Here is a 115,343-nt window from a genome sequence, read left to right on the forward strand (position 1 = left end):
ATGTATGAAGATGCTTTACAACAACTTCAACTCATACCTATAATGGGTTCAGCCACTCTTTTCTATAACCTGCTTTCTACAACTAACAAACTAACAGTAAAAAACTGATTACCCCTTAGCTTACAGGAAATCGGCTTTTTCTATGTGAAAAATTGCTTAGCGTACGAATTTCTCGTTTTGTTGGTGCCACCCCATCGCTATCAAGTTAAGATGAATTTTTCTGCACATAACAAATATTCTATATCATTGTTGTTATATGCAGAAAGGATAGCGTTTTTTTTTTGCGCTAGAACCGATAGTTGGGTATTCTAAATAATATAATATTAATATAAAGTTATATTTTTGTTAAAAAAGGAGTGTGGTGTTTACAATGATTAAAGGTATTAAAAATATTGAAAATAAGGAACCCATAAAAATGTTTTTATTTTTTCCGTGTATTATTCTTTTATTTGATAATATTTATCATTACTTTATCCTAAGGAAGGATTTCTTGCTACAGAAATTTTTATTTGAACTAGTGTTTTTAGTTATTTTTATTTCATGTATTTTATATAACAAATATTTACAAAAAATAAATAAACAAGTGTTAACAAAATACATTTTTCTTTGTATTAGTATTATTTATCTTCTAACATACGACTTTATATTTACACGTATTCCAAATACTTCTTTACATGTGCCGTATCTAGAGTGCTTCTTAGTAATTTCTTCACCTTTATTTTTAAGTATTCGTTTTCTTCTATGGGTGTCTATTTGTATGATATGTAGATTTCTAATCGCTATTTATTATTTTCACGTTAACTATCCAATAAAATTAGTATTATTGTTTATAACAATCATTATTACGTCATTTTTTGTATTTCTTTCATTAAAATTTTTAGTGCAAAAAATAAAAGCATCTTATGAAAAACAAATGAAAGAAACAGCTTTATCGGTAATGAGGATAATGGAATTAAAAGATCCATACACTAAAGGACATAGTGAACGTGTAGCAAATTATGCTACTATTCTTGCGAAAGAAACAAATGAATATGATGATAATTCTTTAAAACAATTTCATTTTATTTGTTTATTACATGATATAGGGAAAATAGGTATTCCTGATGAAGTTTTAAATAAAGCGTCTTCTCTTACAGAAGAAGAATATACTATTATTAAAGCACACCCACAATTAGGATTAGAAGTTTTCAAAAATATATCTTTAATAAAAGGCAGTGAAGATATAATTCTTTCTCATCACGAAAAATGGGATGGAAATGGTTATCCTCAAAAATTAAAGGGAAATCAAATACCGTTATGTGCAAGAATTGTTGCGATAGCAGACGCATTCGACGCAATGACTTCTTCAAGAGCATATCGTTCAGCCCTATCTCCTGAAGAAGCTTATAAACGTATCATTGAAGGTTCTGGATCTCAGTTTGATCCTTCATTAGTAGCGCTTTTCAAAAAGGTATTTCCTTTATGGAAAGAGATGGCCCAAACACCCCATAGTTAAAATTTTATGTTTTGAAAAATTATAAAATAATTATAAACGGTATTGGTTTATTATTTATGTAGAGCATTTTTATTAGATTGAAGCTCATTTGTAAAAAGAAGTATAACTTTGCATTTAATGTGAAGTTATACTTTTTTATTGTTTTAAAAGTTTAGGAACTTGTCTGCATTTTATCTTTATATCATTATAGTAATATCTGTATATGAGGTCGCTAAACTTATTAGTAATAGAGATCGTAAAAAAATTTTTATTAGTTAAAATATATAAGAATGATTAGTTATGCAAAGATTAACTAATCATGAGGGAGATAAAACATGCAAAGAAAAATTTTAATTGTGGAAGATGAAGATATTTTACGTGAAATTGTGAAAGATTATTTACTAAATGATGGATATGAGGTGCTAGAGGCAAATGATGGAAAAGAAGCATTATCTATATTTGAAGAACATGAGGTGCATTTAATTATTCTAGATATTATGTTGCCAGAATTAGATGGTTGGTCAGTTTGTCGACGGATTCGTAAGACATCTAATATACCAATTATTATGCTTACAGCTCGTGTGGATGAAGATGATACATTACTTGGATTTGAACTAGGAGCGGATGATTATGTTACAAAGCCATACAGTCCACCAATTTTATTAGCAAGGGCAAAGCGATTAATTGAAAGTCGATATTCTTCAGTCGTTAGTAAACCTAATGAAGATACATTAATGAGTAATGGTATCTATATACATTTTCCTTCACGTACCGTAATCTTAGATAAGGAAGCTATAAGTTTGACACACACGGAGTTTGAAATATTAACATATTTAATGCAAAATCAGGGGATAGTTATTACGAGAGAACAACTGATTACTAAAATATGGGGTTATGAATTTGCTGGGGATGATCGCACCATAAATAGTCATATTCGAAATTTACGCCATAAATTGGGGGAAAAGGCAAATCATATTGTAACAGTGGTAAGAGCTGGCTATAAATTTGAGGGAGACATATGAAAAAAGGAATTGTTTTAAAATTATTTGTATTAACAACAGCTTTATGCATGTTGATTTTAGCAACCATCTTTATTGGACAAACAATATTCTTTAAACAGTATTATGCGAATAGAAAAATAAATGATATGAAAACAAGTATGAAATCTTTCGAAAAAAAATACTTGAATAGTGAAGGTAATGTACAAGTTATTCAAAAGCTAGAACAAGAATTTTATCAAGAAAATAATGCATTAATTACAATATTAGATAGTAATGCCAATTTAAAATATAAAAATGATTTTTATGTAGAAGTGAAAGTGGATAATTCTGATGAGAAAGATTTAGATAATAAGGTGCTCACAATCCCTTTATACAATCTAATAAGTTTAGAAGATATTTCAAGCGAAAAATTACCAGTAGGAGCAAGAATATATGGTTATGGAATAAATAAAAATTCTAATGTAGTTCCTTATGAGTTGGGAAGAGAGAAAAGTGGATTGCTTTGGCAAAATAAGCAAATATCAATAAAAGTAGATGAAATTCTTTCAGAAGAAAAAGTAAGATTAAATGAGGAACAGGTGAAAAAGAAATCATCAATGTTCCCAAGCAAAGAACCTAATGAGATTAATAAAAATCATGCTCCTACAGTCTTCTTTAATGGGGAAATTACTAAAATTAAAATACCTGATAGAAATGAGAAAGCAACTACAATTTATACAAATGAATTATTTATGAAAAATATAAGAGAATTTCAAATGAATTTATTATTCGATGAACGTAAAAATCATCATGGTTCTTTCCAAATTCTTGATTATAAGAAAAATGACATAAAATATAAAGTATTAATATCACCGCTAAAAGAAAAAGATGGAGCAACAACATATATTTTCTTAATGGCATCCCTACAACCAGTTGATGAGGCTGTACAAATGGTAGAAGATTATTATGTATACATTTTTGCATTTGTATTACTTCTTACTTTTCTAGCTTCTTTTTATTATTCCAAACAAATTGCAAAACCTTTATTACAAATAAACAATGTAACAAAAAGGATTGCGAACTTGGAATTTTCGGAAAAAATTCCAATTACATCAAAAGATGAGATTGGTGATTTATCTAAAAATATTAATACACTTTCGAATACATTACATTTGCATATTAATCAATTGCAAAAAGACATAGAGAAAGAAAAACAATTGGAGAATACAAGAAAGGAATTTATTGCAGGTGTATCCCATGAGTTAAAAACACCTTTGAGTATTATGAAAAGCTGTATTTCGATTTTAAAAGATGGTGTAGCGAACCATAAAAAAGATTATTATTTTGACGCAATGGCAAAAGAAGTAGATAAGATGGATGTATTGATTGTTGATATGCTTCATTTGGCAAAATTTGAATCTGGAACATATAAGATGGATATGGATATTTTCTTTATTGATCAATTAATTGAACAGATTTGTAAGCAGTTATCTTTAGAAATAAAAAAAAAGGAATTACAAGTTCATCAATGTCTTTCTAACATTGAGGTCGTTGCTAATCGACATCGAATTGAACAGGTGCTTACGAACTTTATTACAAATGCCATTCGTTATACACCAGAAAAAGAAAAAATTGTGATTTCTACAATACAAGAAAATCATCGTGTAAAGGTATGTGTAGAAAACAAAGGTGCTCATATTCCAAGGGAACAATTAGAAAAGGTATGGGATCGATTTTATCGTGCAGATGCTGCCCGCCAACGTTCAAAAGGAGGAACCGGTTTAGGACTTGCTATATCTAAAAATATTTTTGAACTACATGGTGTAGAATATGGTGTATGTAATACAGAAGATGGCGTATTATTCTTCTTCTATTTAAATTTAAACAAAAAAAGCGAGTAGAAAGAATGTTTCTACTCACTTTTTTGTTTGAATAGATTTATTGTGAATCATTATCATATGCTAGCTCTTTTTTTGTAAAAAGTCTTCCATAAGCTTTGTTTTTACTTTTACTTTTGTTGCGTACGTAAAATCTCCATAACAATATGGATATCTAAAATTCTTTTTATTATCACCACAAGTATACAGATCTGGATTTTGATCGACTTTCATTTTAGAAAACTCTTTAGCTGACTTTTCTGAATGTTTTTTAGTTTGTTGACTTGCAATAAAATCAATATATTTTGGGCCCATATTATAGCTTTGTATGATAGTTTCCATTCCAACATCTTTCTTTATTCCATATTGATACATTTGCACGAAGTGTTTTACACCTTGCTCGATGCTTAAGTTAACATCCTGAATTTCATTTCGCTTTAACTCAAGTGATTCAGAGGACTGCATAGGATCTGTACCTTCACCTCTACTTTCTTGATACATGATTCCCAATAAGATTGTTGTTTTGTCACTTAAATTATATTTTTCTAACTCCCTTTCAATGATTGGTTTAAATTGTAATAAATGTTCTTCTATAGCGTAGCTCTGTTTCTTATTAGTATTGCTTATTAGATAACCATATAGTAATTCGATTAGTGTTATGAGAACAACAATACTACCAAAGAAAAATATAACCCTTTTTTTACTCTTCATATATTACTCCTCTGTTCCCTTTAAATATTAGGATTATTTCTTTTAAGTGAACAGACTAGCATAGAGAGGTAAAGATAAGATAAAGATAAAATGAAATTTTTATTTATTAACAAGGGGAATCTCCTTTATATGTGTATATTAAGGATTAAGATGAAAAGAGATAATGAATAGAATTTGTAATCTTAATAGTTACTAGATCCTGTATACAATTTTATGTTATATTTTTATATTCTTTAACTCGTTTCGACCTAATCTGCATTTTATCTTTATTTCTTTCTAGTAATCTATTTTTTTGTACAGAGCGGGATTAATAATATCGAATCTAGCAATTAAACCCTGTTTTTTACATATAAATAATAGAGAAGGGATAGAAAACGATGTCGGAAGATGGTAATAAAAAAAGAAGGACTAGATTTTTGGACGAGTTGGTCAGAGAATCTGAATCAGAAGCAAACGCTGAAATTAGAAGTATAGACTTTGAGAAAGGCCCTAAACAAGAACCGGGGAATTCTCGGGGGACAGGGCGTCTCGTAGCGCTTGATGCAGTTCGTGGTTTAGCTGTAATAGGAATGTTTATACAGCACTTTGCCTTGAATGAAATGAATGCTTCAATCGTATCTGGTAACACAACATTGTTATTTATACTTTGTGGAGGGATCTCTTACTCCATCATGGCTAGACGCATGAGAGAAAAGGGGCTGGGGAACACTGCATTCCGATCTAGAATGCTCGCCCGCGCGGTGTTCATCGACATAATCGGGTATCTTCTTATTATGCTGAACACTAAGACTGGTGTAATCTTACCTGCCTATGCGGCACTGTTCGTATTGGCGCTTGTTCTGGTTCATCGTTCAACACGTGTACTCATTATAACAGCAATTTTTTTGATTATTGTAAGTCCACCACTGATGATTTTGGGAGACAGCCTTCTGTCGCACTCCTATCTCCTTAAAGATATAGGAGGTGGCCCTATGTCTGGGATAGCACTCGCTCCCGCCTTCGTTGCAGGCATGGTCATCGGGCGTATTGACCTAACAAAGCAGCGCCCTGCATTTCTACTCTTGTGCAGTGGAGTGATTATACTTATCATTTGTAAGCTGTTGGCTGTTTTTGTCCTTCCTGATCTCAGTCGATCCTTTGAGGGCTGGCTCATAAGCGTTCAAGGTTCCGTTAGTACCCAGCCGAATCCAAATTTAATTTGGCCATCTAATGCTCAACCACCAATGTGGCATACTCTTCTTTGGACAAACGCACACAGTGCATCAACATTTCAAACACTGACGGGGCTTGGGGCCGCATTTCTTATGCTGGGCCTTGTATGTCTTGTACCGAAGAAGTTTTCCATCGTATTGATGCCTTTTGAAAAGGTCGGACGTGTAGCATTAACAATGTATGCGGCTCAGTTTATCGTATTGTGGGGGCTCCAACTGATGGGGATACAGCAGTATAGTTTGGAATTTCCGTTCGGGGATGTACTTGTCGCAATTGCAACACTGATAATTGGAGGGTTAATTTTAAAACTTCCTGCTGGTCCGCTCGAAGTAATGATGCGACACTTTGATCGCTTTTTCAGCGGCGTTCAACCAGCTAAGGCAAAAATATAGAGACAAATTATATCCGCCTCCAATAATATTGAGATTAATTGGAATGGACTTTTGAAATTAAAAAATAAATAAAATTGTTTTTTGATTGTTAAATAGATAATACCCCTAATTAGAATTATCACGATGAATCCTTTTCACAATTAAATGTGGTTTTACAACAAAACAGCACCCTCTATTTTGATGGAGAGATGCTGTTTTGTTTTTTTTATTTTATTTTAACGACTCTGATGCAAAAAAAATATTTAATAGAAACATAGCGTATTAATTTTCTTGAATCTGCTAGCTTATGAAGCAAATCTAATCAATTTATGAATGGATTTTTTGATTTTGGAAATATTTCTCTCTTGGAAGAATCTATTTCTTTTTGATTATTTGCATAGCCTCTATTGCTACAGTAACTCGTTTGGCAGTCCTTGAGGATTTTAATCCAAGTATCGAATGAATTGGTTTTTTAATAAAGCGATAATTCTGTATACGATTTTATGTTAAGTTTCGATATTCTTTAACTCATTTCGACATAATCTGCATTTTATCTTTATTTCTTTTTAGTAATCTATTTTTGTACAGAGCGGGCCAATAATATTAAATCTAGCAGTTTAAATCTGCTTTAATAGAGAGGGGATAGAAAACGATGTCGGAAAACGATAATAAAAAAAGAGGAATACGAGGAGTGTTCCTAACAATAATAATACTATTAACAACTACTTTTCTTATGTTTTTTATAACAGGAAAGTTTAGTTCTGCTCCCGCAAAAGGAACGGCTCACGAGGGACAGAACAACCAGAGTGTAATGCAGCAATCAAAAGAGGGAGAAACTACAAAACCGCAAAAAGAAAAAAGAGCAGATGGAAAACCTATAGGAAAAGTTGTTTATTTAACATTTGATGATGGTCCTAGTACTCTAACTGAAAAATTTTTAGATGTATTAAAAGAAAACGATGTAAAAGCAACATTTTTCATGCAGGGAAGTAATTTACAAAATGCAAGTTATCAGGAAAATGTAAAGCGAGCGGTAAAAGAAGGACATTATATCGGTGCACATAGTATGACGCATAATAGTGATAAGTTATACAAAGATGGACAATTTGTTCCAGAAATGAAAAAAACATTATCCCTTATCCAAGATATTACAGGTACAAATCCTAAGTTAGTACGTCCACCATATGGATCAGCACCAGGGCTAAAGAGCGAAGAAGTTCGTAATCAAATTGTAGAAGCTGGAATAAAAGTATGGGATTGGACAATTGACTCTTATGATTGGAAATTAAAAAATAATCCAAATGAGATTATAGAAAATGTAAAAAAATCTACAAAAGAGGATGTTGAAGTAGTTTTAATGCATGAAAAACCTCAAACATTAGCAGTTCTTCCAGAAATTATAAAGTTTTATAAAGAAAACGGTTATGAATTTGGTGTATATAATGATGCTGATCATTTTCACCTGAATTTCCAAAAAGATCACCGGCTATAAAATATAATTTAGCAATCGGAAGCTACAGTGAATTTGAATTCATTATTTAAAAATTTACGTATCACTGAATATATCAAATTACTGCATTTTTTTACTTATGTTGTTCAATAATAGCGCCCTTTAATTGAAAGAATGTTTATTTGAAATATGGAAAGTAAATTGGTGTTTATAAAGGTATGCATTCTCTAAAATCATGCAACCAACAACTTAAGAGTCCAAAGTACAAAAAGCGTTATCCTTTCTAATAATTTAGCTTGTTTAGAAAGAGTAACGTTTTTTACCTTTTATGATAGTGAATATTCTTAGCTTGATAGTGATGTGGTAATACCCCATCACTATCAAGCTAAGGTTGGGAAAGGTTAGTTTCAAAAGAACTTTTTTTCTTTTTCTAAAAAATCAGTATGAATCATTGAAATTTCTGCATATCAAATAAACCCTAATGGATTTCATTTTTTGATTAAGCTGCTTGATTGTGAGACTTGGTACAATTGTAAACGACACCTAATATATCAAAGACTGTTTTTTTCTCGTATCGGTGAGATTTTCGTCCGTTGCGCTGTAGGAGGTTAAACAGACGAAGAAGAATCTTTGATAATTCTTGGGTGTCTTTTTGTATGGCTCGAAACAGAAGAGAAAGATAGTCTTTAATCATATATAGGGCTTTATACTCGCTAACCTCTCGTTTTTTCTTCATGAGGAGCAATTGGCGCATTTGAAATATGATAGAAGGACAGAGTAGAATGGCAATCAATTGACCATATAAATGGCACTCTAATCGTTCTGGTTTTATTTTTTTACAATGATGGATTTGAAAGAATGACTTCCACGTTTTAAATAAAATTTCGTTTTGCCAACGCAAAGAATACCAGTCATGTATCTGTCCCATCGGGACAATATCTGTAGGGGTGTTTGTCATATATGCATTGATACCACTCAGTTGTTTACTACGAGGAGAATACTTCATTCCTTTCTTTTTTTCTCTTACAGCTTGATTTTGTAATCGTTTTTGTTGCTGTTGTTTTGTTAATCGGGGAACAATTACGCGAGCTGGCACTTTATCAATCATTCCTACATAAGCATCAGCTTCAGCTATTTCACATGTTTGTCCTGGTTAAAGGGAGCTCATTAACGTCTCCATATCTATCTGTATATACTCTGTACCTTTCTTAATTCTTCCGTTTTGAAAATAATCAGGGTTAGGATTTTTTTGATAAATACGTGTATTCGACTTGATACGAGAGATATAGTAGGCCTCTTTATCTTGTATATGTTGAAGGTCTTTTAAATGAAAATAACCTAAATCTCGGATACATACATCATTTGCTGTCACAGTTGGGGCACACAGAGAGCCGTAAGTGCGATCATGTTGTTTACCTGGACCTGCATGAATATGTAGGAACTGCCCACTTAACAAATCATACTCAAGTTGAATTTTCATCCCAGCTGTATGGCTGCATCCTCCTGCACCTGGATAAACCGATGAAAATACATCAGGGAGTTGAAATGCAGTTGAATCTAAGATGCGAATACTCTTAAAAATAGAAGTATAGGGAGAAGAAAACAACCTAGATGAAGATAATTTTCGGTTCAGAAGTTTAGCTAATACTTGTTGTAGAAACTGCGCGGCTGCGGCGTTAAATCTTTGATTTAGTCCTTCAGGACTTATGAGCACTTCTGTTGATGCTTCTAAACAACTACATAACTGGGTTAAGGAAGTTTTTGCTACACTTTGGCTTACCCATACGCATAAAGCTACTAAATCTTGTGCTTGATACTTACTTGTTCGCTGTACAAAACCAACATCTCTAGCAAGATCTCGTAAGAAATTTGGAGATAAGAAGTTTTGAATTTCTTGAGCAAATAGTTGTAATTCATCAGATACAGAAATAGCCATACAAAAACGCCATCCTTTTCCTATGATTCTACAGAAAGAATAGCGTATTTTTTCATTTTAGGGAGTATTTTGTTTTGTTAGCTTGATAGCGATGGGGTCCCACCAACATAACGCGAAATGCTGGCGATACCCCTACTACACAAACCTAAAATTTAGAAATTGTCGACTTTATATTCTCCTTTTATGTATTATGTTTCGATAGTTATTTATGTTTTTTATGCATATTTTTTGCTGAACCATAAAAAGCTGTGTTATATTTCTTATTGTTTTACAAGGAATGGTTGCTTATTTATATACGAGGTTACCTTGAGTTCAATTTGTGATTCACCTGATAGCTCGCTGCAAAGGTGTGTTTAGAAGATCTTCTTCAAGCCGAATACATACCAGCTAGTTTGGGTAAAAGAGGAGAATATAAATAATGCAAATTGGTCTCCGTGATAGGATAAACTCGGTTTAAAGATAATGGCAACAATAAATATTTTATTTCGGCAAGAATGAGAAATCATATGAAAAGAAATTTATTCTCTATCAACAGAGAGAAATTCTATTTCAAACAACAAAGAAGGGATGATTATTTTGGAAAGAATCTTTATCAGTCCAGCTAAGTATGTACAAGGAAAAAACGCAATCGAAAAAATTGGTAACCATCTGAAAGGTATAGGTGAACAAGCTGTCGTTATTGCAGACAAAGTCGTATGGGATATCGCAGGACACAAGGTTGTAAATGAATTAAAGAAAAATAACATCTCCTCTGAACAGATTATTTTTAACGGAGAGGCCTCTAGAGAAGAAATTAAAAGAATTGCTGAGATTGCCAATAACGCAGGTGCAACAATTGTTATAGGAGTCGGAGGTGGTAAAACACTTGATACAGCAAAAGCGGTGTCAGATGAAGTGAACGGCTATACTGTCATCGTTCCGACGGCAGCTTCTACAGATGCTCCGACAAGCGGGCTTTCTGTTGTTTATTCCGACAAAGGAGCCTTTGAGAATTATAGATTTTACAACAAAAATCCAGACTTGGTTTTGGTTGATACAAAAATTATCGCAGAAGCCCCACCTCGTTTTCTTGCATCGGGGATTGCTGATGCAATGGCCACATGGATAGAAGCACGTAGTGTTATTGCTTTTGGAGGCAAAACAATGGCAGGCGGAATTCCTACGATAGCCGGCGAAGCGATTGCGGAAAAATGTGAAGAAGTTTTATTCAAGTATGGTCATCTAGCTTATGAGTCTGTTAAAGCAAAGATTGTTACTCCTGCATTGGAAGCCGTTGTTGAAGCCAATACCCTTCTAAGTGGTTTGGGATTTGAAAGTGGAGGTTTAGCTGCAGCTCATGCTATTCATAACGGTTTTACTGCGCTTGAAGGGGAAATACATCACTTGACTCATGGAGAAAAAGTAGCATTTGGTACACTGGTTCAATTAGCTTTAGAAAAACATTCATTGGAAGAGATTGAACGTTATATAGAGTTTTACATCAGTCTTGGCTTACCTGTTACACTTGAAGATATTAAATTAAAAGAGGCTTCTAGAGAAGATATTATGAAAGTGGCAGAGGCTGCAACGATTGAAGAAGAAACCATTCATGCTGCCTTTAGTGTGAAAGCTGAAGACGTTGCCGATGCAATCATTGCAGCTGATCAGTATGCAAAGTCGTACAAAGAAAAACATAATTTGTAACACGAAGGAACATATGGAATAGTAATTGAGTACTTTTAGAGCTAGTTTAGTATTTGGGGTCCCACCACATGCCCATCAACTTAAGAATTTAGAATTACCCCTAAACGAAAAAATGTTATAGGTTAGCACAAAATTTCGTTCTGGGGGTACTATAAAATTTTAGCTTGATGGCGATGTGGCTGTCCCCCTGAAATAACTACTGAAACAAGATTAGACGTGATATTGTAGATTTTAATAAAGACCCTTGCAGATGAATGCTGCAAGGGTCTTTATTTTTGCCATTAATTCTTTATTTTCCTATCCGGAATATCCGCATGTGGCACCAGGTGAATCCATCATTGCTATAGGGGGTACTGCCCAAATTACCACTAGATACACAATTAATCAAATACAATAAAGTACCTATGAAAGTAGGTGCTTTTTCTTTATTATATAGAAATTACATATTAGTTTATATTTGAGATGCTCTAAAAAGAAAAGATGAAGACGGGATATCCTAACGACTAATAATTGTATATAAACGTGTATAGATTTTTAACATATATATTAATTGAAAATGTAAATATATATATATTTCAGTACGGACCCTACATTCTTCTCTATTTATCTATACTTACATTTTTTATACTTTATTATGGTATAGATATTGATTCAAAACAATGTATACAAAATGCATAATTGGTGTTTTTAGGGATTAATAGCTCGCTATAACATCTCATTTCTTAAATTCACAAAATTTTCAAAAATAAAATCTTAAAGAATTGCAATTTGCTGTATAATGGAATCAAACCATATATAAGATAGTTTCCCCGATATGAATAACCAGATATTTTATGTGTCCTGTCTATTGGCTGTAACCGCAAAAAGAACTTGTAGGATTCCTACAAGTTCTTTTTGCTTTTCTTATTGTATTTAGAGTAGGAACTTTTCAATATAGCAGAAAAAATAATGAAGTATTTATCTCTAGTTTGCAAACTCAAGTTTTGTATCTTTGAATTTTAATAGGTTTCATTAATAAAAATAGTTTAAACTATAGAATAAAACATTAGACTGTTAAAAAAATAAGCAAAAAGGGAAGAACCACCAATATTCTTCCCTTTTCGCCTTTAATTAGGGTTTCTATATTAATGAATATAGAAGATTATAAAATGTTGGATGCAACATTTTACTCTTGAAATTATAGCAAGAGTAACAGGTGTTTTTTTATGCAATATTGCATGAAAAGATCATTGTTTATCAAAGATACTGTCTAACGATAGACAGTAGTATATATTTTGTGTGTTTAGTTTTAAGTAAGGTTTGATTTTAAATCAAATTCTCTTTGTAATATGAATGGAAAAACTCTATATAGGATGTGTTTTTCTTTATTCTAAAAAATCATATAACAACTTGAAACTAGAATATTATTAATTTTTGAGTGTAAATAAATTAAACTTTAATTTTTAAACAAACATTTGGTTAATTCTATGTAAACAATTTATGAGGATAAATTGAATTTAAAAAAGATTCTTTATAGTGGAATAAAAGCTACAAAATCAAAAAGGTGAATTTTATCAATACGAGTTTTTTCTTTTATATATTAAAATAGAAGTACCCTTTCAATGTATGCTGAACCCCTTCACAAATCGTGGAGGGGTATTTCGTTTAAAAAATGAATTTTTACAAAATATACAAAAATGTTAAACTCATGAAATCCACTGATATCATTGGGTTTTTATTTGGATATTTAACGACTTGTTTTGCAAACTATAAAATGATGTAAACTTAGTTTTACTTTTTACAGATGAATCTTCCTAAACAGTTTTGAGTTGTAGGTTAGTAACTAGAAACGAAATCAATTTTTTATTGACTTACAATTTGAATTTTATTAAGGAATAAAAAGAGCCTATACTTCAATGAAGTATAGGAGGGAGAGACGAAAATCAATCAGTTATTAATTTCGAATAGATACTTAAATCGATGAATTTTCCATTTGATTTTTCACTTTTTCTTAGCGTTCCTTCTAATGTAAATTTTAATTTTTTTAACACGCTTATGGAATTTAGATTTTCAGGTTCAACTTTTGCTTCAATGCGGTTTAGCTTTAAATCAGTAAATGCATAGTCTAATAAAGCGGAGATTGCTTCAGGTGCGTATCCTTTGCCCCAAAATGCTTTTGAAATATCATAACCAATCTCAGTTTTAGAGTTTTCAAAATCTAAGAAATTATAACCACATGAACCAATGATTTGATTAGATTTTGCTTCGATAATAGTAAATCGGAGCGCTTTATTGCTTTGAGCCAGCTCGTTTAGAAATTTAATCATGTCTTTTGCTTGATCTTCAGTAGTGAAATTAATAATATTCATGAATTTCGTAACATCTGGATCAGACCATATTTTAAATAAACTTAATGAATCGGATTCTTCTGTTTTTCTTAAACGTAATCTTTGTGTGTATAATTCTGTAATCAATACTTTTACCTCCATTATATTGGTGATGGGTAGATTAAAAATATTGATATCTGCGCATAATTCAGCCCTTTCTACTCTTAGTTATTTTTTATTATACATGAGATAAATAGAGAGAGGGAATTATGTGATTTTTTATATCAACTTTGTTTCTTAATTGTTTATTCCATTTAATAGCACGCGTGATTTTATTAAAATGAGAGGAGAAAATCTTTACTTCAAATATCGGTACATGATTGATATTAGTAATAATGAAATAGCTATTTAAACTTTAGGGGGGGGAACAATAATATGGCAAAAGTTCTAATGTTTAATTTTCCAGGAGAAGGACATATTAATCCGACAATTGCACTTGTTGAAGAACTAATAAAAAGAGGCGAGGAAGTTATTTATTATTGCGTAGAAGAGTATAGAAGTAAAATAGAGAATACAGGAGCTTTGTTTCGACCATATGAAAATTTCATATCACAAATAGACATGGTAAAAAGAATGAATGGGCAAATAAATCCTCAAGAACTACTATTACACATGGTGAAATCCATGGATAAAATAATAGGGATAATTTTAGAAGAAGTAAAAAAAGAAGAATACGATTATGTTATATATGATAATAATTTCGCTGTTGGATGGATTATAGCTGAAGTACTACAAATACCTAAAATTTCTTCATGTACAACATTTTCCATTACTAAAAAAATAGCATCTGCTCTTATGAAGGATCATGAAGAAGAGAATAAAAAATCTCCTTTATATCAGAAAGTTATGCGTATTTTTAAAAAATGGGAAGATATTTATGGAATTACTCTTAATGAAAAACAAAATTTGATGACATGCCCAGGGGATATTACAATTGTATATACATCAAAATTATACCAACCAAATGTCGAAGAATTTGATGATTCTTATATATTTGTTGGGCCCTCTATTGCACAGCGTAAAGATGTAGATTCTTTTTCCTTAGAACAGGAAAAGGGAAACAAGCTGATTTTTATTTCTATGGGAACAGTATTTAACCAGCAACCCGATTTTTATCACACATGTTTTGAAGCATTTCGAAATAGCTCGGTTACTGTCATATTAGCTGTAGGGAAGCAAAATGATATTAGCCAATTAAATAATATTCCTTCTAATTTTAAGCTATGTAATTACGTTCCTCAATTAGACATTCTACAACATACTGATCTATTTATTACACATGGGGGAATGAATAGTTCCAGTGAAAGCTTATATTTTGGTGTTCCTATGCTAGTTATTCCAGTTATGGGAGATCAGCCTATAATTGCTCAAAGAATAGAAGAATTAGAAGCCGGAGTCCAGTTAAATCTTAAATTGCTTACCCCGGAGATATTACGTAATACAGCGATGCATGTGTTATCAAATGATATTTATACAAAAAATAGCCATAGAATTGGAGAATCTTTAAAAAATGCTGGAGGATATAACAAGGCAGTCGATGAAATTGAAACCTTTAAATTAAAAATAGGTATTAAATAAAGCAATACTATTGTAGCTGAAGAATTTTGGGAGCATGTGGTGATTGGTATGAAAATCTATCTAATAACCTATCAGTTTTATACCGCTTATCGTTATTCAGTTAGTTGTTTATATCTTGTTTTTACTGTAATCATTTTAAGCATTTTAATTTTTGGGATACTAGAAGCTGAATAATTATGAATAAATATGCTTGATTTATATTCCATTTTTTAATTATTAAGGTAATCGATTATATAATAGTTCAATATTTTATTATGGACGGAACCTAAGTTAGGTTAGTTCAAATGAAACTGATGTTTATTTCTAAATTAAGTACATTTTGGTATGTTATTTAGGGTACCGCCACATGCTTATCAATCTAGTGAAATGAAACATCCCCAAAACATCAAAATTGATATCTACGGAGTAAAAATATACAAATTTCTTGTTTTTGGGGACATTATGAAAACATAGCTTGGTGGCTATGGACAGTATCCATATAGAAGGACTTCTTGAAAAGAGTTAGCTAAAATTTATCACTAAATTTAACTCTGAAATTAGTGAACAATATTTATTATTTAATATAGGGTAATGTTTGCAAATAATAAAGTTGGGTTTAAAATCTCTTTTTTGTCTTTCGGCGTACAATTCCCAGAATGACATAGTACCCCTAATAAAAGGAGAAATGAAATTTGAAATCATCTACAGATAATATTCAAGAAAGTGCAAAATCAAAAAATCAAGGGCAACCAATATGGAAATCAATGTCTATGTTTTTAGTTCCCTTGCTTTTAAGTAATATATTACAATCAGTTGGACAATTGTTTGGTATGGTAGTGGTAGGGCGATGGCTTGGTATGAATGATTTAGCTGCTATTTCAGCATTTTTCCCATTATTCTTTTTACTTGTATCATTTGTAATTGGGATTGGATCAGGTAGCTCGATTTTAATTGGTCAGGCATTTGGTGCCCGTAATGAAGATCGCTTAAAAGCTATCGTTGGTACAACGCTGACTTTTACCTTTATAATAGGAGCTATTTTGGCAGTGGTAGGAAATATATTTGCCCTAAATATTATGCGCTTTATGGGTACGCCAGAAAATATAATTGATATGAGTGTTCATTATGCGCGTATTTTATTTATTTCTATGCCAGTTTTATTCTTATATTTTGCCTATACAACATTTATGCGAGGTACAGGAGATTCTAAAACACCATTTTATTTCTTAATTGTTAGTACAGCTTTAAATATAATTTTATTACCTATTTTAATTTTTGGCTGGCTAGGAATGCCGAAGTTTGATGTATATGGGGCCGCTTATGCTTCTGTTATCTCAACAATTGTAACATTTGTTGCCATGCTTATTTATTTAAAGAAGAAGAATCATCCACTGCAATTAGATGAGACAGTACGGAAATATCTTCATATGGATTGGGATTTATTAAAACTATTATTACGTCTTGGGATTCCAGCGAGTATTAATATGATACTTGTTTCGTTATCTGAGATTGCGGTAATCGCATTTGTGAATCGCTTCGGCTCTGATGCGACTGCTGCATATGGGGTTGTGAACCAGGTTGCAAGTTATGTTCAGATGCCAGCAGTCAGTCTTGGAATTACAGTATCCATTTTCGCTGCACAATCCATTGGTGCGAATCAATTTAATCGATTACAGAAAGTTATTCGCGCTGGAATTGTTATGAACTATATAATCGGTGGAATATTAATAACTCTAATTTACTTGTTTTCAAGAGAAATCCTATCGTTATTCTTAACGAGCCCGAATACAATCGAAATTGCACATAGTTTAGTGATGATTACACTTTGGAGTTACTTAATTTTCGGTCATGCTCAAATTATTGGTGCGACAATGCGAGCAAGTGGAACTGTAGTATGGCCCACTGTTATCGGAGTCGTATCCATATGGCTTGTAGAAGTCCCAGTTGCTTATTACCTTTCTTATCATACAAATCTTGGTATAAAAGGAATCTGGATTGGATATCCAGCTGCATTTATTGTGAGTTTACTTTTGCAATACGGATACTTTAAACTTTCATGGCAGAAGAAACGAATTTCACGAATTGTTAGTTAGAATAGAAGGTGAAAAATAAGGTTGTCCCATAAGTCGATTGTAGGAGTATGGCAACATCCCTATCAAGCTAAAAAAACAAAATTCCTCTAAAATGAAAAAAGCTATTCTTTCTGTATATTCCACAAAAAATAGCTTTTTTTCGTTTTAGTTTGATGGGCGTAAGACAGTATTCCTAACTGTGTATATCATATACTATTAAAACAAACACCTTAAGATTGTATTGTTTCAACTAACTACAACTTTTTAATGAATTCTTCAATTTTTAAAACTGTGGCAAACTCATCATCTAAAGTTGCTAGTGCTAGATTATGTATTTGTTCAGATACAAAAATAGGCTGTGGAGAAGACTTTCTTCACAGCTCGAGAAAACACTTCTCTTAAGATAGAGAAGTGTTTTCCTTCATTCATTATTGTTTAGAGCTAAAAGATTGTGATTTTTTTGCCTCTGATTGTGCATTTTGTTTTTTTACTGCATGCACATCCGTTTCAGTTGCAAATTCTGTACCATAACTAGCATTTGTACTTTGTGTACCTGAAGCTTGTGCTTTCTTTGCTTCGGATTGTGCATTCTCTTGTTTTACTGCTTGTACATTAGTTTCAGTTGCGAATTCTGTACCATAGCTAGCATTTGTGCTTTGGATGCTAGCTCCAGAAGTTGCCTTATTATAACCTTGTTGTTTTTTGTTCATCTTTCTCACCTCCACAATCAATAATATAACCAACCCATTTAATAGCTATTCTTAATTTTATTTTTGGGATACCGCCACAGCGCTATCAAGCTAACAAAATTAAATACCCCCTAAAATGAAAAAATACGCTATTCTTTCTGTAGAAAGACATGAAAGTCTAAACTAAAATCTCATGAATAATCGCTGATAATTGGCCGTTATGATAAATTTTATAGGTACTTTTATGTCTTAATAACGGGACGTGAAAATCTAAACTTTTTGAAAATAGGATAAGAAAATCTAAACTACTTAGCCAGTAATATTACAATATTTGAAAGTAAATCTTTGAATAGAAGTTTACTTCACACTTTCAATAAGAAAAACCACAGCAATTGATATGGTCCCCTTATAGTAGACAGTAAAAAGAAAGCACATTAATCTGTTTACTATGGAGGGGATTTTTCTATGGGCAAAATTAGAGTAACTTATGATACAGAATTTAAGAAAAAAGCAGTAAATTTATACTTAAAAGAAGGAATGGGATACAAAACGGTCGCTAAAGAATTAGGAATTGATCACTCGGTAGTAAGACGTTGGGTAAAACACTTTGAAGCTGAAGGTATCAAAGGACTAGAAGAAAAACGTGGTAAAGCGAAAGGACCAGGTATAGGTAGACCAAAAAACAAGCCAGAAGATCCAGAAACTAAAATGAAACGCTTAGAAGCGGAGAATGAAATGTTAAAAAAGCTCTTAGGGATGTAAAAGGAGGATTGGAATCTGTACCAAAAACGAGGAAGTTTGAAGTCATCAAAGGCTATCAGAAAAAGGTTATGCAGTTACCATTCTATGTGATATCGCTGGAGTAACTAGAGGTGGGTACTACAAATGGATAAAGCGACAGTTGATGCCTTCTGAAAAACAATTGGAGGATATCGAAATCAAAAAGAAGATACTGGAGTGTCATAAAAAACTTAAGGGGATTTATGGGTACAGGAGAGTACAAGTTTGGCTGAAAGCCACTTATAACCTTCATTTTAATCACAAACGTATACAAAGGTTGATGGGTGAACTAGGAATCAAAGCCATTATTAGGAGAAAACGACCTTATTACGGGAAGAAAGAAGCCTATGTGATTTCAGATAACCATCTGAACAGGGATTTCCAAGCTTCCAAACCAAACGAAAAATGGGTAACAGATATTACCTATTTGATTTTCAATGGACAGAGATTGTACTTATCCGCTATTAAAGACCTATACAACAATGAAATTGTTGCCTATGAAATTAGCCGTAGAAATGATCTGAAACTAGTGCTAGACACACTTAAAAAGGCAAGAAAAAAAACGAAACGTGAAAGGGATTCTCCTGCATAGTGATCAGGGGTTCCAGTACACATCTCGTCAATATAATCAACTACTTAAAAAATATCAGATGAAGGCTAGTATGTCCAGAAAGGGAAACTGTTGGGACAATGCTTGTATAGAAAGCTTCTTCAGTCACTTTAAGTCAGAGTGTTTTCATTTATACTCTTTCCACACAGCTGATGAGGTTAAGTTTGCTGTGCGCAAATATATACACTTTTATAATTACCAAAGGTTCCAAAAGAAACTAAATAACCTGAGTCCCTATAAATATAGAACTCAGGTTGCTTAGTTGTGTTTTTTGAATACTGTCTACTTGACAGGGGTCACTTCAAATTGCTGTGGTTTTTCTTTTTGAAACTGTGAAAGTACACTTTTACTCATCCCCATCAAAAACGCCAACAATTGTATACATTCAAAATATGATAAATAAAGAAATTAAAACTTGAATCCCTACCTAGGAAAACAAAAAAGCACTCAAATGAGTGCCTTTTCTCTATTTATCTAACCATGCCATAGGAACTTTTTTCTCCCCTGATATTTCGAATTTAATCTCTCCATTTTCATAATATACTCGCTTTATAATTGGTATAGTTTCCATTTCGTTTACTTTTTCACTTTTATATTGATTTTTTGTTTCTATATGAATAATATTCATCAGACATTCCTCCATTTTACCCACAATTTTATCCACAACAAAAACAAATAGTAATTTTCTCTCACAATTTTAAATGTATTCTCATATTTCCCTTTTATTCTTCTAATTTTGTAGTTGAAATCATAAATTAACCCTTGAAATTCACCTTGACCTATATTATCAATAAATTTAACATTTCAAAGGTATTTCGTTTTATCATGTATAATAATCTTTAGAAACGTCATTTGGAGCGTTAAGAGGAGCGCGAGGAACGATGTCTAATTGAACACGGAATGGTATACAATCCGAGCTACTCCCGACTTTCCTAACCAAGGAAGTTGCAGAAATGTTAAGTATAAGCGAAAGCTATTTACGTAAATGGTGTTTAGAGTTAGAAAAACATGAGTACACCTTTATAAAAGTTCGTGATCCTAAAAGTAATCGTGAATATCGAACCTTTACTTCAAAGGATATAAAAGCTTTGAAACAATTTCAAACACTTATGAAAGATGCCCGATATAACAAGGCGGATGCTGCCAAAACTGTAGCAATAACCATAAATAATGAAAATTGGAACGCGAAAACAACACTAATTTGTTACGTGAATTGTTGCGTGAGGAACGCCAATAAATATCAAAAGAACTCCAATCCATGAGAGAAGAAATACGACGAACTCAAGAAGAATTTCAAGCATTGAAAGACGGTATACAAATATATCAAAAACACCATAAAAAAATGTACAAGAAAGAGATGAGCAACTATTACATAACATACGATCTATTCAAGAGACTAAACAACTAGTTACTCCTACTACAGAAAATAAACATCATTGGTGGTATATATGTTAATGTTCGCAGTGCCATGAAATCCTGTAAAGTCAAAATTCAATTCGAAAAAATTAGTATCTTCCCATATCCTTTTTATTTTTATATTCGTTTCAGGCACTGTGGTCAATCCTCCCATAAATTGCACTTTCCACTTGAGAATATTATAACAAGTTTACCTTAACAAAACGGCTCCGTTAGATAAGTAAACCTCACATGTATATTCTATACATGTGAGGTTTACTTATCCCGTCATTATCAGTAGTCAATAATGAATAGTTATGGAGGGATTTTGATTCTTTTAGGTTGATAGCAATGAGGCGCTACCCCTTATCTAAAAGCTTGATACGTTTAATAAGTGGGGTTTCGTCCCCACACGAAGAGCCAGCGCTTTAGCCAAAATGCAAATTTTAGATTAAAAGATAAAAATAAAACCATAAAAAATATCCTCAAAATATTTGAAGATATTTTGAGGATGAGAAGAAAATGATTTTAGTGTATTGATTTTTGTTATGTTATATTTATTATTTTTGGATTTCAAAAGAAATTTCTTTAGCCGCTTCTAAAGCTATTTTTTTTGCTTCTGTTTTAAAATAGGATGCTGCTAAAACGTATCCATATCGATGTCCCATTGATGTAGGCGGTTTTAGAAAATTTCCTTTTTTAGGTTTTATATAAACTTTCTCTACACCAGGATATCTAGAACTACGATTTTTCCCTGTAACTCGAATTAGTTTTCCTTTAGATTTAACTGTTAGGTAATGAGCGTACACATATTTATAATGTTTTTTATTCAGTGAAGGTTTATTTCCTAACATTAATTGAATAGTTTCTTGTACTAAGTTGATTCCATGTCCAATTTCAATTATGTCATTCATTGCTCCACCTGATATTCTTGGATTTATCTCAATTAATTTCCACATATCATTTATTCTTCGGAGTTCTAGATGACAAGCTCCATTTTTCATATTAAAAGCCTGAATAATAGAATTAATTGCATTGAAAAGACTACTATATAGTTTATTGGTTACCTGTCCTAGTAAAGAGTAACCAGTAACAATAAAGCGTTCAAAAAGTGTAATTTCTTGTTCAATTATTGCTATAATATAAACTTTTCTATTTTGAACTAAAACTTCGACTAAGTACTGAGGTCCATCTATATATTCTTCAAGTAGAATTTCTTCATTGGGCAGTTTTTTTAAAAGACTTTTCATAGATAAAATTAATTGATCATTATCTTTTATTAATAATACATCTTTTGAACCTGTGGATTTGGGGGATTTTACAATAAGAGGGAAATTCATATTTTTAGTTTTTTTAAGGAAAGATGATAATGATTCTGTTGGTTTATAAGTTAAATATTTGAGTGAGATTGGTAAATCTTTAAGTACATTACGAGTTAATATTTTGTTTTCCATATGATAGATTGCTTTAGTAGATACAATATTTGAACAAAATTTTTCTGATAAACGTGCAGCTATATAAACAAAAGGATCAATAAAACTAAAGATTCCTTTTATGTTTTTCCCTGATTTTATTATTTTTTCAATTATTGTAATTATATTATCATAGTCGTTTATATCAGTAAGAATCATTTGATGTACATCGGGGAATATATTTCGTTCTTCAATAAATTTTGTTTTATTGGTTAACAAAACAGTAAAGAAATTAAGTTTTTCGGCTGCTTTGATTGCTTCTCTACTTGATCCAGATTTATTTGTTTCAATAAAAACAATAGTATCCATCCTATGTCACCTTAACCTTAATCATTTTATAAAACCTCAGAATTATTATTTATATAGGTAGAATATTAAAATGAGGTTAAGCTTGTTCTGGGTTTTTGAAAATTGGTTAAAATGAGGAGGAACATGAATATATATATAATGAATTTGATATTTATTTTAAAAGAGGGGAAGGGGAACCCATATGACTATAATTGGGATGCTTCATCATAGAAAGGATCCGAATATGGTAAATAGAGCATATGTTTATGCTGCCGTAGCTAAAGCTGAAGGTGTCAACTTTTTTTATTTTACTTTAGGGAAAGTAAATATAGAAACTGAGAAGATTTTAGGTGAAACTTATGAAAATGGTAAGTGGATTGAACAAGAATTTTCTTTTCCTGATGTTATTTATAATGCAAGTGTTCATGTTAGTGATAAAAATCAGCAAATTTTTGATTATCTATATGATAAAGTTCCGTTCACAAGTCATTCAATTGGAGATAAATTAAGTGTATATAACAGAATAAAAAAAGCAGAAAAATTCAAGCAATATCTTATTCCATTTTATGAATTAAATGATGTTAATACGTTTTTTGACATGATTAATCGTTATGAAAAACTTATTATTAAACCAATTTCTGGACATCAAGGCAGGGGTATCGTTTTCATTGAAAAAAATGGAATGAATTACAGTATGAATGAGTCAGAACAAATTTCATTTATTAATAAAAAACAATTAATAAGCTTTGTATCTGATAAGATTCAAGAGCAAGGTTACATAGTTCAACAGTTTATTTCATGTCAAATGAAATCTGGTCATGTTTATGATTTTCGATTGCATGTTCAAAGAAATGGAGAAGGAAATTGGGTTATTACTTCTATATTCCCGAGAATAGGTCCATTAGGAAGTATTGTATCAAATATGGCTAGGGGTGGTTATAGTACTTATTTAGATGTTTTTTTAAAAACGGAGTTTGATAACGATTGGTATAATATTCAAAGGTATTTAGAACGATTTGCGGTAAGTTTTTCTAACCATTTTAATTCTTTATATAAGGATGTATTATTTGATGAGTTAGGAATTGATGTTGGGATTGATAAGAATCAAAAATTGTGGTTATTTGAGGTGAATTGGAGACCAGGTGTACCTAATATATTTAATCTTGAATTAGATGTAGCTAAAAATTTAGTTCACTATGCTAGATATTTAGCTGATAAACATAAACAAAAAAAGAGGGATGGAAAAATATAGAAATAAAAAATTATGAATTTAAAATTGTTGTGTTTTAGTATTTATTTTTAATCTAAAGCCTTATTTATATTTAGAATTGAGGTTAACATAACATTATCGATAGTGTACAAAGAAGCTAGTTTTGTCGTTTTGGGGATACTTTAAAATATTAGGTTAATAGGCATGGGTACTTTAAAAGCTTAACTTGATGGATGTGGCGTGCTCCCCTAATAAAAAATCATCTCTAAGTATTTAGAGATGATTTTTTATTAGGGGTGGATGCTTTTGTTGCAAAATAGGGGGCAAGCTACCAAAAAATATATAAAATTTGGAATTTAATGAAATAATTCCATGAAAACACTTGTTTGTACTAGAAAAGTTTGAGATAATATACCTATCGTGAGTAATTGCTAATAATAATGGGGGATGAAGAATATCAACGAAGGAAGATATTCAACCATTTTATTGCAAAAGAGGTGATTACATACATGATAAAGTTATCTATCAAGAAAAGTGGTAATGACACGGAAGTATTTTTTCATTGTAATTTTGAAACTATTATTTCTGCTATAATAGCACCACCAGCTATCTTTGAACTTATCAAGTATTTCTTGTTAAATATATAAAACAAACAAAAATAACGATCTATAAAGGTCGTTATTTTTGTTTGTTCACTACGATTGTTCATAAAGGTACACCTTTTGAAGTGGGGTGATTTCTATAAAAAACAATGTGTCAAAAAGTTCGAGATAACATTTTAAAGTACTTCAAAAATATATAGACCTTTTGAATCATTTGTGAGTTTTTTTGAACGATTTCTTTCAAGTTGATTTAATTCTTATTATTCACCAGAAATAAATAAAAATATATGAATAAATTGATATAGATAATAGTATAGGTAAATAGAGAAGAATGAATAATTCTTTAATATATTTAAATTATATATAACTGAAGCAATCCCTTTATAAAAAGTACCCATTTTCATGTCTTTTTACACAAGATTAAATGAATATAATTCTGTAAATCTATAAAAATTCCGTTTAGACTTTCTTGTCTAAACTACTTAGCCAGTAATACTACAATATTCGAAAGTGAAAGATTACCTCAAAGTAGTAATCAATGGATTAATTATATTAAATCTCTGTGGGCTGCGGGGATTGCGACTGAAGCTGAGATTTAATATAAAAGTTCATATATAATAATAAAATCAAAATAGAATCCTGTATTAACAGTACTCTATTTTGATTGTTTCATTACTAATTCTTGTAATGTACTTTGTAAACTCAATAATGGGATATGATCCTAATGAAGGATACTGTGTGAAAAAGAATTGGAAAAGATTTTTGTATTTCCTATTAGTTGAAAATCCTTAATTTTAATCGGACTTTATATATTCTATCTCTTTTAGAAATTTCTTATGAAATAAGCTCGGATATTCACGCCTAAAAAGCCATTTTTTATACATAGCTTTAGCAATAAATCGTCGATACAAAAGAGTCGTCCGTATTCTAAAAAGACTTAGATACAAAATAAAAACGGGTTTAATGAGTATTTTATATTTTGTACTTCTATGGACAAAATATATTTATTATCAAATCACTTTTTATTTGTTGTATACAAAGGGTACAACTAATAGAAGTATTAGATATTTAGCAAATTTAGATTAGCGATAGGATAATGCTTGTTTCCCTAATGCTTCCCACGATTGAATGAAGATATCTTGGCTTACTTTATGTGCTTTTTTCACGGTTAATGGGTCATTGATATAAATGTATTTGTCCTCCAACCCTACAATAACAACAGCGTGTAAATCCAAAGGAGCTGTAATTTTTTTGTCATCATTTTTCCAAGATTCCCATCTATCTGGAAGGCGATAATCTCCTGTAGTCCATACTACTACAGGTTTACCGAGCTTAATTTGAGCTAACACAGTATTAAAAGATTTTCCTGTTAAGTTTACTGTACGATTTGGCAGATAACGTTCCATTAATTCTTGTAACGGTTGAACGTGGACAGCGTATCCCTTATTTTTCCCAGTTATATCTCCGACAAAACCTTCTTTAGGATCTCCCCATTGAATAATGTCTCCACTTTTATTTGTAGACAGTGGAGTAGGATCTTTTTTTATCTCGTTAGCTAAATCCATTTTATTAACTTTAATACCTGCATGCTGTAATACCATCGCTAAGCTTGTAACTTCGCATCCATATTTTAATTCTGGCTTTTGTGATATAAGCGGCACATCTAAAATGATTTTTTTAGTGGCTGAAGTGGGAGATGGTTGTAAAGATTTACTTTTTGGAATTGAATGTGTTGTATTTTGAATCAATTTGTTATCTTTTTGTTTAACTTGTAATTCATTCTTTTTAAGAGAGGGTGTTTTTTCTGAACATCCAGCTAAAATTAAAACTAAGGCATACAAAGTTAGAAATCTTTTCATATCATTCACCTTTTTAATAGTACTTACTTAATACCATAATATTCTATTATTCGATATTTTTAGAGGTAAAGAACGTTTAATAAGCTTCATTTTATGTGGCAAATTCCAAATACCTACGTGTAGTAAAAAGGAAGCCCACGCGCACCGATTAATAATTTGTGACTTTAAGTTACAGTTATAGTATAAGCGAGTTGAGGAGAGCTATGCAGGAATAAAAAGTATTAAAAGCTTTATTCCCAAAATGACTAATGAACCGGGTATATATCTGTCTAAAATGTTTCATTAATCAAAATGAACTTTTTTGAACATTTTATGTTTTGTAAAGAGAGAAATGAATATTGAATCCTTTAACAAAATAGGAAGTGAGTATATTTCTTTCTTTTTATACAAATTATTAAGAGTAAAATACTTATGAAATCAGTAGCTTTTATTAAGAGATTATAAATTGTTGGGGTGATTCAATACATGCCAAAGTTAGATGTAGAGGGATGTAGTCTTTATTACATAGTAAAAGGAGAAGGGACTCCTATCATTTTTATTCACCCACCTACACTTACCTGTGAAAATTTTGAATATCAGATAGAAGAATTATCTAGAAATTTTAAAGTAATCGCTTTTGATGTTAGAGGACATGGGAACAGTCAGAGTTCAAGTCAGCCAATTACGTATTCACTAATTGCTAAAGATATAAAGAGTTTACTGGAATATTTGGAAATAAAAAAGTCTTTTGTATGTGGGTATTCAACAGGAAGCTCAGTTGCCTTGGAATTTTTATTAACATATCCCGAAAATAGTTTAGGGGGAATTCTAATAGGTGGAATGTCAGAAGTGCGTCAAGGATATTTAAAAAATAAGATTTCTCTTGGAGTCCAATTAGCGAAAGCAAGAGCAATTTCATTTTTAGCATTTGCCATTTCGTGGGGGAATTCTAATACAAAAAAATTATTTAAAACAATGTTTCGAGAAGCTCGGAAAGGTAATGGGAAAAATATCGAACAATATTATCGCTATAGTTTGCACTATAATTGTACCAATCGCCTTAAAGACATTCATCTACCTATGTTATTGGTTTATGGACAAAATGACAAAACTTTTTATAGTCATGCAAACTTATTACATGAAGAATTGCCATGTAATGAATTAAAATTTATTACGGGTGCAAAACATCAAATACCAACAAAAGCGGCTACCGAGTTAAATCAAATGATTGAGCAGTTTGTTTGTACTCATTCTAAGGTGCCTAAAGAAGCTCTTAAATCATAAAGTATTATCTCAAATCTAAAAGGGATTTATAATTAATATTTTCAAAAAGGATAACGGGATGAGTTTTGTTTCTAACTTAAAAAATTATGATTAACAGTAGATCAATTAGAAATGAAATCGTGGAAACAGGGGATTTTCGAAAATTGAAGATGAAAAAAGCAACCCATGTACGTAATGGACAATGAAGGTATGAGTTAAAAGAAGATAAATAAAAAATTAACAAGTGGAGATGTCGAAAAACTAATTCGGGTCACCATATTCAAAAAAGAGAATTGTACGTATTAAAACAGATTAGCCGATTTCCTGTAAAATAAGGAACCGGCTAATTGCTTTTTTATGGGGTTGTTGTCTTTTAATAGTGACAGTTATTAGTTTGGATTACTTTGTTTCTTTTGTGTGTTAGGCGTAATTTCATCAGCAAACTCCATATTTGCCAAATTTACTTTGGATGGAATAAATGTTCTTGTTTTATTTTGAAAACCTTGAAACGTATGTTTTATAGGTCTCATCATACTTGAATTACGTGTTGCTAATACACCCAAAACTGTTCCTAGCCCTAATAAAGAAGCCCAAATCCATCCTTTATTGTTCTTCTTTTTATTTCCGAATAGTTTAAAAATTTGTTGAGTTATTTTTCCAGAATTGAATAATGACATCAAGAAGTTAAGAATATTCATTTTTGTCCCCCTTGTAAAGAATCGTAAAAAGAAACGCTAGTTTCAATTCCACATGATTTATGTTGTTCTATTTTATAGAAATTTATGATGCCAACTTATACTAATAATTCTTGACTTTCAAACCGGAAATTCCTAATATTACCCACTTGTTTTTTACTGAAATACGAAAAATAGTTTTATAAAAAAATCAAAAAGGGACTGAAAAGTTATGTATTATTAGATTGGAAATTTATCAATTCTTTTTCAATAGTCGGTTATGTAATGTCGAAAGGGTGAGTAACGTAAGAATCGAGCCTACTAAGGCAAGTGACATATCCCATTGTGCATCCCATATATCGCCTTGCATACCTAAAAAGTCTTTTGCTGTTGTTCCTCCCTTTGCTATTTTAAAAGCTAACCATTCGATGATTTCGTATAATACAGCAATAGCAAGTGAAATACTTATGCTAATCGTAACTAACCAAGGGCCTTCGGTAAGTTGGGGTTTTCGTAATAAGATTTCTCTTATGACAATGATAAACAAGCCTTTTATCAAATGTCCAAATCGATCGTAGTGATTTCGCTTTAACTCAAAAAAATCTTGTATCGAATTAAATAGAGGCACCTCTGAGTATGTGTAATGGCCTCCGACAAACATTATAATGGACAACGTTGTAATAATTATATATGAGAGAGTGGTGAGACGAAACTTATTGTACGTTGCAATTACAATGAATAAACCGAAAATAGCAGGAATAGCTTCTGCTGCCCATGTCGAGTATTTTGCAGGGTTAATAACAGACCATATAAAAACAGCGATAACAACCAATAATAAAAATAGGTGAATCACTGCACGTTTGTTTCTTATCACTTTTTTCACTCCTATCGAAAGTATTTTAGCTTAAAGTATTTGAAAAACACACTTTCGTATACAGAATAATTATGATTTTTAACTGTATTTTCCATTTTAAGGTAGGCTTACAGATATCTAAGAGTCCTGTTTTTTCGATAATTAGATTTAATTCTTATTGGATGTATAGGAAAAAAATAATGAAAAAACTTTAGCATATTCTTTTTTTTAAAGTAGATGATAATAGCATAAATATTTAATTGAAAGGAGCAATAATCTCGTGAAGAAAAGAAAATACTTACTTGCTTTTATGTCTACTGTTTTATCTGTAGGTTTGTTATGTGGTTGCAATGGCGTTGATGAAGATGAGCCAGATCCAACAGAAGAACCTTCTGAAGAAATTAGAGAAAATAACAATCAATAATAGGATATAATATAAGATTTATCATTAACGTACTGTTAGCTCATAAATATAAAATAGTCTACTTGAAGTAGAACAATATATATAGTGATTTAATGGAATAGAACAAGTAAAAAACACCTCTTACTATCGTATTTATTTAAATACGATAGTAAGAGGTGTTTTTAGTTATAATAGTAGCATTTCAAAACTCGTGCACTTTTTGTTCTTTCTAACGATCATCATTCTACCATGCTATTTCATTATATGTATCTAGATTATACAACAAAAATTTTAATATAGAACGCCACAAGGCTTTTATTATTTAAAGGTGCTTACTTATACGCAATTTTAAGAATTTGTATAATATTCATTGTGATGTCAATAATGGATATGGAATGAAAGGATGATAAGCATGAAGTGGCTTGTAATTGGGATCGGGATTCTGTTATTGATTATTTTGTTTATGTTGTTTTTGAAAATATCTTTGAAAGTTACTTTCTTATATACAGAAATAGAGAAACAATGTTTACTACAAGTTAAAATATGGAAATTTAAATATACGTTTGATGTATTAGAAAGAATAGAAAAACAGCAAAAAAAGACTGGACAAAAAATTGAAAAAGCAGAAGAAGAGGGCGGTATTGAAAATAAAGTAATGGCACAGATTGATAGTATTGGAGAGATAGTAAAAAAGTTGCAAGAGATTCATTCTGTACTTAAAAAAAATCTAAAAAAAGTTAAAATCAATCAATGGAGATGGCATTCACAAATTGGAACAGGGGACGCAGCTAGTACTGGAATCATAACAGGTTTTGCGTGGTCAATAAAAGGAATGGTTGTCGGAGTTGCTGGAGAATATATGCATATTATTGATATACCAGAGCTTGAAATTACGCCTGTATTTCAAGGGAAAGGTTTTGCATCTAGGTGTGAATTAACAGCGTCATTTCATATTTATCGTTCAATAATAACTGTATTTATGTTACTTATATTCATGAAAAAACAACAATCTGTTAGTACAGAAAAATCTGTTCAAACATAAAGTACTTTGAATTATTTTATGTTTCATTTCAAGGAAGTGAAACAAACATTTTATGGGGAGATATAAAATGTTTGTTTTTAGGAATTCCTCAGGAGGTAAATTAATTAGTCGGATTGATCTTAATTTTGATGTCTCTACTATTACTCATTGAATTGAAATTTATACAATGCTACTACCTGATTTGGCATTAATTTCAAACGGAGCGTATAGTCTTTTAACGGGAGGCTTTCAAAATAAGACAATGAATCTGTTTGGAGTATCTTTATAACACTAGTTGTTACAGAAAAAGTAAAGTTAACTTATAATAACATCGTTTATGGTGTATTAGAGTTAAAAGAAAAATACGTACCAAATAAAGTTGAAGAAGTAAATAAGGCGTTTCAAACAACAGATTCTCAACACCATGGAGTAAAAATAACGTATACCTGGCAAGGTCAGTTCATTAATAAAAATCCCTCCGAAAAATAAAAGCTTTAGGTAATTCTACAAAGCGCTCTCATAAACAAGGGAAGAATTTAAAAATGAAAATTGGAATACGATTATAGGATTTCAAACAAGAAACTCAGCTCATATAGCACATGAGTATATTCAAAAAACTGCACTTGAAATAGTTGATGAATCAAATTCAGATGATATTCAGTAGAAATTAGAATGAAAAGCTAAGAGGTTATATAGACTTATTGCAATTGTCCGGAAGCTTTTGCATCATACATGTAATAGTCTCCAAAGTTTTACAGATAGGATAATCTATTTATTAATATTGAATTATTTTTCCGTTGATGTTTGCACAAGACATATGTATAATTTAAATCGTAATCATTACGATTTAAATGGAGGTTTTATAATGAAAATTGCATTTACAAAGAAGATAGGTATATTAACTATTAGTTCAATGTTAGTATTAGTAGGCTGTCAGACTTCAAGTTCATCTAAAAAGCAAGAGCAAACATCTGAAAGTCATACACACGAAAATGAACACGATCACAGTCATGCTCATGATGAAGCAACAGAAAAAATTTATGAAGGGTATTTCGAAGACAACCAAGTGAAGGATCGATCACTCTCCGATTGGAAAGGAGACTGGCAATCGGTATATCCATATTTACAAGATGGAACGCTTGATGAGGTATTTGCTTACAAAGCGAAACATAAAGGTAAAATGTCAGCCAAAGAATATAAGGAGTATTATAATGAAGGATATCAAACAGATGTGAACCGTATCGTGATTCAAGGAGATACTGTAACATTCTACAAAAACAAAGAAGAATACTCTGGTAAGTATATCTATGATGGGTACAAAATTTTAACATATAATGCAGGGAATAGAGGTGTAAGATACATATTTAAACTAGCAGAAAAAACAGAAGGAGTTCCTCAGTATATTCAATTTAGTGATCATGGTATTTATCCGAATAAAGCTGATCACTATCACTTGTATTGGGGTGACAATCGTGAAGCTTTATTCGATGAAGTCATACACTGGACTACCTACTACCCATTGGATATGAATGGACATGATATTGCGCACGAGATGATGGCGCATTAAATTAGGAGTCACCATGATTATTTCTTTGAACAATATATAAAATTCAAAGGTTATCAGTCTAGAATTGCATTGTTTAATACTCAAAAGTTAACTATAAAAATACTCTTTTATAATAACAAGTGATTTATACATGTTTTTGGTAGATATTTTAGTAAATGTACTAAATCAAATAAATTGAGAAAAGTAATCCTACACTTCGGTAAACGGGCTTGTAAAGATACGATTGCAATAGAATTGTTCGTGGAAGTAGGGTATTCACCTAACGTGAAATCAACTGAACTAAAAGCAGAAGAAATTCGTTTAATTACTAATATCAACTAGAAAATGAAACAAGTGGTAAACCGTATATACGTATAATGCATCTAATCCCTAAAAATTCATATTTTTGGGGATTTTTCTTTAAATAAATTATATTCTTTCGAATTTATTTATTTGGTTTAACATTAGGTTAAAAAATACATTATTTTGAATAGGTTTTTGGGTGAAAAATTGCTCAAAGAATGTTTTAGGTGTTGATCTATAACAAAGACAGTCTTGCCTTATATACATTAAATTATTAGTTCTTAATATATATCCCGCCCATATATTAATAGTGTATATTTTCAACAAATTTTGAGTGCATAAACTAAACTTTTCAACTCTAATTTCTTAAAAGAAAAAAGGAAAGGTACTGTAATAAAAATTCATTATATTAAGGGGGATAAAATATGGCTTATCTTTCTTTATATTCCAATAACTATCCGAACATGTATATTCGTGAATTAACTGGTTTAGGAGAACTTACTACAATTCAAACCGAAAATGACCAAATGGAAGCTTCATTTGAGTGGACAGGTGCTTGGAGATATGGGGAGAGTGGACAACTTCGTTTAATGATCAATCCATTAATTGTTTTACGACACTTACCCGAAGATAACTTTCGTATCCATTTTAGTTATTACGGACCTGCCTTAAATCCAGAAGCAGAACCGAAAGTACGCGCAGACTCTACCTTCATCTTAGAACCTGGACTTATAGATCCAAATCAGTATTCATTTCGTTCGTCTAATTATCCTAATCGTTACATTCGTCACCGAGATTTTCATCTATATACTGAACCCATAAATCAATACCCAGATCATCAATATGCAACATTTAGAAGAGCCCTTCCATTATATCAACCTAGATATTGATAACTTCATTAGTAACATTCCCCCCACTTTTTGTTAAATTATATAGTGTATTAAAAAGAGAAAAAGTTTATTTAACTTCCTATATCATCGAATCTTATATTAAAAAAACAGTTCCAAAAGAGCTGTTTTTTTAGTTTCTTTTTTTATAGGCAATAGAACAATTATGTATGGACAATATACACAAACATAAACAATTTAATACAATCTTAGTAATTTAAAAAACATTTCTGAGGAGGAAAATTATTGGCTCATCCATCCATCAATTATAGAGAACTTATAAACAGTTATTCAGACATTGAACGACATAAAGAATGCATAGCAAATGAGTTAAGGTATTACTATTCAAATGTAACTAATCATGTCCGCGCAGTTACCTGCTTAACCAATGATGATCATACAATTGTTATTATGCATTTAAGAATTGATCAATACCGATTTTACGAAGTTGTAGTTGTTACTGGTCCAGATTATAATAAAATAACAAACGAAATAATTCCACGGGTTTGGAGCTTAATCAGTAGAGCTACTAATATTTGTGGTTAATTATAAAATTTATCTTAAATATATCTACTTAAACTATAGACATTTTAATTTTTAAAAAAAGACTGTTACAACACTTTTTTTAATTCAACTAAAAAAATTAAGTTCAATAAACAGCTAAAAGGATCTTGGAATCAAAGATCCTTTTTTCATACCAATAATGAGACGTTATATTAACCTGACATGTATGGAATATACAACCAAAATCAAACAACATATTACTTCTTTTAAATGGTAAAATAGGGAAAAAGGAGGTTCTAAATTATGCCTTTAGAAAACTCTATTTATTACATAGGAGTTGCTATTATTTTAGTGATCATCGGTGCACTGTTTGGGGGGATTATACGTATAATTCAGCATACCAGCAATCGCAACAAACAAGATCCAGTTGAGCAAAAATTAGATAGGGTTATTCAACTGTTAGAAAAACAAAATAAAGATTGACTCTCTCTCCAAAAAGGAGAGGTTTGAAATAACTTCCACTAACGAATTTTACGTTAACTAGTCTCTTTTGTAGGGGCTAGTTTTTTTGCTTAGCGTGTTTTTTTCTAAAATGCTGACGATACCCCATGCCCATCAAGCTAGGCTTATATAAGATTTCACGTGAGATTTTTTCTTTTTTCTAAAGATCCAGTGTAAGTTCTTTAAAGATTTGCATACCAAATAAACCCTATCGGGTTTCAATTTTTTGAATTACGCTACATGATTGTGAGACATAGAAAAGTTGTATACGACGCCTAAGATATCAAAGACTGTTTTCTTCTCATACCTATGGGATTTTCGTCCGTTTTTCTGTAAGAGATTAAACAGACGTAACAATATCTTTGTTAATTCTTGGGTGTTTTTTTGTAAAGTTTGATAAATAAGTGGAAAATAATCTTTTATGATATAAACCGCTTTATATTCGCTTAGTTCTCGTTTCTTCTTGATGAGGAGTAATTGGCGCATTTGAAACATGGTGGAAGAACAAAGAAGGATGCTAATTAGTTGTCCATATAAATGACACTCTAGCCGTTCTAATTTCACAGAATTACAGTGATGAATACGAAAAAATGATTTCCACGTTTTAAAAATAAGTTCAATTTGCCATCGTAAAGAGTAGAAATCGTATACTTGTTCCTTTGGTAGGTATTCCAAAGGAATATTTGTAATGTAAAAGTTAATTGCACTAAGCCGTTTACTGCGTTCTTTATAGGTAATTTGCTTCTTATGTTCTTTAGATGCTAAATCCTTTTGTCTACGTTTCATTTGCGTTTCAGTCAATTTATACAGAATTAGTCTTGCAGGAAGCTTTTGATACATTCCAATATAAATCTCAGGAATTTCATATGTTTCCCCTGACTGTAATTGCTCCATATCTAATTGGATGTACTCAGATTGCTTTTTTATTGTTCCATTTTGAAAGTATTCAGGTTCTTTATTCTTCTGATATATACGTGTATTGAGCTTTAATCTTGAAATAAAATAAGCATTACACTCTTCTATAGTATGTAAGTCTTTTAAATCAAAGTATCCTAAATCACGTATACATACATCGTTTGGTTGAAGCGACGCTAAACAAGTAGAACCATACGTTTTATCATTGTGCTTTCCTGATCCTACATGAACATGTAGAAATTGACCACTTAATAAATCATATTCTAGTTGGATTTTCACGCCAGCATTTTGACCATTACAACCTGAACCTTGATATGTAGAAGTGAATTTATCCGGAATCTGAAAATGTGTAGAATCCAACACACGAATACGCCGAAAATAATTTGTATACAAAGTTGGAATCTTGTTAGAAGAACAAAATTGTTGGTGAAGTAAATGTGCTAAGAGTTGTTGCTAAAACTGAACAGCTTGAGAATTAAAACGTTGATTGAGTCCTTCTGGACTCATAGAAATGCCTGTGTTAGCTTCTAATCGACTACATAATTGTGCCAATGAAGTATGAGCTATATTTTGGCTTAACCAAACACAAAGGGCTACTAAATCTTGTGCACGATATTTACTTTTTCGTCGAACAAATCCTATCTCTCTAGCTATCTGCTCTAGGGTATTTGGTTACATATGCCGTTGTAATTCTTCGGAAAATAATTGTAGTTTATCAGAAACCGAAACGTTCATATAACAACTCCATCCTTTCTGTATATTTCTACAAAAATGATATTACACTACTACTAAAGATGTATGGAATTTTAATACTTTTATTGGATTCAATATTATTTTTTAATTGATATATTAATATTCAAGAACAGAAAGTAAGGGAGAAAATCAAATGATTAAAGGGCTGTATGAAGCACATTTACCAGTTAGTAATTTAAAATCGTCAATAAAATTTTACGAAAATCTTGGTTTGGAGTTCAACCATAGTGTAGAGGATAAAATAGCTTTTCTATGGATTGAAAAAGACAAAAGTTGGTTAGGATTATGGGAAACCGATAAAGTAGAACTTGAATATCATCCATCTATAAGACATATAGCATTTCAAGTCACTTTGGATGATTTGAAGAATTCGGTGAAATGGCTTAAAGACAAAGGGTATGAACCGAGGGAAGCATTTGGATTTGAGCCACATGAACCCTTTGTAATGGCTCATAACGATTATGCCCATGCTAAAATTCATTTTAATGACCCAGATGGAAATAGTTTAGAACTTATTTGTAAGCTTGAAAATCCACATAAGATTACAAAAAGAATGTATTTGAGTGAGTGGGAAAAGTATTTGGAGAATAAAGATTTATCATAATAAGTGAGAAGGAGAGTAAGTATGCACTTTCGTCTGGAGCTATTTGTCGAAGATTTACAAAAATCTATTAGGTTTTATGAGGAAATCCTTGGTCTGGCATTCTCAAAAAAGAATGAGACTGGTGCGATGGTTAAACTAGAGGATTTTGCTTTATTACTAACTCCTGATTATATTCTTAATGAAAATCATTATTTAAAAAAGGGAGGTCTTAATCCAAAAGGTAAGGGTGTTGAGGTTATCATAGTTTTTGATAATATCGAACAATTATACCAACATGTATTAGAAAAAGATTATCCAGTAGAATCTAACCTTAAAACTCAATCTTGGGGAATGAAGGATTTCCGTATTGTAGACCCTGATGGTTATTATTTAAGGTTAACTTCATATTGAATTTTTTCCTATTCGAAGTGATTACAAACCAACATTTAGATTTAAATAACTGTATTGTCACTTTACATTTCTCGTTTTGGGGACACTTCAAAATACTAGCTTGATGGGCATCGGGCGGTACCCCTCTTAGGTTGATGGGAGTATGGTGCTACTCCATTAAAAAATAGTAAAAGCCGGAAAGTATTTTTATACTCCCCGGCCTTAATATAAACAGATTAAGAATTTGAAACCTTATTTGCTAAGCATAATTTTCTCAAGTTCATCTAACATTTTGTTAGCTGCAATTACACCACCAGCAGTATTCCAAACTGCATCACTAACTTCATGTGCATTTCCATTTTTAACAGCATTTAGATTTTTCCAAAGAGGATCGCTTGTCATTTCTTTTGCTTTATCTAAAGCTTTTTGATCATTTTCTGGAGCATATGTAAAGTAAAAAAGAACATCTCCATCCATTTTAGGAATCATTTCTTTTCCTACATCTATAGCAAGGTTGCCAAATTTACTGTTAGCAGTAAACAGCTCTTTTTGCTGTTTCACACGTTTAAAACCTAATTGATCAAAAATAACTCCAGAAAAAGAATCTGTGTAATAAATACGAGAAGTTCCAGCCATGAAACGGACAACAGAAACTTCTTGATTTACTTTATCACCTAATTTTTGTTTTACACCTTCTAGGTGTGCATCAAATTTGCTTAATACTTTGTTGCCTTCTTCTTCACGATTTAAAGCTTTTGCATATAATTTAAAGTTTTCCTTCCAATCGCCTCCTAGTGTATCTGAAAATACTGTTGGAGCAATTGCGCTTAATTTATCGTACACCTTTTCTTGGCGTACCTTATTACCAATAATTAAATCAGGTTTTAAAGATGCAATTTTCTCTAAGTTGACTTCATGTTCAACCCCTACAACTTCAACGGCTTTCATATCGCTTTTAATATGATCGTACCATGGATCTCCTAGCCAAGATTTCACAGCACCAACAGGCTTTACTCCCATGGATAAAATCGCTTCTGTTCCTTCGTTAGTTAAAACAACAACGCGTTTAGGATTTTTTGTGATCTTTGTTTCACCCATAGCATGTTTAACTGTATAACCTTGTTCTTTGTTTGATTTTGACTCTGTTTTTTCTTTTGACACTTCATTGCTACCACAAGCAGCTATGAACACTAAGAAAAGAGCCGACAATAAAGTAAGTGTCGTCTTTAAATATGTACGCATAGTAAGTCCCCCGATAAGTTCAATAATGATTTTCATTATTAATAATGCTTTATAGATTAATAAACTGTCAATGGTATTTTGTCAGATGTTTAGAACATACATTGAAATATCTGACAAAAAATAAGAAATCCAGCTAGAGGGGATCTCGTCCATCGCCATCAAGTTAAGAAATACATTCTTCCCCAAAACAAAAAAATGAGCTGAATTCTTATAAATAACTGTAGAAATATAAAATTTTCGTTTTGGAGTATTTGCTTTTCTTAGGTTGATGGTGATGTGGTGCCCCTCCATATAGACATATAATTATTTACTTATGATATGATTTTAAAAAGTGCTTAAGAATTATTTATTAAAAAGAATGGGGGGACAGGCTTGTTAGATCAATTGCTAATTGTAGGTATATATCTTTTGATAATTTACATGTGCACATATGTTACACTCGAATATCAGAAAAATAAAATTAGTAAGCAGCATTTTCTGATATGGTTAATATTTATCTTTTTAACAGGACTTATAGGATTTATCATTTATATCTTTTGGGATAAGAAAAAAAGTACAAATTTTAAATAAGGAAATTCAATGTAAAGATTCTGTAAAGGCGAGAGTTTTCAGTTGAACATATAAGTAAATAGTTATATACTTATTTCGAAAGTGAGAATAAAGTAACTTGAAGGAATAATACATTTTATTTTCACACAATATATAAGTATATGCTTATGTAATTATAATGAGGTAGGTGTAGATATGGAAAAAACAGTTGTAGAGGTAACAAGAGCATCCCAATTACTGAAACTATTAGGAGATAAAACAAGATTAACAATTGTATCAATCCTTAAACAACGTGAATGCTGTGTCTGTGAGCTTCTCGAAGTATTTGATATGAGCCAACCTTCTATCAGTCAGCATCTTCGCAAGTTAAAGGATTTAGGTTTAGTACAGGAAGAGCGTAGAGGTCAGTGGATTTATTACTCTTTAAATCAAGCAAGTGATTTATACACGCTTTTAGAAGATATTTTAGCGCATGTACCAGACCAAACAGAGAAAATTAAACAAATTGTGAAGAGCAATCCTACACTGCGGTGTGGTTGTTAATAAATAGTTAGAAAGGGAAGTGAGAAGGATGAGCAACACGGGGAAAAAACGTCTGTCTTTCCTAGATCGATATCTAACCCTATGGATTTTTCTTGCGATGGCAGTAGGGATTGGAGTTGGATATCTATCACCTGGATTCGTTGATGGAATGAATAGTTTACAGGTAGGAACAACGTCTATTCCACTTGCGATTGGTCTAATTTTAATGATGTACCCACCGCTTGCAAAAGTTCGTTACGAAGAGATGGGGCGCGTTTTTAAAGATGTAAAAGTATTAGTGTTGTCACTGGTGCAAAACTGGATTATTGGTCCTGTTTTGATGTTTGCTTTGGCTGTTATATTCTTACCAGATAAGCCAGAATATATGGTGGGCTTAATCATGATAGGTTTAGCTCGTTGTATTGCGATGGTTATTGTATGGAATGACTTAGCGAAAGGTGATACAGAATATGCGGCAGGATTAGTAGCATTTAACTCTGTATTCCAAATGCTATTTTTCTCAGTATATGCTTATGTGTTTGTAACAGTTATTCCAGAATGGTTAGGAATTGAAGGTGCTGTTGTAGATATAACAATGGCTGAGGTTGCAAAATCAGTGTTTATATATTTAGGAATTCCATTCATCGCAGGAATGCTAACACGCTTGATCTTTGTAAAAACGAAAGGACGAGAATGGTATGAAAAAGTATTCATTCCAAAGATTAGTCCAATTACTTTAATTGCATTACTATTTACAATCATTGTGATGTTCTCTCTTAAAGGAGAAGTGATTGTTAGCGTACCATTTGATGTTGTACGTATTGCAATTCCATTACTTATCTATTTTGTAATCATGTTCTTTGTCTCTTTCTTTATGGGCAAAAAAATTGGTGCAAGTTACGGAGTATCAACAACATTAGCATTTACGGCTGGAAGTAATAACTTTGAATTAGCGATTGCAGTAGCTGTAGGTGTATTTGGAATTCAGTCAGGTGCAGCGTTTGCAGCAGTTATCGGACCTTTAGTCGAAGTTCCAGTTATGATAGCTCTTGTAAATGTAGCACTTTGGTTCCAGCGCAAATACTTTCAAACACAATAATAATAAACATTCATAATAAAGGTGGAATTATCATGGAAAACAAAAAAACAATTTACTTTTTATGCACAGGAAACTCATGTCGTAGCCAAATGGCAGAAGCTTGGGGTAAAAAATATCTAGGTGACAAATGGAATGTACTTTCTGCTGGTATTGAGGCACACGGAGTAAATCCGAATGCAATTAAAGCAATGAAAGAAGTAGACATTGATATTACGGACCAAACATCGGATATCATCGATCGTGACATTTTAGATAAAGCAGATCTAGTTGTAACACTTTGTGGTCATGCAAATGACGTATGTCCAACAACACCACCTCATGTAAAACGAGTTCACTGGGGATTTGATGATCCAGCGGGTCAAGAATGGTCTGTATTCCAAAGAGTTCGTGATGAAATTGGCGCACGCATTAAAAAGTATGCTGAAACAGGAGAATAATTGAAAACAAAATAGGCCGAGAATTCTTTCTCGGCTTTTTTATAAAGAAGGGGAGAAATCAGAGATGAAAAAGATTGAAATTTTTGATCCTGCAATGTGTTGTTCTACTGGAGTTTGCGGTCCAAGTGTTGATCCAGAGTTAATTCGTATTTCAGTTGCTGTTAACAACTTGAAGAATAAAGGAATTGATGTGACTCGTTATAATTTGGCAAGTGAACCAAATGCATTTGCCAATAATGATGTTATTAGTCAACTATTAACAGATAAAGGACCAGACGTGTTACCTGTAACTTTGGTGGATGGAAAAATAGTAAAAGAAAAAAATCACCTGACAAATGAAGAACTTACACAATTAACAGATGTAACAGAAGAAGAGTTGAGTCAAAAGCCAGTCGTACGTTTAAAGTTAAACGTGAAAAAATAGAGAAAGAAGTGAAAGGCAATGACAAACTTATATAACCCAAACACAATAGTATTCACACCATTTTTATTCTTTACTGGTAAAGGCGGAGTAGGAAAAACATCTACTGCATGTGCAACAGCTATTACATTAGCTGATATGGGGAAACAAGTTTTATTAATAAGTACTGACCCAGCTTCTAATTTACAAGATGTGTTCGAAATAGAACTTACGAATAAACCGAAAGAAATTCCAAGTGTTCCGAATCTACAAGTAGCAAACTTAGATCCTGAAACAGCAGCACATGAATATAAAGAACGTGTTGTTGGTCCATACCGTGGAAAGCTCCCTGATGCTGTTATTGCAACGATGGAAGAGCAATTATCTGGTGCTTGCACAGTAGAAATGGCTGCATTTGATGAATTCTCTACGTTACTTACGAATAAAGAATTAACATCAAAATTCGATCACATTATATTTGATACAGCACCAACAGGTCATACGTTACGTCTTCTTCAACTTCCTACGGCTTGGAGTGGTTTCCTGGAAGAAAGTACTCATGGGGCTTCTTGTTTAGGACCATTAGCAGGACTTGGTGATAAAAAAGAGTTATATAGTCAAACGGTTCAGGCGCTATCTAATCCGAACCAAACGATGTTATTACTTGTTACACGACCAGATAGTTCTCCATTACAAGAAGCAGAACGAGCAGCACATGAATTAAAAGAAATTGGTGTTAGTAATCAATTTCTACTTGTAAATGGGATTTTGAAAGGCTATATGCAAAATGATAATGTCTCAAATGCACTGTTTAAGAGACAATCACGCGCGTTAGAAAACATGGCAGAAGCATTAAAAAATCTTCCTACTTATGAAATTCCATTAGTACCGTTTAATGTTACTGGGATAGAAAATATGAGAAAACTGGTTCAACCAATGGAGAATCTCTCGATTTCGGGTGAAGAAACAAATACTGTCTCTATTCCTTCACTTCAGACATTGATTACTAATCTTTCAGAATCAGGAAAACGAGTTATTTTTACAATGGGAAAAGGTGGTGTCGGAAAGACTACGGTAGCTTCAGCAATTGCAGTAGGTCTGGCGGAAAAAGGACACCATGTACACCTAACTACAACTGATCCCGCAGCACATATTGATTATGTCATGCATGGAGAACAAGGAAATATTACGATAAGTCGAATTGATCCAAAAGTAGAAGTTGAAAACTATCGTAAGGAAGTCATAGAGCAAGCAAAAGATACAGTTGATGAAGAAGGTTTAGCGTATCTTGAAGAGGACTTACGTTCTCCTTGTACGGAAGAGATTGCAGTCTTTCGTGCTTTGGCCGATATTGTTGAAAGAGCGAATGATGAAATTGTAGTAATTGATACAGCACCAACAGGTCATACATTATTGTTACTAGATGCAGCACAAACGTATCATAAGGAAATTGCACGTTCTACGGGTGAAGTACCACAGTCTGTGAAAAATTTATTACCACGTTTGCGTAATCCAGAAGAAACAAGCGTTGTAATTGTAACACTTGCAGAAGCAACACCAGTTCATGAAGCAAGCCGTCTACAAGAAGACTTAAAACGTGCGGATATTACTCCGAAATGGTGGGTTATCAATCAAAGTTTTTACGCAACACATACAAGTGACTTCGTGTTAAGAGGAAGAGCGCAGTCCGAAATACAGTGGATTCAAGAAGTGCAAAAGGAATCACAAAATAACTGTGTTATCATCCCTTGGCAGTCGGAAGATATTGTAGGGTATGAGAAGCTTAAAGAGTTAGTAAAATAAAACATTTTAATTAGTTATTGTGAAGGGGAGAAATAAAAATGAATATTACAGATAAAGCAAAAGAGTTTATTGAAACTGCAATGAAAGAAAACGGTGTTACAACATTACGTTTTACATTTGATGGTGCTGGATGCTGTGGTCCTAGCTACGGTATTAATTTAGGCGAAGCAGAAGAAAGTGATATCACAGAAACAGTAAACGGTGTTCAAGTCGCAATGGATCCAAAGGTAGCAGAAATCGTTAATACTTTAACATTAGACTATGTAGAAGACCAACAAGGCGCAGGACTTGTTATCAGTGGTGGATCTAACTGCTGCTAAGTAATAATTGAAGGAGAATAGCAAACATGACTAACTATCACGAACTCGTAAAAGGAAAAGTATATATTGGTGGAGTAGACGCTATACAAGAAGCAGTAAAAAAACATGGGGTTACAGAGGTGTTTGATTTACGTGCTGGAGGAGAAGAGCCAGAAGGGTTTCCTGCTGGAACTAAGCGTCATGCTTATCCAATCGTAGAAGGTGCAGAAGGACAAGATGAATCAGTAAGAAACGCAATTGCAGCGGTCAAGGAAGCTGTTGAACAAGATAAAAAAGTGTTTTTCCATTGTTCTGGTGGACGTAATCGTACAGGTACAGTTGCTACAGGATTGTTAGTAGAATTAGGGCATGCATCTAACGTGGAAGAAGCTGAACAAAAAGCAAAAGAAATCCGTTCAAGCATTAATATCAAACCAGAAATGAAACAAGTGTTAAACCGTTTATACGTATGATACATCTAATCCCTAAAAATTCATATTTTTGGGGATTTTTCTTTGAATGCATTATATTCTTTCAAAATTATTTATTTGGTTTAACATTAGGTTAAATGGATATTATATAAATCTAAAAAATTTTAGTTTAGATTTTCTTGTCCCAACTAAGTCCCCGACATGAAACTCTAAACTAAAATCTCATGAACAAACATTGATAAATGACCATTATCAAAAATTTTGTAGGAATTTTCTTGTCTCGGCAAAAGGACAAGAAAGTCTAAAATTTTTGACCATGAGACAAGAAACTTTATACTTCTTAACCAGTAATAATATAATATTCATGCTATAAGCCATGATTTAAGCAAACGTATTTGTAAGCTGTTCATGCTTCGAGGTACCTACTTTTAGAATTATGAGTGCTGGGACAGATAAATATCTTTTTAAATTTATAGGAAAAGATACATTTTAATTAGGAGAAGAAACAATTCCGGGTTCTGGTGAAAAAAATCTCTTAAACTTGGACATACTGATAGTACTACTCTACAAAAGGTGTGTGATCAGTATGGAAAAGGAGAATTTGTTCAAATGGAATCATTATCAGCCGGAACTAATCTTATTAACAGTAAGGTGGTACCAACGGTACAATTTGAGCTTTCGTAACCTGGTGGAAATGATGGAAGAAAGAGGATTATCAATTGCTCACACAACGATTATGCGCTGGGTTCATCAATATGGACCTCAACTAGAAGAGAAAGTACGACATCATCTTAAGTCAACAAATGACTCGTGGAGAGTTGATGAAACATATATCAAAATAAAAGGTCAATGGATGTACCTATATCGTGCTGTTGATTCAAAAGGAAATACAATTGATTTTCATTTAAGCAAAACAAGAGATCATAGGGCTGCAAAGCGTTTTTCAAGAAAGCTTTGCAGTCTTTTCATGTTTCAAAGCCCCGTGTGATTACAGTAGACAAAAACCCGGCCTATCCTATAGCGATTGAAGAGTTGAAGAAAGAGAAAAAGATGCCTGTAGGCATCCAAATAAGGCAGGTAAAATACCTTAATAACATTGTAGAGCAAGATCATCGTTTTATTAAAAAGAGAGTTCGTTCAATGTTAGGATTTAAGTCTTTTCGTACAGCTAAATCTATTCTTTCAGGAATAGAAGCGATGCATATCATTAAAAAAGGCCAACTTATTTTACGGGACAAGTCTGTCCAAAATGGAATGAAGTTTATTCATCAACTATTCGGAATGGCTGCATAAGAATAGATTCCATTAGGAATCTATATACCTCTTTCGAATAAATGCAATCTTTGCACCAGAACCGGTTATTGGGACTAACAAATATGTATCATTGACACCAACATAATTAACGCCTCATCTTAGAGATAATAAAGACGAGGTAAAATAAAATCAGATGCTGGTTTCTAGCATCTATTTTTATTTTATGAGATTTCTAAAAAATAATACTTTACAAACACAACACCTTTAATTAGAATAATTCATATAATTCGACAAAACACGACAAAAAATAAGTTATTAATTTTCAGAAAAAGAAGAACATTCGATACTTTACAGGGTAGTGTCCATATGAATCAGTGTTTATGGAATTGATTCCTATGAAGATTTGGAGAAAAGATGCTGGTAAATCTTTCACATAACTCAACACTAGAATTTAATCGTTTTAAATTAGCTAGTATCTATACAAAATTATGTATAAAAAAAGTATTAGAAGAACATACCTTATTTTTTAAAGGGGACACAGAGGATATGAGGAAGCTATTAAAAAAGAAATCTGTTACACAACTGTTAGAGCATAATAAGAGTAAGAACTTAACGAAAACATTAGGACTATTTGATTTAATTATGTTAGGGATAGGTTCAATAATTGGAACAGGAGTTCTTGTGTTAACCGGATTGGTAGCAGCAAGAGATGCTGGTCCTGCAGTTATTTTTTCATTTGTACTTGCAGCAATTGTATGTGGACTTATCGCTTTATGTTACGCAGAAATTGCATCTGCACTTCCGACTTCAGGTAGTGTATATACGTACTCTTATGCAACGATTGGTGAGTTTGTGGCACATTTAGTGGGTTGGACGCTACTCTCAATTTATATCGTAGCTACAGCAGCGGTTGCTAGTGGTTGGACAGGATATTTCCACAATTTAATAAGTGGATTGGGGTTAGAGTTACCAAAATCACTGTTATCGATTCCATCACAAGGTGGTATTATGAATCTACCAGCGGTGGTCATTACATTAATAATTACATGGATGTTATCACGTGGTACGAAGGAAAGTAAACGTATCAATAACATAATGGTATTAATTAAAATTGGAATGGTTATATTATTTATTGTAGTTGGTGTATTCTATGTAAAGCCAGAGAACTGGGTACCATTTACACCATACGGTTTAAGTGGCGTTTTAGCTGGTGGAGCAGCCGTATTCTTTGCTTTTATGGGGTTTGATATACTAGCAACTTCGGCAGAAGAAGTAAAAGATCCACAACGAAATCTTCCCATTGGTATTATTGTATCGTTAATTATATGTACAATTATCTACGTTATAGTGTGCCTTGTTATGACAGGTATGGTTTCCTATGAAGAATTAAATGTACCTGAAGCAATGGCTTATGTAATGGAAGTCGTAGGACAAGATAAAGTTGCTGGTGTAATTGCTGCAGGGGCAGTAATCGGTCTTATGGCTGTTATTTTCTCGACTATGTATGCAGCAACACGTGTATTCTTTGCTATGAGTCGTGATGGACTGTTACCAAAATCACTTGCGAAGATTAATAAACAGACTGGAGCACCAACTTTTACAATTGGATTGGCGGGAATAGGAAGCTCTTTAATAGCTGGATTTATTGATTTAAAAGAGTTAGCAAATTTAGTTAATATTGGCGGTTTGGTAACGTTCGCATTGGTTGGTGTATCAGTTATTATACTGCGTAAGACGCATCCAAATTTAAAACGAGGCTTTATGGTACCGTTTGTACCTATATTACCAATCATTTCAATTGTAAGTTGTGTACTTTTAATGCTAAATTTACCATTAAGAACATGGGTGTACTTCAGTATTTGGATAACAATTGGTGCTTTAATATATTTCATATATTCAATGAAACACAGTAATTTAAATGAGGAAACAAATTCGAAAGCACATGATAAAATAGCGAGATAATTTCGATGTCGAGTAATATAAATATCAATAAAATATAAAAAATGACTTTTGTTAATTAACAAAAGTCATTTTTTATATTACGATTTAAATCTACATTTAAGATAATTTTTATTATTGAGCTATTTTTGATTTGATTCGATATGTTAGGTATTTTCTTAGTTCGGTGGAGTGGACGCGATACAAGAAGCAGTAAGAAAGCATGGAATCACTGAGGTATTTGATTTATGTGCCGGAGGAGAAGAATCAGAAGGATTTTCAGCAGAAACTACACGTCATACTTATCCGATTGCAGAAGGTGTAGAGGGACAAGATGAGTCAGTAAAAACTGCAATTGCAGCTGTCAAAGAAGCTGTTGAACAAGATAAGAAAGTATTTTTCCATTGTTCCGGTGAACGTAATCGTACAGGTACGGTTGAAACTGGATTATTAGTAGACTTAGGGCATGCATCTAATGTAAAAGAAGCGGAACAAAAAGCAAAAGAAATCCGTTCAAGTATTAATATCAAACCAGAAATGAAACAAGTGTTGAAACGTTTATACGTATAATACATTAAATCCCCTAAAATAAGAATTTTGGGGATTTTTCTTAAATAAATTATATCCTTTCGAAATTATTTATATGGTTTAACATTAGATTAAGTGGATATTATATAAATCTAAAAAAATTTTAGTTTAGACTTTCTTGTCTAAATAGTTTAGAGTTTCATGTCTTTGTACAGTACAATAGGAGGGGGGTTTAACTCACATCCCCTCAAGTGTTCGTTAAATTCTGATTTAACGTAAACAACAATTGTAGAAATCTAAAATTTTTATTTATATCTACTAAGAGAGAGTTTTTATATTCCAATTAATGTAGATTTCAAACTATATATTTTTTACATAATAAAATCAAATGTGAAACGAATAATAAATATCATTTTAACCCTAGTATAGGGAAAATAATAAAAGCTCAGCAATGTAAAATTGCTGAGCTTTTATTATTTATTCTTTCCTATTCTGCCTAAGCTATCTTTAATAGTTGTTTCTCCAAGCTGTGTGTATAATAAGGCCGTATCTTGGCTAGTATGCCCAAGTTGCTGCATCACTTGTAACGAGTCTTTTTCTTCCATATATAACTTATTTGCCAATGTATGTCTTAATTTATGAGGAGACATTCTTTTACCAAAGGCCTTAGTATATTTTTCTACTATATCTTGGATAGCCCTAACTGAAAGAGGCTGTGCAGTATGTTTATACTTCGATAAGAATACATTTTTTAATTCTTTCCCTGGAGCATATTTTTTATCTCTAATTTCCATATAATTTTCAAGATCATTCAATGCAATTGGGGTAATCCATACAGAATCTTCTTTGTTTCCTTTTCGTATTACATCAATTAGCCTTTCTTTTAAGTTTATATCTTCCATACGAAGATCGGCCAATTCACTTACACGAATACCACTACCAAGAAAGAGAGAAAGAATAGCTACATCACGATCTTTATCTCTTAGGAAATAGAACAACTGATGTTTTGTTAAAGATTTTTCATGTTCGTACTTAATGTAATTCAAAAACTCTTGATCGTCATCATTATGAAATATTTTAGATCTCATACGTTTTGCACGGGCATTTAATGTTTCTTTATCTTTATGTATTTCAATTTTAGCCATTACATTTCTATAAAAATAACATTCTCCATCATCATTCTCTGATAGGGAGGTAAGGTACTTAAATAAAGACTTTAAGGCTGAAATTTTTCTGTTAACAGAGGAATTCTGCATATTTTGTTGTAGTTTTAAAAACCTCATAAAGTTCTCAACATCTTTTTTCTTTAAATTCTCCAAATCAGAGAAGGATATGTCTTTAATGGGCTTAAATTCAATAATTTGTTCAGATAATAGCCAATTAAAGAAAACTCTAAAATCATATACATAATTCAGTAGGGTGGAGGGAGAGGCATCATGCAATTCTTTGTACTCCACAAATTCTTCTATGTAAAAGGGCATTTCATTTAAATTCTCGTATAATTTCTTACGATGTACTGATTTTTGACGTTGCTTGCTGTAATCCATAAAAATCACCTCATATATACTATAACAGAAAAAATACACGAACACAAGTTCGCGTTAAATTCAATTTTTACACGAACTTATTTACATAATTAAATTACGAAATACTAAAATTCACTCGAAATTAAATGGGAAAGTGTAATTATTCTAATAAAAGTTATAGATAACCAAGTGATAAATTCATATTTGGCTATAAAAATTATATATATAAAATAAAATGATTTTCAAATATTAATTCTAACAAAATGAATACATGTAAACAGTTTAAAAGTCTTCATAAAATGTGAATTGGTTAATTTAATCAAGGTTAATCAGGAGTTAGTTAGATCAACACAAGAAGAGCCCTTATAAATTAAAATGTAATTCACTATAAAAATTGGTTATGAGTAATTCAGCATTTGATTATTCTTATACAAAATATGAATTATATTGCGTATAAAAAATATACTAAGATTCATGCACTTAGCTTGAAATTCCTAGATACTGTATTTGATTTTTTTATAATTGCATTATTGTGCGTAAAATTGGTATTTCGCGCGAACTTGTTATTTGTTTTTAGAGTAAATAATCACCGCCCTTCTATTGTCGAATTTCACTGATTCCGATTAATCTCTCTTTATATTAAAATACCCTATAGAATGAATTTTTTCATTTTCTATAGGGTGTTTTTTTATATGGAATCTCTTATATTATATTGATTCTGTCTTATACGAAACAAAAAAGTAAAGAAAAAAGCACATTTATATAATATAACTTCTTTTTTTGAGATATTTTATTAAAGATAGCCATTTGTTCTAACTAGTTTGTCTTCAACAATTCTAACCATGGAACCATTTGCAACTTCATTCCTTATGTGACTACTATATTGAGTAATACTCCAGGAATAATTGTTGTAAGCAATCGTTCTACCAACTTCATTATTATATAGGTCCATTTCCTTATCAACCCCACTAGAATATTGCTCATGGGCATCTGTCCAAACTTTTGCTCTTGCAACACCAACATCACGACCTTTAATAGTACCTAATTCTTTAGCAAGAGCTGCATTCCAAAAAGAGTGCCTAAAAGCATCACCATTTCCTTGATAAAGTGTTGAGTTGCTGTAATATTTCTCTGAAGTTGTCTTTGCTAAAACGGAACAAGCCCCATAAGTTACAAATTCAAATGGATTTTTCTTGGCTAAATCAACCTCAGCATCAGTCAATGTTCCAAAGCCAGGTATTTGAAGTGAATATGCGGAGCGAAATGATACTGATGGATTATTTTTAATCTTTTCCGCCACAATTTGATTTAATTCTTCTTCAGATTTGCTGTCAGCAATGTTTTTCACTTCTTTATATATAGCATTTAAAGCAGATAGATTAATTGATTTGACTTCCTTATCAGTCAGAAATTCATTACTTTCTACGGCATCATTATAACTTAATACTCTTCCTTCTTTAGTTTTGTTAGACGACTTTGATTGTACTTTAGTTATATTCACTTCATCTGCATAAGAATTACTTGGGAGAACCCCAACACCTAATAATCCCATAGTTAATGCCGTGACCCCTAAACGTTTTAAGCTTTGATTTTTTCTCATATTATCCCCAAAACCTTCCTTACATTCAGATTCATATAAATTCAAATATTGACCTGAAAAAATTTTAATATTTTTATGTAAAACTTTATTTAAAAAGTTACACACTTAAGTAAGAAAAAAATGAAAGGATTTTATATTTCACAAAATCCTTTCATTTTTATATCTCATTTTAACATTCCTACAACTTGTTTCCAACTGTATTTATGGAATGTTTTAAATATTTAAGACGAACAGACTCTCCATAACTACCTTTAGACCTTAAATTATTTTGATGTAAGTATGCTATAGAAAGTAATTTCAAATGTAATTCCTCGATAAGCTCCTTACTAATTTTACATTACATTAAAAGTCGCAAAATATTCTTATAGGGGTCACCATACATACCCATCAACTTAAGGATAGAAACTCCACGGTTTTTCATTAATTGAAATGAACAAACTTTTAAACAGTATAATCCTCTTAAAAATGAGCATACAAAATAAACCCTAACGGGTTTCATTTTTTCACTTATGCAGCTTTCTTTTGATTTCTATATCCACTATACTCATAGATAACACCCATAATATCAAAAATAGTTTTCTTCTCATATCGATGAGATTTCCGTCCATTTTTCTTTAGTAGGGTAAACAGACGGAGTAAAATCTTTGCTATTTCTTGGGTGTTTTTCTGTATCGCTTGATAGAACAGAGATAGATGATCTTGGATCATCCCAATTGCTTTATATTCACTTAGTTCTCTTTTGTGCTTTCGTAACAGAAGTTGGCGCATCTTAAACATCTTGGAAGAGCAGATAAAAATGGCAATGAGTTTTCCATACACATGGCATTCTAATCTTTCTTGTTTGATAGAAAGTAAACTTTTGGGTAAAAGTTTACTTTGGAGTTTTGAATCATTTACAGCTAATTTTGTAATAAATTTCACAATATAGATATACTTAATAATTATGGTATTAATATTCAAAATTAATAAAAATTGGGGTATTATAAAAATATGATGGTTATTCCTTTTGTTTACTCCTTGTGCTAAAGATAAGATTGTGTTCCCGATCTTATCTTTTTCTTTGTAGATTTTTGATATAAAAAAAGAATCCTTATAATAAGGATTCTGCAACAGGAAATAACAAAATATAAACAATAAAAAGAATTACTAATATTATAGTGTATATAGGGGTACCGCCACATGCCCATCAAGCTAAAAAATGCAAATACCCCCAAAACGAAAATTTTTTCTCTATAGATATATTTATGAGAATTAAGTTCATTTTTTCGTTTTGGAGGACAAACAATTTTTTAAGATGGTGGAGATGTATAGTGACCCCGAAATAGTTAAAAAGACATATAAATACGTTATCTTCTCCTACAACTCTTTCTTGTAAATTTAAGAACCATAACTTCGCCACAAATAAAAAGCAGCAACTATACAGTTGCTGCTTGCTCAATTTCTTTTTTTATTTCGACACTTTTGATTTGATAGGCATCTTTAGAAAGAACCTTAAATTCATATTCTTCACTTTTTATTGTCTGTCCTTCTTGGATATCATAATTCTGCAGCATAATCCAACCACCAATCGTGTCAACATCCTCATCATTCATATGTAATCCTAGCAAATCATTTAATTCACTAATGAGTACCTTACCTTCTACTACGAAATGCTGTTCATTCATTTGCTGAATGGGCGGACGTTCATCTTCGTCATATTCATCACGGATTTCTCCTACAATTTCTTCTAAAATATCCTCAATGGTTACAATACCAGCTGTACCGCCATATTCATCATATAATACAGCTAATGGAATACGCTTCTTTTGCATTTGCAGTAAAAGATCATGTATCGGAATACTTTCAATCGCTTCTATTACTGGACGTGTATACGAGTAGATTGAATCGGATTCTTTAGTTTCTTTATTCATGTAACGAATAAAGAAGTCTTTCACATTCACCATCCCAATGATTTCATCTTTATCTTCTCCAAATACAGGATAACGTGTGTACTTTTCATGACGAATTATATTTATCTGATTTGCTAAAGAATTATCTACATGTAGCCCTATAATTTCCGTTCTCTGATGCTGGTTTTAAGCCAAAGAGTCCGGTTATCATCCTTGCAGAGCCATTTAACAATCGTATAAATGGGTACATGATTTTGTAGAACCCAATAAGCGGAGGCGAAAGTAATAAAGTAATCTTTTCAGCCTTTTGAATCGCGAATGTTTTTGGTGCTAATTCTCCTACTACAACATGTAAGTACGTCATGATAATAAAGGCAATTCCTAAAGATAAGAAACTTGTAATGGAAGGATTGATATTCCATTTATCAAATAAAGGGTGTAAAAGTCTTTCAATGGTTGGTTCACCTAGCGCACCTAGTCCCATCGCTGTCAATGTAATCCCCAATTGGCAAGCTGACAAATATTCATCCAGGCTTGTGGTCACTTTTTTAGCCGCCAGCGTCCCCTTCTTTCCTTCTAATACAAATTGGTCAATCTTTGATCCTCTTACTTTTACTATAGCAAATTCTATTGCGATGAAAAATGCTGTAAAAGCGATTAAAACCACTACCATGATTAAATTTAATATGTTCAACTAATTCCCTTAGCTTCCTTGAAACTAAAGGATCCACCTCCTGATTGATTTTTCTCATTCCCTTAATACTGTTTGTTGTATACACCCTAAAATATTATTGTATATAACTTAAATTCTCATAATTATTAGGGGGACTCTGAGAAAATTGAGGTTGTTCAGCCAACTATCCGATTCACCATCTGATTCCAATAATGTTCCACCGCCTTAATTAAATTATCTATATGTTATCATGTAACATATAGCACCTTCAAACATTAAATTGTTTTTCGAAAATTACATCAAATTCCAAGAAGCCTCTGTAATTCAAAATTTTCACATCAGAGATATACATAAATAAAACCTTCATATTTCTGTTTATATCCCAAATAACTCCATTGAGGGTCCCGCCACAACGATGAAAATAAACTTGGTTGCCATAAAAGACTTCACGTTTCCATTCTGAAAGCTTAACCTAATATATAGCAGGCACCGACTATTAAGTAATGGGATTAGTCGCTACATCAATAAAGATAATTTTTTATTATAATTCATCTTCTTCAGCTTTGTTATGATTATATTTACCAAATCCATACATACATAAACCGAAAAGTACCCCCCATATAATGTTGCCAGTAAGGTCTCTCATAGTAATAGGTTCTCCAGATAAATGCGGTAACAAAGTATATAAAACATAGAACATAAAGCCTGAAATTATCGAATTTCGTATTAATGTTTTATTACTTGCATAACGTAAGTATACTTTTTTTATGCGCATCATTATAAATATATAACATGATGTTATTAAAAGGATAATTAAGGATAGCGTACCAAGTGATGTCACTTCTTTATTTAAAATTACATCATATATTATAGCTCCAAAACAGATAATGCTAGATAACATTCCAGCGTTCGCCATTATTTCAAATGCTGTATTTTGTTCTCGTTCATCAACAGAAGTACCCTTACCAAAAAGATAAAATTTTAATAGCTTAGACATTAATCTTCCTCCCAAAATAAATCATTTAATGTAACACCTAAACCTTTACATATCTCGATACATAATTTCAAAGATGGATTGTATTCACCTTTTTCTATTAGACCGATTGTCTGTCTACTTACATTTGTTAATTTTGCTAATTCCCCCTGTGTCATACCTTTTTCAAGTCGAATTCGCTTTACTTTGGTAAGCATATTAGAAGCCTCCAATACATTTATTTCCTTTGTAATATATATGTTACATTAGTCATATATATGTGTCAATGGTTAGAAATTTTATCACCTTATATTTCGAGGGATATCCCTATACAAATCAACTTTATCAAACTTTAAAACAAGGTAATATTATTTTCGGAAGATTAGATCGGATAAAAAGAAAGCAAGGTGTTTCGAATAGTTAATTATAACCGTAAAGAGCATTTAAAACAGCTTCATCAAGAAAGAAAAGAGAAGACCTATATAAAGGTCGATGAGGCTATTAAAAGGCTCGTAAGAGCTAATGAGAACATTAATTTTAATAGCGTTGCAAGTGAAGCTGGTGTAGCTAAGGCAACATTATATAACCATTCCGACCTTAGGGAACGAATCGAGACATTACGTCAGCAACAATCGCAATCCTTAACTCAACAACAAATAAAACGTAAAATGAACGATAACAATAAGGAAGCTCTTATTGAATCGCTTAAACGTAAGAATAAGAAGTTAGAAGAAGAAAATAAAAAATTACGTAAGCAATTGAAAGTTGCTTATGCAGAGGTTTATAAAAAGTTCTAGTTTATAAGGAATTTATTATTAAACAATCGACCATTTAATTGAATAAGACTACACAAAAAGTCGCCTTCCCTTACGTAAGGAAAGTGACTTTTTCGATTGATTTCCCCCTTGTTATCAAGCTTTTCACTTTAAGTTCCTTTGACTAATTTTGAAAATGTTGTTGACTATTCAGTTGAACTGTATTAAGTTATTATTAAGTTGAACTATATAGTCAAACTGAATAAAGGGTGAGTGTATGAAACATAAATTATTACCGTTGTCTGAAACCATGCATTATATTTTATTAGCCATGCGTGAGCCACTCCATGGCTATGCCGTAATGCAGAAGATAGAAAAGATAAGTAACGGTACTGTTATTTTAGCAGCTGGTACATTATACGGTGCGATTGAAAACTTGAATAAGCATGGTTGGATTGAACCTGTTGGAGAGTCCGGTCGGAGAAAAGTTTATATGATAACTGCAGAAGGAAGCGCTATTTTGAAAATGGAACAAAACAGGTTATTGCATATTTTATCCCTGTACGAAGGAAGTGAATCGAATGAAGAAATTTAGTAAGATGTTTTTTGATATTGAAAAAGAGGAGCAATGGCTGAACGAGCAATTACAAAAAGGCTATCGTTGTACAAATATTAGTGGATTAGGAATATACACTTTCGAAAAAACTGACAAGAGATATGTTATACGACTTGATTATCAAGATTATTTACCTAAGAAAAAGTTGGTTGAATACAAAGGGATATATGAGGATTTCGGTTGGAACTATATAAAAGGGCCCTGGCTTAGTGGAATACGGTATTGGCAAAAAGAAGATGATGATCAAAATGAAATCTTCTCGGATCGCCAATCAAAGGATAATCATTATAAAAAATTAATGAATTATTCATTTTGGTTGGTTATGCTGTGTTTAGCTTATTCTTATATGTTTTACAAGGATTCGGGATTATATCATGAAGGTCTTTGGAGTATGAAAGGTTCATTATTTTGGAAGGCATTTTTATTTGAAACTCCATTTGTCCTTTTGAAGTTGTCTTCCACACTTCTGTTTGTTTTTTTTGGTATCAATTTCTATAAAACTTATCGAAAGTATTCAATGTTAAAAGAAAAATAAACGTTTTTTAAATTTTCCAGAATCGGGTGCGATTGTGGAGCAAGAAGTAAAGGAGTGATACATATTAGTCAATGACTAATATGTATCACTCCTTATTTTTTATGACTTTTTTGATTTAGGTCTTGATAATGTAAATTAAACAACTATATTATCTCCGGACATCTTATTGTATAATTTCCCTAATAATCGGTACCTTCTATATAATCATTAGGTTAAACTTTTATAATGCTTTCAGAATAAAAACGTGATGTCTTTTATGGCAACCAAGTTTATTTTTATCGTTTTGGGGGGACATTAAAAACTTAAGTTGATGGGCATGGACTGAATCCCCTTGTTGTAGATTTTTATTTTATTATTAATAATTACGGTATATGAAATTATTAATAATAAAATAAAAAAAGCTCCCCTGATAGGAGCTCCTTACCTTACAAAACATTTAAGAAATCATTCTATTACCAGCTCTACTTAAGATTTGGAGCATGGTTATAACTCATTCACCCCTGTTTGTTACGATAAATCATTGGTCAAAGACTATTCTTTTTCTGTGTATTATTTCAAGCTCTTTAGATGTTTTCTTTTTGTGAAATTTACCTCAAAACAAATTAACTAGATAACAAAACGTAAAATAACAATGCAGCAGCTTCTTGCCGTTTCATACTTTGTTTTGATAGATAATCTGCTGATCCATCTTCATTATATATAACCTCAGGCCCTACTAAACGATGACCTACAATGTTTTTCACGGATTCTATTGCCCAATCATCAGTGTCTCCCTTTAATGTTGCATCTGCAGATGGCGCTCCTAACATTTTTAAATACTGCCAAGTAATCCATGCTGCTTCTTGTCTAGTAATTGCACGGTCTGGATGGAATTGTTCTCCTTTTTTTTCATATAAAATACCAATTTCATATAACTTTTGAATATGTGGTGCATACGGATGATTTTTCACATCAGTAAACACTGGTTCTTTTTTTGAAGGTGGTGCAAAGTAAGCAATTTGAGATAACCAATAAACAAATTCTGCTCGTGTAAGAGAAGATTCTGGAGTGAAATTCCCCTCCTTATTGGCTTGTAATACCTCGTATTGATGCAAGGGATCTATAAACTTAGCATATGGATGATTTTCATCTACGTCTTTAAATCTCTCAGGCTCACTTAACTTTAACGCTGAGCTGCCAGAGTTCCAATGTATCATTTCTTTCACAGTACCATCTTTGTGAAGTTTAAATGCCATATAATTCCCTTTTTCATCCTCAAATAGTAAAGGGTCTATTTGTTTTAGCTCCTGTTTACCATAAACCTTATCAGTTACATATAACTTTCCTTCACTTATGTTCACATGTGACACTAGGTTTTTTAATCTCAAATCACGGTAAACCCCTTCAAATTTCTTTAATTCTTCTTCAGTAGGGTTTAAATATTCAGGCTTTGTCTTATCTGGGAAATATTCATTCATAAAATCATCAAATACTTCAACAGGTAGTGCTGAACTATCTTTATTTGTAACTACAAAAACTCCAATTTTATGCTCAGGAATTAACCACATTAAAGATGAAAAACCTGGTATATTTCCACCTTTCCCAAACACATATTGCCCATTATGACTTTGCTGTGAAAAGAACTCAAATCCGTATGTCATATTAGGGTATTTGGGATGTAAAGCAAATTTTGTTTTTTGCATATCTTCTACAGTTTCTTTTTGTAGTATTTGGTTATTTTTATATTTACCATCATTCAATTGAGCAATCATAAAATTGGCTACATCACTTCCTGTAGAAAACATACTCCCTTGTGGCATATCTGTTGGTCTTGTTTGATAAAATGGAATGGCATTACCTTTAGCATCATATCCTGTTGCAAGCTTTTCTTTAATAAAATTAGTCATAACAAAACTGCTATTATGCATTTCTAAAGGGTAAAAAATATTCTTGGCCATATATTTGTAAAAAGGTGTGTTTGTCAGACTTTGAACAATATACCCTTGAAGCATAGAAGCAAAATTATCATATGTATATGTATCTCCTGGCTTTCTCACTACTGTGGGCATATTATCTTCTACATAATCTTTAAGCATAGTATAATCATTCTCTTGATAATGGATATCCTCTGGTCTAGGATCTACGTAATCAAACCCTGTTGTATGGGTAAGTAAATGTTCCATTGTAACTGGTTCACCCATTTTATTTTGATACTTTAATCCCCCCATATAATTTACTATATCTTTATTTATGTCAATTTTACCTTGTTCAACTAACTGCATGACAGCGCTAGCAGTAAAAACTTTTGATATTGACGCTAATCGAAAAACTGTTTTTTTAGGATCAATGGGAGTACTCTTTTCTTTATCGGAAAATCCGAATCCCTTTTGAAATAAAATTTGATTATCCTTTACAACGACAAGAGCTACACCAGCTGCTTTTTCTTTTTTCATTTTCTCTGGAATTACTTTATTGGTAAATGCTTCTACATCTTTAGGATTTAATGTTATAGGTGTAACAGTTTCGGCTTTTGAATAATTGCTCCCCAGAAAAACTAACAAAAAACATACACTTACAGCTACTAACCTTTGAAAATAAATTTTCATTCCTTTATTCCTATTACCCAAATTAATTCCCCTTTAATACTAGATTTATTGATTATACATCTATAGGTTAACCAACCATATTCTACCACTGCATTGATATTTTTTCTAATTTTATTTCAATTCTGTCACTTATTAACTTTTCTCCTTTAGAAGTAGTCTATATATTATTAGGTCTTAGTTATAGAAAATGCTAGACACTCTTTAATATAGGACTTCCCAGCAGTTTTTTCATAACATCCTACTTAGAGAAGACAACCATCGTTTATAATCAATAAAAATTGGCTATTTGGTGATGCGAGTACTATTAATGATCAATCTAATTTTTTTGAGAAGTTAGATAAAATTAAAAGATAGACCTACTGCATTATTTACTGGAAAAGATTACGGATATGGAGTGAAGATGCCCTAATTGGCATCTTCACTCCATATCCAGCAAGGAATCTCATGGTATGCTAATATTTAGATATTGATATTAGGAGGATTTAGATGATGAAGAAATCAGTATTAGCAGTTGGTTTATCGGTTGTAATGTTAGCAGCTTGCGGAGAAAATGAAATAGTTCAAAAGGAGCAAACAAAAACACAACAAACAACGGCGAAAACAGAACAACTAAAAGATGAGCAGACACGAATGGTGAAAAGTGTTGAACGTAGAACCAAGGAGATTATAGAATATTTCGGTGGTACTGTAACAGCGGTTGAATTAAATAAAGAAAATAACTTATATGTCTTATATGTTTTCGTTGATAAAACAGCATTGTCAAATGCTGACGAAGGCCTACGGAAAAATTTTGGCTACAGAACAAGAACAAAGTTAAAAGACGCCGTTGCGCAGAGTGGCTTGCAAGAATACGGCAAAATAAACATAAGATACTTCACATCAGATGGTAAAACAGAAATCGAATTTGAATAAGCACTCACGGGAGTGCTTTTTATTTTCACTTGTTATTTCAAGGGACGGAAGATTGTTCCGAACTTTTGACAATTAACCAAGGTGCGTAAAATTATTACGCTCTTTTCTCTTTTCTTTCAATACATCTTAACTTTGATTCTTTCTCATTATTATAAAAGCTACCATTCTAGCAAGAATAGAACTAGTTAATGGATCAATTATTACAGTTAAAAAATCGTTCAAAAGCGTACTCCCCTTGAATCCCCCCACTTTCACTTCATTTAAAAATAAGGAATTCCTAAGAAAAGATTCTTTCAAACTCTAATATATTTGACTATCACCGCATCCCTTGCGGTTTGAAGCCTTATCGCTTCATTCTTTTAAAAAAATATTGTGAAATTCTATAGCATTATGTAAGACATTTGATATCAAATATACTACATTCACTATGAAATTAGTTTATTTATAGGATTTCTATAGATAAACAAGGTACTAAATTGACTCTTAAGAAGTCATTACCATTATATTTATCTAAAAATTGAAAAAATATGTGTAGATAGATATCATCTTAAATACATATATAATTAATTTTAATTCTCTGACATAATTCTTAAACCAGTTTTTTGTGCATTATTAAATAGAATATTACACAATGTCAGTCTTTAAAAGATTATATATCAAAACTTTAAGAGAGGAAGATAAACTATGAAGATGAAAAGAAAAATCATGATGACAACAGTACTTGCAGCTACGTTAGCTACAGGTGCACTACCTTCTACATCAGTGTTTGCTGCAGAAAAAGAGGCTCCTATCCAACAAAAAGAGGCACAAATGAGTATTCAACCATTAGCACAAAATAATTTAGAAACAGCTGTTAATGCTGCCTTAAATGGTCCAGAAGTCAAAAAAATAAAAGTATTTGAGCATGAATTTAATGTAAAAGAAATAGAAGTAGTAAATCTAGGTGGAGGAAAAAAATATGTTAAAGGACAAATTTCTCATCATTTAAGTTTCCGTCCAGATGATCAATTTTATTATGAGTTTACTGTGCAAGATGGAAAAGTAGTAGATAAGCCTGTATTTAATATTGATAGAGGTGGTTGGACACCATTTGCTGCTCCACTTTTATCAATTCTTGCTGCGTATAATGGAATTCCAGTTAATCCAAATGATTTAAATGCACTTGGTCAGCAGCTTGGGAAAGTTATAGACGGAAGCTGGGAACATGCAGCTCAATCTATCGCAACTGTAGTTAGTCTAAGTTTTAATGAGTAGAATCTTTTAATTTTTATTAGCATTGTAGGGACCACTTTTCCTGAATAGCCTTGTTTTAAGAAATTCCTGAAACAGCTATAAATAGATTTTTACCGCTCACTCACATTATCTTAATTTGTTAACCACCTTTTCATTCATAATATGTCACAAAATAGAAGTCTTTTTAAGGCTTCTGTTTTGTTTGTATACAATACAGCAAAAAGCTTATTTTTACCTATCTTTGCTTCAATTCTTTAAAAATCCGTTTGGCTATTAGATATAAATTATTACAATAAACTAATACTATCTCAAGTTAGCTCACTACCGCTTTTTCAATTACAAAAATTCATTACATTAGGAATAGAAAACAATAAATATAGTAAAAAACCATCTTATTATAGCTATTGTTTAAAGGTTAGGAGAGATAAAATGAACAAAATAAAAATAAAAAATTTCTTTAAAGTTAGCATCCTCACTTGTTTTACACTAGCAAGTTTAAGTACACCATCTACAATTTTAGCTGATAGTCATCCAGGTTATTCCTATGAATCCAATATAGGTTATCAAAATCCATCATGGATGTCAGAAGTAGCAGATTCAACAAAATTAAGTGAAATATCTATTCCAGGCACTCATGGTACAATGGCTTTACATGGAGCAAGTTTTCTTGATGAAAATTTGACAAGAAATCAAACTATGAGTCTACCCCAACAATTAAATTCTGGAATTCGATATGTAGATATGCGCGTTAAACGTGTAAAAGATTCTTTTGCAATGTACCATGGTATTGTCAATCAAAAAGCAGTATTTGAAGATGTATTAAAAGAAGCAATCCAATTTTTGAAGGATTATCCGACAGAAACAATTTTAATGCGCTTAAAAGAAGAAACTACTCCCGAAAGTGGATCCCTATCATTTGAGGAGATATTTTTAAAATATAAAAACGATAATGCTTCATATTTTTGGGATCCTAATTCCGTACCAACTATAGACAGAAACAACCCTACTTTAGGAGATATCCGAGGAAAAATTGTAATCTTACAAAACTTTACATCCTCTCAATTGTACGGTATTGATTACGATAGATTGAACATTCAAGATAAATTTGAAATTGGAAGCGGACCAGACGAAATATATGAAAAATGGAATGCGATAAAAAATCATTTGCAAAGTGCAAATACTAACTATAATAATGGAAAAATATATCTTAATCATTTTAGTGGTACGGGTGGTGCAGCCGCATTTTTAAATAATGTATATCCTTGGTTTGTTGCAAGCGGAAAAGAGAATAGAAATACTGATAGTAACCCTAAGTTGATTCAAACGAATTCGACTCATGCTTGGAGTGATTTCCCTCGCGATAGAAATGGGCAAGTATATTATGGTGGGATGAATACACTTGGGACTGAACTCTTACAACAAGGTGGAATTAGACATTCTGGTATTATCGCAGCTGATTTTCCTGGGCCAGGTTTAATTGATAGTATCATTAAATTAAATGGTGTACATTCAAATGAAAAAGAGATATTGATTTCGCAAATTCCATCCGAATCTAGTCCTTTATCTGGACAAAAAAATCGATCCAGTCAAAACTTTAAAATTGATAGTTTACCTGCAGGTACCAAAGAATTAAAATGGGTTATTGAGCCTTCAGAAATAGATCATCCTTCTACTATCTCTTTCAATGTAATGATTGATGTTTCCCTAGGTACCGATTCTATTCGTTGGAAAAATATTTCACATGGATCTAGGACTGAAGCTTACACAAATACAAAATATTATATCGCAAGTCCAATTGGTGCCACTAACAAATTCACTGTGAAAATATACGCGATTACAAATTAGAAAATAAAGAATCCCAATGGAATACCATTGGGATTCTTTTTCGATTTCATTTCGTCAACATTAGATGGAGATTAAATTTATTTGCAAATCATTTAAACCATTCGAGAATTTATATTTTGAACGACCGTTTATTTTCAAAGAAAAATCCAAAAATGTTAACTACATTTGCCCACTTATCATTTATTCAAAACTGGCTTCCAAAGCGATAGAGCAAAAATCCAATTTGTGTCACCATTGCCTTGATAATCTTGAACCGCTTCATACACTTTCCCCTCATATACTACTCTATCACCTTTAGTATATGCTTTTCTCGCATCCCATTTTTCATATGTGGAATCCTCTTCCTTTGTTTTTACATTCAATACATCACTTCTACTAGATTCATTTCCAGCTAAATCAACCGCTGTTACTACATATTTATACGATGTATTAGCCTTCAATTCTTTATCCATAAAGGATGTATTATCCGTTGTCCCGATTTTATTCATAACTCCAGCACTTTCTCTATATACAATATAATGGTCTACTCCTACATTATCTTCAGACGGACTCCACATCAAATCAACAGTTGTCGCTGTTGTACTCATACTATGTAATCCTTTCGGTTGAGTTGGAGCCTCTATATCTTGAGTTTCATTTGTTGTCTTAACCTTTAGTTCTTCACTTTCTTTTGATATGTTTCCAGCCGAGTCTAATGCCTTTATTGTATAGATATATTCCGTATTTGCCTTTAGTTTTTTATCAATAAATGTTGTACCTGGTACCGTATCAATTATTTCTCCATTGCGTAACACTTGATATTCTTTTACACCTATATTATCCGTAGAGGCCTTCCATGTTAGTGCAACACTATTAGCAGAAACTTCGGACGCACTTAATCCAGTTGGTTGACTTGGAGCTACTGTATCGGGAGATTCATTATTTACTAGATTTACATCAATTACATTATAGAACGCATTTGACGTATCTGCTACATCCCATACAGCTAAAATAACATGATAACCATTACGATCAGTTGGTACATTAATTGTATGTGTTAAATTATTTGATGCGGCCGAACCGTCATGTTTCACAGTTCCAATTGGTTCTAGTTCAGCACGTGTTAATGGTTTATTAGGATCCCATCCCTTTTTTGTAATGTAATAATGCCATTTACTTGTAGGATGTGCAGCTGTATATTTCCATGTAAATGTATTTACTCCACCTTTAATCGTGTTTTTGAACCAGCGATTTGATGTTTGTTGGTCAAGAATTCCTCCAAACAGTCCTCCTGCCGAAGCGATTTTCCCATCAATCGGTCCCCCATCTGGGAATCCTTTAGGTGCTTCTAGGCTTTGAGGTTCGTACATTATATTTCCACAATTTAAATTCAATGCTCCATAATTCTGACTACATAAAGCAGCACGACTGCTTGGCTTTTCAACAAATCCATGTGCATAGGCACTTTGAGGAATCATCGTAATGGCGGTCACCCCTGCAGCTAAAATACAAGCACCAATTCCTTTTTTATTTTTTCTTAATCCTTCAAATTTAGATGTTAATTTCAAATTCATTCTTGTCCCCCCAATATATTATTGTTATCGCTAATATAATAGCAATATAGAGATAAATGAACAAATTACTAATAAATATACTAATATCTCTCATACATTGGTACGTTTATTATTATTTTTAATCTCATATAAAAATAAAATAAATATAATAACTCTATTTTGTAACATTATGTATTAATTGAGGAATGAAAACCTCACTTAATTTCACAAAAAATTCAAATATTAATTTAAAGAATTATATTTAACCTTACGTAGAAAAAATAGACTTTTAAAGTAAAAAAGTCTGGAAGGAACTGATAATATCAGTTTCTTCCAGACTTCACATTTCTGCTATATAACATACAAACAAGTCATTTCCAAGGCTAAATTCACACATAATTTCTGAACCCTAAAAAAACAGAAATCCTTTAATCTTAGACATATACTCCTATAACCACATAACTAATGTAATTTATATTTTGATTAGCTTCAGGATGTTCAAACTTATATATTAAAAGTACCAGGCAGAATGAACTATCCACCACTTAGAAAAACTTAAAGTGGAAGCTTCCCAGTTCATCGACAAAAATAATCTTTCGTTTCCCCGATCGTTTGTCCAACTTAACTTTATAGTCCTTTTTAATAGCTATCTCCTCCCCTAATAATCCTTACTTTAAACAAATCATCGAGAGATTGATAATGTAAGATAAAAAAAGAGAATTGAAAATCCATTTATTCCCATAACATCGCACTAATTTATTGTATTATTTTTACCTAATAAGGTACAGAAACAAAGGGAAAAACTTTAGTATGCTTGAGGTTTATATAAATAAATACAAACGTTTTTAGGGTGAAACGTTTAAAGGGTACATTACTGAATTTTTATTAAATGTTCCTGTACCTAGTATTTAAATTAACTTATGTCAAAATATTTTACAATACAAGTATGAAACGTTACATATTTCTATATTTAATGATACATTTCATCAACTTATCTCCCCTAATCTTTATGCTAAATATAGAAATTTAAGCTCATTGAGATATAATTTTAGAATTCTCATAATAGCAAATGAATAGATTAGGCACATAACTGTCACAAATTAATGACTTATCTATTTTTTCATCCATGAAAACTTTATTACCACTTCAATATTTACACTTAAACTAAAACACATCTATACTCACACTTAATTAATAATCTTTCAAATGAGTCGATTCTTTTATATTTTTTATTTTTTTATTGTACATTTGTACATTTGATGTTAGGATTATGCCTATTAAAATTGAATCCTAACGATTCTTCTTTATAATTCCTATATTTTTATTTTCAAATGAAAATACAGATTCTAAAACACGATCAAAATCAAAACAAAAATGTCGTTATTTCACAATGATGTCATGAAATACCTTTAGAATGGAAAGATGTATGCAACAACGTGTTAAGGGGTTACAGGGGGAACAAAAATGAGAGACTTTTTTGATGATAAGTATAAAAATATTGAATTAAAAAGGAGGTTAATCAATTTAATAAGTGAAATTAGCGAGTTCAAAGGAAAATTAGCTGCTTATCAGGAACAAAACCCTGAAATATTTAATAGTTTAGAAAAAACTATACCGTTACATTACATAAAAAATTTCACTACTATTTATGAGGATATAAAAGTTCCTCATAAAAGATTAAAAGAACTTATTTTAGATGATATAGTACCTCAAAACATTTCGGAAGATGCTATTTTTTGTTATTATCAAACACTTTCTTTTGTACATAAAAACTCCTGTACTTTATCAATTAATCCAGCAACTATACAGGAATTACATTTTCAACTAATACATTACATTACCTCTGACAGTGCCAATTGGCGTGAAAAACCTTTTACTATTCCAGGTATTCCCGAGCATGGAATGCACTTGAATAGTTACCGCATTCTTCCACATGAACTTATCCCACAGTTTATGGAGCAATTATGTGATCAATACAACTCATTAAATACTAGTAAGGGGCTACATTCGCTTTTATTAATAGCTCGTTTTATATTAAATTTTTATTGCATAGTCCCTTTCAATCAAGGTAATGGCAGGCTAGCATTTATGTTAATGCAGTTGTTGCTAATTAAGAGTGGACATACATTTGTAAAATATGTATGTTTGGATAAGTATATTAAGAAAAATGAATCTGAATATTACAATTCGATTTATAAATCTTCGGTAAATTGGTACTGCGAGGAACATAATAGTAGCTTTTGGTTAAAAACGTTTTTAACTATTATATTAGAGGCTTACAAAGATCTGCATAACACCGTTCTAGATTCTATATGTAAACATACTAAAGTTGAGAGAATTCAGGATTTTATATTTAAACAAAAACAACCCTTTACTAAGGAAAGTATTCGTAACAGATATCCAGACATTGCAGAGAGTACAATTAGTAAGGCTTTAAATTCCTTGCAATTATTTGGCCATATTAAGCTAGTTACAAAAGGAAGAAACGCAAAGTGGACTAAAGTTTGACCATATTTTTAAAACTCTTACAGCTCAAAAATTCAATTATAACGTTAGCAATCGTTCCCATGATTTTGGGCTTAAATTCATTGAATTACATTCTAATTTTAAGCTATTATTACTACTTTAATTATTTCTAATTCTTACACAACTTTTTATAGGAAAAGGTACGTTTCCCTCCACCTTTTCCTATAAAAATATTAGATATTAACACATAAAAACTGTCGAAAAAAGTCGTAATTTAATATTTTTTCTTTATTTTCTGGTTGTAAACGTTTCATTTTCATGTTACCATCTTAATCAAACAATAGATGGTAATAAAACTGAAAGTATTTCTTTCCCTTAAAAACATATAAACGTACGGTAATATCAAGAAAATAAGGCCAAAGAAATATTTGATACCTACCATAATAACCAATAAGAATTTTGTGCACCAATATTTCTGTTAATTCAGAAAAACATTTTGTCCCTAAACAAAATTTATTAGCGCGCAAAATTCAATTACACTAGAACACCCAAATAAATGTAATTTCCTTTTTTATCGAGCATTAAGATATGAAAAAAGTTCTTCCTAGAAAATTCAACTGATTAACTTAAAGAGATCTAAATTACTGCCTTAAATGCCATCTATTGTTGATAACATATTTACCAACTATAAAAAAGAGCCCATCAAGGGTTCTTTTTTTATTATAATCATTCAAATTTCAATGCTAACTTGATACTTAGATTTGCGCACAAATTACCTCTACTTTTATGCTCTCAATTTTTAATTTTTATTCCCAAGTTGTTTAAATTTGTGAATAAAATCCCACCAAATAAAAATAATAAATACAACTAATCGTTACATATTAAAGAGGTGTCAATATTGTCCTTAAATGAAGAGACCTTAGAAACTAAAACAAATAATACCATTGAAAAAATCCAAACAAGTAACTTAAAAGAACTTAAAAATACTTTAGATAATATCTTTGATATTAGTGCCGATTTAATTGAACACCCTTTGCAATTAAAAACAAACACGAATATTTTACTATATTATTTTGAAGGCCTTACAGATGGTGTCGCTTTAAAAGGAAATGTTGTTACCCCATTATTACAAAAGGTAAGTGAAGACAGTCAAATATTTAATTCTAATATTATTGCTACTCATACGAAAATAGTATATACATGGAATGAAATTAAAGAAGGATTACTTGAAGGTCAATGTGTTCTATTTATGGAAGGAGAAAAGCGATCACTTCTAATAAATACAAAAGGCTGGGCAGAAAGAGCAATTCAAGAACCGATTTCAGAAGTTACTATTAAAGGATCCCATGATGGATTTATTGAAAATGCCACAAAAAATATAGGCTTAATTCGTCGATATCTCCCTTCTACAGAGTTAAAAATCAAAAAGCTGACGATTGGAGAACGAGCCACTTCTTTCGTCTATTTAATTTACTTAGGTGATGTTGCGAGCGCAGATGTAGTCCAAGAAATAGAAAACAGAATCTGTAGAATTAAAACAGATGCTGTATTAAGCATTGGTGAGCTATCTAATTTTACAAAGGATCAAAATTGGACTCCTTTTCCACAGGCTTATTTAAGCGAACGCCCAGATGCCATTTCAAATCATATACTCGATGGAAAAGTAGCAGTGTTAATGGATAGATCCCCTGGTGCAATGATTGTTCCAATGAATTTAATTGGATTCTTTCAAACTCCAGATGATTATAATATTCATTGGCTCATTGCTTCATTTTTTCGCGTATTACGATTTGCGGGATTTATTATAGCTATTTTTTTACCCGCATTTTATATTGCTATAGTCTCTTTTCACTTTGAAATCATTCCTATAGATTTATACACTTCTATTGCAACGTCAAGAGTCAAAGTCCCGTTCTCTCCCTTATTGGAAGCTTTTATAATGGAAATCACACTAGAAATGCTACGTGAAGCTGGTATTCGCTTACCACAACCAATTGGACAAACCATTGGAATTGTTGGAGGGATTGTAATTGGACAGGCGGCTGTTCAAGCTGGTCTTGTGAGTAACGTTATGGTTATTATCGTATCTATTACAGCCATTGCATCATTTATTGTTTCTAATTATGATTTATCAAGTTCTATACGCCTTATTCGTTTTCCAATGATGTTATTGGCATACTTTTATGGGATTGTAGGTATCGTTAGTGGATTAATGCTCTTATTCGCTCATTTTGTTTCACTAACCTCCTATGGTTCACCATACGGATTGCCAATCGCACCATTTCGGCTTCAAGAATTAAAAGATTCTTTTGTAAGATTTCCTATTTCTATGATTACCACCCGCTCGAGTACAGGACAGCCGAAACAAAAAAAGAAAAAAGAAGGTGGTTCGCATGGGGAATCTTAAATTCCAAAACATAACTTTATTCGAATTTATTATTTTCATTCATTCACTGCAACTTGCATCAGGTATGTTAATCATGCCAAGCCCACTTGCTACTACGGCTGGCACAGATGGCTGGATTTCTATCATTCTTGGATGGATAACAACTTCTATAATCGGCGTATTTATTATATTAATGTTACAAAAAAACCCTAACAAAAATTTCTCGCAAATCTTAAAAACATACTTTGGTAAATGGATAGGGACAATTCTTTTTCTTTTATATGCCTTTTATCTATTCTTTGCTGGCTTTAATACTTTATTAAAGGCAACCGATATTGTAAAAGTGTGGATATTCCCTTCCACTCCTTCTTATCAAATCACCATATTATTACTATTGCCTTTTATTATTTTAGCCCTGAGTGGGTTAAGGGCTCTTACTAGTTATTCTATTCTTGTTTTCTTCTTCACTACTTGGATGCCACTATTTCTTCTTTTTTCACTACAGACTAACTATAACCCTTTACACCTGCTACCTATTATTAAAGATGGATTATACCCTATTGTAAAGGCAACAAAAGAAACCATTACTCCTTATGCTGGCTTAGAACTTGCATATTATATATACCCGTTCTTACAAAAAAAACAAAAAGCCATAAAAGGACTACTAATTGCGAATACTGTAACCATGTTTTTCTATCTATATGTGACTATTCTTTCTTATATATACTTTAGTCCGGAGGGGATAAAAGACGTAATCTGGCCGGTATTTCATCTGTTAAAAGGGGTTCGTTTTTCTTTTATGGAACGATTAGAAATTATATATATCGCTTACTATTTAATTGTATTTTCCACTACGATATATCCGTATTTATTTTTCAGTTTTGAATCTGTGACCATTTCACTTCAAAAAAACGCCCGCAATTGGGCGCTGCTTGCTTTTATGTTATTTATAGTTGGCCTATTTATTTTCCTAAATCCCGATGTGGATCAATATTTGTTTATATATTCTCTTATGGATATCTTAAATGTCATTTTCTTTATTCTATTACCGATCTTATTTTTCGCTTACAGTATTCTTTTTACTTGGGTTACTAGGAGGAAACAACTTTGATTCGAAAATGGATATGGATTGTAATTTGTTGTGTTTATATAATTGGTTGTAGTCAGAGAATTCCTCTTGAAAAGGTTTCATTAATCCTGTTAATTGGCCTGGATAGAACCTCTAATGGAGACATAAAAGTTGGAACAAGTATACCACTCTTTCATCATAAACAGCCAAAAAGTACTATAGAACATTGGACACAAGCATCAACTGTATATACTGGATTCAGTAAGATAGATACGAAGTTAACGGGCTTTATGACAGCTTCCAAAGCTGAAATCATATTAATTGGGAAAAAATTAGCGCAAGAAGCAAATTGGTTGCAGGAGCTTGATTCCTCTTATCGTGATCCTTACGCTACCATTAATGCTAAAGTAGTACTTGTAGATGGACCTGCAGAAGAAATTTTTAAAATTCATAAGCCTAATAAACCATCACTTTCATCTTATATAAATGGTGTAATCGAATCCTCAATTCAAAATAACCAATCCGTCTCTTCTACAATTCAACAATTAATGAGAGAACAAAATGAAGAAGGAATGACGCAAACTGTTCCAATTATCAAAAAAACAAAGAATGAAATCGACACAGTAGGAATTGCATTTTTAAATCGCGGAGGGAAATATTTAACTCATATCTCTAAAAAAAATGTTAAATTTTTCAATCTTATAAATAAGCCAAAAAGTAACGGCCGAATGATACTACACCTTGCGCTTCCTCCTAAAAAATTCAACAAAAAAACAAACACTTCTATCTTCGTACAGAACGCGACAAGGAAGGTAGATGTTACTTTTCAAAACGGAAAGTTTATATTTAATCTCGATATCAATGCCAATGTAGCTTTAATAGAAAAAACCAATCCGAATTTAATGAAGGGGCACTATGATAATAAAAAAAATATAGATAATTTAAAAAGTGCTATTGAAAAAGAAATTAATAATAATTTACAAAATATATTAAATCAAATACAGCAGAATAAAATTGATCCAATCGGATTATCCCTATATGCTAGAGCCTTTCAATATAAAGAGTGGAAAAAAGTAAAAGGAGATTGGTTACAATCGTTAGCAGAGGCTAAAATAAATGTAAAAACACACGTCAAAATAAAAGATACTGGGACCATTAGAAATTAGTCTTAGATTTAATAGCATTTCTCAAAGGAATCACATATTGTTCTAGTGATTCCTTTGAGAGAATAATGCCTTGCTTTAACGAAAATACAATATATGCAATTATTCATTTATTTGTTCTAGTTATGAAAAAATCTATTCCTGTCAAAAAAGCTTGGTTCAAAGAAAAACTTCCTATCTTCTTTTATTTATCCTATCCGAAAAGGAACAAGATGAACTTTTGATACTTATACAGAGCTTTAGCAATTTTATAACTATCCCCTTCCGTAGCTACTCTACTAAAGCTCTTGCTTATATATCGAGTCCCTGGTTTACTTTTTCCAATGGTGATAAATTCATGAACTGCTTATTATATATATAAATAGCCTTTAGAATCATCTTTTCAGAACGATTAAAGGAGACTTTCTCTTTTATGCACCTTATCCTACCGGTCTTTAGTTTTGCTTTAATCAACGACAAGAACAAGTCTTTAAAATAGTACATCCTTTTCATGAATTCAAATAACTTTCAAATTTCAAAAACTCTACATGTTAATACTCGTTATATAATGTAATCAAGCCATAAGTAAGATAGTTTCCCTGTTACGAGTAATGAGACAGTCTGTTTCAACTTTTTACATTATCTAAAAAAACTTGTAGGAATTCCTACAAGTTTTTTTGCTTCCTTTATTCTCTTCTTATTTACATACGCAAAGTTTATACATATCGTGGTGATATATACTATAGTACTTAATAAATTAATTTAAAAATGCATACGTAATTAATCCGTTTTACGAAAAGGAAATTTCTTAAATTCTAAGTACATTCGACATAAATTGATTATTTTTTATGAATTTTATTGAAAAACATTGTAAAATACCTCCATTTTTTCTTCTATTTTGCTATGATAGTTACAATTATATAGGATTAAGATATTTCTATAGGATGGGGGCGTATATAGTGAGTGTTTCAGTAAAGGGAAATGAACAATTAACCTCTCTATTAAACGACTGGTATCGATCTATGCTATCTCAACAAGTTATAAAAGCTACTAATCTAAAAAAGAAGATTGATGAAAAAATTAATAAGTTAAGCATTGAGCCAAATCAAGAACGTCAGGATCAAAATTTGTTACTTTATTACTCACTACTTGAATTTCGTTACACGGTCTTAACAGATAGCCTCGGTATTCAACAAAATAGTTTTGATGCTATTAGTGATTATGATATGCCTACAGACCATTTTCTACGCTTCTATTATCACTTTTTTAAATCCATTCATTCCACTTTTATATCAAGTTTTACTGAGGCAGAGGAACATTATAAACTGGCAGAAAAGATATTAGTAAACATTCCAGATGAAATTGAACACGCTGAATTCTACTATAGAATTGCTACTTATTATCACCATACCTATAACATGCTCGCTTCTATCGAATACGCAAATAAATCAAGGGCAATCTTTTCGAAGTATGAAGGTTATGAAGTAAAAACAGCCTTTTGTAATAGTTTGCTAGGTGGTTGCTGTATCTATTTAAAGCAGTACGAACAAGCAGAAGAATATCTACATTGTGCAATTGAATTACTACAGAATAATAAGGAAGAAGATTCCTTGTTATACGTAAAAAGTACTATGGGGTGGCTGTATTCTGATCAAAGTATGTCTACGTTAGCTATTCGTCACCTTTCAGAAGTAACAGAAAAAAACCCTACACACTTCAAGGCTATCTTCCTACAAGCTAAGGAACATTATAAATTAGGAGAACAATCAGCAGCTAGCAAACTCATTGATAAGGGATTACAGATTTGCAGAGGAATTCATAACGAAGAATACACACACCACTTCTCTATTTTAAAAAGATTAAATGAAAATATTCCACTGGAAGAATTAGAAAAAATCATTCAAGAAGGAATCTTATACTTTGAGGAAGAAGAATTATGGGAATATGTTGTCGAATACGCCGAATTATTTGCCACAAAATGTAGACAATTAGAGAACCACCAAAAGGTAAGTGACTATTTCCATATTTGTTACCAAGCAAGACGAAAATCAATCGAAAAAGGAGTGTTGAAATAATGAAAAAAATCAGCCTATTATTATCGGGTATTGCTTTTATTGGGGTTCTAACGGTGGGAATTTCTCAATTTTCTAAAGCGGATCAGTTTGCTACTCATGGACATTACCCCGCTCCCACATATAGTGTTGGCGATCATGGTGGTGCACCACAACAAACTTAATGTAAGTGTATGTAAAGCCCCTCCATTCGGAGGGGCTTTACATATAAAAATTTATCTCTCACGTATCACCCTGTACACGCTTAAGGAAGGTGAATCTTTTAGGAAAATCTGTTAAACAATAATGGAAATACGCTAACTATTATAACTACCGACTCTTCATATGCAATTTTACATGTGAATAGCCTTAAATATTTTGTTATACTATTCATGTGGATTTTTCATCCGAAAATCCTTTTAAACGCATATTTATGTATATGCCACCCTAATTGATGAAAGTGAGAAGAATGTTTATCATTTTTCTCACTTTTTTATATTTAAATCTTAATAATTCACACATGTGAATAATACTATAAAAATAAACTTAAAAGAGAATCTAACTTCCAAATTTAATCTTTGGAATCATTTATTTTCTAAAAAAATTCCCACATCTTTATCAATTCATTTTAGAATATTTAAACAATAATTTTATATACATTACTTGCATAAATTATTCATTTTCTTTTATATAAGACCTACTTTTTTACTTCTGATAAATTATTAAACATTGGATTATTATACACAACCCCCAAAAAGATGAGGTATTTTGTAGAATTTTGTCTATCAATATGTATGTACACCCTTTTGTAGTGGATATAGACTGTGAGGTGTAAGGAGATACCTTACAAAATAATGAAAAGGAGATTGTAAAATGAGTAGATTAACAAAATTCTCAAAGTTAGCATTTGCAACATTAATTGTGGGAAGTGGTTTAAGCGTCTTTGTGTCGTCACACAGTGTACAGGCTGACACCTTAGATCATAATTACCAAGACACTGTAAGATTCATACCACCTTCTAGTGCTAGGCAAACATTGGAACAAAAAAGCACTATTGTTCCAGAATCAAAAGTTATTAAAAACCATTATGTAAAGTACTCTAAAGCACATTTCCAAACTAAAGAAAGTATACCAAAAGAGATTTATTATTCTTCAGAAGGCTTTAAGGGCTATATACAAGCAAGTACCGTTTGGGATATGGGAGATCATTTCGCAACACTATATTCCGGAACCGTTATTCGATGTTAGACTTTTAATCCCTTCTCTCCCAATGCTTATAATAATCAATAGCTCACTGCCAATACTGTAATATCTATTGTTCAAAAAATAAACCACAAAATCTTTCGATTTCATGGTTTATCAAATATAAAGATAATGCTAAACGAATACTCTAACATTACCTTCCCCAAAGTTAATTATAGAGTATTTCCCCAAAAAAGACACTCTTGTAGTGTCTTTTTTATAATATTTTAGTTTACTCTCATCTTACTTTTGTTAAACTCGGATATGTAATAATGCATATTATTTCGATTACATATTATGATATACTCTCATTGTGAGCTGATACATAATTTCTTTAGATTGGAAAACTAAAACCTCATTTACCCAATTTGGGGGCGCCTTATGGCGTCTTTTTTTATGTTCTTGAAGTAAAAAACAGGATCGTAATATCATTGTTCAAAAAAATTGTATACTTTAATAAGAATTACGCCTACTAATCCTTATTTTTGCGGCTAATTATTTGTTTCAACATAATAATTTTCCATCTCGTATATGCAATAGATAATGATAGCTAAACTCCAACTGACACCATAGTAATCATGTGTGTAGAAGTCATAACCTGCCTTAATACCTTTTTCTATTACAACCAACGTAAATCCTAATGCCATCCATTTGTTAATTTTCATTTTAATAAACGTTTTAGCTATACGTATTAAAAATAAAATATTTATAAGGCAGTTTATCATTAGCTCATACTTTTGAATGTATAATGCTATTATACAAGCAGTGATATTAGTCGCAATACCAAAGGCAACCACGGCTCCCAAAATCCTGTCCGAAATTCCCACTCCTGATTCAGTCCCTTCTCTAATAACATTACATTCTTTTCCTTAATTCGTTCCTACACCCTATTCAAGGTATGCTGTATTATCCTTGTCTGATGAATATCTATTTATCTTTTCATATAGAGCAAACAAAATTTCTACTCATAATTTTTTCTTTATTAGGCATACTAGGTTTAAGCCGTTTGAACTAGCGGCTTCACTCTTCTGGTAATGGGGTAGCAATATATAGTAATTGACTAACTCATTCAGTCCATTGGCACTGGCAGACGACAAAATTGTTGTCTGCCATTTTCATGTATACTTTTTCTAATTTCATTCCAAATCATATGTTTACCGTACTTATTTTGAAAAGAATGAAATTTAATTTTTAAATAAGTAAAAAAGATACGGCTCAGTCCACTTTTGGTATAGGACTTTTTCTTTTTACATATACTATTTTTGAGCCTTTTTACCAATACGTGTTCTATCGGTGTCTTGAATTCCTCCTAAAAGGGGCGGCAGATACGACTGCATGCCCTTTTTATTTATACTGCTTTTCTATACCAATAAATAAATTGAAAACTAAAAATGCAATATTACATATTCTTTTCAGTCCATATTATGTTAAAATTTCTTAAGTTGTTTATTTCATAGTCGAATTATGATTTCGTATCTTATTCAGCAATATGTAAGCTGTATACCAAAAGAAAAGACACCCGAAAGGTGTCTTTTCTACTTTTAATTTAAAAACATTTTTCTTTTTCAGGAAGATCCAATTACCTCAATAACCTAAACCCCTTATTTAAAGAAAGTTTGATCACGATGCTCCAAAGTTTTCATCTATATCAACAGGTAAACAGTTCACTTCCAAACCATATCTCCACCAATATAATTTCTTAAAGATTTTCTGTCTTGTTCTTAATTTTGTCAAAATCCTCATATAGCTACACAAAATATATATGCTATTATGTTTTTAAGAAACTATGCGTTCCCTTAACCCTGTATCCGACCCTGTATTTTTTTACAGGGTCTTTGTTTATTTACTTTCATTAGCTTATAAGAGTTAATACACACCCCATTTCAATTAAAATCGTTTAAATGTTAGTTAGAATTTGAAATGATAAATCTATTAGCTTTTTTGACATTTAGAAATCTAATACTAGATTTCTAAATGTATACTACACTAAACATCAGTTAACACTATAAACATAGTGTTAACTATATTAATTGAATATTAGTAATAGTAAGTGTAAATATTATCAATTTACTATATCTTACATTTATGTAAAAATAGATGTATGTTAAGCTTTTTCAAAATCTTTCCCCTAATAAAGATTTGAAGTAGCATTTCATGATTCTCCTTACTGTTAATATGCCTTGAAAAAGAACCCTATTGGGTTCTTTTTCTTCTCATTATATCCTCCGTAATTACTTATTTAACATGTAAAAAGGACTGACAATTACTTGCAGTCAGTCCTTTTTACACCTTAATATACACTTGTATTAAGTACTTAACTCTTTATTTAGCATGCATATGAACTAAACCAGTCATTATTATTTATATATAAAACAATTCAAAATTTAGAAATACACAATAACAAATCTTTCCCAACTTCCAGCTACATAACTATTAGCAGTTAATTCTCTACCACTATTTGCTGATATAAATCTACCATTACTTAACGCTTGTAATACATATATCCTATTGTCTCCACCATTATATAAAATAAATTTTTCCCATGCCCCAATTGATGTACGATCTGCTACTACTCTACCATTTGGCTCAAACGAAACGTACTTGCCATTACTTTTCGCTTTTAAAGCATACGTATATAATTCTCCAGTCGGAATTAATTCGAATTTCTCCCATTCATTAACTGCATTACGATTTGCTACTACATTGCCCGATGGCTCAGCAGAAACATATTGTAAATTTGCAGCTTGTATAGCAACAGTCCAGCTTCCATTAAATAGATTCACACCTTTTAGTGAACTTGCATTTGATTGGTTGGCTGCCAATGCATCATTCGATGGGGTTATCATCATTATCATTAGAACCATTGGTAACACCATTAAAACTAACTTTTTAAAGATATTATTACCATTTGCATGAGCTATGAACCACTTCATTCTCATTCCTCCCTTATTATATAGCACTCATATACATCATACCAAATATGTAAAATATTGTAATACAATAGAGTCTTTATCAACAAATACCTTATTATTCTGTTTCTTTTTTCTCAAATCTATAGCACCTAAACATCACTCAGTCCTCAAACATATTTTTAAAATTAATTTCATTTTATATTAAATAAATGCCAAATAGTCGTTCATAATGAACGACTATTAAGCATCAAACTAAAAATTTGAATGTTTTTCATGTTAATCTATTTTGTTTAATCCCGTTGAAGTAGCTTGATAGATTCTTTTTTTGCCTATATATTCTTGTTTATTATTCTCAAGGTTAGTAAGTTTAGCCCGTGTCTTTTCATTTACTGCTTCCCCTTCTATATGGGTAAACTCGATATAATCTCCCACTTTGACCGGCACAGTTTGGCTTTCAGCAGTTTGCTGTCTATTTCCCACTATTTCCTTATTGTACACAACACTACCGGATGAATTCTGTACTTTGATACTCGCATACATATTATTAAAATAAGAATGTGGTACGCCTGCTTCTAAATTCACCTGCATTTTCTCTGTTACCCTATTATAATTTACTTTTGCAATTTCTCTATCACTATATCCTTTTAAAGACCAACTAAATTGATTTCCATCTAAAACCGTTGTTTCTGGCATTTTTTCTACTTTCTTCAGACCTTCTTTTGTAACTTCGTACATTGCTTTTTTTCCAAAGCTTTCTTGTTTACTATTATCTACATTTGTTAAAGTAGCTCTATGCACACCTTCTTGATGTGTTAACTCAATATAATCTCCTACTTTAACTGGAACTTTTTGCGATTCAGCATTTTGTTGTTTGTTTCCATAAATGTTTTTATTGTATACTACTTTGCCTGATGCATTTTGTACTTTAATACTCGCATATGTTTCATTAAAATAATGATGCGGTACGCCTGCTTTTAAGTCCACTTGCATTTCTTCTGTCGACTTATTGAAATTGATTTTAGCAAACTCAAAATCACTTATTCCTTTTAGTGACCATGCAAATTGATTTCCATCTAAAATACTAGAAGAGTTCGGTATATCTGAATTAAAATGTAAGTTATCTAATATAGATTTTAGATCAGGTAAAACACCTATTCTATCATTCCACGGATCTTGAGATTTTGTTCCTGTATTTGGATTACTTAAGATATTTCTTAATTCGGCTGGTGTATAAGGAGAACCTCGATGTTCTTTAGCAATACCTTGAATCGAAGTTGCTGCTCCAGCAATAATTGGTGAAGCACTTGATGTTCCACTAAATGTTGATGTATATAAATTTGTAGTATTTTGACTTGGATTTGCTGATGTTGTATCAACATTTTCTCCCCATCCATATACATCTAATCGACTTCCATAATTTGAAAACCATAAACGTTTATGTGGAACAGTTGATGATCCCGCCCCAACCATAATAGCACCTGAATCCTTGAAGTCTGGACTATTTCGATTTAAGATCTTTTTTCCATTACGATCTTTAAAATTATCTAAGTCGTTTGAACCATTTGCGCCAGCTTCTATAATAATAATCCCTTTATCTGCACCAACACGAATTGCATCAAAAATATCTGGATGTACTTCTACAGGTAAATATTTATCCCCATACCCATCATACGCAGCTTGTGCCTCTAATAAAAGAATATCTCCCGCTTGTAAATTATGTACAGCACTTAAAATAGCATCCGCCGTATTATAAATTCCATTATCCCTGATCTGGGATATTACTTTTACATTTGCTTTTGGTGCAATTCCAATATTTCCAATTTGATTATCTTCAGATGAAACAATTCCTAATACAGAAGTACCATGAGCTCTATGCTGGCTTATATTTTGTCCCGACATAAGCTTAATATTTTTATTGACTAAATCCTCATGATTCAATAACCATCCATATTCCATATCCACAAAAGTTGTATCCTTCCCATCACCACCTTTAATGCTCCAAGCATGCGAGGCATTAATTCCCTTTGGTGCCGCTTCAAGATATCCTTGATTTTTAAATCTAGGATCATCGTACGGATTAACAGATAAATTTGGTAACTGTATTTCAGGGGGTGTCAAAATTTGTTTTTCTTGTATATAAGCCTCCTCTACGAGAGGAGATGTTTCAAATTTTTTCAGTAATAATTCTATTTCTATGTTATTAGGAGCTTGTACAATATAATAATTTAATAAATTATTAGCTGATTCATTAACAACTGATTTAGATTGTACTGATAACTTTTCAATCTCTATCGGATTTACAGATGAGAACAGACGATTCAAAGTAAGTTCTGTATTTTCGGAAAATAACTTCTTTAAATTGTTATCATAATCCCCATTTTTTATTCGTTTCTCAATACCATCTTCATAAGGTAAGTCAATTTGATTTTTAAACTTTACAACTAATCTTTCTTCCTGTGAATCTCTTTCTTTGTATGTGACATTATAAGATTCAGCGTAAACTTTATTATGAATACTATCATTTTGTAGAATTAGATCTGTTCCTACAAATGTGGTCATTGCAATTGATGAAATTAGAACCCCTTTGAATATGTTCATACTATACCCGCCAATCTATATTCTCTTGAGAATTTTTTAATGCGTATAATGGTTAAGATTTTTATATAATATATAAATCTATAATTTAACTTTTGTAGTGAAATCTATGACTTTATTAATAATCCCATAGAGGTAACCTGATATATTCTTTTCTTTCCCATATACTCCTGTTTACTATTCTCAAGATTAGTAAGTGTGGCGCGTGTCTTTTCCTTTTGTGCTTCTCCCTCTATATGAGTAAACTCAATACAATCTCCTACTTTGACTGAAACGGTTTGGCTCTCAGCATCTTGTTGTCTATTTCCTATAATTTCTTTATTGTACAAAATATTACCGGATAAATTCTGGACTTTAATGCTTGCATACGTATTAGTAAAATAAGAATGGGGTATACCCGCTTCTAATTTAAGCTGCATTTTTTCTGTTGCTTTGTTATATTCTATTTTCGCGATTTCTCGATCATTATATCCCTTTAATGACCAAGCGAATTGATTTCCATCTAAAACCGTTGTTTCTGGCATTTTCTCTACTTTCTTCAAGCCTTCTTTTGTAACTTGATATCTTGCTGTTTTTCCAATGGTTTCATTTTTGTTATTTTCAAGGTTAATTAAAGTTGCTCGCGTTTTTTCCTTTGTTGCTTCTCCTTCTATATGGGTAAATTCAATGTAATCCCCTACCTTAACGGGCACAGTTTGGCTTTCAGCATTTTGTTGTTTATTTCCCACGATTTCCTTATTGTACAGAACGTTACCAGAAGAATTCTGGACCTTAATACTCGCATACGTACTAGCAAAATAGGAATGTGGTACACCTGCTTCTAGTTTTACCTTCATCTCTTCTACCGTTTTATCATAATCTACTTTTGCAATTTCTCTATCACTATATCCTTTTAATGACCATGCAAACTTGTTTCCTTCTAAAATTGTTGCTTCTGGCATTTTTTCTACTTTCTTCAGGCCTTCCTTTGTAACTTCGTATATGGCTTTTTTTCCAAAGCTCTCTTGTTTACTATTATCTACATTTGTAAAAGTAGCTCTATGTACACCTTCTAGATGTGTTAACTCTATATAATCGCCTACTTTGACTGGAACTTTTTGCGATTCAGCATTTTGCTGTTTGTTTCCATAAATCTCTTTGTTATAGACCACTTTACCTGATGTGTTTTGCACTTTAATACTTGCATATGTACTATCAAAGTAGTCATGTGGTACACCTGCTTTTAGATCAATTTTCATTTCTTCTGTTGATTTATTTAAATTTACTTTCGCAAATTCAAAATCTCCAATCCCTTTCAGCGACCATGCAAATTCATTACCTTCAAAAATGTTTGGAGATTCATTTTTGATTTGTACCTTTTTCTCAACAGTTTGATCAAATATATCCGTTAATACAATTTTTGCATAAGCATTTGTTGGTAATGATATAGATTGACTGATTCCATTTTGATAAGATTTAATATCATTAATTACGTTAATAGGTTGGCCCGTCATATTTTCATTGTTATAAATTTCAATTTTCCCCTTAAATTGTGGTGTACTATTTTCTTTTAGTTTCCAAGATACATTTAATTTTTCATTTTCATAATATATAGATTGGATATCAAAATCTAGTTTTCCTATTTCAGGTTGAGTAGGTTGATTTAGCGTGAATATTTTTCCTGACCCAATAGTAGACTGCGTATTACCTCCTGCTTTGACCCATACATATTCTGAAGTAGATCCTCCATCATATTGATAAGTATTATCATGCGTTCCAGAAATACTTTGATTATTCCAAGAACTCCATTGTTTATCAACTAATTTTCGGCTATAACCATTTTTTAGGCGCGCTTCTCGAACGTTCTGTCCACTATCAGCCCAGTCTTCTTGAAACATTCCTAATCCATGATTAAATGCAACATTAGCAACCGGAAAGTCCATAATTGCAATTTGATGCCATTTATTCTTTGTTACATCTTTCATCCATTGTCCAAATTTAGTATGACCATTTTCTTGCCATGAACGCATTGTCATTGTGTACCAATTGTAGTCTTTCCAACCATAAGTTGTTTGAACCTTCATTCCTGTTCCTTCTCCTCCAAAGGGTCCAGCTTGCGAATTCGGAGATAAGTATTCGGCCTTTATTGCTTCTTTAGAGGAAATTGGATCCCATAAGGCAAAATGTAAAGTACGTTTTCCATTTTCATCAAACCCACTTTGTTGTTGAAAACCAGCATATCCTCCAGCTTCACCACCTGCATTCCAGTTGTGTACAGCCCAGTACGTATAAGGTGGTGTCTGAACTGGTGACCAGTCTATACTAATAATATCTGAGGCAGGTATATTTTTGGGACTCACATAAACTGCTGGAGCAGCTGAATGTGTTGCAGCTTTAGTGTGCAAAATAGACGTTCCAAACATAGAAAACATGCTACATGCTGCGGTCATTATAATAACTTTATTAAATCTTTTCTTCGTTTTCTGACTAATCACTAATCTACATCCTTTTCTAATTTTTATCGTTTTCCGACAGAAGACTCCTTCCTCAAAAATGTGAAGGTGTGAAACACCAATTTTAGGTGGGAGATGAATGTCGGTTGGCATAAGCCAAGATGTTTGCTATCATTTACTTGTACAGATTGCTCTTCGAAAACTGAAGATATGAGGTTGGTTGCAGAAAAACGTTGCAACCGTAAAATCTTCAACGTTCTATCGCCCCATGCTTGCCGAAGTCGCGAAAACCAAGCTAAAGTAGGGAGTGTGGTGCGTTAACGTACAAGATACTTATGTTCTCACCGTAGGGACTACGGGTAGAGCCTGCTAAGATAACCGGTGGATACACCGGTGTTCGCAGGAATCTCCCACTTCAAAAAGTCCGTAAGGGCGTTAAGTGGTGAGTAGTTCAATATTGAATAATAACTTAGTAGAGAAATCTATCAAAATTAAAGCAACATCCAGTAAATCTTTAAAATACTGCCCCAATTTTATGTTGTTCTATCTTCACATCTGATTCTTACATGTTATTTTATTGTAAGTGGTTTCCATAAAGATAACGCAAATATCCAATTCGGGTCACCATTTCCTTGATGATTTTGAACCGCTTCATACACTGTCCCTTGATGTTCTACTTTATCGCCCTTTGTATATGCCTTCTTTGGATCCCATTTTTCATAAGATACATTTTGATCTTTGGTTTTTACCGGAAGAATTTCACTTTGAATAGATGTATTTCCAGCTGCATCTACAGCCTTCACTGCATATTTATATTCCTTATTAGCTGTTAAGTTTTGATCAATAAATGTCGTTCCTTGTACGGTTTGAATCAATTGTCCATCACGTAATACCTGATATTCTTTTACACCTATATTATCTGTAGAAGGATTCCATTTTAGCTCTACACTGTTAGAAGTAAGGTTGCTTGCATATAATCCTTGTGGCTGTATGGGAGCTTCTGTATCTGGTTTCGGATTAACAATTTGATTTACTTTTTTCAGGCCATCCTTTGTAACTTCATACATTACTTTTTTATCAAGGCTTTCACGTTTATTATTATCTAAATTTATTAATGTTGCCCTCTCTCCACCTTCTAAATGTGTAAGCTCAATAAAATCGCCGGTCTTTACTGAAACTTTTTGTGTTCCAGCATTTTGCTGTTTATTCCCATAAAACTCCTTGTTATATACTACTTTACCTGATGTGTTTTGCACTTTAATACTTGCATATGTACTATCAAAGTAGTTATGTGGTACACCTGCTTTTAGATCAATTTGCATTTCTTCTGTTGATTTATTTAAATTTACTTTTGCGAATTCAAAATCTCCAATCCCTTTCAGCGACCATGCAAACTGGTTTCCTTCTAAAATATTATTTACATTAGGCATATCTGGTTTAATCGGATTAGAATCCGTCCCCTTCCAAATCTCTGCTGTTAAAATCGGATATCCTAATGCAGCCACTTTTTGAATGGTATCATTATTTGGACGTAATCCCCACTTCTCAAAGAAAGGCATCAAATTTTGTTTGGCTACTTTTGATGCTGAGATCATAAATAATTGTTTTTTATTTTCATCAGTTTGTGGAAGTTCATTAGAAGGCATATCTCTATACAATTGATGCAATTTAGGATAGAAGTCTTCTCCATATGCTAACTGTAGTTGCCAGAGCATAACAAGCTTAACAAAAACATCACTAACTTCGTCATAATTTTTATTAGGTTGTTCTAAGTATTGAAATGCCTTAGTATAAGCGCCCTCTTGTTGCAATCTAAAAGGTTGATTAGATGTAAATGCTTTTTCTACAGAAAGGCTGTAAATATTATTTTGTACTTCTGTCATATTATAAAACTTCCATGGTGATTGCTGTCTCAAATGCCCTGCCTCATGCCAAGGACCCCAACCATCTTTTATAAATTTATTAATATCTAACACGTATTGAATTGCATCTCCTACATATGCAGTTCGATAAGAAGTCGCATACATATAATAATCTGGTGAATGATTTTCTTCTACGTAATGAATATAATGCTTGTCTGCTTGTTCTTCGGATAATCCAGCTACTTTGTCTTGAATTCGGGTAGCTTCATCCATCTTTTTTAAGAGTTGTACAGGATCTGTATTAGAACCTAGCAAATATTTCTTAACACGTGCAGGGCTGGCCGTAATTAATACACGTTCTCCTTTTAGCTCCACTGCATGTGCATTTGGGTATTGGTTCAGCATGTCTATTAAATCTTGTTTTGTATGCTTGCCTAGTTCAAAGAGAGGAGTAGTCGTTCCACCAGTTGTGACTGTTGTTCGAATGGTACCACCTTGTTGTTTATTGTAAAAATAAATCATTCCTCCATTTGGAGATTGGATTGTGTTTATACCTGGTTTTAATGTAAATGATTTTATTTTAGAATCTTCTCTCCAAGAAGCATCATACGAATACGTTCCAATGTATGCTTGAATATTTTGATTTCCTTCTACATTAATCGTTATTTGTTCATTTGGCTTTGCATATAAACCAGTCGGTTCATATGGACTAAATGCCATACTTTTTCTTTCCTGTTGTTTCAGTACCTCTACATCCCCTTTTCCTGGGACTGTATATGTCCTGTTTTCTGATTTAACTGAATTTTCCTCTTGAAGTGATGTCGATATTTTATTTTGCTGCTGCGTTTCCTCTGCAATGATATCTGTTGTAGAAATCATTCCAGTTGCAAGCATAGTTACTGTGGCGGTGGCTGCAAGTATTTTTCTAGTTTTATGTTTTGAATTATTCCCCATATTATCTCCCTCATTTTTCCTTAATGCACTTAAGGATTTTTGTTTTTTTATGTTTTTACACCCCAAGCTATTCATGCTATCTATGTTGTATCTTTTAATCTATTTTTTCTCATAATAATCTCCTTTTCTTTATTTATCATTGTATACAAATACTATTTGATGACACATTAAATAACAACTTTACGATAAACTCATCAATAACAAACTATTATGTTTTGATTCAACACCCTTAACTTCCATCTAATTGTATAAATGTATTCATTTGGCGAAATAAGTAAATAAATTTCAACATTTAAAGCTTATAATCTAGCGAAAAATTCATAAAAGTTTTTTTAACTTCAAAGGTTTAAATAATTGCAACCACATTTATTTAAACTTCCTCGACTTTTTTCTAAGCTATTCTCTAAGAATCTTATTGTTTAGTCAAGAATTAGTGCGATCAAATTTACTATCTAAAATACAGTAAATAGTATATACGAAGTACTTCGTTAGAAATTTTAGGAGAGTACTTCTTATTCGCCTTTTTCAGGAGATGTACAAAAATACCCCACATATAAATCCAAATTATTTAATTTATTATCTTCAATAATTAATTGATAATGACCAACATAGATATAATTAAACCTGTTGCACCATTTGGTAAGAGGCCACCGTGACTGTTTAAATTTAAAAACCCCGCAGTATGATGACCAAATAATACAAATAATAATAGAAGTCCAACGAAAATAAAAACCACAATAAATAACTGGTAAATAACGCTAAACATCCCTCTTTATTTAATTCATCCTTATAGTTATTATAATGAGTAATTATTCACCTTACATAATAATTACTTACTATATTATTAACATGGTTACCTTACAAAAATGTAATTCTTTTTTAATTGACACTCATATATATAAGTAACTATACTGGTTACACAAGCTTGGTAAATATATCAAATAGCCCCTTATTATAAGTGTATGCCTATAGATTTTTTTCGAAATAATAATTTAAATTAACTAATTATTATTTACCTGTAATATAACGAAATTGCCAACCTACTCTATTATTTAAACTAATTCATATTACTTATAAGATTCACTATAAATGATAGATTTACCAAGCTATACTATTTTTTAGGAGTGTTACATTTTGAAATACAAATTAATTGCTACAGGAATTCTTGCTGGAAGTCTACTATCCTACTCATCTAGTGCATTTGCAAATACTCATAAATTTCCAGATGTCCCAAATTGGGCAAGCCCTTCTGTAAATTACCTAGTTGAAAAAGGCGCATTACACGGAAAACCCGATGGTACTTTTGCTCCTGCTGAAACAATTGACCGCGGTTCAGCTGCCAAAATAATGGCTATAATGCTTGGATTAGAAATTAATAAGAATGCTAAACCATCTTTCCGAGATGCTCAAAACCACTGGGCAGCACCTTACATTGCAGCTGTTGAAAAAGCAGGTGTTATTAAAGGAGATGGAAATGGTAACTTCCTTCCAACAGGTTTGATTAATCGTGCATCCATGGCTTCAATGGTGGCAAATGCTTATAAATTAGAAAATAAAGTTGCTAAAAATAGTGTAACTACATTTGAGGATTTAAAAGGGCATTGGGGAGAAAGATATGCAAATATTTTAATACAAACAGAAATTTCTAAGGGCACTGAAGACGGAAATAGCTGGTCCCCTAATAGAGCGATTACCCGTGCAGAAGCTGCACAATTTATTGCAAAATCTGATCAAATCCACAAACATACAAAAGTAGAAGAAAATACTGTAGTTGGTGTAATAAATGATGCAGACCCTTATTATGTGACTGTTGCATATAAAGATGCTAATGGAAATAGTCAAGAAGTGACTATAGACTTCCCAAATGGTAGTAACTCTAACCTTAAAAAAGGTGACAAAGTTAAAGTTGCTAACAAAAATCAATGGAAACATCAAAAAATCTATGGGCAAACTGTATTTTACACTGATGTGAATTCTATTTCTAAAGTAAATGATGAATCTAACAAACAACAAGAAAACCATGTAATTGGGGTAATAAATGATGCAGATCCTTATTATGTGACTGTTGCATATAAAGATGCTAATGGAAATAATCAAGAAGTGACTATAGACTTCCCGAATGGTAGTAACTCTAACTTTAAAAACGGTGACAAAGTTAAAGTTGCTAACAAAGATCAATGGAAACATCAAAAAATCTATGGACAAACTGTATTTTACACTGATGTAAGTTCTATTTCTAAAATAAACGAAGAATCTAACAAACAACAAGAAAACCATGTAATGAGTAAAGATAAAGAACAAAAACTCTTAGCACAACTAAAAAAACGTTCTGGTACAGTGACAAAAAAATCCGAAGATAGCCTAGAAATTTCAAGTGAAAATCAAACCATTCGTGCCCATGTTAATCCAAAAGTACTACCAAACATTCAGATAGGTGATACAGTAAATGTTTATGCTCAAGCATTTGAAATGGCCCCTATCCTTCTAAAGGACTTACCTTTCGAGGCAAGAAACGCGATTATTCAAAAAGGAAATGAACAAAATATTTTAGAGAATCAATACAAAAAAATCACAGGAAATGTTACAGGAAAATCGGATAACTCAATCTTAGTTTCAAGTAACAACATAACTTATGAAGTTGAAACTTCAACCGAAGTATTACAAGATATTGTAATCGGTGATACGGTGAACGTTTATGCTGCATCTTTTGATTTTAGCCCTATTTTACTTGCTGGTGTTCCTGTGAAAGCTATTTCTCCTATTGTTGAAAAAACAAACTAATGTTCAACATTCTATAATTTTGTTAACTTCATCCGAAAAGAACTCCTAAGTAACATAGGAGTTCTTTTTATGAAGTTATATATTTTCTATCGTGCTCGTAAGACCTAGTATATTAATCGTGATTTACTATCTGTCCAACAGTAACTATCTTATTTTTATTTCTATAAGTTTTTATCAAGAGACAGAGCTTTATTTCCCCATCTTTCTTTGAACTCCCCCACTCTCACTTCTAAATAAAGTGAACGCGTGTAATTCAACTGTTTTAAAAAAATCAAATTTTATTGCTCAAGGCACCTTCGAACTTTAGAAGGAACAAAAAAAGAAGAGGGATTTCCTCCCTCTTCACCAATAAAATCAAACATATTTACAATTAAGGAAGGGTATACATTCATCAGGGGATGAATGTAATAATAATATTTCACATAGTGAATCATAACACAAATCCACTTCCATTAATAGATAATTTTAACATTTATGGATTATATGTGACAGAACTGTTAAACATCTTAATATTAAAAGGTTTTATATGATAGAACTAGAAAATTGCTAGTGTAGGGATAAAATATAAGGGGGATATGTATTATGTTTACAAAAAAACAAAAATTAGTAACAACCGTAACAGCTTTAACATTAGGATGTGGATTTACTTTCGGATCAACACCGGCATTTGCAGATTCTAATAAGGCGTCTGTAAGCACTGCACCTATTTATTCTATTCATAAACAAGAACAAGATCCTTTTACTGGATATGTCATTTCAGTAGAAAACAATTATTTAGTGGTTGCTTCTACATCTACAAAAGATGAAGCTCTCGCTTACCAAAATGATTGGTGGGAGTTAGTAAATCAAAATAAGATTTTAAGGGTTCCTATTTCAGATGGTGAAAATTACACTATAGGTGAACAGTTAAATGTTTATGCTGCTGCATGGACCAAATCTTTACCACCAATTGCTGTAATGCCTAAAATTGAAAAAGTAATTCAATAGATTATGCTAAAAATAACAGGGCATCATTCTAATTAGAATGATGCCCTGTTATTTAGTAAAAAACCGAATACGTAATCTTTATATTCTTTTTCGTTGCTTTCTGATTTCCATCATATATTAACCTAATACTTATCATTCTGCACCTGACGCAAGATCCTACATCTCACATTACTGTAAAGATATTATTCGCCATCTTTCATCTCTAAAATAGTAGTATCGTTTACAATCCCATGGCATACCCTTTAAGAGCATTAAGAAATACCTTGTTTCATACCCCTATCTTTTACACTCTTACTGCTATCGCTAGCAAATTTAATTCTTTAATTCTATTTTCACAGATTCATATATTCTTCTAAAGTCAGTTTTTTCTTATATATACTTTCAGCAATATCTCCTACATAGCGAATATGCCACGGTTCATAAGCATATCCAGTAATACCCTCTTTACCTTTTGGATAACGAATAATAAAACCTGCACGATGCGCATTTTCTTTCAGCCATTTTCCTTCTTTCGTATTCGCAAAAGTTAGCTCTAGCTCATTATTTGCACTTTTAGAAGAAACATCCATCGTTAATCCCGTTTGATGTTCACTATGTCCAGGCTTTGCCGAGAAGCGATCCGTATGCTCTTGCCCTTTCTTTTTAACATTGTTGGCATACAGGCCTTTTTGATACTCATAGGAACGAAATCCTGAAACAGCATTCAACTGGATTCCATCCTGCTTAGCTAAAAGGAATAGTTTTTCTAACGCTTCCGCTGCTTCTTTACGAAGATGACTCTTTTCTACCGTTCCACTAAATGAAAACGGTACATTTGGGACAACTAAATCCTCTGGCATATAGTCTTCGGGTAAACCATATTCCTTATTTACTACAGCCTGTACACTAGCAAAAGAACTTGCTACCTTATTTGAAGTCCCATTTTGCTTACTATTTTTTTCTTTATTTATGGAGTTTTCACTAGTTTCATGGTTTGTCTTATATGGTTCTTTACCAATAGATATATTGGTGTAAATGATAAAGATACCTAACATTACTACTATACAAGTTAAGGTTCCTACTAATTTAAGTCTCATCATTCATTTCCTTCCTGCAACTCCTACTGTTACTCATTCATCATACTTCAACCATATCAAATCCATATTAATTCCCTGTGAACTTTTCTTCATAACGTGTTCCTTAATAGATTGATAGTATATCTTCCCGTTCTTTTGACACCCTTAAAATATCAGTTCTATTCATACATGTAGAAAAATAATCTAAAAATTTGTATAATAAGATAAGAAGTGTAGCATTCTATTATAGAAAGGTCTTGGTATAATGCTAGGTATTGATGTCAAAAAAACAAAAGAAGAGTTAATTATTTCATGGCAATTTGCGGAGGTCACGATTCCATTACGTGATGTGATTGAGGTTACCGAAGATGCTACCTATGCGGGTGTTGAAGAACCAAGTGCAATCCGTATCGGAACTGCATATGCGACAACTGATCGTATATTAATTAGAACTGTAAAACAAAATTATGTATTATTTACTACAAACAAAGTGTCGATTTTAAAAGCTATACTTGGTTAAAGATGGTCATATAAATAGATTCAAACAAAGTTCGAATAAAGCAAAAGAGAGAAGTCATAGAAATTTCCTTATTTTATTAAATTCATTAGTATGGCTGCTAACACTTTTGAATTCTTCAAAACGAAAATTATTATCTTGGTCACCTTTTGCTATATTTGAGGGTAACATGTAATTGATGCTGCAGAAGTTTGGATGCAAAATTGCATCTTTAATTCAGATATATTGATGTATAATGAAGATGAACTGCTCAACATTTTTCTTTTAAGTTAGTATGTCAAACCCTAACTACCTAAAGAACTAAGGTAAACGTATATTATTTCTTAAAATATATTCTAATATTTTATGTTTTAGAGTTCCTCTATTTGAATCGTAAAATGTGGTTTGAATTTCACTTCAATTGTTTTGTTTCCTACGCCACCTTGGACATACAATGAATCATTGCGGGTATAGATTCGTTTAGCCGAATCCATATTGGTTTCAAATATACAATTATTTTCATAACACATTTTTAATTCAACAGTTTCCTCGTAATAACACATAATCATTACTAATTCAAATCCCAGTTTGTCTATTTTACTATATCTATATGCACCTGCACCAGGAATAAAATAATCTTCTGGTTCACTCTCGAAAATTTCCAATAATTCGTATTCATCATATTTAATATTCAACTTGAGTATTCCTAACTTATTTTATAGGTAGTGTATTTATAGTTTCATACGATGTTTATTTTGCACCGTATGAAACTAGTATATTTACTATATGAAGTAGTGACTATTATTCTGGACATAAATCAAGTACATCATGAAACATAGCGTATTCTACAGTCACCTGAGGTCCAAAAATTGTTACCCCCTCTGGGAATTTGAGGTTCATTACAACCTCATTTACTTCTGCATAGGATAGTTGTGTATAATTCTTCGATGTTAAAGATTGAATAACTTGTTGGTCAAATTCCAATTGCTGACTCGTATAGGGCTGTGTGTCATATCCATCTAAAGTTGACATGAGTGACGTATCGCCAGGACAGTCAATTGAAAATTCATGCTGTAAGTAAAATACAGGTGCCAATTTTGAAATTAATAAAGTACTGCTGTAGTAAATATTTAAATTCTCTTTCTTATATGGTTTAAAATCGAATACATATTTTTCTGCTGGCCAAATATCATCAATGTTGACAGGTGTTGTTTGAATGTGTGCATTATGAATAAATACAGTTAATTCTTTAGGTAATTCAATTTTATTTTCACACCTAAGTAAATATTCATTTACAGCTCCATTTACATAAAAATGTTGTATTGCTTTTTTTACTAATTCATTCATATATGAATCCTTTCTTAACCCATTTTCAAATCATGTCCCCCAGATTTGTCCGCAGGTTTTGTTGAGTTTAAATTAAAGTCTACTTCTCCCTGATGTTTCCCCTTTTTATTAAGTACTTCAAATCTACCATGTTGTGTATCTAAAGCATAAAGATTATTGGATTTTGAATCAACATATACGTCCCTTTTATTTACTCTGCTCAATTTTGAGTCTTTTTTCCAACCATTTTGCTCAGCAATGCCTTTTGAGGCTATTTTTATTTCAGCGGCTTTTTCATTTATATTCATTTTTGCGATTTTTTTATCAAAGGCTGCTACATCGAAAGAACCTGTTGATACATTTTTTGTTACATTACCAAGTTTCTGTGCATTTTTCTCCAGATCGCCTAGTTTACCAAAGGTACGGCCAATTACTTTTGTTGTACCACCAGTAACTGCAGTAAGTGTTCCCCATACAAAGTCACTTGGCGCATATTTATCATGAGTAAACATTTCCTCGCCCGTAAAGAGCTGGATACCTTGTTTTACTTCTCCAATTCCAGGAGCTAAATCAAGGAATAGTGAAGTTTGTTTAGCGGAACGTTTTTGTTCTTCCAAATATTCCTGCATCTTTTCAGGTGGCACACCAAAATCACGTAATGTGTCTTTTAGCCCATCCATATTTCCCATTTTTTGTGCAGCTGCTGGTATATCAATTTTGTAACTTGCAATTTTATTAGCAGTACCTAAAAGGTTATTCGTCGCGTCTATACCTGACATAATATCTGTGTGAAGCGTTGGGAAAGCTTGTTGTGCTTCTTTAATATGCGTAGAAACACTTCTTGTTAAATCTTCGGCCATCAATGCTTGCTTATGTAAAGATTTAGCTGCTGTATCAACTGATTTAGCAAATTTATCTACACTTTTATTAAAAGTGTGTAAATCTGTAGCCATTGATTTGTATGCAGGTATTCTACCCTTAAAATCTTCACGCCAATCTTTTATCTCTGTTGCAGTATCTTTTAATCCACCAGCTTGTTTTTTGAGCTCTTCTTGTGGTAAGGAATTCAAAAATTTTTCTATTGGCTCAATATATGCTTCTCCTACTTCTACTGGAAAACCATTATACATGTTAAATGAGGCTGCAATTACGTCCATATATTGTGCGCTATATTCTGCTAATTGCTTTTTAGTTTCTGGTAACAGATTCTTAGCAGCCTGTACATTGTTAATAATATCCCCAGAATCCTTATTAGCTTTATCTAAAACCATAATACTATCTTTTAATAGCATGAATTTATGGATTTTACTAAAATCATTTTCCATCATTTGCAGATTCGTGAGGATTGACTGATATTTTACTTGGACATTTGGATCAGCTTCCTTTGCGTTTACGTTATCAACGAAGCTCTTTATGTGTGATCCTTTTAATGTTGTCAGGAATTGATTCATGCTGTGTGCCAATTCACTTGATTCGAGAACAGCCGTATCAACATTTTTCGCTTGATTGGCATCAGCTAATCGTTTTGAGTGTATTTGAATTAATTCTAGACCGAATTTTAAATCGTCTATGCCTTGACTAATCTCATCCATTTTATCCGATAAAGATTGGTCAAACACAACTACAAATAGTTTCTTTACAACGTATGTCTTCCCGTTGTAATTTACTCTAAACCATAATGGGCCATCTTCCCCCACTACTTCAAGAATTTCATCATCTCCAACTTGAATAGGATTGAATCCTCTTAAGACTGTTCTTGAACCGTATATGTTATGATCAAATGATTTAATTTTTACCCAGCCTTTGACCATTTTCCCTGTTCTATCGAATTGAAATTGTTTCCCTTGGTAGTTTACATCACCTTTTTGAATGACACCTTCATCATTAGCGAAGTACCAATGTGTAGCTTGCGGGAACCACCCCTTTTGAGCTGCACCAGTTGTTCTATCAAAGTAATAGTCTTTTCCGTCAACGGTATTCCATCCCACTGATAGATTTCCGTTTTTATCGAATAGAAACGTGTCGTCTCCCAATCGTAATAACCCAGTATGTTTCACGCCTGGTTTATCATAATAGTATTTCTTTTCTCCCTCTACAACCCAGCCGGTCGTATTACCTGTCTCGGCAAATGCATATGAAGGTGCAACTGCAGTAATTAGTAATAATAATGATAAGAGCAATGCTGCAAACTTCTTCATATCTATCAACTCCTTTTCTATTAATCACAAGAAATTATTATATTCCTATAAAAAAATATTTATAGGGTATATGTAAAATTGCATATTCTATTACATATCGTTATATTTTCTTGTAGACATTTAGGAAGTAAGGTTGTAGTTTTGAAATAAAGTTTGATTAGAACCCTCTTACAAATCTGGATTCTATAGCAAATAGAACTCCTTTTGAAAATAGATTGATTAAAATGAAGTCTTTCCTTATGTATGGACTTAAAGTTTGAATATCATTACTTATCCTTTTTAAAAGAAACAAAAAATCCATTCTAATAAGTCTTTAATCAAGATTTTAATCAAAATGGATTTTTCAACTTTATAGAGACTGATTTTTAACTATACATTTCTTGCAGTTTCACTAAATTTTTTTTATGATTTGACAATCCAATTGTAAAACTATTTGGATTCATAATGATATTTCCTTTGTTACCTTTTAATGTAACAATAACTTTAGACTTTATTAGTCCTCTTTTTACTTTTATGCCCTCAACATCTTCAATATCAATTGTTATTTTATTTCCATTAAATTTACCAGTTAACGGATTCAATTCAAGCATCATTATCCTCTTATTAGTAAAGCAAATCACTTGATGTTGATTTTCTAAAAATGCACCAGGACCAAATTTAATATATTCTGATGTTGCCGCCATTTTCATAGTGTAAAAATAATAAAAATACGATTCATCTTCATATGCTACCTCATTAAATAGTTCATCTAATACATTATTGTTTAACATTTTTATTCCCCCGATATGCTAATAATCCCTTACCATTTACCCTTTTTCTTCCTATCCGCCATTTAATTTTACCATAAATTAGAATTAGGTTAGAGTTTAGATAAGGTTAATAATAAATCAAAAAAATTTCCACATATTTATTTCAATAGCTAATTTAACCATTGGGGTGAAAATAAATGATAAGTTATAAAAATTGGAGTGAGGTCCCTTAGAAGTTGCAAGCAAAACTAAACTCAGCAAAGAAGGTTTAAAGCCCATAGAAGGTCCTGTAGCTAAGGTATTCCAGAGAGTAAATAATAGGTATATAGATTTATATGAACGCTCAAAATCAGAAGAAAAACGGCAATTATCTGATAAGCAAAAACTAGCACTATCAAATGGTAGAAAACTAGGTATAGAGCAACGGACTTGTAAACAGTGTAGCCATGTCGTTCAAAGTAAAGCTAAACTACGTCTAAGTCTCTGCCCTAGCTGTTACGAACACCAAGTAATTATGAATCAATTAAAAGAAACAAAATTAAAAATCAAAACATTTATCAACAAAATGTTTATAAACAGAGATCAGTTTATTATTTTAGATACCGAAACAACTGGACTTACTCTAAGAGATCAAATTATCGAGATAAGCGTAATTAATTTAACAGGAAAAATCCTATTAAACTCTTTAGTTAAGCCAACTATAAATATTCCAGCTGAAGCAGCCTCCATTCACCGTATTACAAATGAAATGGTTCACGACGCACCATCGTGTGGACAGCGATATATAAAGAGTTACGTGAAGTTACCGTAGGAAAAACTATACTTATCTATAACGCTGAATTTGATTTAGGCATGATAGAAAACACCTGTATTGCTAACAATGTAGAATTTATGAATTTTAAATCCACATGTGTTATGAAAATGTACGTCGATTTGTATAATGATAATAAAGTTATTGAATTTTGATTATTAAAAGCTAAGAGCCTTACTACATTCTACGTAGCAAGGCTCTTTAAAGTTGTTTCAAATTACATCCATCTGTTTATATAATACTTAAAAAATGAATAATAAAGTTGTTTACTTCTTATTGTACTAACGCATCTGTTCGTTTAAGTGTAACTCTTCACAATTACTTGATATTATATAGGTGAATAGAAAGATAAATTAAAATTAGTTTCATAGTTGTAAAAGGAGGTTATTTATATTATTCTCTTATAATTTTCCAAAAAGGAGAGGTTATGAAAAAGATTATTGTTTTTGTATTAACGATATTTATATTATTCTCAGGATTCGCAACACAAAGTTATGCGTTGTCAGATTCGCAATCTACGGCAATACAAACGTTGCTAGATGATGCCTGTCGTATATCAGGTGTGCCGGGAATGTCAATCTCAATACTTGCTGATGATGAAGTGTTCTACTTTTCTTCAGGGTATGCAGACCGTGAAAAGGGGTTGTCTGCAAGTGAAAATACACTCTATGAGTTAGCCTCGGTCAGTAAAGCTTTTACCGGTATGGGTATTATGCTGTTGGAAGAGCAAGGGCTGCTCTCAATGACTGACCCTGTCCAAAAATATTTACCTTGGTTTACGTTAAAGTATCAAGGGAAACCTGTTGATATGCAAAGTCTTACACTAAATAACTTTCTTCACCATACCAGTGGTCTAACAAATATTAGGCATACTCAAAATATTCCACAAGGCAATACACCGGATATGTTGCAAAAGACTGTGGAAATGCTCGTGGATGCTGAATTGGTGTTTCCTCCCGGTGAACAGTATAACTATGGAACCGTTAATTATGACGTATTGGGTTTGGTTATTGAGATTGTGTCGCGACAAAGCTATGAAGACTTTATGAAGGAACAGGTATTTCAGCCGTTAGGACTTCACCAGACGTATGTTTATAAAGAAGATGCTCAAGCCACTGGACAGTTGGCACAGGGCTACCGTTCTTCCTTTTTTATGACAACTCCATTTAAAGCTCCGGATTATGCTGGGAATAAACCCGCAGGCTACATCATTTCTAATACAAAAGATATGGCGCGTTGGATGGGCATACAGATGGGTATTGTGCAGGACATACCCGAAATATTTCACACGGTTATCGAAAAATCACATAGGGGTGATATGTCTGTTTCGGCTGTCAACGGTATGTATTATGCGGCAGGCTGGTCCGTAAACGCCGAACAAACGATTATAGAACACACTGGGGGCAATCCAAATTTCAGAACCGAAGTAGTCATACTGCTAAATGAACGAACAGCCGTCTCCTTGCTGAGCAACGGCGCAAATACCAATATAAACATGGTACTAAAAGTTAAAGATATATTAGAAGGCAATCTAACTCAGTCATATGAAATAAGCGGCACACAGCTTTTGGATATCATTTTGTCGTCTATCACAATTATTCTTTGCCTATTGGCCGGTTTGCTATTTTTCTTAGGATTACGCAAAAGGACAACGAATGAGCAGCAGCCAATGACAAAAAAGAGAATAACCGTAACAGTTATTTTCCTGATCGCTACGATTGCCCTGAGTATACTGTGCTGTGCTTTCGATTGGTCAACAATACTTATTTGGCAAACATATAGTGTTCTTACAGCTTTGATTTCGTCAGCATTATTAACAGCAAGCATTACATGGTTTGTATACACTCACCGATAAAATACCTCGCTCCCAAGATAAGCATAATGTTAAGTAATTAAATTTCAATTTATCGGTATGCTTAATTTGAAAAACATAAGACACTTCGGTGTCTTTTTTAATATCATCGACAATTTTCCCAGTCAAACCTAATTACTATTGCTTCCACTAACCTGCTCCGTTCGTGGAATAAGGATTTTTAAACAACTTTATTATTTTTTAAATGACTTTATTGTAAATTAAACAACTTTATTATTTCTGCACACGATTATGTTGATTCAAAACAATGGGTTTCATTAATTGATGCAACGGAATTAACGATTAAGCATCGAGCAGCAGCTGACTGTTTTGCTGTCCTGGAATTATTACAACAACTCAAAAATAGTCAAATAGATTAGAATACTGTAAATAAGACTAATTTACTAACATAAAAATAAGCACATCCTGTAAAAACAGATGTGCTTATTTTTTAAATTTTTATGCGTTTTTACGTTTTAAGAAAATCACTCCACCAACAATTAACAGTAATGCGCCTGCAGCCATAGAGATCCAACTTGTAAGATCAGCACCTGTTTGCGGTAACCATCCAATTTTAGATTGAACTTCTTTCTTAGGTTGTGGTTGTTCTTTTACTTGCTCTTTTGGTTGTTCTGAAGTTGGAGTATTTTTATCTTGATGCGGCTGTTCTGGTTTTGGTTGCTCCGGTTTTGGTTGCTCTGGTTTTACTTCTTTAAATTTCACCGTTTGACCCTTATCTTCGATGTCAACGTGAATAGCTACCAGGACATTATCTTGATACAATTCTTCAAACACTACCACTTCTTTACCTTGTAATGCAGAAGCATTGAATGTGAAATCGAGTGTGATAGAGCCATTTTTCTCTTTTGCAGTAAACTTAGATTCTACTGTTACTTCTTTACCATCAACTAATAATGGTTTTTTTGTTGCTTTATCCATTAGTTTACCTTTTACTACGTACTCTTTACCCACGATTAAGTCTTTGTATTCCACTTTATCTTGGATTGTTACAGTTTTAGAAGCGTCTAACTCTTTAGAACCATCAGCTTTATTTGTAGCTGTCGTTTTAATAGAAGGCTCTACAAATCGAACTGTTTGACCTACATCGTTAATATCAGCGTGAGTTGCAATTACTTGCCCTTCATGTAATAAGTCTTCGAACACAACTACTTCTCTTCCTTGCTGTTCAGCACCAACGAAAGTAAAGTCTAATGTTACAAAACCATTCTTTTCTTTTGCAATAAACTTAGTCTCAGCTGTTACTTCTTTACCATCAATTAATAATGGTTCATTAATAGCTTTGTTCATTAATTTACCTTTTACAGTGTACTCTTTACCAACAACTAAGTTAGTGTACTCCACTTTATCCTGGATAGTGATAGAATCCTTTGAATGAATCTCTTTTCCACCATCAGCTTTGTTTGTAGCAGTTGTTTTTACTGATGGCTTAACGAACTTAACTGTTTGACCTTTATCATTGATATCAGCATGTGTAGTAACAACTTTTCCGGCTTTCAGTAACTCTTCGAATACTACTACTTCTTTTTCTTCTAAACCAGTTGCATCAAAAGTGAAATCTAATGTAATAGAACCAGCTGCTTCTTTTGGTGTAAACTTAGTTTCAGCAGTTACTTCTTTACCATTTACAACTAATGGTTTATTAGACTTTTTATCCATTAATTTACCTTTTAAAGTGTACTCCTTACCTACTTGTAGGTCTTTGTATTCCACTTTATCTTGAATAGTTACAGACTTAGAAGTGTGCATTTCTTTTGTACCATCTTTTTTATCAGATGCTGTTGTTTTAATTGAAGGAATCTTCTCATCTTTGACGATATGTTTAATTATTTGACCATTCTCTTTGATTTCAAAAGAAAACGTCTCTTCATTTAAAATGTAACCGTTTGGTGCAACAGTTTCTTTATATGTGTATTTTCCAAATGGTAGCTTTTCAAATTTAGCGATACCTTTATCATCTGTTTTACCTTTTACTACTTCTTTTCCTACTTCGTTATAAATCGTAAATTCTGCATTTGGAAGCTTGTTGTTTCCATCCGCAACATCTACCTTTGTAATTTCCAGATCACCTTTGATAAGATTATTAACTGCTAATAGCTCAATAATTTTTCCATGTTCCTTTATTTCGAACACAATTGGTTCTTTAACAAGAACGTAACCGTTTGGAGAAGTCTTTTCTACAAATGAATACTTACCATACGCTAGATCTTTAACGTTAATTTCGCCATTTTTATCTGTCTTATATTCGCCAATTACTTTTCCACTTGCATCTTTTAACTCAAATACTGCACCTTCTAATTTTTTACTAATATCTTCGTTATCTACTTTTAGTAGTTTTACACTACCTTTTACTTCGGTGTTTTCTACTGTAAAAGTCAGTGTTTTATTGTGTTCTTTAATTTCTAAAGGATACTTTGTTTTATTTCCAATATATCCATTTGGTGCTTTTGTCTCTAAGAAATAATACTTCCCAAATGTAAGGCCTTCAACATTTGCAATTCCATTTTCTTTTGTTACTGCCTTTTTCACTTCTTTTCCATCTTCAGTAAAAACAGTGAATTCAACATTAGGTAGCACTTTACCTGAATCACTAAGTTTTTTTATTTCAATGTTCCCTTTTGCCTTGTTGTTTACTATTTGAACAGCCCCTGTTTCTCCTGTCTTAACCTCAATAGTTTGTGGTTTATCACCTAAAACATAGCCTGTTGGCGCTTTTATTTCTTTTACAGTATAAGTACCAATTGGTAGGTTATTTAATCCTGCCGTACCATCAGCACCAGTCGTGATTTTTCCAACTGATTCATTATTTGCATTAAAGACCTCAAATACTGCACCAGCTAATACTTCTCCATTTTCTCCAACCTTTTTAATTTTTAAAGCACCAGCAGCTTCCCAATTTACTGCAAGGTCACTACTAAGCTTTTCTTCATTTCTTTCTAGTAATACTGTAGCATTCTGAACAGTATCCGTACCGCGGTAAGCAATTGCTTGAACTTTTGTTAAGTTTGCAGCAACACTTAGATTAAATTCACCTGTTTTTGTATTTTTAGGAATTTGGATACGGAATTTCTCTCCAACTGAAAGCTGATCTTTCATTTCACCATTTTCACTAACAATTTTAACTCCATTAGGTGCATTTTTCGCTACTACTTTATAAGAACCACTCTTAGCGTTTGTTTGTACTGTATATAGATTCGTTTCGAAGAACTCACCTTTTAATTCTGCTTTTTGTTTTTCAGCTGGGATAACATTCATATAAATATCTTGTGTATCTCCGCTATTATTAGCAGCATTGATAATTGCCTTAGCCGCTTTTTCAACATTTTTATTTTCATGTTTCAGTTCATTTACATCAAGTTGACCTAATGCATTCCAAACTGCAAGCTGAGTCGCGTAATGTGCTTCATTCTGATTAGCTACTCCTAGCTGCTCAACATTTTTTTGCGGGAAACCGTTTAATAGGACCCTATATACTACATTATCTGTTTTCCCCATTTCAGGAAGATCTTCACCATTTGGTGATTTTAGTCCCAGAGTTAAGCAATAAGCAATTTGACCACTTGAATTTTTAATCATTTCAGTTCGAATGTACTTGCCTAAACTATTACTATAACTCCAGTTCATTGAATATTTCTCGTGCGTCATAACCTCTGCACTAGCCCTTGGTAAAAACACATTAAGGCATAATGCTAGTACTGATAATAATGTAAAAACTCTTATAATAACTCTCTTACCCAATTTTGAAACCTCCCTAAAATAAATTAATCCGATTGTATATCGCAATATCTAAAACATTCACGACCAACCCGAGTATCATTATAAAACAACAAATTACAAATATTAAATGCATTTAATAAAAAATTCGAAAAATTTACACATTTTAATATTTTTCAAGTTTTCAAATGAAATTACTATATACAAATCTCAAAACACGCCCACAATTAACAAAACAAATATGTATGTTAAGTATGTTAATAGCAGTTCTTTTACTCAAGTTATTAATTTTCCACATTTTTTTAGCTAGCGGAATAGGCAGATTTAATTCCCCTGTTCTTCATTCTGCTAGGGCTCAACAATAATTATGAAAACTAAATTTCAAGTCTATTTGTAGGTACTACGGTCTCAAAAACTCGGAAAAGGAGGCACTAAAATAATGAGGAAAGTAATTTAAGTTTTAGGTATCACTCTAGGATTGGTAGCCGTTTTTCAGATTTAGTTTTACCTCAAACAACATTACTCAAAATGCTGAACATGGGGAAACATTTTAATACTTAAAAAGAGCCATACAATCTGGCTCTTTTTTCATGACATTACTTTGCCTTTTATGGGGGGAATATTTGGTGTATACGAATCAGCACGCTTTAAAATCAATTTATTGCTTGCAGCGGCTTCCATTTGTTGCAATTGTCGCATCCGTTGTAGTGATGCTACAGTATCATAATTCATGAATCCCCCCCCTTTGTAAACAATATTTACTTCTGTCTTTCTACTTCTAATTTGTTACCTTTATTATCTACCATTCTTAAAGAACCTGCTCTAAGAAACTCAACTGTATAATCTACTACCGCATTCATTTGTCTAGCATCTATCTTCTTACCATCTTTAACAAATTCAGTAGGAATCATAGTTACTTGCTTCTTGTCTGCATTATATAACCATGTACCTGTCATATGGTTATCTTCATAAGAAGACTTACCGGTATCATCATAGGCCGTGAATGAATTATCTTCTCTAAGGTCTAAACCTTTATGAAACTCAGAACCTCTGTAACTACCCCACGTGCCAAATAACTCTTTACCGTCTGCGGATAATTGCACATTATCATCATCGGACTTAGAAGTTGAAGGAGTATCAGTTTTTGCCCCTGTACCGAAACCAAGATCGTTTGCTTTTTTTACTGTAGCATCTTCAACTGGTTTGAAACCAGTTTTCCAATAACCATTACCTTCTCTGATTAAATCCATTGTTTCTTTTGCTTTTGATTTATCTATGTCTTTAGCATCCGTTTTTGCCATTTTAGCCTGAATTGCATATGCCTTACTATAACAGTCTACCGCCTTTAATATTTCTTTATGTGAGTCTTGATACTCTTTAGGCGCTTCTATTTTATTAAACTTAGTAATAGTCTTTTGTAACTCAGCTTCTTCTTTTACTAACCCTTTTACTAATTCCTTTTCGTCCTTCGTTTTATCTAATGCTATTTCAGTTATAGAAGAAATTTTATTCATTAATTCAGAAGATAAACCCGTCATACGAACTGGATACTGCTCTTTTGATAACTTTTCCTTAGTTTCTGATTTAGACTCTACTTTTTCTTTTGGCTTTGCGTCTGTTTTATCGGTACCACAACCTGCCAATAGCATGAACGGTATCGCAAACGTTACTAGTTTCTTTGCTTTCACTATGCCCCATCCCCTTAGAAAAAATTGTATTTAATTAACATATTGTACCATAACATAATTTGTATAAATATGATAGAAAGTTTACCCATCATTAATTAAAATGTAGACTCTACATAAAAAAAGCACTTGAACATTAAATAGCTGTTCGAGTGCCTTATTTCTTCCCTATTTTTCATGTAATTTTAAAAAGAGCCTCCAATTAAAGTTATGTCAATTACAATAAGTGAAAAGAAAAATATATGTTCAATCATACTTCCTGTTCTTGTATATATCGGAAATCTTATTTTCATTTTCAAAGGATAAAGCAATTGAATCCCACTTGGTGTAAGGGCATCTAACACTAGATGACTTAATACCCCAATAAACATTCCTATATATATTATGGGGTACTGGGGAACTAGATACTTAAGAAGTGCCGTTATACCAAACAAAAAGATTAGACTGTGTGTTATAGTACGGTGACCAAAAGTTTTATTGATCCCCCAAGATAATAAAGGTATTTTTCTTCCTAAAGTAGATCCTTGATGACAAATATCTGGTATTAATGCTCCAATTATTGATGTGGCCGTTAATAAATATGGATCATCACCTATTCCCGCATAATTATGTGCAATTAAAGCGAATGATGCCCCTGCTGCTACATGTGTCGGTCCTCTCAAATATATCCTCCTTTCTATTATTCAAGCTTTATCTTAACAGTTGGCGAAAATATAATATCCTTTCAGCCAGCGCTCTTTTAACCATCTCAGTTTATATTCCATACTTGGTGTATAAGTTTCTGCAGAATCCATTAAGTTATATCTATCTAAAATCTCCAAACATCTATTAGGATTCGTTAAAGTATTTAGAAATTCCAAGTCCTCGCTTTCGAGAGACTTCCATACAATTCCTTTAAAATTAATTGGTAGCAGTTCTAATATCATATCTCTATCCAAACCTGATGTTTCCAAGAAATTTTGAAGATGAGAGAGAGATAAATAACTCCAATTGGTACTTTGGTATCCTTCCCCCCAAAAAGTATACCAATTTAACGTATTCCCCGAAAGAATTCTCCTTCCTCAAGCGTGTGAAGGGCGTAGCCCAACGATAGGTGGGAGATGAATTTCGGTTTGGCATAGCCAAAAACTTTTGATAAACTTGCTATATGAAGTTCTTTGATAACTTGATATAGAAGGTTGCAGGAAGAAAATAGAGTGCGAAAACCAAGCCATTCGGTTCCTGCGTAAAATATCAACCGTACCAAAAGAGCATCCATGCGTTGGACATCTAGGGGTGGAACACCCCGAAGTAACGCTCAGGGAGACGAAAGGTTACTTTCGTCGTGGAACTGAGAAGCTCCCACTTCAAGCTTTGCTAAGTGGCGAGTAGTTCACGTCGTTACCACTTAATTCATAACCTCTTATTGCTTCTATTCCCCATTTCATCTTTTTCCCCCACAATCATTATTTCCGTAATCAACCGATATTTATGTTCACAAATCCCTATTATTAAAAAAGATCCAAGCATCAGTAATACGCTCAGATCTCTGTTTAATAATTAGATTAAATAAAACTTTATTAGCCTCTTTTTAGAAAATTAAATATGTTCCCCATGATCCATAAATACTTGAATTGATTCTTGTTGTGGTACGTCTTTTACATTAGTAAGACCAAAAGTAAAAACAGTGGACAACATCATCATTAATAAGATAGCTTTTTTCATTTTAGCGCCCTTCTTTCTTTGCTTATTTTGTCTGCGTCTAAAGCAATGTGTAAATATTTGCTTGCCTTTTCATGATTTTTTGAATTGTAGAATTGGTCACCTAAAAGAGAAGCATATTCTTTTACCCACTCATATAATTCTTCTGCTTCAAAATAAGAAATACCTTCTATAACTAATTTCTCAAATTCTTCGAGTGGTGCTTTATTATGTAATGCCCTTAAGATTTCGAAATGATGACGATAACCTACATCACTAAGCTTATAACCTTGTTCAATATATTCATTAGCAATAGTATGCTTTCCTAGCTTGAAATGTTCTCTCGCTAAAAGAAACATAGTTTTAAAGTTATTCTCTAATGAATTCTCTAAATGTTTAACTGCTAACTCTGGCATGTTTTGACTGGCATATAAAAGTCCTAAATTATGCTTAACGCGTTTAATTAGAATTTCATCACCTGATTTTTTGAAAGTGTCTAATGCTGAAAGTAAATATTCTTCTGCACTTTCAAATTCATTTAGTCGTATGTTTGCCATTCCTAAAGTATTTAAACATGCAGCTATTTTCAATTCATATCCTGCGTTATTTATAAATATTTCATTTGCCTTCATAGCATATTGAATTGCTAGAATTGGTTTCATTATATGGTAGTAGTAAACAGCAACCCAATAATTAAATTCTGCTTTTTCAATTTCATCATGCATGTAATCTAGAAGCTTTTCAGCTTTTTCAAAATGAACCCTTGCTTCACTATTGTTTGCCGTATTGATGGCGTAAATAGCTTTAAATAAATGATAATAGTACTCTAAAAATATTTCATTTTCGTCTGGTAAAGGTTCGACTCTATCTAAAATATCTTTTGAACCCTTCGTATCACGAATTAGAAGGCTGTACCGCGCATTTAGTAAAGCGTAATACATTAATATTGTTTGATCTTCCTTGATATAATTAATTTTACTTTCAATATCTTCTTTTATCTTTTCAGACTGTAATACACGTTGTGCAATCATAGCTTGATACCAGTCATTTAATAATTTGGTGATTTTTTCGTTAGAAATGAGGTTAACACTCATCTGCTCCTACCCCCTTTTATCAAATATTATCACGGTATACTTGCATTTATAAATATATTCACAATATTTTAACTTGAGAAACTTATTTTTGAATATTCATAGAAGAAAATGAAGAAAGTAATTCAAGTTTTAGGTATCACTCTAGAATTAGTAGCTATTTTCAGATTTAGTTTCACTTCAAGCAACAAAATACAGAACATGAGAAAATATTTTAATACAAAAAGAGCCACTCTATCACAAATGGCTTCTTTCATTTCATATATTTTCTTTGCTGTGCCATTTCAGATACAAGTGCATTGATTGTAGAGATATATTCTCTTTCAATAGCCTTTATGATGAAAGCCTGTTCTTTTGTAGGAAGTAGCTCGATTTTTACTGTTATCGTTTGGTACATTTTTCTTCAACTAAATTCCTAATAAATCTAGCTCTCTTAAGACTTTTGTATTCGTCTAAAGTTATAACTCTTACAATTGACCACGAACCAAGCCACATCATTTTTCTGATATAACCACTCGGAATTTTAATTTGAGAAGTATCACAAGCATTTCTCCCACACAGAACAAACAAGGCATTATTGTAGTCATCTCTATATTCTCTGTTGAAATTATGGTCTTTCATAAATTGTTCAAATCCGCAATTACTACATTTAATTTGCACCTTTCTCAGCTCCTTGTTTTTTGTTTTTCTACATATTGTTTAAAAGTTGCACTCGATACATTTCCTGCGGTAGATACAAAATAACTACATGCCCATAAACTTGGCAAATGTTTAGGGTAAGGAAATTCCTCTCTCATTTCTTTGAAGTTACTCCTTTGATTTTTGCCATAATATCAAAGGACTAAATGTTGACAGCGTGTTTAAAAACATATGAGTATGGTCTTTGTTACACTCTAAAGCGACAATGACAATTTCTAATTCGTCGCATATTCCTTGTACCAACTCCCTAAATCACTCTTCTACATCTGTTCGGTATGATGCTACCTACTTTGTTCAAAGAAACCCGTTGTCCATTCTATCCCTTTCCCCTTTTAATTAAAAAGCTATCTGTTACTCTTTATTTTATATATACTTTTCTTTAATTTAGGCTTTTTATGTAACCTTACTTTGGTTCCATTAATATCAAAATCCAACTTTTCTTCTTCTAAAGCCTCCATTTTCTGCTTATGTTCTTTTTCTATTCTATCTTTTTCTTCTTTTCTCTTAGTCGCTTTAGGACCAATTACGAATAGAATTAAGAAAATACTAACCATTACAATGAACGTAGTCACTAATACTCATCCTTCCTTACCAAAACCTCATACACCAAAAGCTTTTTAACTTATTAGATTTAAATTAGAAACCTAAAGGAGAATAAGTACTAGTATATTTAGAAGGAATAAATATAGATGTTACCTTCAATATTCCTCTATCTCCTTATATAAACCAAAATTATAAATGGCGCAGTAAGGCCGGTACTAACAATGTCGTTACAAATATAAAAATTGAACTATATCTTAAACTTGAACTCCATTTTCCATATTTGGGATGTTCAAATTTCTTATAAAGCATACCTAATGCTAAAGATATTAAAAACATTAATACAGCTGTTCCTAAAATTATAGAAGTAATTAAACCCACCATATTACTCATAAAGGTTTGAAAATCAAAAGAACGTGTAGTCAACATTAATACTGGTAGAATCCTTATTAACAGGATGAAAATAAATGAACCTACTCCAAAATATATAGATCTTTTTTCCACTTTATATGTTTAAACCATAAAGAAGCGCCAAAAACTAATAATGATATTAAAATTACTACAGAAAGGATAAGGAAAATAACATCAAAAAATGCAGGCACACTCGCATGGACTGCACCATCTATTTTATCTCCCCCATCTTTTATTACATCACTGCCGCCATTAAACAAAGAACCAAACCAGTCTACAATCCAATCGGTCATCCAGGAAATATCGAATGGTAGATCTTCATTATGTGTTTGTGCAGGAGCAGCTGAGTTAAATACCTCCAAATTATCCTCCCCCTTTATTGATAATAAACCCTTTACTTTAAGTATATAAATTTCTTCTACCAAAACTAAGAAAGTAGGAGATGATACAGGGAATATTTATACTTAAAATGATAAAAAACAAATTTGCTTTAAAGTGGGGTATATAGATATGAAGGTGGAGGTTTTGCTTATAAATATAGCTTGATTCAAATCATACTAAAAAAGTGTTTATATTAAAGGAGAATCCTTTATACTTTGAAAAAAGATTGTTTGTAAATAGAATCAATCTTGTGTACTAATGCACATTTGTTATAAAAAGCTTGATGAGAATTCAACATAAACAGTTCATCTTTACTTAATACGGTATAACTTCATGTCAAATCCCCCAAAAAAGCTAAGACAAAAATACAATAAGCTGCCCATGAGGACAGCTTATTACATAAAATTCGTTATTGGAATTTACACATTGCTAGATCGAAATTTTACCTTTGTACCATCTCTCTATAAAGATTTGTAGATTGGGAGCAACCCATATTCGGCTATCATTTTCATGATTCCAGATATAGATATCATAGTTGTTAATTAGTCCATTTAATACACGATAACCAAATAAATCTCCATTTCCCGCACCAGCTATAAATAAAAAAGAGTCAAATGGCATGTACATTTCTTTAAAAAACTTTTCATTACGCATATTGTAATTTTCTTTCTGGATCTGGTCTGTATTCCAGACAAGAGGTAGATTGAATTCACTGTATTCAATCCCATTTGTTTCAAAAAGAACGATTCTCAATTCATCTGGGAGTTTAACTTGAAACATATTTTCAATTTTTGTTATCGTAGCTTCTGTTGCAGGTGGATTAAATTTACAATCTGTTGTTATGTTCTTAATAAAGTTTGCCCATTTCATCAGAACCCTCCTTTTTTTATCAATTATACTATTTAGAAAAAGATTTGTTATGACATTTCCCTGTACATGATAAGTTAACGTAACGTTTCGTTGGGGGAAGGTATTTTTTCACTAATTTCAAGTTGTTTCGCACTTCCAAAAAATGCGCTCCCAATTATGAATATAACGGAAGAAATATACATTGTTATCCCTGAATGTTGTACAAAGATAATACGTTATTTAAAAGTTTAAACATACGAAAATAAGAAGTGGGTGTAAAACCCTATAAGAAATAGCTCAAGTTATGCCTTATTTAAAAGGCTGCTAAACTTATTGCTTAACATTGTGGATCTGCATTTTTCTGGTGAGCATCCTTATTGGATTAGTGGTATGCACTGCATGGAATGGTTACCATTAAGAAAATAACGTATATAGTACTATATACGTTATTTTCCTATTGAATACCCTTTTACAATACCACATTGGTATTGTAAAAGAGTACTATAATGATCTTGTATTTTAGTTTTATAATTTATACTAATATTTTATTTTTATCTGTAAGTACATTAACAAAAGATTGAACTTCACTCATAAATTCTCCAAATTGATTAAAGTCCATTTGTTGTTTAGAATCTGATAATGCATTTGATGGATCTGGATGTACTTCAGCCATAATTCCATCTGCACCTATTGCTATTGCAGCTTTTGCAGCAGGTGCAAGCAAATCTATTCTACCTGTTGAATGGGTTACATCTACAATAACTGGTAGATGTGTTTCTTGTTTTAAAATAGGTACCGCTGTAATATCAAGTGTATTGCGGGTAGCTTTCTCATAAGTCCTGATGCCTCGTTCGCACAGAATAACGCTATCGTTTCCTTGCGATAAAATGTACTCCGCAGCATATTTAAATTCTTCAATAGTTGCACTTAAGCCCCGTTTTAATAAGACTGGCTTGTTGGTTTTTCCTACAGCTTTCAATAACTCAAAATTATGCATATTCCTAGAACCAACTTGAATAACATCAATGTAATCTAATGCCGGTTCTAGATGTTTAACACTTAAAATTTCACTAATTATACTGAGGTTAAATTCTTGTCCAATAGTTTTTAATATTTTTAAGCCTTCAAGTCCTAATCCCTGGAAATCATAAGGTGAAGTACGAGGTTTATATGCACCTCCACGTATAAGTGTTAATCCCTTCTTCACCATATTTTCAGCTACTAATTTCACTTGATTATAACTTTCAACGGCACAGGGTCCCATAATAAAACAAGGTATCCCATTACCAAATTTTTCACCATTAATATTTATAATGGTGTTTTCAGGTTTTGTATCACGAGAGACAAGGAGCGGTTTTTTCTTCTTGAATGAGTTAGGTTTAATTGTAGTAGATTGCATTTTATTTATCTCCTTTTTCAACATTAAATTTTTCCTTGTTGCTATATAAGTAATCTTCTACATGATACATTCTCCAAGCCCTTATTTATACGACTATAAAATCTAATTTAACCTTTAAATAACACAATTATATATTTTTATGTCAGTAATTTGGAGTTATATACAATTACCATGATGCTTTTACATCAACTCTCTCCTTTTATGGATAATATAAACATTCTCTGTATTATAATTTGGCAGTCATAATTATAGAACGAGGATTAAATCCAAATTTTTGATAAAATGAATCTACTTCATTCCCATATACAACTAATAATTCTATTTCGTTAATATTCATTTTTTTAAACCATTCTATTGCACTATTCATTAACTTTATACCCAATCCATTTCTTTGATATTTCTCATCAATAAATAGAACATCAATCTTACCATTTTTATTTTTTCTATATGAAATACAAAACCCAATTATGCTGAGCCCTCTTGACTCAATTAATAATTCAATCCTAAACTCTCCACCTCTTGATATTTTTTTATACTCTTCAATACGTTCTTCAAAAGTGATTCTCGGATAATCTCCAGAAAAATATTTTGATTGACTGTTATGGTGTTCGTGTAACTTATCTAGTGGTCCTCTTAATATATCTATATCATTAAGAGTTATCTGTTTTTTTATAATTCCCATATTTCACACCCCAAATAATTTATGTTTCTTTAAATGTGAATATTAAATTTTCTGCTATTAAACATATTTTCATCAAAGAGGGGCGTGTTTCCTCCTCAGGAACATAGAAGATAACTTGATAAATTAAATCATTAATCCCTGCAAACTATATTTGTTAAGAGAATTTTACTTTTTAACGATTATATCCTAAAAAAGCAACCTAGTAATATAAAGGAAATGATCTTATTTTCTTAAAACTATTAAAATAATGTAAAAAAAGACAACTCAAATTCGCTTTTGAATTAAAGAGCCGCCTTTTTATACTGTTATAAGCTTATTCTCTCCTTTTTATTTGGTGATAGCAAAAATGTTCTTAAGCTTTTACACCTAAATGGTTGCTTAGGCTAGTATAAAAAAAGCCACTAATCAATAAGTTACACTTTTAAACTATTAGTCTAAATAGGCTGAATTCAATGGTGTAGATAATTCAAGTTTCATATCAATAAATTTATTCTTTTTCTTGTTTAGTCTATCTAAAATTGAAATTCAAAACATGAAAATCTTAAAACTTGCCGTTATATATATTAACCGACTCAAAATTAATATAAATTCATAAAGTTAATTGCTTACTAGCTGTTTTTACTATAAATTTAACATTCGAATTTATTTCATTGACGATCTTTTGTACTTCCTCATAATTCTCTGCCTTTAAAATATAATAACCTATTCTGTCCCAACTACATTGAAACGGTTTAATTTCATCTCCCAATGCAACATTTAATTCCCAGTTAACAATATTTTGAGGGTAAAATTCCAATAAATTTAGATTTTCTATTTTTACTAACCTACCAAATTTCTCCGGTAAAAAGTATTGAATAAAAGAAACATTCGAATTATCTTTTTTTATGTCTATCGGCTTATTACACATTAAATTAATATATTCTTGTCTAAAATTAAACCCATAAGCCTCAGATATCCCATTCGAAATAAAGTCTCCTGGAATTCTTGCGGCACACTCTATTAAATATGGTTGCTCTTTATTAATTTTCCATTCTGCATGTAAAACTGTAGTGCCAACTTTTGCAACATCTATTATTTTGTGCATTTCTTCATTGATTTTTTCACAGATACTATTATTAATGTTTGCAGGTATCTCGTGCGCAATTTCAATAAACTCTTCTAACTTTGTTTGTTTAGTATAATTAATAAACTGTACTTTACCATCTTTGACAAGGTATTCAACACTAATCTCATATCCTGGTATAAAATCTTCTGCGATATACTCCCAATAAAAATTACTATCAGATAATAATTTTTCTGGTCTATATGTGAAGGATTGCTCAAAAACGTCATCAATTTCTTCTTTTCTTGAAATCTTTTTTACTCCAATTGACCCCTGTCTGTTAGTTGGTTTAAAAATAATTGGTTGTCCTTTAAAAAAATCAATTAATTCCCCCTTTTCCGAAATTTTCTTATAATTAGGAGAGGAAATTTTATTTTTTTTGCAAAAGTCCCTCAAAAGAAGTTTATTAGTAAAAATTGAACTTCCGATTAATCCTATGTTAGGTAAATTCAAACCATTAGCAACTAAATATGCTGCACGTACAGCATATTCAAATCCAGGTATAACACCATCAAATTTTACCTTTTCAATAATGTCCGTAATTTTTTCAAGTAAGTTTGGGCTATTCATATAATCGACTTCGATAATTTCTTTAATAACATTATTATTGTATGGTTTTAGTTTTTTTAAAACATCGGGTGATTCAATAACATACACCTCATGATTAATAGATAAGTTTGAAATACTATTTATAAAAGCCATATTTCTGCCAATAAGCAAAATCCTCACATTTATCCCCCTTCCATTTTCTATTTATTAACGAAATTAGAAATCATTTCAATCCCATTAGTTGTTAATATTGACTCCGGATGAAACTGTACTGATTCAATATCATAAGTCTTATGCCTGATGCCCATAATTAAACCATCTTCTGTTTGGGCAGTTATATCCAGTTGATCGTGTGGAAAATTTGTGTTTTCTACAATTAAGGAATGATATCTTCCAACGTTTATATTTTGTTTAATCCCCTTAAATATTCCTCGCCCATCATGATGAACCCTTGACGTTTTCCCATGATAAACATATGGAGAAAATGTGACTGAAGCACCGAAATATTCTCCAATAATTTGATGTCCTAAACAGACACCTAAGATAGGAATTTCATCCTTAAATATATCCAGAACTTCTTTACATTGACCTGCTTCAGATGGGGATTTTGGGCCTGGTGATATTAATATTTTTTCAATATTTAACTTGCAAATTTCATTAAAGTTTATCTTATCATTGTTAATTACCTTCATTTTAGTAGTGAAATTCCCAATGTATTGAACTAAATTATAGGTAAAAGAATCATAATTATTTATTACTAATAGCATAACTTTTTTCCTCACTTTTATTTGCTAATCCAATTATTAGGGCATTTCCTTTATCTAACGTCTCTTGATATTCCTTCTCTTCTTTTGAGTCATAAACAATTCCACCACCTAATGAAAGGCTAGCATTATTTCCATTTAATAGAATTGTTCGTATAATTATAGAAAGATCAAAATCGGTAAGGTCATAAGATATTCTACCTAATGTACCAGTGTATAATGCTCTACTTTCGGGCTCTAATTCTTTTATAATTTCTACTGCTCTTTTCTTAGGACATCCAGTAATAGATCCGCCAGGAAACGTTTCTAAAATAATATCACCAAAACTTAGGTTTTCCTTTAATTTTGCCGATATCAAAGATATCATTTGAAAAACAGATTTATAAGCTTCAATAAACATGAGCTTCTCTACTTTTACTGTCCCATATTTAGCTATTCTTCCCAAGTCATTTCTTAAAAGGTCAACAATCATAGTATTTTCCGAGCATTCTTTTACAGAATTTTTTAATCCTTCATAGTTTTTTTTATCTTCTTCTGGATTTTGACCTCTTGGTCTTGTTCCTTTAATGGGTTCGGTGTATATATTATTTTGATACCTTTTGAGAAATCGTTCTGGACTTGTTGATAAAATATAATTTTGTTTTATTTTCATATACGAAGAAAACGGAGCGGGATTTGATTTTCTAATTTTTTTATACAATTCCCAAGGGTTGTTTTCAACCATCCAAGAAAACTTTTGGCAAATATTAACCTGATAGATATGTCCTCGGTATATATATTCTTTTACTTTCTTTATTGTTGAGATATATTTTTCAAAAGACATATTACTTTTTATAGATTCATCATATGAATTATTAATCTGGTATGATTTTGGATTGTTGTTAACAATCCGAAACTTCATGCTGAATCTTTGCTTTAATCTTCTAGTAGAGAATTCCTCATTCGTAATAACAATATAGTATAATTTTCCTAATTGATGATCGTATATAAGATTATCTGAACAAAAATAACAAGCTACATCTGGGAAATGGGAAATATTATCTTTTTCATCCCAAACGCCCATAATTTTTTCACCAAAATTATAGCTGAGAAAAGTGAAAAATTGAGGTTTTATATCTGGTGAATTAATTAAATTGCCTGCTTGTAATTGGCTGTATTTTTCTAAAAATAGATCCATTTCTTTCATTACAATTGATGCAGGCTTCTGGTCATTATAATACTCAAATGAATTTATTATATTCCAGCCAACATAGGAATATCTTTCTTTATAATCTCTTTTCGAAAATTCGTTCATTTTTACGCTTGAGGAATCCAAAAAAAATATATACTCCTCATTACCCAATTCACTTATTAAACTACTAAGATCTCTTTTTTCATTTTCTATTTCAACGAGAAAGTATTTCATTTGTCTTTACTCCTATTTGGTTATTATTCATATTCAGGGAATGATCTATTTAACGCCTCTTTTAAATTTTCTAAAACAGTTTGATAATTAGGACCATAAGCATATATATCTCCAATTCTTTGGTGTGATGCATTTGCAAGTTTTACAAAATCACCATTCTTAACTAAATAATCAACTTTTATGATTCCGTTTAGTTTAGATATATCAGTTTCAGAAAAAAGTTTTTTGATTTTACCATTCTTGGTCATTGGTATTTGAATGGATCCTGTAACCCCAGGTTTAATAATTGGGTTTAAAGTTAATTCCTCAAAACACTCTACTCCTACAAAAGCATCAATAATATCGACATTGGTATGTAACTTTAGATTCTCGGGTATAGAGCTTCCAGCAGGACGAATAGCAATTTCACAAAATACTAAGTCATCTAATTCATTTAAAAAGCATTCTAAATGTGTTACACCACTTTCTATATTAAATGCCCTAATAATTTGTCGATTGTAATTAAGCAATTTATCATGTAATTCATCATCCTTATTTAAAGCAATAGTACCTATAAAGTTGTGATTTTCAAATCCAACAAGTGGTTCTGGATACATACTTGCATATGCAAATCTAATCTCATTATTTTGGATGACACTATCAATGTGAAACTCGATTCCTTCA

At 31.9% G+C, this 115,343-nt stretch carries 90 protein-coding genes and 11 pseudogenes (1 of these 101 only partly in view); 55 read left to right on the top strand and 46 right to left on the bottom strand.

What is annotated here, in order from left to right:
- Positions 1-370 precede the first annotated feature (370 nt).
- The 3 genes from QCI46_RS28030 to QCI46_RS28040 all read left to right on the top strand — a co-directional run bounded on the left by QCI46_RS28030 (position 371) and on the right by QCI46_RS28040 (position 4,355).
- Positions 371-1,495, top strand: coding sequence for an HD-GYP domain-containing protein (locus QCI46_RS28030; RefSeq protein WP_353841990.1), 1,125 nt, complete (start codon positions 371-373; stop codon positions 1,493-1,495).
- A 314-nt stretch (positions 1,496-1,809) separates the two neighbouring features.
- Entirely contained in the window at positions 1,810-2,496 is a 687-nt protein-coding gene (locus QCI46_RS28035) for a response regulator transcription factor (RefSeq protein WP_353841991.1), read from the top strand.
- Complete coding sequence (locus tag QCI46_RS28040; protein WP_353841992.1) at positions 2,493-4,355, top strand: sensor histidine kinase; 1,863 nt, start codon at positions 2,493-2,495, stop codon at positions 4,353-4,355. The genes QCI46_RS28035 and QCI46_RS28040 overlap by 4 nt, the downstream gene beginning before the upstream one ends.
- Positions 4,356-4,415: 60 nt before the next feature.
- Here the strand turns inward: QCI46_RS28040 and QCI46_RS28045 are convergent, their stop codons facing one another.
- On the bottom strand, positions 4,416-5,042 hold the full coding sequence (locus QCI46_RS28045; RefSeq protein WP_353841993.1) for a lysozyme family protein: 627 nt from the start codon (positions 5,040-5,042) through the stop codon (positions 4,416-4,418).
- Between the two features lie 377 nt (positions 5,043-5,419).
- Here QCI46_RS28045 and QCI46_RS28050 point away from each other — a divergent pair, with 377 nt between their 5' ends.
- Both QCI46_RS28050 and QCI46_RS28055 read left to right on the top strand, forming a co-directional pair.
- Complete coding sequence (locus tag QCI46_RS28050) at positions 5,420-6,646, top strand: DUF418 domain-containing protein (protein ID WP_353841994.1); 1,227 nt, start codon at positions 5,420-5,422, stop codon at positions 6,644-6,646.
- Positions 6,647-7,358: 712 nt separating this feature from the next.
- Complete coding sequence (locus QCI46_RS28055; RefSeq protein ID WP_483299037.1) at positions 7,359-8,117, top strand: polysaccharide deacetylase family protein; 759 nt, start codon at positions 7,359-7,361, stop codon at positions 8,115-8,117.
- A 457-nt stretch (positions 8,118-8,574) separates the two neighbouring features.
- Here QCI46_RS28055 and QCI46_RS28060 read toward each other — a convergent pair.
- Positions 8,575-10,011: pseudogene (locus tag QCI46_RS28060) on the bottom strand (IS4 family transposase).
- Positions 10,012-10,557: 546 nt separating this feature from the next.
- On the opposite strand from QCI46_RS28060, the gene QCI46_RS28065 reads away from it, so the two are divergent.
- Positions 10,558-11,694, top strand: coding sequence for a glycerol dehydrogenase (locus QCI46_RS28065; protein ID WP_075313742.1), 1,137 nt, complete (start codon positions 10,558-10,560; stop codon positions 11,692-11,694).
- Between the two features lie 1,922 nt (positions 11,695-13,616).
- On the opposite strand, the gene QCI46_RS28070 is transcribed toward QCI46_RS28065, so the two are convergent.
- The gene (locus QCI46_RS28070; RefSeq protein WP_353841996.1) at positions 13,617-14,147 is read right to left on the bottom strand and encodes a GNAT family N-acetyltransferase; all 531 of its coding nucleotides are present in this window, start codon (positions 14,145-14,147) and stop codon (positions 13,617-13,619) included.
- 288 nt (positions 14,148-14,435) lie between these two features.
- Here QCI46_RS28070 and QCI46_RS28075 point away from each other — a divergent pair, with 288 nt between their 5' ends.
- Together QCI46_RS28075 and QCI46_RS28080 are read left to right on the top strand one after the other, a co-directional pair.
- Entirely contained in the window at positions 14,436-15,638 is a 1,203-nt protein-coding gene (locus QCI46_RS28075; protein ID WP_353841997.1) for a macrolide family glycosyltransferase, read from the top strand.
- A gap of 671 nt (positions 15,639-16,309) precedes the next feature.
- Complete coding sequence (locus QCI46_RS28080) at positions 16,310-17,710, top strand: MATE family efflux transporter (RefSeq protein ID WP_353841998.1); 1,401 nt, start codon at positions 16,310-16,312, stop codon at positions 17,708-17,710.
- Between the two features lie 407 nt (positions 17,711-18,117).
- Here the strand turns inward: QCI46_RS28080 and QCI46_RS28085 are convergent, their stop codons facing one another.
- Positions 18,118-18,414, bottom strand: a complete 297-nt coding sequence (locus QCI46_RS28085; RefSeq protein ID WP_131251991.1) for a gamma-type small acid-soluble spore protein — start codon at positions 18,412-18,414, stop codon at positions 18,118-18,120.
- 429 nt (positions 18,415-18,843) lie between these two features.
- Between QCI46_RS28085 and QCI46_RS28090 the strand changes: the two genes are divergently transcribed.
- From QCI46_RS28090 to QCI46_RS28100, 3 genes and pseudogenes are all read left to right on the top strand, one after another.
- The gene (locus tag QCI46_RS28090; protein ID WP_353841999.1) at positions 18,844-19,140 is read left to right on the top strand and encodes a transposase; all 297 of its coding nucleotides are present in this window, start codon (positions 18,844-18,846) and stop codon (positions 19,138-19,140) included.
- Positions 19,141-19,213: 73 nt separating this feature from the next.
- A pseudogene (locus QCI46_RS28095) lies at positions 19,214-19,750 on the top strand (IS3 family transposase); the annotation flags it as partial.
- Positions 19,728-20,030: an IS3 family transposase gene (locus QCI46_RS28100; protein WP_483299035.1), complete on the top strand. Its 303-nt coding sequence runs from the start codon at positions 19,728-19,730 to the stop codon at positions 20,028-20,030. The pseudogene QCI46_RS28095 and the gene QCI46_RS28100, both read left to right, overlap by 23 nt.
- 204 nt (positions 20,031-20,234) lie before the next feature.
- Here QCI46_RS28100 and QCI46_RS28105 read toward each other — a convergent pair whose 3' ends face one another.
- The gene (locus QCI46_RS28105) at positions 20,235-20,396 is read right to left on the bottom strand and encodes a hypothetical protein (protein WP_162862851.1); all 162 of its coding nucleotides are present in this window, start codon (positions 20,394-20,396) and stop codon (positions 20,235-20,237) included.
- Between the two features lie 325 nt (positions 20,397-20,721).
- Here QCI46_RS28105 and QCI46_RS28110 point away from each other — a divergent pair, with 325 nt between their 5' ends.
- Together QCI46_RS28110 and QCI46_RS28115 are read left to right on the top strand one after the other, a co-directional pair.
- Positions 20,722-21,030 carry a hypothetical protein gene (locus QCI46_RS28110; RefSeq protein ID WP_353842000.1) on the top strand — a complete coding sequence of 103 codons (309 nt, stop codon included), beginning with the start codon at positions 20,722-20,724 and terminating at the stop codon, positions 21,028-21,030.
- 124 nt (positions 21,031-21,154) lie between these two features.
- Positions 21,155-21,223, top strand: coding sequence for a hypothetical protein (locus tag QCI46_RS28115; protein ID WP_223266039.1), 69 nt, complete (start codon positions 21,155-21,157; stop codon positions 21,221-21,223).
- A gap of 500 nt (positions 21,224-21,723) precedes the next feature.
- On the opposite strand, the gene QCI46_RS28120 is transcribed toward QCI46_RS28115, so the two are convergent.
- Positions 21,724-22,944, bottom strand: a complete 1,221-nt coding sequence (locus QCI46_RS28120; RefSeq protein WP_353842001.1) for an ATP-grasp domain-containing protein — start codon at positions 22,942-22,944, stop codon at positions 21,724-21,726.
- A 181-nt stretch (positions 22,945-23,125) separates the two neighbouring features.
- Between QCI46_RS28120 and QCI46_RS28125 the strand changes: the two genes are divergently transcribed.
- Positions 23,126-24,175, top strand: a complete 1,050-nt coding sequence (locus tag QCI46_RS28125) for a YheC/YheD family endospore coat-associated protein (RefSeq protein ID WP_075313687.1) — start codon at positions 23,126-23,128, stop codon at positions 24,173-24,175.
- Between the two features lie 1,642 nt (positions 24,176-25,817).
- Here QCI46_RS28125 and QCI46_RS28130 read toward each other — a convergent pair.
- Positions 25,818-26,594 (bottom strand): C39 family peptidase, encoded by a 777-nt coding sequence (locus QCI46_RS28130; protein ID WP_353842002.1) that lies wholly within the window; start codon positions 26,592-26,594, stop codon positions 25,818-25,820.
- A 465-nt stretch (positions 26,595-27,059) separates the two neighbouring features.
- Here QCI46_RS28130 and QCI46_RS28135 point away from each other — a divergent pair, with 465 nt between their 5' ends.
- Positions 27,060-27,857, top strand: coding sequence for an alpha/beta fold hydrolase (locus tag QCI46_RS28135; protein WP_353842003.1), 798 nt, complete (start codon positions 27,060-27,062; stop codon positions 27,855-27,857).
- Positions 27,858-28,225: 368 nt separating this feature from the next.
- Here QCI46_RS28135 and QCI46_RS28140 read toward each other — a convergent pair whose 3' ends face one another.
- Together QCI46_RS28140 and QCI46_RS28145 are read right to left on the bottom strand one after the other, a co-directional pair.
- Entirely contained in the window at positions 28,226-28,534 is a 309-nt protein-coding gene (locus QCI46_RS28140; protein WP_353842004.1) for a hypothetical protein, read from the bottom strand.
- Between the two features lie 232 nt (positions 28,535-28,766).
- The gene (locus tag QCI46_RS28145; RefSeq protein WP_353842005.1) at positions 28,767-29,384 is read right to left on the bottom strand and encodes a DUF2238 domain-containing protein; all 618 of its coding nucleotides are present in this window, start codon (positions 29,382-29,384) and stop codon (positions 28,767-28,769) included.
- Between the two features lie 259 nt (positions 29,385-29,643).
- Here QCI46_RS28145 and QCI46_RS28150 point away from each other — a divergent pair, with 259 nt between their 5' ends.
- The 8 genes and pseudogenes from QCI46_RS28150 to QCI46_RS28185 all read left to right on the top strand — a co-directional run bounded on the left by QCI46_RS28150 (position 29,644) and on the right by QCI46_RS28185 (position 34,510).
- The gene (locus QCI46_RS28150; RefSeq protein WP_000746489.1) at positions 29,644-29,787 is read left to right on the top strand and encodes a hypothetical protein; all 144 of its coding nucleotides are present in this window, start codon (positions 29,644-29,646) and stop codon (positions 29,785-29,787) included.
- A gap of 382 nt (positions 29,788-30,169) precedes the next feature.
- Complete coding sequence (locus QCI46_RS28155) at positions 30,170-30,808, top strand: DUF2953 domain-containing protein (protein ID WP_353842006.1); 639 nt, start codon at positions 30,170-30,172, stop codon at positions 30,806-30,808.
- Between the two features lie 264 nt (positions 30,809-31,072).
- Positions 31,073-31,276 (top strand): hypothetical protein, encoded by a 204-nt coding sequence (locus QCI46_RS28160; protein ID WP_353842118.1) that lies wholly within the window; start codon positions 31,073-31,075, stop codon positions 31,274-31,276.
- A 46-nt stretch (positions 31,277-31,322) separates the two neighbouring features.
- Positions 31,323-31,451, top strand: a pseudogene (gene sat, locus QCI46_RS28165) (sulfate adenylyltransferase); the annotation flags it as partial.
- Positions 31,452-31,652: 201 nt separating this feature from the next.
- Positions 31,653-32,354, top strand: a complete 702-nt coding sequence (locus QCI46_RS28170) for a ZinT family metal-binding protein (RefSeq protein WP_353842007.1) — start codon at positions 31,653-31,655, stop codon at positions 32,352-32,354.
- A gap of 707 nt (positions 32,355-33,061) precedes the next feature.
- Positions 33,062-33,526 (top strand): AbfB domain-containing protein, encoded by a 465-nt coding sequence (locus tag QCI46_RS28175; protein WP_199670317.1) that lies wholly within the window; start codon positions 33,062-33,064, stop codon positions 33,524-33,526.
- A gap of 243 nt (positions 33,527-33,769) precedes the next feature.
- Entirely contained in the window at positions 33,770-34,069 is a 300-nt protein-coding gene (locus tag QCI46_RS28180) for a hypothetical protein (protein ID WP_199670316.1), read from the top strand.
- Positions 34,070-34,330: 261 nt separating this feature from the next.
- Entirely contained in the window at positions 34,331-34,510 is a 180-nt protein-coding gene (locus QCI46_RS28185; protein ID WP_199670315.1) for a DUF4083 family protein, read from the top strand.
- Between the two features lie 249 nt (positions 34,511-34,759).
- Here the strand turns inward: QCI46_RS28185 and QCI46_RS28190 are convergent.
- Positions 34,760-36,178, bottom strand: a pseudogene (locus QCI46_RS28190) (IS4 family transposase).
- A gap of 151 nt (positions 36,179-36,329) precedes the next feature.
- Here QCI46_RS28190 and QCI46_RS28195 point away from each other — a divergent pair.
- Positions 36,330-36,800, top strand: a complete 471-nt coding sequence (locus tag QCI46_RS28195; RefSeq protein ID WP_151616877.1) for a VOC family protein — start codon at positions 36,330-36,332, stop codon at positions 36,798-36,800.
- A 21-nt stretch (positions 36,801-36,821) separates the two neighbouring features.
- Positions 36,822-37,190 carry a VOC family protein gene (locus QCI46_RS28200; RefSeq protein ID WP_199670314.1) on the top strand — a complete coding sequence of 123 codons (369 nt, stop codon included), beginning with the start codon at positions 36,822-36,824 and terminating at the stop codon, positions 37,188-37,190.
- A gap of 231 nt (positions 37,191-37,421) precedes the next feature.
- Here the strand turns inward: QCI46_RS28200 and QCI46_RS28205 are convergent, their stop codons facing one another.
- Positions 37,422-38,411, bottom strand: a complete 990-nt coding sequence (locus tag QCI46_RS28205; RefSeq protein ID WP_353842008.1) for an ABC transporter substrate-binding protein — start codon at positions 38,409-38,411, stop codon at positions 37,422-37,424.
- Positions 38,412-39,155: 744 nt separating this feature from the next.
- Here QCI46_RS28205 and QCI46_RS28210 point away from each other — a divergent pair.
- The 10 genes and pseudogenes from QCI46_RS28210 (at position 39,156) to QCI46_RS28255 (ending at position 47,713) form a co-directional block, all read left to right on the top strand.
- A complete protein-coding gene (locus QCI46_RS28210) occupies positions 39,156-39,503 on the top strand; it encodes an ArsR/SmtB family transcription factor (protein WP_000416313.1) in 348 nt (115 codons plus the stop codon).
- A gap of 28 nt (positions 39,504-39,531) precedes the next feature.
- Positions 39,532-40,581: an ACR3 family arsenite efflux transporter gene (gene arsB / locus QCI46_RS28215; RefSeq protein ID WP_000072357.1), complete on the top strand. Its 1,050-nt coding sequence runs from the start codon at positions 39,532-39,534 to the stop codon at positions 40,579-40,581.
- 32 nt (positions 40,582-40,613) lie between these two features.
- Positions 40,614-41,018 carry an arsenate reductase (thioredoxin) gene (gene arsC / locus QCI46_RS28220; protein WP_000428327.1) on the top strand — a complete coding sequence of 135 codons (405 nt, stop codon included), beginning with the start codon at positions 40,614-40,616 and terminating at the stop codon, positions 41,016-41,018.
- A gap of 64 nt (positions 41,019-41,082) precedes the next feature.
- The gene (gene arsD, locus QCI46_RS28225; RefSeq protein WP_353842009.1) at positions 41,083-41,442 is read left to right on the top strand and encodes an arsenite efflux transporter metallochaperone ArsD; all 360 of its coding nucleotides are present in this window, start codon (positions 41,083-41,085) and stop codon (positions 41,440-41,442) included.
- An 18-nt stretch (positions 41,443-41,460) separates the two neighbouring features.
- Positions 41,461-43,221 carry an arsenical pump-driving ATPase gene (gene arsA / locus QCI46_RS28230; protein WP_353842010.1) on the top strand — a complete coding sequence of 587 codons (1,761 nt, stop codon included), beginning with the start codon at positions 41,461-41,463 and terminating at the stop codon, positions 43,219-43,221.
- Positions 43,222-43,259: 38 nt separating this feature from the next.
- The gene (locus tag QCI46_RS28235; RefSeq protein ID WP_330939464.1) at positions 43,260-43,541 is read left to right on the top strand and encodes a HesB/IscA family protein; all 282 of its coding nucleotides are present in this window, start codon (positions 43,260-43,262) and stop codon (positions 43,539-43,541) included.
- Between the two features lie 26 nt (positions 43,542-43,567).
- Complete coding sequence (locus QCI46_RS28240; protein ID WP_353842011.1) at positions 43,568-43,993, top strand: protein-tyrosine phosphatase family protein; 426 nt, start codon at positions 43,568-43,570, stop codon at positions 43,991-43,993.
- Positions 43,994-44,537: 544 nt separating this feature from the next.
- Positions 44,538-45,244, top strand: a pseudogene (locus tag QCI46_RS28245) (IS6 family transposase).
- 507 nt (positions 45,245-45,751) lie between these two features.
- Positions 45,752-47,167 (top strand): amino acid permease, encoded by a 1,416-nt coding sequence (locus QCI46_RS28250; protein WP_353842012.1) that lies wholly within the window; start codon positions 45,752-45,754, stop codon positions 47,165-47,167.
- 168 nt (positions 47,168-47,335) lie between these two features.
- Entirely contained in the window at positions 47,336-47,713 is a 378-nt protein-coding gene (locus QCI46_RS28255) for a protein-tyrosine phosphatase family protein (RefSeq protein ID WP_353842013.1), read from the top strand.
- Positions 47,714-48,144: 431 nt separating this feature from the next.
- Here QCI46_RS28255 and xerS read toward each other — a convergent pair whose 3' ends face one another.
- From xerS to QCI46_RS28285, 6 genes and pseudogenes are all read right to left on the bottom strand, one after another.
- Positions 48,145-49,218 (bottom strand): tyrosine recombinase XerS, encoded by a 1,074-nt coding sequence (gene xerS / locus QCI46_RS28260; protein WP_002169382.1) that lies wholly within the window; start codon positions 49,216-49,218, stop codon positions 48,145-48,147.
- A 772-nt stretch (positions 49,219-49,990) separates the two neighbouring features.
- A complete protein-coding gene (locus QCI46_RS28265) occupies positions 49,991-50,797 on the bottom strand; it encodes a DUF6973 domain-containing protein (RefSeq protein ID WP_353842014.1) in 807 nt (268 codons plus the stop codon).
- 507 nt (positions 50,798-51,304) lie between these two features.
- Positions 51,305-51,646 (bottom strand): annotated as a pseudogene (locus tag QCI46_RS28270) (IS4 family transposase); the annotation flags it as partial.
- A gap of 566 nt (positions 51,647-52,212) precedes the next feature.
- Positions 52,213-53,359: pseudogene (locus QCI46_RS28275) on the bottom strand (hemolysin family protein).
- Between the two features lie 541 nt (positions 53,360-53,900).
- Positions 53,901-54,356 (bottom strand): hypothetical protein, encoded by a 456-nt coding sequence (locus tag QCI46_RS28280; RefSeq protein ID WP_353842015.1) that lies wholly within the window; start codon positions 54,354-54,356, stop codon positions 53,901-53,903.
- The gene (locus QCI46_RS28285; protein WP_040118743.1) at positions 54,356-54,550 is read right to left on the bottom strand and encodes a helix-turn-helix transcriptional regulator; all 195 of its coding nucleotides are present in this window, start codon (positions 54,548-54,550) and stop codon (positions 54,356-54,358) included. Before QCI46_RS28285 ends, QCI46_RS28280 begins: the two co-directional genes overlap by 1 nt.
- 198 nt (positions 54,551-54,748) lie before the next feature.
- On the opposite strand from QCI46_RS28285, the gene QCI46_RS28290 reads away from it, so the two are divergent.
- The 3 genes from QCI46_RS28290 (at position 54,749) to QCI46_RS28300 (ending at position 56,238) form a co-directional block, all read left to right on the top strand.
- Entirely contained in the window at positions 54,749-55,129 is a 381-nt protein-coding gene (locus QCI46_RS28290; protein WP_098134184.1) for a DUF6262 family protein, read from the top strand.
- A 235-nt stretch (positions 55,130-55,364) separates the two neighbouring features.
- On the top strand, positions 55,365-55,682 hold the full coding sequence (locus tag QCI46_RS28295; protein WP_017151361.1) for a PadR family transcriptional regulator: 318 nt from the start codon (positions 55,365-55,367) through the stop codon (positions 55,680-55,682).
- On the top strand, positions 55,669-56,238 hold the full coding sequence (locus tag QCI46_RS28300) for a DUF2812 domain-containing protein (RefSeq protein ID WP_000714572.1): 570 nt from the start codon (positions 55,669-55,671) through the stop codon (positions 56,236-56,238). The genes QCI46_RS28295 and QCI46_RS28300 overlap by 14 nt, the downstream gene beginning before the upstream one ends.
- A gap of 602 nt (positions 56,239-56,840) precedes the next feature.
- On the opposite strand, the gene QCI46_RS28305 is transcribed toward QCI46_RS28300, so the two are convergent.
- On the bottom strand, positions 56,841-58,823 hold the full coding sequence (locus QCI46_RS28305) for a serine hydrolase domain-containing protein (RefSeq protein ID WP_353842119.1): 1,983 nt from the start codon (positions 58,821-58,823) through the stop codon (positions 56,841-56,843).
- Between the two features lie 273 nt (positions 58,824-59,096).
- On the opposite strand from QCI46_RS28305, the pseudogene QCI46_RS28310 reads away from it, so the two are divergent.
- From QCI46_RS28310 to QCI46_RS28325, 4 genes and pseudogenes are all read left to right on the top strand, one after another.
- Positions 59,097-59,205, top strand: a pseudogene (locus QCI46_RS28310) (NTD biosynthesis operon regulator NtdR); the annotation flags it as partial.
- 104 nt (positions 59,206-59,309) lie between these two features.
- Positions 59,310-59,735, top strand: coding sequence for a hypothetical protein (locus QCI46_RS28315; RefSeq protein ID WP_353842016.1), 426 nt, complete (start codon positions 59,310-59,312; stop codon positions 59,733-59,735).
- Positions 59,736-60,419: 684 nt separating this feature from the next.
- Positions 60,420-60,989 (top strand): methyltransferase, encoded by a 570-nt coding sequence (locus QCI46_RS28320; protein WP_353842017.1) that lies wholly within the window; start codon positions 60,420-60,422, stop codon positions 60,987-60,989.
- Positions 60,990-61,397: 408 nt separating this feature from the next.
- Complete coding sequence (locus QCI46_RS28325) at positions 61,398-62,813, top strand: phosphatidylinositol-specific phospholipase C (RefSeq protein ID WP_353842018.1); 1,416 nt, start codon at positions 61,398-61,400, stop codon at positions 62,811-62,813.
- A gap of 176 nt (positions 62,814-62,989) precedes the next feature.
- On the opposite strand, the gene QCI46_RS28330 is transcribed toward QCI46_RS28325, so the two are convergent.
- Positions 62,990-64,366: a lytic polysaccharide monooxygenase gene (locus tag QCI46_RS28330; RefSeq protein WP_353842020.1), complete on the bottom strand. Its 1,377-nt coding sequence runs from the start codon at positions 64,364-64,366 to the stop codon at positions 62,990-62,992.
- Between the two features lie 1,443 nt (positions 64,367-65,809).
- Between QCI46_RS28330 and QCI46_RS28335 the strand changes: the two genes are divergently transcribed.
- The 7 genes from QCI46_RS28335 to QCI46_RS28365 all read left to right on the top strand — a co-directional run bounded on the left by QCI46_RS28335 (position 65,810) and on the right by QCI46_RS28365 (position 74,707).
- On the top strand, positions 65,810-66,853 hold the full coding sequence (locus QCI46_RS28335) for a Fic family protein (protein ID WP_353842021.1): 1,044 nt from the start codon (positions 65,810-65,812) through the stop codon (positions 66,851-66,853).
- 856 nt (positions 66,854-67,709) lie between these two features.
- A complete protein-coding gene (locus QCI46_RS28340; protein WP_353842022.1) occupies positions 67,710-69,218 on the top strand; it encodes a spore germination protein in 1,509 nt (502 codons plus the stop codon).
- The gene (locus QCI46_RS28345) at positions 69,205-70,308 is read left to right on the top strand and encodes a GerAB/ArcD/ProY family transporter (RefSeq protein WP_353842023.1); all 1,104 of its coding nucleotides are present in this window, start codon (positions 69,205-69,207) and stop codon (positions 70,306-70,308) included. Before QCI46_RS28340 ends, QCI46_RS28345 begins: the two co-directional genes overlap by 14 nt.
- A complete protein-coding gene (locus QCI46_RS28350; protein WP_353842024.1) occupies positions 70,305-71,432 on the top strand; it encodes a Ger(x)C family spore germination protein in 1,128 nt (375 codons plus the stop codon). Before QCI46_RS28345 ends, QCI46_RS28350 begins: the two co-directional genes overlap by 4 nt.
- A 935-nt stretch (positions 71,433-72,367) precedes the next feature.
- Positions 72,368-73,483, top strand: a complete 1,116-nt coding sequence (locus QCI46_RS28355; RefSeq protein WP_098624845.1) for a response regulator aspartate phosphatase — start codon at positions 72,368-72,370, stop codon at positions 73,481-73,483.
- On the top strand, positions 73,483-73,644 hold the full coding sequence (locus QCI46_RS28360; protein WP_088065107.1) for a hypothetical protein: 162 nt from the start codon (positions 73,483-73,485) through the stop codon (positions 73,642-73,644). Before QCI46_RS28355 ends, QCI46_RS28360 begins: the two co-directional genes overlap by 1 nt.
- 688 nt (positions 73,645-74,332) lie before the next feature.
- Positions 74,333-74,707 carry a hypothetical protein gene (locus QCI46_RS28365; protein ID WP_098155334.1) on the top strand — a complete coding sequence of 125 codons (375 nt, stop codon included), beginning with the start codon at positions 74,333-74,335 and terminating at the stop codon, positions 74,705-74,707.
- 485 nt (positions 74,708-75,192) lie between these two features.
- Here the strand turns inward: QCI46_RS28365 and QCI46_RS28370 are convergent, their stop codons facing one another.
- The 5 genes from QCI46_RS28370 to QCI46_RS28390 all read right to left on the bottom strand — a co-directional run bounded on the left by QCI46_RS28370 (position 75,193) and on the right by QCI46_RS28390 (position 85,456).
- Entirely contained in the window at positions 75,193-75,528 is a 336-nt protein-coding gene (locus tag QCI46_RS28370; protein WP_088123171.1) for a hypothetical protein, read from the bottom strand.
- A 1,557-nt stretch (positions 75,529-77,085) separates the two neighbouring features.
- Entirely contained in the window at positions 77,086-77,634 is a 549-nt protein-coding gene (locus QCI46_RS28375; protein ID WP_088123170.1) for a fascin domain-containing protein, read from the bottom strand.
- 255 nt (positions 77,635-77,889) lie between these two features.
- The gene (locus QCI46_RS28380) at positions 77,890-80,211 is read right to left on the bottom strand and encodes a putative mucin/carbohydrate-binding domain-containing protein (RefSeq protein ID WP_353842025.1); all 2,322 of its coding nucleotides are present in this window, start codon (positions 80,209-80,211) and stop codon (positions 77,890-77,892) included.
- 104 nt (positions 80,212-80,315) lie between these two features.
- Positions 80,316-82,682 (bottom strand): putative mucin/carbohydrate-binding domain-containing protein, encoded by a 2,367-nt coding sequence (locus QCI46_RS28385; protein ID WP_215559207.1) that lies wholly within the window; start codon positions 82,680-82,682, stop codon positions 80,316-80,318.
- A gap of 527 nt (positions 82,683-83,209) precedes the next feature.
- The gene (locus QCI46_RS28390; RefSeq protein WP_353842026.1) at positions 83,210-85,456 is read right to left on the bottom strand and encodes a M60 family metallopeptidase; all 2,247 of its coding nucleotides are present in this window, start codon (positions 85,454-85,456) and stop codon (positions 83,210-83,212) included.
- Positions 85,457-86,590: 1,134 nt separating this feature from the next.
- Between QCI46_RS28390 and QCI46_RS28400 the strand changes: the two genes are divergently transcribed.
- The gene (locus QCI46_RS28400; protein WP_353842027.1) at positions 86,591-88,237 is read left to right on the top strand and encodes an S-layer homology domain-containing protein; all 1,647 of its coding nucleotides are present in this window, start codon (positions 86,591-86,593) and stop codon (positions 88,235-88,237) included.
- A 582-nt stretch (positions 88,238-88,819) separates the two neighbouring features.
- Positions 88,820-89,224: a DUF3221 domain-containing protein gene (locus QCI46_RS28405; RefSeq protein ID WP_088065097.1), complete on the top strand. Its 405-nt coding sequence runs from the start codon at positions 88,820-88,822 to the stop codon at positions 89,222-89,224.
- Positions 89,225-89,556: 332 nt separating this feature from the next.
- Here the strand turns inward: QCI46_RS28405 and QCI46_RS28410 are convergent, their stop codons facing one another.
- Positions 89,557-90,300 carry a M15 family metallopeptidase gene (locus tag QCI46_RS28410; RefSeq protein ID WP_353842120.1) on the bottom strand — a complete coding sequence of 248 codons (744 nt, stop codon included), beginning with the start codon at positions 90,298-90,300 and terminating at the stop codon, positions 89,557-89,559.
- 244 nt (positions 90,301-90,544) lie between these two features.
- Here QCI46_RS28410 and QCI46_RS28415 point away from each other — a divergent pair, with 244 nt between their 5' ends.
- Complete coding sequence (locus QCI46_RS28415; RefSeq protein ID WP_242243237.1) at positions 90,545-90,799, top strand: SunI/YnzG family protein; 255 nt, start codon at positions 90,545-90,547, stop codon at positions 90,797-90,799.
- Between the two features lie 347 nt (positions 90,800-91,146).
- On the opposite strand, the gene QCI46_RS28420 is transcribed toward QCI46_RS28415, so the two are convergent.
- From QCI46_RS28420 to QCI46_RS28435, 4 genes are all read right to left on the bottom strand, one after another.
- Positions 91,147-91,470 (bottom strand): hypothetical protein, encoded by a 324-nt coding sequence (locus tag QCI46_RS28420; protein WP_088065096.1) that lies wholly within the window; start codon positions 91,468-91,470, stop codon positions 91,147-91,149.
- Between the two features lie 106 nt (positions 91,471-91,576).
- Positions 91,577-92,122 (bottom strand): hypothetical protein, encoded by a 546-nt coding sequence (locus QCI46_RS28425; protein ID WP_098155308.1) that lies wholly within the window; start codon positions 92,120-92,122, stop codon positions 91,577-91,579.
- Between the two features lie 14 nt (positions 92,123-92,136).
- Complete coding sequence (locus tag QCI46_RS28430; protein WP_353842028.1) at positions 92,137-94,299, bottom strand: colicin E3/pyocin S6 family cytotoxin; 2,163 nt, start codon at positions 94,297-94,299, stop codon at positions 92,137-92,139.
- A 365-nt stretch (positions 94,300-94,664) separates the two neighbouring features.
- Positions 94,665-95,069, bottom strand: coding sequence for a PH domain-containing protein (locus QCI46_RS28435; RefSeq protein WP_098155307.1), 405 nt, complete (start codon positions 95,067-95,069; stop codon positions 94,665-94,667).
- Positions 95,070-95,613: 544 nt separating this feature from the next.
- Between QCI46_RS28435 and QCI46_RS28440 the strand changes: the two genes are divergently transcribed.
- From QCI46_RS28440 to QCI46_RS29965, 3 genes and pseudogenes are all read left to right on the top strand, one after another.
- On the top strand, positions 95,614-95,859 hold the full coding sequence (locus QCI46_RS28440; RefSeq protein WP_255262817.1) for a 3'-5' exonuclease: 246 nt from the start codon (positions 95,614-95,616) through the stop codon (positions 95,857-95,859).
- Positions 95,860-96,286: 427 nt separating this feature from the next.
- Entirely contained in the window at positions 96,287-97,714 is a 1,428-nt protein-coding gene (locus QCI46_RS28445) for a serine hydrolase domain-containing protein (protein ID WP_098721821.1), read from the top strand.
- Between the two features lie 245 nt (positions 97,715-97,959).
- Positions 97,960-98,091 (top strand): annotated as a pseudogene (locus QCI46_RS29965) (3'-5' exonuclease); the annotation flags it as partial.
- 79 nt (positions 98,092-98,170) lie between these two features.
- On the opposite strand, the gene QCI46_RS28450 reads toward QCI46_RS29965, so the two are convergent.
- The 17 genes and pseudogenes from QCI46_RS28450 to QCI46_RS28530 all read right to left on the bottom strand — a co-directional run.
- A complete protein-coding gene (locus QCI46_RS28450; RefSeq protein WP_353842029.1) occupies positions 98,171-101,467 on the bottom strand; it encodes a VaFE repeat-containing surface-anchored protein in 3,297 nt (1,098 codons plus the stop codon).
- Positions 101,468-102,031: 564 nt separating this feature from the next.
- Positions 102,032-102,175 (bottom strand): hypothetical protein, encoded by a 144-nt coding sequence (locus QCI46_RS28455; protein ID WP_189338017.1) that lies wholly within the window; start codon positions 102,173-102,175, stop codon positions 102,032-102,034.
- A gap of 26 nt (positions 102,176-102,201) precedes the next feature.
- Positions 102,202-103,131, bottom strand: coding sequence for a DUF3994 domain-containing protein (locus tag QCI46_RS28460; RefSeq protein ID WP_215559200.1), 930 nt, complete (start codon positions 103,129-103,131; stop codon positions 102,202-102,204).
- A 182-nt stretch (positions 103,132-103,313) separates the two neighbouring features.
- A complete protein-coding gene (locus QCI46_RS28465; RefSeq protein WP_353842030.1) occupies positions 103,314-103,790 on the bottom strand; it encodes a metal-dependent hydrolase in 477 nt (158 codons plus the stop codon).
- 33 nt (positions 103,791-103,823) lie between these two features.
- Complete coding sequence (locus QCI46_RS28470; protein ID WP_353842121.1) at positions 103,824-104,180, bottom strand: hypothetical protein; 357 nt, start codon at positions 104,178-104,180, stop codon at positions 103,824-103,826.
- A 526-nt stretch (positions 104,181-104,706) separates the two neighbouring features.
- On the bottom strand, positions 104,707-104,832 hold the full coding sequence (locus QCI46_RS28475; protein WP_098190307.1) for an aspartate phosphatase: 126 nt from the start codon (positions 104,830-104,832) through the stop codon (positions 104,707-104,709).
- Complete coding sequence (locus QCI46_RS28480) at positions 104,829-105,902, bottom strand: response regulator aspartate phosphatase (protein WP_353842031.1); 1,074 nt, start codon at positions 105,900-105,902, stop codon at positions 104,829-104,831. Before QCI46_RS28480 ends, QCI46_RS28475 begins: the two co-directional genes overlap by 4 nt.
- 662 nt (positions 105,903-106,564) lie before the next feature.
- Positions 106,565-106,850, bottom strand: a pseudogene (tnpA, locus tag QCI46_RS28485) (IS200/IS605 family transposase); the annotation flags it as partial.
- Between the two features lie 92 nt (positions 106,851-106,942).
- Positions 106,943-107,170 carry a hypothetical protein gene (locus QCI46_RS28490; protein WP_277484268.1) on the bottom strand — a complete coding sequence of 76 codons (228 nt, stop codon included), beginning with the start codon at positions 107,168-107,170 and terminating at the stop codon, positions 106,943-106,945.
- A gap of 160 nt (positions 107,171-107,330) precedes the next feature.
- Positions 107,331-107,929: pseudogene (locus QCI46_RS28495) on the bottom strand (hypothetical protein).
- A 430-nt stretch (positions 107,930-108,359) separates the two neighbouring features.
- Positions 108,360-108,800: an SMI1/KNR4 family protein gene (locus QCI46_RS28500; RefSeq protein ID WP_353842032.1), complete on the bottom strand. Its 441-nt coding sequence runs from the start codon at positions 108,798-108,800 to the stop codon at positions 108,360-108,362.
- Between the two features lie 511 nt (positions 108,801-109,311).
- Positions 109,312-110,178: a bifunctional 3-deoxy-7-phosphoheptulonate synthase/chorismate mutase gene (locus QCI46_RS28505; protein ID WP_353842033.1), complete on the bottom strand. Its 867-nt coding sequence runs from the start codon at positions 110,176-110,178 to the stop codon at positions 109,312-109,314.
- A gap of 226 nt (positions 110,179-110,404) precedes the next feature.
- Entirely contained in the window at positions 110,405-110,860 is a 456-nt protein-coding gene (locus QCI46_RS28510) for a GNAT family N-acetyltransferase (protein ID WP_353842034.1), read from the bottom strand.
- Positions 110,861-111,449: 589 nt separating this feature from the next.
- Entirely contained in the window at positions 111,450-112,691 is a 1,242-nt protein-coding gene (locus QCI46_RS28515) for an ATP-grasp domain-containing protein (protein WP_353842035.1), read from the bottom strand.
- 20 nt (positions 112,692-112,711) lie between these two features.
- On the bottom strand, positions 112,712-113,278 hold the full coding sequence (locus QCI46_RS28520) for an anthranilate synthase component II (protein ID WP_353842036.1): 567 nt from the start codon (positions 113,276-113,278) through the stop codon (positions 112,712-112,714).
- Positions 113,259-114,680: an aminodeoxychorismate synthase component I gene (pabB, locus tag QCI46_RS28525; RefSeq protein ID WP_353842037.1), complete on the bottom strand. Its 1,422-nt coding sequence runs from the start codon at positions 114,678-114,680 to the stop codon at positions 113,259-113,261. Before pabB ends, QCI46_RS28520 begins: the two co-directional genes overlap by 20 nt.
- 23 nt (positions 114,681-114,703) lie before the next feature.
- Positions 114,704-115,343, bottom strand: partial view of an ATP-grasp domain-containing protein gene (locus tag QCI46_RS28530; protein ID WP_353842038.1) — the 3' portion only. Its footprint extends 569 nt past the window's final position; 640 of the gene's 1,209 nt are visible here — the last part of the coding sequence; its start codon lies beyond the right edge, outside the window — the gene reads right to left on this strand; the stop codon is at positions 114,704-114,706.

The sequence above is a fragment of the Bacillus cereus group sp. RP32 genome, from assembly GCF_040459735.1.
Lineage (GTDB): Bacteria > Bacillota > Bacilli > Bacillales > Bacillaceae_G > Bacillus_A > Bacillus_A wiedmannii.

Excerpts from the sequence above, each read along its gene's own strand:
- QCI46_RS28050 (WP_353841994.1), top strand. The coding sequence starts at position 5,420 with ATGTCGGAAGATGGTAATAAAAAAAGAAGGACTAGATTTTTGGACGAG.
- QCI46_RS28440 (WP_255262817.1), top strand. The coding sequence starts at position 95,614 with ATGTTTATAAACAGAGATCAGTTTATTATTTTAGATACCGAAACAACT.
- QCI46_RS28425 (WP_098155308.1), bottom strand. The coding sequence starts at position 92,122 with ATGAATGAATTAGTAAAAAAAGCAATACAACATTTTTATGTAAATGGA.
- QCI46_RS28250 (WP_353842012.1), top strand. The coding sequence starts at position 45,752 with ATGAGGAAGCTATTAAAAAAGAAATCTGTTACACAACTGTTAGAGCAT.
- QCI46_RS28390 (WP_353842026.1), bottom strand. The coding sequence starts at position 85,456 with ATGGGGAATAATTCAAAACATAAAACTAGAAAAATACTTGCAGCCACC.
- QCI46_RS28035 (WP_353841991.1), top strand. The coding sequence starts at position 1,810 with ATGCAAAGAAAAATTTTAATTGTGGAAGATGAAGATATTTTACGTGAA.
- QCI46_RS28030 (WP_353841990.1), top strand. The coding sequence starts at position 371 with ATGATTAAAGGTATTAAAAATATTGAAAATAAGGAACCCATAAAAATG.
- QCI46_RS28055 (WP_483299037.1), top strand. The coding sequence starts at position 7,359 with ATGTTTTTTATAACAGGAAAGTTTAGTTCTGCTCCCGCAAAAGGAACG.
- QCI46_RS28315 (WP_353842016.1), top strand. The coding sequence starts at position 59,310 with ATGATGAAGAAATCAGTATTAGCAGTTGGTTTATCGGTTGTAATGTTA.
- QCI46_RS28175 (WP_199670317.1), top strand. The coding sequence starts at position 33,062 with ATGGCTTATCTTTCTTTATATTCCAATAACTATCCGAACATGTATATT.
- QCI46_RS28140 (WP_353842004.1), bottom strand. The coding sequence starts at position 28,534 with ATGAATATTCTTAACTTCTTGATGTCATTATTCAATTCTGGAAAAATA.
- QCI46_RS28380 (WP_353842025.1), bottom strand. The coding sequence starts at position 80,211 with ATGAACATATTCAAAGGGGTTCTAATTTCATCAATTGCAATGACCACA.
- QCI46_RS28360 (WP_088065107.1), top strand. The coding sequence starts at position 73,483 with ATGAAAAAAATCAGCCTATTATTATCGGGTATTGCTTTTATTGGGGTT.
- QCI46_RS28455 (WP_189338017.1), bottom strand. The coding sequence starts at position 102,175 with ATGAATTATGATACTGTAGCATCACTACAACGGATGCGACAATTGCAA.
- arsD (WP_353842009.1), top strand. The coding sequence starts at position 41,083 with ATGAAAAAGATTGAAATTTTTGATCCTGCAATGTGTTGTTCTACTGGA.
- QCI46_RS28110 (WP_353842000.1), top strand. The coding sequence starts at position 20,722 with ATGTTAAGTATAAGCGAAAGCTATTTACGTAAATGGTGTTTAGAGTTA.
- QCI46_RS28185 (WP_199670315.1), top strand. The coding sequence starts at position 34,331 with ATGCCTTTAGAAAACTCTATTTATTACATAGGAGTTGCTATTATTTTA.
- QCI46_RS28305 (WP_353842119.1), bottom strand. The coding sequence starts at position 58,823 with ATGAAAATTTATTTTCAAAGGTTAGTAGCTGTAAGTGTATGTTTTTTG.
- QCI46_RS28520 (WP_353842036.1), bottom strand. The coding sequence starts at position 113,278 with ATGCTATTAGTAATAAATAATTATGATTCTTTTACCTATAATTTAGTT.
- QCI46_RS28205 (WP_353842008.1), bottom strand. The coding sequence starts at position 38,411 with ATGCGTACATATTTAAAGACGACACTTACTTTATTGTCGGCTCTTTTC.
- QCI46_RS28320 (WP_353842017.1), top strand. The coding sequence starts at position 60,420 with ATGAAGATGAAAAGAAAAATCATGATGACAACAGTACTTGCAGCTACG.
- QCI46_RS28130 (WP_353842002.1), bottom strand. The coding sequence starts at position 26,594 with ATGAAAAGATTTCTAACTTTGTATGCCTTAGTTTTAATTTTAGCTGGA.
- xerS (WP_002169382.1), bottom strand. The coding sequence starts at position 49,218 with ATGGATTACAGCAAGCAACGTCAAAAATCAGTACATCGTAAGAAATTA.
- QCI46_RS28170 (WP_353842007.1), top strand. The coding sequence starts at position 31,653 with ATGAAAATTGCATTTACAAAGAAGATAGGTATATTAACTATTAGTTCA.
- QCI46_RS28375 (WP_088123170.1), bottom strand. The coding sequence starts at position 77,634 with ATGAAGTGGTTCATAGCTCATGCAAATGGTAATAATATCTTTAAAAAG.
- QCI46_RS28120 (WP_353842001.1), bottom strand. The coding sequence starts at position 22,944 with ATGGATACTATTGTTTTTATTGAAACAAATAAATCTGGATCAAGTAGA.
- QCI46_RS28155 (WP_353842006.1), top strand. The coding sequence starts at position 30,170 with ATGATAAGCATGAAGTGGCTTGTAATTGGGATCGGGATTCTGTTATTG.
- QCI46_RS28365 (WP_098155334.1), top strand. The coding sequence starts at position 74,333 with ATGAGTAGATTAACAAAATTCTCAAAGTTAGCATTTGCAACATTAATT.
- QCI46_RS28200 (WP_199670314.1), top strand. The coding sequence starts at position 36,822 with ATGCACTTTCGTCTGGAGCTATTTGTCGAAGATTTACAAAAATCTATT.
- QCI46_RS28090 (WP_353841999.1), top strand. The coding sequence starts at position 18,844 with ATGGGCAAAATTAGAGTAACTTATGATACAGAATTTAAGAAAAAAGCA.
- QCI46_RS28195 (WP_151616877.1), top strand. The coding sequence starts at position 36,330 with ATGATTAAAGGGCTGTATGAAGCACATTTACCAGTTAGTAATTTAAAA.
- QCI46_RS28075 (WP_353841997.1), top strand. The coding sequence starts at position 14,436 with ATGGCAAAAGTTCTAATGTTTAATTTTCCAGGAGAAGGACATATTAAT.
- QCI46_RS28480 (WP_353842031.1), bottom strand. The coding sequence starts at position 105,902 with ATGAGTGTTAACCTCATTTCTAACGAAAAAATCACCAAATTATTAAAT.
- QCI46_RS28125 (WP_075313687.1), top strand. The coding sequence starts at position 23,126 with ATGACTATAATTGGGATGCTTCATCATAGAAAGGATCCGAATATGGTA.
- arsC (WP_000428327.1), top strand. The coding sequence starts at position 40,614 with ATGGAAAACAAAAAAACAATTTACTTTTTATGCACAGGAAACTCATGT.
- arsB (WP_000072357.1), top strand. The coding sequence starts at position 39,532 with ATGAGCAACACGGGGAAAAAACGTCTGTCTTTCCTAGATCGATATCTA.
- QCI46_RS28345 (WP_353842023.1), top strand. The coding sequence starts at position 69,205 with ATGGGGAATCTTAAATTCCAAAACATAACTTTATTCGAATTTATTATT.
- QCI46_RS28410 (WP_353842120.1), bottom strand. The coding sequence starts at position 90,300 with ATGAGACTTAAATTAGTAGGAACCTTAACTTGTATAGTAGTAATGTTA.
- QCI46_RS28475 (WP_098190307.1), bottom strand. The coding sequence starts at position 104,832 with ATGAAAAAAGCTATCTTATTAATGATGATGTTGTCCACTGTTTTTACT.
- QCI46_RS28505 (WP_353842033.1), bottom strand. The coding sequence starts at position 110,178 with ATGCAATCTACTACAATTAAACCTAACTCATTCAAGAAGAAAAAACCG.
- QCI46_RS28240 (WP_353842011.1), top strand. The coding sequence starts at position 43,568 with ATGACTAACTATCACGAACTCGTAAAAGGAAAAGTATATATTGGTGGA.
- QCI46_RS28335 (WP_353842021.1), top strand. The coding sequence starts at position 65,810 with ATGAGAGACTTTTTTGATGATAAGTATAAAAATATTGAATTAAAAAGG.
- QCI46_RS28300 (WP_000714572.1), top strand. The coding sequence starts at position 55,669 with ATGAAGAAATTTAGTAAGATGTTTTTTGATATTGAAAAAGAGGAGCAA.
- QCI46_RS28430 (WP_353842028.1), bottom strand. The coding sequence starts at position 94,299 with ATGAAGAAGTTTGCAGCATTGCTCTTATCATTATTATTACTAATTACT.
- QCI46_RS28135 (WP_353842003.1), top strand. The coding sequence starts at position 27,060 with ATGCCAAAGTTAGATGTAGAGGGATGTAGTCTTTATTACATAGTAAAA.
- QCI46_RS28415 (WP_242243237.1), top strand. The coding sequence starts at position 90,545 with ATGCTAGGTATTGATGTCAAAAAAACAAAAGAAGAGTTAATTATTTCA.
- QCI46_RS28445 (WP_098721821.1), top strand. The coding sequence starts at position 96,287 with ATGAAAAAGATTATTGTTTTTGTATTAACGATATTTATATTATTCTCA.
- QCI46_RS28265 (WP_353842014.1), bottom strand. The coding sequence starts at position 50,797 with ATGAGAAAAAATCAAAGCTTAAAACGTTTAGGGGTCACGGCATTAACT.
- QCI46_RS28510 (WP_353842034.1), bottom strand. The coding sequence starts at position 110,860 with ATGGGAATTATAAAAAAACAGATAACTCTTAATGATATAGATATATTA.
- QCI46_RS28105 (WP_162862851.1), bottom strand. The coding sequence starts at position 20,396 with ATGAATATTATTCATATAGAAACAAAAAATCAATATAAAAGTGAAAAA.
- QCI46_RS28405 (WP_088065097.1), top strand. The coding sequence starts at position 88,820 with ATGTTTACAAAAAAACAAAAATTAGTAACAACCGTAACAGCTTTAACA.
- QCI46_RS28045 (WP_353841993.1), bottom strand. The coding sequence starts at position 5,042 with ATGAAGAGTAAAAAAAGGGTTATATTTTTCTTTGGTAGTATTGTTGTT.
- QCI46_RS28280 (WP_353842015.1), bottom strand. The coding sequence starts at position 54,356 with ATGTCTAAGCTATTAAAATTTTATCTTTTTGGTAAGGGTACTTCTGTT.
- pabB (WP_353842037.1), bottom strand. The coding sequence starts at position 114,680 with ATGAAATACTTTCTCGTTGAAATAGAAAATGAAAAAAGAGATCTTAGT.
- arsA (WP_353842010.1), top strand. The coding sequence starts at position 41,461 with ATGACAAACTTATATAACCCAAACACAATAGTATTCACACCATTTTTA.
- QCI46_RS28500 (WP_353842032.1), bottom strand. The coding sequence starts at position 108,800 with ATGAAATGGGCAAACTTTATTAAGAACATAACAACAGATTGTAAATTT.
- QCI46_RS28235 (WP_330939464.1), top strand. The coding sequence starts at position 43,260 with ATGAATATTACAGATAAAGCAAAAGAGTTTATTGAAACTGCAATGAAA.
- QCI46_RS28285 (WP_040118743.1), bottom strand. The coding sequence starts at position 54,550 with ATGCTTACCAAAGTAAAGCGAATTCGACTTGAAAAAGGTATGACACAG.
- QCI46_RS28330 (WP_353842020.1), bottom strand. The coding sequence starts at position 64,366 with ATGAATTTGAAATTAACATCTAAATTTGAAGGATTAAGAAAAAATAAA.
- QCI46_RS28040 (WP_353841992.1), top strand. The coding sequence starts at position 2,493 with ATGAAAAAAGGAATTGTTTTAAAATTATTTGTATTAACAACAGCTTTA.
- QCI46_RS28295 (WP_017151361.1), top strand. The coding sequence starts at position 55,365 with ATGAAACATAAATTATTACCGTTGTCTGAAACCATGCATTATATTTTA.
- QCI46_RS28325 (WP_353842018.1), top strand. The coding sequence starts at position 61,398 with ATGAACAAAATAAAAATAAAAAATTTCTTTAAAGTTAGCATCCTCACT.
- QCI46_RS28210 (WP_000416313.1), top strand. The coding sequence starts at position 39,156 with ATGGAAAAAACAGTTGTAGAGGTAACAAGAGCATCCCAATTACTGAAA.
- QCI46_RS28435 (WP_098155307.1), bottom strand. The coding sequence starts at position 95,069 with ATGTTAAACAATAATGTATTAGATGAACTATTTAATGAGGTAGCATAT.